This is a genomic window from Bradyrhizobium huanghuaihaiense (genome assembly GCF_007830635.1).
In the GTDB taxonomy this organism is placed as follows: Bacteria; Pseudomonadota; Alphaproteobacteria; order Rhizobiales; family Xanthobacteraceae; genus Bradyrhizobium; species Bradyrhizobium huanghuaihaiense.
Map to the genome: position 1 here is coordinate 1 of NZ_VLLA01000005.1, position 112,213 is coordinate 112,213.

Annotated in this window: 104 protein-coding genes and 3 pseudogenes; 42 read left to right on the plus strand and 65 right to left on the minus strand. The window is 64.4% G+C overall.

Features of this window, described 5'->3' with window-relative positions; genetic code table 11:
• Positions 1-310 precede the first annotated feature (310 nt).
• A pseudogene (locus IQ16_RS12725) lies at positions 311-736 on the minus strand (winged helix-turn-helix domain-containing protein); the annotation flags it as partial.
• Positions 737-967: 231 nt separating this feature from the next.
• Here IQ16_RS12725 and IQ16_RS12730 point away from each other — a divergent pair.
• Positions 968-1,210, plus strand: a complete 243-nt coding sequence (locus IQ16_RS12730) for a YjiS-like domain-containing protein (protein WP_244635686.1) — start codon at positions 968-970, stop codon at positions 1,208-1,210.
• On the opposite strand, the gene IQ16_RS12735 is transcribed toward IQ16_RS12730, so the two are convergent.
• Positions 1,176-2,963, minus strand: coding sequence for a vanadium-dependent haloperoxidase (locus tag IQ16_RS12735; RefSeq protein WP_018645814.1), 1,788 nt, complete (start codon positions 2,961-2,963; stop codon positions 1,176-1,178). The genes IQ16_RS12730 and IQ16_RS12735 overlap by 35 nt on opposite strands.
• A gap of 453 nt (positions 2,964-3,416) precedes the next feature.
• On the opposite strand from IQ16_RS12735, the gene IQ16_RS12740 reads away from it, so the two are divergent.
• The gene (locus IQ16_RS12740) at positions 3,417-4,238 is read left to right on the plus strand and encodes a phosphotransferase (RefSeq protein WP_018645813.1); all 822 of its coding nucleotides are present in this window, start codon (positions 3,417-3,419) and stop codon (positions 4,236-4,238) included.
• Positions 4,239-4,398: 160 nt separating this feature from the next.
• Here IQ16_RS12740 and IQ16_RS12745 read toward each other — a convergent pair whose 3' ends face one another.
• Positions 4,399-5,340, minus strand: coding sequence for an alpha/beta fold hydrolase (locus IQ16_RS12745; protein WP_018645812.1), 942 nt, complete (start codon positions 5,338-5,340; stop codon positions 4,399-4,401).
• A 237-nt stretch (positions 5,341-5,577) separates the two neighbouring features.
• Between IQ16_RS12745 and IQ16_RS12750 the strand changes: the two genes are divergently transcribed.
• A complete protein-coding gene (locus tag IQ16_RS12750) occupies positions 5,578-6,174 on the plus strand; it encodes a phasin family protein (protein ID WP_020608017.1) in 597 nt (198 codons plus the stop codon).
• A 345-nt stretch (positions 6,175-6,519) separates the two neighbouring features.
• Here the strand turns inward: IQ16_RS12750 and IQ16_RS12755 are convergent, their stop codons facing one another.
• The 3 genes from IQ16_RS12755 to IQ16_RS12765 form a co-directional block, all read right to left on the minus strand.
• Positions 6,520-7,107 (minus strand): membrane protein, encoded by a 588-nt coding sequence (locus tag IQ16_RS12755; RefSeq protein WP_018645810.1) that lies wholly within the window; start codon positions 7,105-7,107, stop codon positions 6,520-6,522.
• Positions 7,108-7,203: 96 nt separating this feature from the next.
• Positions 7,204-7,788, minus strand: coding sequence for a TetR/AcrR family transcriptional regulator (locus IQ16_RS12760; protein ID WP_018645809.1), 585 nt, complete (start codon positions 7,786-7,788; stop codon positions 7,204-7,206).
• A 160-nt stretch (positions 7,789-7,948) separates the two neighbouring features.
• Positions 7,949-9,220, minus strand: coding sequence for a hypothetical protein (locus IQ16_RS12765; protein WP_018645808.1), 1,272 nt, complete (start codon positions 9,218-9,220; stop codon positions 7,949-7,951).
• Between the two features lie 187 nt (positions 9,221-9,407).
• Between IQ16_RS12765 and IQ16_RS12770 the strand changes: the two genes are divergently transcribed.
• Positions 9,408-9,908, plus strand: coding sequence for a peptide deformylase (locus IQ16_RS12770; protein WP_018645807.1), 501 nt, complete (start codon positions 9,408-9,410; stop codon positions 9,906-9,908).
• Between the two features lie 116 nt (positions 9,909-10,024).
• Here IQ16_RS12770 and IQ16_RS12775 read toward each other — a convergent pair whose 3' ends face one another.
• On the minus strand, positions 10,025-10,387 hold the full coding sequence (locus tag IQ16_RS12775; RefSeq protein WP_018645806.1) for an ArsR/SmtB family transcription factor: 363 nt from the start codon (positions 10,385-10,387) through the stop codon (positions 10,025-10,027).
• Positions 10,387-11,049, minus strand: a complete 663-nt coding sequence (locus tag IQ16_RS12780; protein WP_018645805.1) for an SRPBCC family protein — start codon at positions 11,047-11,049, stop codon at positions 10,387-10,389. The genes IQ16_RS12775 and IQ16_RS12780 overlap by 1 nt, the downstream gene beginning before the upstream one ends.
• A 168-nt stretch (positions 11,050-11,217) precedes the next feature.
• Here IQ16_RS12780 and IQ16_RS12785 point away from each other — a divergent pair, with 168 nt between their 5' ends.
• Entirely contained in the window at positions 11,218-11,568 is a 351-nt protein-coding gene (locus tag IQ16_RS12785; RefSeq protein WP_018645804.1) for an AraC family ligand binding domain-containing protein, read from the plus strand.
• An 18-nt stretch (positions 11,569-11,586) separates the two neighbouring features.
• Here the strand turns inward: IQ16_RS12785 and IQ16_RS12790 are convergent, their stop codons facing one another.
• The 7 genes from IQ16_RS12790 to IQ16_RS12820 all read right to left on the minus strand — a co-directional run bounded on the left by IQ16_RS12790 (position 11,587) and on the right by IQ16_RS12820 (position 18,273).
• On the minus strand, positions 11,587-12,468 hold the full coding sequence (locus tag IQ16_RS12790; protein ID WP_018645803.1) for an AraC family transcriptional regulator: 882 nt from the start codon (positions 12,466-12,468) through the stop codon (positions 11,587-11,589).
• Between the two features lie 82 nt (positions 12,469-12,550).
• Positions 12,551-13,810 carry a serine hydrolase domain-containing protein gene (locus tag IQ16_RS12795; RefSeq protein ID WP_026312434.1) on the minus strand — a complete coding sequence of 420 codons (1,260 nt, stop codon included), beginning with the start codon at positions 13,808-13,810 and terminating at the stop codon, positions 12,551-12,553.
• 86 nt (positions 13,811-13,896) lie between these two features.
• Positions 13,897-14,334: a type II toxin-antitoxin system VapC family toxin gene (locus IQ16_RS12800; protein ID WP_018645801.1), complete on the minus strand. Its 438-nt coding sequence runs from the start codon at positions 14,332-14,334 to the stop codon at positions 13,897-13,899.
• Between the two features lie 4 nt (positions 14,335-14,338).
• Positions 14,339-14,581: a type II toxin-antitoxin system Phd/YefM family antitoxin gene (locus tag IQ16_RS12805; protein WP_018645800.1), complete on the minus strand. Its 243-nt coding sequence runs from the start codon at positions 14,579-14,581 to the stop codon at positions 14,339-14,341.
• Between the two features lie 27 nt (positions 14,582-14,608).
• Positions 14,609-15,355, minus strand: coding sequence for an HNH endonuclease (locus tag IQ16_RS47280; RefSeq protein ID WP_026312433.1), 747 nt, complete (start codon positions 15,353-15,355; stop codon positions 14,609-14,611).
• A gap of 77 nt (positions 15,356-15,432) precedes the next feature.
• Complete coding sequence (locus IQ16_RS12815; protein ID WP_244635663.1) at positions 15,433-17,682, minus strand: hypothetical protein; 2,250 nt, start codon at positions 17,680-17,682, stop codon at positions 15,433-15,435.
• 294 nt (positions 17,683-17,976) lie between these two features.
• Positions 17,977-18,273 carry a hypothetical protein gene (locus tag IQ16_RS12820; protein WP_018645797.1) on the minus strand — a complete coding sequence of 99 codons (297 nt, stop codon included), beginning with the start codon at positions 18,271-18,273 and terminating at the stop codon, positions 17,977-17,979.
• A 576-nt stretch (positions 18,274-18,849) separates the two neighbouring features.
• Here IQ16_RS12820 and IQ16_RS12825 point away from each other — a divergent pair.
• Positions 18,850-21,030: a toll/interleukin-1 receptor domain-containing protein gene (locus IQ16_RS12825; protein WP_018645796.1), complete on the plus strand. Its 2,181-nt coding sequence runs from the start codon at positions 18,850-18,852 to the stop codon at positions 21,028-21,030.
• Positions 21,031-21,438: 408 nt separating this feature from the next.
• On the opposite strand, the gene guaA is transcribed toward IQ16_RS12825, so the two are convergent.
• Positions 21,439-23,037: a glutamine-hydrolyzing GMP synthase gene (guaA, locus tag IQ16_RS12830; RefSeq protein ID WP_020608016.1), complete on the minus strand. Its 1,599-nt coding sequence runs from the start codon at positions 23,035-23,037 to the stop codon at positions 21,439-21,441.
• A gap of 150 nt (positions 23,038-23,187) precedes the next feature.
• Between guaA and IQ16_RS12835 the strand changes: the two genes are divergently transcribed.
• The 3 genes from IQ16_RS12835 to IQ16_RS12845 all read left to right on the plus strand — a co-directional run bounded on the left by IQ16_RS12835 (position 23,188) and on the right by IQ16_RS12845 (position 24,580).
• A complete protein-coding gene (locus tag IQ16_RS12835) occupies positions 23,188-23,559 on the plus strand; it encodes a nuclear transport factor 2 family protein (RefSeq protein WP_018645793.1) in 372 nt (123 codons plus the stop codon).
• A 212-nt stretch (positions 23,560-23,771) separates the two neighbouring features.
• Positions 23,772-24,104, plus strand: a complete 333-nt coding sequence (locus IQ16_RS12840; RefSeq protein WP_018645792.1) for a DHCW motif cupin fold protein — start codon at positions 23,772-23,774, stop codon at positions 24,102-24,104.
• Between the two features lie 266 nt (positions 24,105-24,370).
• Positions 24,371-24,580, plus strand: a complete 210-nt coding sequence (locus tag IQ16_RS12845) for a cold-shock protein (protein ID WP_008141931.1) — start codon at positions 24,371-24,373, stop codon at positions 24,578-24,580.
• Between the two features lie 247 nt (positions 24,581-24,827).
• Here the strand turns inward: IQ16_RS12845 and IQ16_RS12850 are convergent, their stop codons facing one another.
• Together IQ16_RS12850 and IQ16_RS12855 are read right to left on the minus strand one after the other, a co-directional pair.
• Positions 24,828-26,126 (minus strand): RsmB/NOP family class I SAM-dependent RNA methyltransferase, encoded by a 1,299-nt coding sequence (locus IQ16_RS12850; protein ID WP_145831495.1) that lies wholly within the window; start codon positions 26,124-26,126, stop codon positions 24,828-24,830.
• A 34-nt stretch (positions 26,127-26,160) separates the two neighbouring features.
• Positions 26,161-26,583 (minus strand): MAPEG family protein, encoded by a 423-nt coding sequence (locus tag IQ16_RS12855; RefSeq protein ID WP_026312432.1) that lies wholly within the window; start codon positions 26,581-26,583, stop codon positions 26,161-26,163.
• 158 nt (positions 26,584-26,741) lie between these two features.
• Between IQ16_RS12855 and IQ16_RS12860 the strand changes: the two genes are divergently transcribed.
• The 10 genes from IQ16_RS12860 (at position 26,742) to IQ16_RS12910 (ending at position 35,351) form a co-directional block, all read left to right on the plus strand.
• Positions 26,742-27,365 carry a hypothetical protein gene (locus IQ16_RS12860; RefSeq protein WP_018645789.1) on the plus strand — a complete coding sequence of 208 codons (624 nt, stop codon included), beginning with the start codon at positions 26,742-26,744 and terminating at the stop codon, positions 27,363-27,365.
• A gap of 68 nt (positions 27,366-27,433) precedes the next feature.
• Positions 27,434-28,276 (plus strand): metallophosphoesterase family protein, encoded by an 843-nt coding sequence (locus IQ16_RS12865; RefSeq protein WP_018645788.1) that lies wholly within the window; start codon positions 27,434-27,436, stop codon positions 28,274-28,276.
• Positions 28,277-28,418: 142 nt separating this feature from the next.
• Positions 28,419-29,714 (plus strand): amino acid deaminase, encoded by a 1,296-nt coding sequence (locus IQ16_RS12870; RefSeq protein WP_018645787.1) that lies wholly within the window; start codon positions 28,419-28,421, stop codon positions 29,712-29,714.
• An 8-nt stretch (positions 29,715-29,722) separates the two neighbouring features.
• Positions 29,723-30,382, plus strand: a complete 660-nt coding sequence (locus tag IQ16_RS12875) for an amino acid ABC transporter permease (protein WP_018645786.1) — start codon at positions 29,723-29,725, stop codon at positions 30,380-30,382.
• A 10-nt stretch (positions 30,383-30,392) separates the two neighbouring features.
• Positions 30,393-31,043, plus strand: a complete 651-nt coding sequence (locus tag IQ16_RS12880) for an amino acid ABC transporter permease (RefSeq protein WP_018645785.1) — start codon at positions 30,393-30,395, stop codon at positions 31,041-31,043.
• The gene (locus IQ16_RS12885) at positions 31,030-31,758 is read left to right on the plus strand and encodes an amino acid ABC transporter ATP-binding protein (protein WP_018645784.1); all 729 of its coding nucleotides are present in this window, start codon (positions 31,030-31,032) and stop codon (positions 31,756-31,758) included. Before IQ16_RS12880 ends, IQ16_RS12885 begins: the two co-directional genes overlap by 14 nt.
• A 26-nt stretch (positions 31,759-31,784) precedes the next feature.
• Positions 31,785-32,582 carry a transporter substrate-binding domain-containing protein gene (locus tag IQ16_RS12890; protein ID WP_026312431.1) on the plus strand — a complete coding sequence of 266 codons (798 nt, stop codon included), beginning with the start codon at positions 31,785-31,787 and terminating at the stop codon, positions 32,580-32,582.
• Positions 32,583-32,637: 55 nt separating this feature from the next.
• Complete coding sequence (locus IQ16_RS12895) at positions 32,638-32,982, plus strand: RidA family protein (protein WP_018645782.1); 345 nt, start codon at positions 32,638-32,640, stop codon at positions 32,980-32,982.
• Between the two features lie 58 nt (positions 32,983-33,040).
• Complete coding sequence (locus tag IQ16_RS12900; protein WP_018645781.1) at positions 33,041-34,069, plus strand: succinylglutamate desuccinylase/aspartoacylase family protein; 1,029 nt, start codon at positions 33,041-33,043, stop codon at positions 34,067-34,069.
• A gap of 217 nt (positions 34,070-34,286) precedes the next feature.
• Positions 34,287-35,351, plus strand: coding sequence for a LacI family DNA-binding transcriptional regulator (locus IQ16_RS12910; protein WP_018645780.1), 1,065 nt, complete (start codon positions 34,287-34,289; stop codon positions 35,349-35,351).
• A gap of 10 nt (positions 35,352-35,361) precedes the next feature.
• Here the strand turns inward: IQ16_RS12910 and IQ16_RS12915 are convergent, their stop codons facing one another.
• The 3 genes from IQ16_RS12915 to guaB all read right to left on the minus strand — a co-directional run bounded on the left by IQ16_RS12915 (position 35,362) and on the right by guaB (position 38,624).
• Positions 35,362-35,652: a hypothetical protein gene (locus IQ16_RS12915; RefSeq protein ID WP_018645779.1), complete on the minus strand. Its 291-nt coding sequence runs from the start codon at positions 35,650-35,652 to the stop codon at positions 35,362-35,364.
• A 170-nt stretch (positions 35,653-35,822) separates the two neighbouring features.
• A complete protein-coding gene (locus IQ16_RS12920) occupies positions 35,823-36,845 on the minus strand; it encodes an NADP-dependent oxidoreductase (RefSeq protein ID WP_026312430.1) in 1,023 nt (340 codons plus the stop codon).
• A gap of 285 nt (positions 36,846-37,130) precedes the next feature.
• On the minus strand, positions 37,131-38,624 hold the full coding sequence (gene guaB / locus IQ16_RS12925) for an IMP dehydrogenase (protein ID WP_018645777.1): 1,494 nt from the start codon (positions 38,622-38,624) through the stop codon (positions 37,131-37,133).
• A gap of 394 nt (positions 38,625-39,018) precedes the next feature.
• Here guaB and IQ16_RS12930 point away from each other — a divergent pair, with 394 nt between their 5' ends.
• On the plus strand, positions 39,019-40,509 hold the full coding sequence (locus IQ16_RS12930) for an MFS transporter (protein WP_018645776.1): 1,491 nt from the start codon (positions 39,019-39,021) through the stop codon (positions 40,507-40,509).
• An 11-nt stretch (positions 40,510-40,520) separates the two neighbouring features.
• Here the strand turns inward: IQ16_RS12930 and IQ16_RS12935 are convergent, their stop codons facing one another.
• Entirely contained in the window at positions 40,521-41,519 is a 999-nt protein-coding gene (locus IQ16_RS12935) for a Bug family tripartite tricarboxylate transporter substrate binding protein (RefSeq protein WP_145831496.1), read from the minus strand.
• A gap of 76 nt (positions 41,520-41,595) precedes the next feature.
• Here IQ16_RS12935 and IQ16_RS12940 point away from each other — a divergent pair, with 76 nt between their 5' ends.
• Entirely contained in the window at positions 41,596-42,501 is a 906-nt protein-coding gene (locus IQ16_RS12940) for a LysR substrate-binding domain-containing protein (RefSeq protein WP_026312429.1), read from the plus strand.
• Between the two features lie 56 nt (positions 42,502-42,557).
• Here the strand turns inward: IQ16_RS12940 and IQ16_RS12945 are convergent, their stop codons facing one another.
• Together IQ16_RS12945 and IQ16_RS12950 are read right to left on the minus strand one after the other, a co-directional pair.
• Complete coding sequence (locus IQ16_RS12945) at positions 42,558-43,244, minus strand: RlmE family RNA methyltransferase (protein ID WP_018645771.1); 687 nt, start codon at positions 43,242-43,244, stop codon at positions 42,558-42,560.
• Positions 43,245-43,246: 2 nt separating this feature from the next.
• Entirely contained in the window at positions 43,247-44,320 is a 1,074-nt protein-coding gene (locus IQ16_RS12950; RefSeq protein ID WP_026312428.1) for a Ppx/GppA phosphatase family protein, read from the minus strand.
• Positions 44,321-44,534: 214 nt separating this feature from the next.
• Between IQ16_RS12950 and IQ16_RS12955 the strand changes: the two genes are divergently transcribed.
• The gene (locus IQ16_RS12955) at positions 44,535-46,907 is read left to right on the plus strand and encodes a xanthine dehydrogenase family protein molybdopterin-binding subunit (RefSeq protein ID WP_018645767.1); all 2,373 of its coding nucleotides are present in this window, start codon (positions 44,535-44,537) and stop codon (positions 46,905-46,907) included.
• 55 nt (positions 46,908-46,962) lie between these two features.
• On the opposite strand, the gene IQ16_RS12960 is transcribed toward IQ16_RS12955, so the two are convergent.
• Together IQ16_RS12960 and IQ16_RS12965 are read right to left on the minus strand one after the other, a co-directional pair.
• Entirely contained in the window at positions 46,963-48,387 is a 1,425-nt protein-coding gene (locus IQ16_RS12960) for a DUF5107 domain-containing protein (RefSeq protein WP_145831497.1), read from the minus strand.
• 18 nt (positions 48,388-48,405) lie between these two features.
• A complete protein-coding gene (locus IQ16_RS12965) occupies positions 48,406-49,206 on the minus strand; it encodes a MaoC family dehydratase N-terminal domain-containing protein (RefSeq protein WP_018645764.1) in 801 nt (266 codons plus the stop codon).
• A 107-nt stretch (positions 49,207-49,313) separates the two neighbouring features.
• Between IQ16_RS12965 and IQ16_RS12970 the strand changes: the two genes are divergently transcribed.
• The 3 genes from IQ16_RS12970 to IQ16_RS12980 all read left to right on the plus strand — a co-directional run bounded on the left by IQ16_RS12970 (position 49,314) and on the right by IQ16_RS12980 (position 52,820).
• Entirely contained in the window at positions 49,314-49,817 is a 504-nt protein-coding gene (locus IQ16_RS12970) for a YaiI/YqxD family protein (protein WP_018645763.1), read from the plus strand.
• A gap of 2 nt (positions 49,818-49,819) precedes the next feature.
• Complete coding sequence (locus IQ16_RS12975) at positions 49,820-51,631, plus strand: ABC-F family ATP-binding cassette domain-containing protein (protein ID WP_018645762.1); 1,812 nt, start codon at positions 49,820-49,822, stop codon at positions 51,629-51,631.
• 109 nt (positions 51,632-51,740) lie between these two features.
• Positions 51,741-52,820 (plus strand): D-TA family PLP-dependent enzyme, encoded by a 1,080-nt coding sequence (locus IQ16_RS12980; RefSeq protein ID WP_018645761.1) that lies wholly within the window; start codon positions 51,741-51,743, stop codon positions 52,818-52,820.
• 110 nt (positions 52,821-52,930) lie between these two features.
• Here the strand turns inward: IQ16_RS12980 and IQ16_RS12985 are convergent, their stop codons facing one another.
• The 8 genes and pseudogenes from IQ16_RS12985 to IQ16_RS13020 form a co-directional block, all read right to left on the minus strand.
• Entirely contained in the window at positions 52,931-54,148 is a 1,218-nt protein-coding gene (locus IQ16_RS12985; protein ID WP_080648133.1) for a BaiN/RdsA family NAD(P)/FAD-dependent oxidoreductase, read from the minus strand.
• Entirely contained in the window at positions 54,145-55,062 is a 918-nt protein-coding gene (locus tag IQ16_RS12990; protein ID WP_018645759.1) for an SDR family NAD(P)-dependent oxidoreductase, read from the minus strand. The genes IQ16_RS12985 and IQ16_RS12990 overlap by 4 nt, the downstream gene beginning before the upstream one ends.
• 122 nt (positions 55,063-55,184) lie before the next feature.
• Complete coding sequence (locus IQ16_RS12995; protein WP_018645758.1) at positions 55,185-55,664, minus strand: MaoC family dehydratase; 480 nt, start codon at positions 55,662-55,664, stop codon at positions 55,185-55,187.
• Positions 55,665-57,380 (minus strand): AMP-binding protein, encoded by a 1,716-nt coding sequence (locus IQ16_RS13000; protein ID WP_018645757.1) that lies wholly within the window; start codon positions 57,378-57,380, stop codon positions 55,665-55,667.
• A gap of 127 nt (positions 57,381-57,507) precedes the next feature.
• Positions 57,508-58,407 (minus strand): annotated as a pseudogene (mmsB, locus tag IQ16_RS13005) (3-hydroxyisobutyrate dehydrogenase); the annotation flags it as partial.
• Positions 58,408-58,420: 13 nt separating this feature from the next.
• Entirely contained in the window at positions 58,421-59,488 is a 1,068-nt protein-coding gene (locus IQ16_RS13010) for an enoyl-CoA hydratase/isomerase family protein (protein ID WP_018645755.1), read from the minus strand.
• The gene (locus IQ16_RS13015) at positions 59,485-60,630 is read right to left on the minus strand and encodes an isobutyryl-CoA dehydrogenase (protein WP_018645754.1); all 1,146 of its coding nucleotides are present in this window, start codon (positions 60,628-60,630) and stop codon (positions 59,485-59,487) included. Before IQ16_RS13015 ends, IQ16_RS13010 begins: the two co-directional genes overlap by 4 nt.
• 121 nt (positions 60,631-60,751) lie before the next feature.
• Positions 60,752-62,248 carry a CoA-acylating methylmalonate-semialdehyde dehydrogenase gene (locus tag IQ16_RS13020; RefSeq protein WP_018645753.1) on the minus strand — a complete coding sequence of 499 codons (1,497 nt, stop codon included), beginning with the start codon at positions 62,246-62,248 and terminating at the stop codon, positions 60,752-60,754.
• 102 nt (positions 62,249-62,350) lie between these two features.
• On the opposite strand from IQ16_RS13020, the gene IQ16_RS13025 reads away from it, so the two are divergent.
• Positions 62,351-63,259, plus strand: coding sequence for a LysR family transcriptional regulator (locus tag IQ16_RS13025; RefSeq protein WP_018645752.1), 909 nt, complete (start codon positions 62,351-62,353; stop codon positions 63,257-63,259).
• A 135-nt stretch (positions 63,260-63,394) separates the two neighbouring features.
• Here the strand turns inward: IQ16_RS13025 and IQ16_RS13030 are convergent, their stop codons facing one another.
• Together IQ16_RS13030 and IQ16_RS13035 are read right to left on the minus strand one after the other, a co-directional pair.
• Entirely contained in the window at positions 63,395-64,015 is a 621-nt protein-coding gene (locus tag IQ16_RS13030; protein WP_018645751.1) for a TetR/AcrR family transcriptional regulator, read from the minus strand.
• Positions 64,016-64,085: 70 nt separating this feature from the next.
• Positions 64,086-64,613, minus strand: a complete 528-nt coding sequence (locus IQ16_RS13035; protein WP_018645750.1) for a PaaI family thioesterase — start codon at positions 64,611-64,613, stop codon at positions 64,086-64,088.
• Between the two features lie 155 nt (positions 64,614-64,768).
• Here IQ16_RS13035 and IQ16_RS13040 point away from each other — a divergent pair, with 155 nt between their 5' ends.
• The 3 genes from IQ16_RS13040 (at position 64,769) to IQ16_RS13050 (ending at position 68,407) form a co-directional block, all read left to right on the plus strand.
• Positions 64,769-65,539, plus strand: coding sequence for an enoyl-CoA hydratase (locus tag IQ16_RS13040; RefSeq protein WP_018645749.1), 771 nt, complete (start codon positions 64,769-64,771; stop codon positions 65,537-65,539).
• 272 nt (positions 65,540-65,811) lie between these two features.
• Positions 65,812-67,008, plus strand: a complete 1,197-nt coding sequence (locus tag IQ16_RS13045; protein WP_018645748.1) for an acetyl-CoA C-acyltransferase — start codon at positions 65,812-65,814, stop codon at positions 67,006-67,008.
• 109 nt (positions 67,009-67,117) lie between these two features.
• The gene (locus IQ16_RS13050; protein ID WP_018645747.1) at positions 67,118-68,407 is read left to right on the plus strand and encodes an MFS transporter; all 1,290 of its coding nucleotides are present in this window, start codon (positions 67,118-67,120) and stop codon (positions 68,405-68,407) included.
• Positions 68,408-68,409: 2 nt separating this feature from the next.
• Here IQ16_RS13050 and IQ16_RS13055 read toward each other — a convergent pair.
• The 3 genes and pseudogenes from IQ16_RS13055 to IQ16_RS13065 all read right to left on the minus strand — a co-directional run bounded on the left by IQ16_RS13055 (position 68,410) and on the right by IQ16_RS13065 (position 71,723).
• Positions 68,410-69,749 (minus strand): annotated as a pseudogene (locus IQ16_RS13055) (carbohydrate porin).
• A 63-nt stretch (positions 69,750-69,812) separates the two neighbouring features.
• Positions 69,813-70,829 carry a transporter gene (locus tag IQ16_RS13060; protein ID WP_145831498.1) on the minus strand — a complete coding sequence of 339 codons (1,017 nt, stop codon included), beginning with the start codon at positions 70,827-70,829 and terminating at the stop codon, positions 69,813-69,815.
• 111 nt (positions 70,830-70,940) lie between these two features.
• Entirely contained in the window at positions 70,941-71,723 is a 783-nt protein-coding gene (locus IQ16_RS13065) for an acetoacetate decarboxylase (RefSeq protein ID WP_026312426.1), read from the minus strand.
• A gap of 223 nt (positions 71,724-71,946) precedes the next feature.
• Between IQ16_RS13065 and IQ16_RS13070 the strand changes: the two genes are divergently transcribed.
• Positions 71,947-73,122 carry a patatin-like phospholipase family protein gene (locus tag IQ16_RS13070; protein ID WP_018645744.1) on the plus strand — a complete coding sequence of 392 codons (1,176 nt, stop codon included), beginning with the start codon at positions 71,947-71,949 and terminating at the stop codon, positions 73,120-73,122.
• 159 nt (positions 73,123-73,281) lie between these two features.
• Here the strand turns inward: IQ16_RS13070 and leuD are convergent, their stop codons facing one another.
• Genes leuD through IQ16_RS13095 form a run of 5 tightly spaced genes read right to left on the minus strand, consistent with a single transcriptional unit; the run spans position 73,282 to position 78,530 of the window.
• Positions 73,282-73,905 (minus strand): 3-isopropylmalate dehydratase small subunit, encoded by a 624-nt coding sequence (leuD, locus tag IQ16_RS13075; RefSeq protein WP_018645743.1) that lies wholly within the window; start codon positions 73,903-73,905, stop codon positions 73,282-73,284.
• Positions 73,902-75,311 carry a 3-isopropylmalate dehydratase large subunit gene (leuC, locus tag IQ16_RS13080; RefSeq protein WP_018645742.1) on the minus strand — a complete coding sequence of 470 codons (1,410 nt, stop codon included), beginning with the start codon at positions 75,309-75,311 and terminating at the stop codon, positions 73,902-73,904. Before leuC ends, leuD begins: the two co-directional genes overlap by 4 nt.
• Positions 75,312-75,315: 4 nt before the next feature.
• Positions 75,316-76,311 (minus strand): Bug family tripartite tricarboxylate transporter substrate binding protein, encoded by a 996-nt coding sequence (locus IQ16_RS13085; protein WP_145831499.1) that lies wholly within the window; start codon positions 76,309-76,311, stop codon positions 75,316-75,318.
• A gap of 48 nt (positions 76,312-76,359) precedes the next feature.
• Positions 76,360-77,574, minus strand: coding sequence for a CaiB/BaiF CoA transferase family protein (locus tag IQ16_RS13090; protein ID WP_018645740.1), 1,215 nt, complete (start codon positions 77,572-77,574; stop codon positions 76,360-76,362).
• Positions 77,571-78,530, minus strand: a complete 960-nt coding sequence (locus IQ16_RS13095; protein WP_018645739.1) for a hydroxymethylglutaryl-CoA lyase — start codon at positions 78,528-78,530, stop codon at positions 77,571-77,573. The genes IQ16_RS13090 and IQ16_RS13095 overlap by 4 nt, the downstream gene beginning before the upstream one ends.
• A gap of 124 nt (positions 78,531-78,654) precedes the next feature.
• Between IQ16_RS13095 and IQ16_RS13100 the strand changes: the two genes are divergently transcribed.
• Positions 78,655-79,629 (plus strand): LysR family transcriptional regulator, encoded by a 975-nt coding sequence (locus IQ16_RS13100; protein ID WP_018645738.1) that lies wholly within the window; start codon positions 78,655-78,657, stop codon positions 79,627-79,629.
• Between the two features lie 86 nt (positions 79,630-79,715).
• Here the strand turns inward: IQ16_RS13100 and IQ16_RS13105 are convergent, their stop codons facing one another.
• From IQ16_RS13105 to IQ16_RS13130, 6 genes are all read right to left on the minus strand, one after another.
• Positions 79,716-80,381: a TadE/TadG family type IV pilus assembly protein gene (locus tag IQ16_RS13105; RefSeq protein ID WP_018645737.1), complete on the minus strand. Its 666-nt coding sequence runs from the start codon at positions 80,379-80,381 to the stop codon at positions 79,716-79,718.
• Entirely contained in the window at positions 80,381-80,941 is a 561-nt protein-coding gene (locus tag IQ16_RS13110) for a TadE/TadG family type IV pilus assembly protein (RefSeq protein ID WP_018645736.1), read from the minus strand. The genes IQ16_RS13105 and IQ16_RS13110 overlap by 1 nt, the downstream gene beginning before the upstream one ends.
• 9 nt (positions 80,942-80,950) lie before the next feature.
• Positions 80,951-82,360: a TadE/TadG family type IV pilus assembly protein gene (locus IQ16_RS13115; protein ID WP_018645735.1), complete on the minus strand. Its 1,410-nt coding sequence runs from the start codon at positions 82,358-82,360 to the stop codon at positions 80,951-80,953.
• 392 nt (positions 82,361-82,752) lie between these two features.
• Entirely contained in the window at positions 82,753-83,247 is a 495-nt protein-coding gene (locus tag IQ16_RS13120) for a hypothetical protein (RefSeq protein WP_026312424.1), read from the minus strand.
• A 352-nt stretch (positions 83,248-83,599) separates the two neighbouring features.
• Positions 83,600-85,156, minus strand: a complete 1,557-nt coding sequence (locus IQ16_RS13125; RefSeq protein WP_145831500.1) for an acyl-CoA carboxylase subunit beta — start codon at positions 85,154-85,156, stop codon at positions 83,600-83,602.
• On the minus strand, positions 85,086-86,060 hold the full coding sequence (locus tag IQ16_RS13130; protein WP_026312423.1) for an IclR family transcriptional regulator: 975 nt from the start codon (positions 86,058-86,060) through the stop codon (positions 85,086-85,088). The genes IQ16_RS13125 and IQ16_RS13130 overlap by 71 nt, the downstream gene beginning before the upstream one ends.
• Before the next feature lie 96 nt (positions 86,061-86,156).
• On the opposite strand from IQ16_RS13130, the gene IQ16_RS13135 reads away from it, so the two are divergent.
• The 4 genes from IQ16_RS13135 to glsA all read left to right on the plus strand — a co-directional run bounded on the left by IQ16_RS13135 (position 86,157) and on the right by glsA (position 91,820).
• Positions 86,157-86,378: an acyl-CoA carboxylase biotin carboxyl carrier protein subunit gene (locus IQ16_RS13135; RefSeq protein ID WP_018645731.1), complete on the plus strand. Its 222-nt coding sequence runs from the start codon at positions 86,157-86,159 to the stop codon at positions 86,376-86,378.
• Between the two features lie 167 nt (positions 86,379-86,545).
• Positions 86,546-87,709: a TAXI family TRAP transporter solute-binding subunit gene (locus IQ16_RS13140; RefSeq protein ID WP_018645730.1), complete on the plus strand. Its 1,164-nt coding sequence runs from the start codon at positions 86,546-86,548 to the stop codon at positions 87,707-87,709.
• Between the two features lie 43 nt (positions 87,710-87,752).
• The gene (locus tag IQ16_RS13145; RefSeq protein ID WP_208751636.1) at positions 87,753-89,951 is read left to right on the plus strand and encodes a TRAP transporter permease; all 2,199 of its coding nucleotides are present in this window, start codon (positions 87,753-87,755) and stop codon (positions 89,949-89,951) included.
• 21 nt (positions 89,952-89,972) lie between these two features.
• A complete protein-coding gene (gene glsA / locus IQ16_RS13150) occupies positions 89,973-91,820 on the plus strand; it encodes a glutaminase A (RefSeq protein WP_018645728.1) in 1,848 nt (615 codons plus the stop codon).
• 8 nt (positions 91,821-91,828) lie between these two features.
• Here the strand turns inward: glsA and IQ16_RS13155 are convergent, their stop codons facing one another.
• The 14 genes from IQ16_RS13155 to IQ16_RS13220 form a co-directional block, all read right to left on the minus strand.
• Complete coding sequence (locus IQ16_RS13155) at positions 91,829-92,131, minus strand: nucleoside triphosphate pyrophosphohydrolase family protein (RefSeq protein WP_020608014.1); 303 nt, start codon at positions 92,129-92,131, stop codon at positions 91,829-91,831.
• A 26-nt stretch (positions 92,132-92,157) separates the two neighbouring features.
• A complete protein-coding gene (locus IQ16_RS13160; protein WP_018645726.1) occupies positions 92,158-92,685 on the minus strand; it encodes a carboxymuconolactone decarboxylase family protein in 528 nt (175 codons plus the stop codon).
• Between the two features lie 598 nt (positions 92,686-93,283).
• Entirely contained in the window at positions 93,284-93,643 is a 360-nt protein-coding gene (locus tag IQ16_RS13165) for a Zn-ribbon domain-containing OB-fold protein (protein WP_018645725.1), read from the minus strand.
• Positions 93,640-94,776: a thiolase family protein gene (locus IQ16_RS13170; protein WP_018645724.1), complete on the minus strand. Its 1,137-nt coding sequence runs from the start codon at positions 94,774-94,776 to the stop codon at positions 93,640-93,642. Before IQ16_RS13170 ends, IQ16_RS13165 begins: the two co-directional genes overlap by 4 nt.
• 145 nt (positions 94,777-94,921) lie before the next feature.
• A complete protein-coding gene (locus IQ16_RS13175) occupies positions 94,922-96,121 on the minus strand; it encodes a CaiB/BaiF CoA transferase family protein (RefSeq protein WP_145831501.1) in 1,200 nt (399 codons plus the stop codon).
• Between the two features lie 126 nt (positions 96,122-96,247).
• Positions 96,248-96,454 (minus strand): hypothetical protein, encoded by a 207-nt coding sequence (locus IQ16_RS13180; protein WP_018645722.1) that lies wholly within the window; start codon positions 96,452-96,454, stop codon positions 96,248-96,250.
• A 122-nt stretch (positions 96,455-96,576) separates the two neighbouring features.
• Complete coding sequence (locus tag IQ16_RS13185; protein ID WP_018645721.1) at positions 96,577-97,746, minus strand: acetyl-CoA acetyltransferase; 1,170 nt, start codon at positions 97,744-97,746, stop codon at positions 96,577-96,579.
• 60 nt (positions 97,747-97,806) lie between these two features.
• The gene (gene eda / locus IQ16_RS13190) at positions 97,807-98,457 is read right to left on the minus strand and encodes a bifunctional 4-hydroxy-2-oxoglutarate aldolase/2-dehydro-3-deoxy-phosphogluconate aldolase (RefSeq protein WP_018645720.1); all 651 of its coding nucleotides are present in this window, start codon (positions 98,455-98,457) and stop codon (positions 97,807-97,809) included.
• Between the two features lie 18 nt (positions 98,458-98,475).
• Positions 98,476-99,444 (minus strand): sugar kinase, encoded by a 969-nt coding sequence (locus IQ16_RS13195; RefSeq protein ID WP_026312422.1) that lies wholly within the window; start codon positions 99,442-99,444, stop codon positions 98,476-98,478.
• A gap of 29 nt (positions 99,445-99,473) precedes the next feature.
• Positions 99,474-100,460 carry a D-erythronate dehydrogenase gene (gene denD / locus IQ16_RS13200; RefSeq protein ID WP_018645718.1) on the minus strand — a complete coding sequence of 329 codons (987 nt, stop codon included), beginning with the start codon at positions 100,458-100,460 and terminating at the stop codon, positions 99,474-99,476.
• Between the two features lie 66 nt (positions 100,461-100,526).
• The gene (locus tag IQ16_RS13205; RefSeq protein WP_018645717.1) at positions 100,527-101,453 is read right to left on the minus strand and encodes a carbohydrate ABC transporter permease; all 927 of its coding nucleotides are present in this window, start codon (positions 101,451-101,453) and stop codon (positions 100,527-100,529) included.
• Positions 101,446-102,399, minus strand: coding sequence for a carbohydrate ABC transporter permease (locus tag IQ16_RS13210; RefSeq protein ID WP_051123041.1), 954 nt, complete (start codon positions 102,397-102,399; stop codon positions 101,446-101,448). Before IQ16_RS13210 ends, IQ16_RS13205 begins: the two co-directional genes overlap by 8 nt.
• Positions 102,400-102,463: 64 nt before the next feature.
• Positions 102,464-103,783: an ABC transporter substrate-binding protein gene (locus tag IQ16_RS13215; protein WP_018645715.1), complete on the minus strand. Its 1,320-nt coding sequence runs from the start codon at positions 103,781-103,783 to the stop codon at positions 102,464-102,466.
• A gap of 52 nt (positions 103,784-103,835) precedes the next feature.
• Entirely contained in the window at positions 103,836-104,903 is a 1,068-nt protein-coding gene (locus tag IQ16_RS13220; protein WP_018645714.1) for an ABC transporter ATP-binding protein, read from the minus strand.
• Positions 104,904-105,108: 205 nt separating this feature from the next.
• Here IQ16_RS13220 and gntR point away from each other — a divergent pair, with 205 nt between their 5' ends.
• The 5 genes from gntR (at position 105,109) to IQ16_RS13245 (ending at position 110,305) form a co-directional block, all read left to right on the plus strand.
• On the plus strand, positions 105,109-106,209 hold the full coding sequence (gene gntR, locus IQ16_RS13225; protein WP_018645713.1) for an HTH-type transcriptional regulator GntR: 1,101 nt from the start codon (positions 105,109-105,111) through the stop codon (positions 106,207-106,209).
• A gap of 138 nt (positions 106,210-106,347) precedes the next feature.
• Complete coding sequence (locus IQ16_RS13230; RefSeq protein WP_018645712.1) at positions 106,348-108,174, plus strand: IlvD/Edd family dehydratase; 1,827 nt, start codon at positions 106,348-106,350, stop codon at positions 108,172-108,174.
• Positions 108,175-108,305: 131 nt separating this feature from the next.
• Entirely contained in the window at positions 108,306-109,037 is a 732-nt protein-coding gene (locus IQ16_RS13235; RefSeq protein WP_018645711.1) for an SDR family oxidoreductase, read from the plus strand.
• Positions 109,038-109,158: 121 nt separating this feature from the next.
• Positions 109,159-109,905, plus strand: a complete 747-nt coding sequence (locus tag IQ16_RS13240; protein ID WP_018645709.1) for an SDR family NAD(P)-dependent oxidoreductase — start codon at positions 109,159-109,161, stop codon at positions 109,903-109,905.
• A 7-nt stretch (positions 109,906-109,912) separates the two neighbouring features.
• A complete protein-coding gene (locus IQ16_RS13245) occupies positions 109,913-110,305 on the plus strand; it encodes a GFA family protein (RefSeq protein WP_018645708.1) in 393 nt (130 codons plus the stop codon).
• A 2-nt stretch (positions 110,306-110,307) separates the two neighbouring features.
• On the opposite strand, the gene IQ16_RS13250 is transcribed toward IQ16_RS13245, so the two are convergent.
• Positions 110,308-111,216, minus strand: coding sequence for a DMT family transporter (locus IQ16_RS13250; RefSeq protein ID WP_018645707.1), 909 nt, complete (start codon positions 111,214-111,216; stop codon positions 110,308-110,310).
• A gap of 89 nt (positions 111,217-111,305) precedes the next feature.
• On the opposite strand from IQ16_RS13250, the gene IQ16_RS47495 reads away from it, so the two are divergent.
• Together IQ16_RS47495 and IQ16_RS13255 are read left to right on the plus strand one after the other, a co-directional pair.
• Complete coding sequence (locus IQ16_RS47495; protein WP_347340198.1) at positions 111,306-111,611, plus strand: LysR family transcriptional regulator; 306 nt, start codon at positions 111,306-111,308, stop codon at positions 111,609-111,611.
• Positions 111,553-112,170: a LysR substrate-binding domain-containing protein gene (locus IQ16_RS13255; RefSeq protein ID WP_347340199.1), complete on the plus strand. Its 618-nt coding sequence runs from the start codon at positions 111,553-111,555 to the stop codon at positions 112,168-112,170. The genes IQ16_RS47495 and IQ16_RS13255 overlap by 59 nt, the downstream gene beginning before the upstream one ends.
• The last annotated feature ends 43 nt before the right edge of the window (positions 112,171-112,213 follow it).

The following is a 112,213-nucleotide window of genomic DNA, read 5'->3' on the forward strand; positions in this document are numbered from 1 at the left end:
CGAGGTAGGAGGAGCAAGCGATGACGTAACCCCATCAACAGGTTCCAGCCAAGGTCTGCGAGAGGATGAGACGAGATGGAGGTTCGGTCTTCCCGGCGCATGCGAACACTGGTGACCCAAATGGCCCAATCGAGGCCTGTCCGCTAATGAGAACGCACGCGCGCTGATATCCATGATGGCCCGGAGAGAATGCTCCAATCAAAGGCCGGATACATTGATGCAAGACCACTCACCACCTGATCGACGAACCTCTTGCTACGCACGGCCGGACCATACATTCGGGTCACAAGCCGGCAGTTGGTCAGGCAGGCAAATCGAAGATGTCGCCAAGACCACCATCAAACCGGTCGGCCCAAAGATGTATCCCAGTGGCAGCATCGAGGATGCTGTCCCGTGATGCGCACTCGGTTTGTCGTTTTGCGAACGCTCCCTTCCAACACGTAGCGCACCCCGAAGCTCGCGCCCGACCTGCTTCACGTCGACGGCGCGCCCCCCGTATGTGAAACTCGAATTGCGGGCGATGACGAACAACGCCTTGAAACGAGAGATCATCGGACACGCTACGGCCGTTCCAGACGACTCTAATGAGATCGTCTTTGCCGACCACGCGCTCCCTGTTCCGGATCAGGTAATCAAGTAAATCGAATACCTTTGGCGCGACCGAGACGACGTCCGCTCCGCGATGCAGCTCGCGCCGATCGGTGTCGATTGCGTAGTTCTCGAACATGTAGCGCAATTGCCATTCCCTCGGTTCGAGGCTCTAGCATCGGTTGCGCCGCAAAGAATAAGCCGCCGGTGAGGAAAATGTAAACCGAATGTCAAGCGTCCTCTCTCCTGCCTTGGCACCCTCGTCCGGAAATAACCAGGAGATGGCGCGGTGAGCACGACCTATGGCCCAACAGGATTGGGGCAGACCGGATCAACGTGGCGCGCCTCCAGCTTCTTCAAGAGATATTGGGGTGCGTTTGTGGACCGGCGCAAACGTCAGAGATTACGAGCCGCGTTGCTCGACTTAAGTGACAGGGAGCTAATGGATATCGGGACGACGCGCGGTGAGATTGACTACGTCGCCTCGCACCGCTCTGTCGATCCACGAGGCATCCGGTCCAGGTCCAATGAGTCCCTGATGTTCGGTACGACAAACGCCTCACGGCAGGCACGCCGCCCGTCTGCTGTCAGATCGTCACGCGGCTGCCGTCGAAACGCGTGAAGGAGAAGCCGTCGAACGGCTCGCGAAGGGTAGCGCGCTCGTCGCGCAACATGCAGATAGCCACTTCCTCACCGATCGCCATTGAGGCGGAGGCGTCGGAACGCCAATGGATGCCCGCCCAATTGCGTCCGAAACCGAAATTCACGGCGAGCTTGTTCAACTCTCCGCCGACCGTGAGCGGTGAGCCGTCATAGGGCACGAGCCTTGTCGGATCAGCCGGATCGGGCTGCACCGGATTGGCGATGACGCGGCTCTCGTCGAAGAACGCCTTCAATATGGTAGCCGTGACGGCCCCAACGCTCGTGGCCCCGCCGGGATAGGTGGAGTGGAAGGGCGCGCCCTCCGGATAGGTTTGCGACAACAGGTAAGTGCCGTATTTGGCCTTGCTGCGAGCGAGGGCTTCCGATTTCAGGAAATCATCATGCAGCGGGTAATCGCTCACGCCATTGGCGAGGCGATGGTGCGCCAGAGCGCCGTAGGCTTCCGGTCGCACAGCCCGATGGACGAAATACTTCTGCCAATAAGACGCGCGGACGGAGTTACTGATCCCCGTGGCGAGCAGTGCCTGCACGTGTTGCAACCCGAAGGTGGCACCCGCAGGGACCTGGGTTTTCGATTTCCGATACGGGTTCGAGGGGTAGGACACGGGCTCTGCCGGCGGATAGATCCCGGAGTAGCGTTTGTCCGCCCCACCACCGGGTGTCGCAAGGATCAATGCTGCCGCCCACCCAAGTGCAGGACCAGTGTGGATATACTCTGCGAGATCTCTTCCTGTCGTGATGTATCGCGGTGTCGCGTCGAACTGCAACTGGCGCTTCGGTGCGGCGCCGTTCTGGATCGCCAGCCACTCCTCGTATTCGGTCAGGAATTCATTGGATGGCGACACGGTACGAATTTGAGCACTGATCCACTGTGAGGCATAGGGCGCGTCCCTGAGCAGGAACTGCGAGATCAGCGGACCGTCCAAAACGCCTGGAGGCGTGACGGAGCGGCCCTTCGGGTCGCTTGCATCGAAATAAAGCGCATTGGCGCGGAACAGTGTGCCGGGCGTGACCCGCCCACCGGACTTCGGCCCTCGGAAATCGGCAAGCTTGCTGAGTTCCTCGGTTGCTGCGATCACGTCGCGATTGGAGGTGTCGTCGCGCAACTCGGTCATCGGAACATCACGAAGCAGGGCTTGCCAATAGATCTCGACCGCCTCGCCGGCGCGCTCCGCACTTGCAAGGGCCGGCGTCGGCGGTATCGCAATCTGAGTAGGGTTTATGCCGCTGAGACTGACGGCCAGTGTGCCCAAGGGATTGACCAGCTTGCGAGTGCCGCCGAGCCGGATTTTCTCGAAATCCGCGGGCTCGCCCGACTGGCAAGCGGCATAAAGCGTTTGCCATGCCTCTGGTTCAACTTCGCCGCGCTTGTCGTGCGGCAGGCCCCGTGAATCGGAACCGATCTTGTTTGTGTAGCGCGCCTCATCGCCATTCGTCGGATGGGGCGCGATCGGAATTTTCTCGTTGTTGCCCGCACAGACCCCGCGGACCTCGAAGGCGCGACTCTTGAACGCTGCGTCGAGCGGTCGCGGGTCCGCGCTCACAGGCTGCGCCAGCGCCGGGGCGAACCCGGACATGCTCGGCGGAGACGCAAGCACGGCGGCGCCAACCGCAATGCCGGTCCCGCCAAGCAGCGAGCGGCGAGTGATCGCGGTCGACGAGCCCGGCGACGCCAGGCAGGATTCAGTTGGAACGGTGGAATGATCAGCCATGGAGGCCTCCTCCCTCGCGGGAAAATGTCGGCAGGATTGCGCCGGAGCCGTCCGATTACTTGCATGCTGCGGTCGAAATCGTCTCACCAGGAGGACACTGAGGAGATTGACGCAGATCAATGGTGAGTCGAGCAGACCAATTGTGCACCGGCGGGGACCACCGCTGTCCGCAGTGCCTTTGAACAACGCAAGTGCCCACTGGAGCAACGCCTGTGGGTCAACCGCGTCGATTTGGCCGCATCCGGTCTGGTCCCAATTGCCGATGTGCCGGACGCCTTGTCGATCTTCGCCTTAGGCTAGAGCCGGGCTTGTCTCAAACCGCGCGTCGCTTCGCGATTGTGGCAAGCGCTGCGGCCGGGGACAAGCCACGATCATGGCTGGCAGCCAAGATTGCGGGAGCGTTCTCTTTTGCCCGCCGTCGGTGTTTGATTGCGGCCGGCGGAAGGACGGGCGATGCGGGGATCCCTCGGGGAGAAGATCAACCAGGGCGGCACGGCGGACATCCACGCCTGGGCGCCAGGTCAGGTCGTAAAACTGTTCAGGGAAGGTTTCCCTCCGCGCCTCGGCCAGCGAGAGGCGCGGATGACCCAGGCGGTCTTTGCCGCCGGCATGCCTGCGCCGCAGGTGTTCGGCGAGGTGACGCTCGACGGACGCTTCGGCATCGTGCTCGGTCGCCTCGACGGGCCGACACTGCTGCAGGTCACGCGCAGCGGCGCCGTGACGTTCGCTCAGGCGGGTGCGATCCTTGCGTCCCTCGGCCTCTGCGTTCACAGGATGTCGCCGCGGCCGGAGGCCTTCCATCTACGCGGCTGGATGGACAGCGCCGTCAGGCGCTCGGGCGGCATCGTGCCCGAGCACATCGCCTCCGGCATCCTCGCGCTGATCGACCGCCTGCAGCAGCCGGGGGACGGGCTGTGCCACGGCGACATCCATCCTAACAACGTGATCATGACGGCGGACGGTCCGCGGCTGATCGACTGGACCTTTGCGATCCGCGCGCCTACGGCCCTCGATCATGGGCTCACTCACATCGGCCTGACCGAGCTTGCCCTCGACGTCACCGACAATCCGCAGCGGCCGCTTGCGGTCAATGCAGCCGCGCAATCCGAATACACGCGGCTGTCCGGCAAGCCGGTCGCGGCGCTGAGGCAAGCGATGGAGCCCTGGCTGCCGATCGCGATCGTCCGCTACTTCCTTATCATGGGCGGGCCGACAAGCGAGCGATGGCGGCGGATGATGCAGCGCGCCGAAGCGGCCCTGCGCTCGCAGGCCTGACTCCTTCCAGCGCGCGCGACCGTCGATGCGGCTGCGCGGTGTTGGCTTCGGGTCAGACGGCAACAGACTCCAAGACAGCACCGTTTTGACGTTCCCCGCGAGCTCGAATGCGACGAGCCGCTGAACCGGAAGATCGGCCGATACAGACACGCTGCCGGCCTTAAGAGTTCGCTATTGAATTGACTGCTTCCACAATGGCAGCCGGGTCTGCGTGCGTGACCATATGTCCGGCATTGGGCACAAGGTGAAGATCGGACCGAGGCAGCGCCTTGTGTAAATCTCGCGCTTGTTTGAATTCGATCACTTGATCCTCTACTCCGTGGAATATTCGCACCTGGTGGCCCAAGGTCGAATAATGGGCTTGGAATTGTGCTGCGGTTGAAATTAGGAGTGCACTTTCCTCCGCGGCCGCCCTCAACTGTGTGGGCCTGAGAACCAGAGATGCTGGAAATCCATTCTTGAACGTCAGCGGTACCGACCGGGGCGCGAAGATCTTGCGGAGGGCTCCCGGCAAGACGGCCCACGAAATGATGGGCGCGACAGTGTAGCTGACCAAGTCGCCCAAGACCGGTATGGCTGGACCTGACATCAACCACACGTCCAATCGGCCGGTCGGGAAGTAGTAGCCGGACGCAAGCACAAGGCCCCGGATCGGATAATCCTTCCGCACGCCGAGAGCGATAGCGACCAAGGCGCCCCAAGAATGTCCCAGCACCACAGGATCGCGGATCCCGAGTTGCTCGAGCGCCTTCACCAACAGAGCCGCTTGAGCTGCTGCGCTCCATATTCGGAGCCGCGGCCGCTGACTATAGCCAAAGCCCGGACGGTCGAAGCAGACCACGCGATTGCTGCGGGCAAGAAGATCGACCATCCCACTGATTATGAAGTCCTGGATCATGGATCCGTTGCCATGGAGCAGCACGACGCAAGGAGCCGCGGGATCGCCCCGATCGATATAGTGGAGTTTTACGCCGTCGCATTCGATAAACTTGCCAATAGGTGGATTCCGTCGCTCCGCCAGTTTGGAGAAGCCGATGTTACCGATGACGAGAATTGCCGATAACAAGGCAGCAATGAGCAGTACGGTTTCAGCGGTGGTCATTACTGAGCCTTGAGATATAGGGCCAAAAACATCTGCCCCTCAGCGCGGAGCAGACGGGCCAACCAAGGAATAATTGGAAGTTGAAGCGCTCGTTCCTGCGCGCAATGGAGGAGGATTGATTAAAAGATCGCCCGCCCCCGGAACGGTCCGGAAATGCCCACGTTTGCTCGCTAAGGATCGTACCTGTGACGGAGGGCACAGGATCCGACCTCACCAACAAAAATGATGGAGCAACGAATGGCCAATCCACGCCAAGAGGAAAAGTCCACCCAACGCCCTGAGGACGCAATCCGCCGCGCCGGCGAGAGGACCGCTGAGCAGACCAGACGGATCGGCTTGGCTACCGCCGAGGCCGGAGAGGAGGTGTCGCAAGCCAGCGGCCATCTCTTGCGACAAAATACCGAGATGTTGCAAAACGCTTGGCGCTTCGGCGTCGACATGGCCACGGCAATGATGGGCCGCTCGACTGATCAGCTAGGTCGCACGTTCGGTTTGACCGGCAATGAAGCGCAGCGGGCGGCGGAACGCTCGGTCCGCAATGCCGAAGCAATCATGTACTCTACGACCGCAGTCGCCAAAGGAATGAACGGTGCGTCGCGCGAGTACTTCGATTTCATTCGACAGCAGACCGAGAGGACAATGGACCGCATGAATGAACTCTTGCGCTGCCGAACTCCCCACGATTGGGCGGCTGTGCAAACCGATCTGATGCGCGACACGATCAGCAGCGCCTTGGATACCAGCCGCCGGATCTCGGATTTGTCCCTGAAGATGGCTGACGATGCGGGAAGTCATATAACTCAAAGCATCGAACGCATGCGGCAGGCTGCTTAGGCGCGGCTACGCAATCATGGCGCAAGTGCGCGGCGGAATCTCAGCCGCGCTTGTACCTGTGACGTCCGCGAATCGAATCCAAATGCCTGGCCTGCAGCGCATGCGGCGCAGCGCGCGCACCTCAGGGTGACGGTGACAGATAGCGCGCGCTGCATCAACCTCGTCATTGCGAGCCACCGGGTCCGCGCAAAGCGCGGCCCGATGACAGGCTCCGCGAAGCAATCCAGAGTCTTTCCGCCGAGACAGTCTGGATTGCTTCGTCATTGCTTCGTCGCAAGGGCTCCTCGCAATGACGACATCCGGGCCCGCGCTATCGCTCGGTGCAAGGCATGGGACACAGCACAATCATCCCAATTGAGCTTGCCTCGCGCGCTGGCGCCATCCGCTGACGGTGAGCCAGACGGCGGAGACCAGGAAGTAGACCGCGCCAACGGCAGCATAGCCTGTGACGGTCGCGATCGACGGCACCGCGGGTGTCGAGGCTTGAAAGATGAAGAAGCCGCCGGCCAGCGCCGACTGGCCGCCGCTGAGCACCATGGCCCATTGCGCGCCGAAACTCTTCCAGCGACGGATTGCCGTCCCGAGCTGGAGCAATCCGGACAGGATCGCCCAGGCCCCGAACACCGCGAGCACAACGTTCATGCTCATCTGCAGGGCGACGAGGACCGCGCCTGACGTCGCGAGGCTGACCAGAACGTTGAGTGCCTGCGTGCGGTTTTGTTTCAAGCCGCCGCTGCGGAGCGCATCCACGACATTCGCCGCCGCATCCCATGCGGGATAGAGGACGAGCAAGGCGCCTGCGATCACAGACGACGGCCCGATGGCAAACGCGGCAACGACCCAGGCGACGGAGAACGCCGCCCGGATGAAGTAGTATTGCTTCAGCCATCGCTCGCGATCGGCACGAACGAGATCCTGTTGATGATACGTCACTGCACCCCTCCTTTACCTACTAGTTGGTAGTTTCCATACGCAGCAAATCACCCCATCCCCCAGCTCGCCTGCGGGCGTGTCGTCTCGCCGATATTTTCAGTGCCTGGTGGACAGCCGGTCCAACAGCGGGCTGGTGATCACGCCGAACATTTTTGGATCGCCATAAGCGCGCGCCGACAGCATCGCACCGTGAATGGTTGCCATGAATCCTTCAGCTTCGACCTTGGCTGAGCTGGAGAGGTGAAGGCGCCCCTTCCGCTTGCCGCGCTCCATCACCGAGGTGAGCCAGGACGCCAGCGCGCGAAAATGCGCACGGACTTCGAGCGCCACCTCCTCCGGCAGGATCGGAAGCTCGCTGGCGAGCAGCGCACAGACGCAGAATGGCGCCGTCGCGTCAGTGATGCACGCTTCCCAATACCCGACGTAGCTTTTGAGCTGGTCGCGCGGATCAGGGACATTGCGCTCGAGGGCAGCCAGTCCCGCCTCCGCTTCTTCGCGGTAACGCGACACGAGGGTGCGGACCAGATCGACCTTGCTGGCGAAATGGTGGTGGATGCTCGGCTTGCGGATGCCGACGACGTCGGCGATGTCGGCATAGCTGAAGCCGTTATAGCCGCCCGCGATGATCAGGCTGCGCGCGCAGGCCAGGATGTCGTCGGCGGTCGAGGAAACGTTGGTCATGGCGGATTAACTACCTTCCAGTTGGTAGACAGTCAACCGACCCCGCTTCAATGATCCGTGAATGACGGGACCCTGCGTGACCGTTCGGCCCATCGGCCGCCACCAGACAGAGGCGTCAATGCGACAGCACGCAACGTGTTGGTACGTCAGGCGGCGCGCTTCACCCGCCGCCCTTGCCGCCCACAAGCATCTCGACGATCGCCTTGAAAGTGACGAAGACCGGTGAGGTCAATGCCGGCCCCAGAATGGCGAGGATACTCGTCACCGCAGCGGGAACGCCGAAGTCCAGCGCGTCCTGCTTTTGACCTGCTGCAGCCGGTGGCGTATCGAGACGATAACGCTTCACGTCCTGGTACCAGCCGGCCAGCGCAGGCGTCGCCGCGGCGAACAGGGCTATCGTTCCGGTCATGCCGAGGTGACTGGTCAGGGCATTTGCCAAAGGCCTTAGAGCATCAGCTTGCGGCGCGACGATCAGACCGAGCGGCCAATCCATCACCACCTTGCTCGCGAGCGTCGCAACCACCAGGATGGCCGAGCTGAGCATGATCATCCGCTGAAGATTTGACTTTCGCTCCTCGAGACTTGCGAGTGAGGGCTTCTCCTCGGGGCCGGAAAGCACCGCGAACGCCAGTAGCGCGACACCGACGGCCAGGAGTCCGACGAACGTGTTGACATCGATGATCAGCCTAATGGCGTCGCTGACCTTGAAGGAGACCGCGTTCTTGTAAGCAGCGAACAGCGGATCGAAGACGCCGGCGTTCTCATCTGCCCGATCCAGCAGGACCTTGAGGAACGTCTGGCCCGCGTTGGCATAAGCCGTAGGAGCTTTCGTCACTCCCCACGCGAGAATGAGGGAAAGCCCAAGTCCCACGAAAAACAACGTGCTGCTGCGGCGGAAAACGATCGCTCCACCCAGCAGCAGGGTCGCTGCGCTGACCAGGTACAGCAGACCGCTCACCGCCGCGTAATTGTATCGCGCCGTCAGCGTATCGGAAATCTGCCTCGACTGGGCGATCGTCCGATCCGCATCCCGGCTCCGCTCCGCCTTCTCGATCTCGGCCTTGGCGGCCGCCTCGGCGGTCTGCGCGCTCTCGACCGCGGCCCTCGCATCCTTCTGCTTGTCGTCGGCAGCACCCGCCGCCAGCCGATCCAACGCCCCCTGCTTCTCGCTCAGCGTCTTTTGCTTCTCGGCTAGGGTGGCCTTCAGCTTGTCGATTTTTGCAACGGACTCGGCGTCAGGATTTGGGAGGACGAAACTGACGACAGCCTTGTCAGCCAGCAGAGGCATGAGACTGTCGGCAACCTGATTGGGCGCCAGATAGCCCAGCAACAATGGTCCAACCACACAGCAGATCGCCAAGGCGTACTTGGTCACGGCATCCAGCCCCAGCCGCAACTGGTCTTCCCAGCTGGTCGAATCGACTACGCTCATGTTCTTCCCCCCAAAAAACCAGGTGCAAAAATGAAGAAAAGTGTATCCCGTGTCCGTCCATGAAAATTCCGGACACAACTCAAGGTTATGACAGAGCAATCATGCACACAATGACGAACTGCGTCTGGCCGCCTCCGGAATCGCCAGCCATCGCTTCCGGGGCCCGCCCGCACCCGCCGGTCCGGGCATGACCATCCGCCCCATCGTCCGCTACCCCGACCGCCGCCTCGCAATGCCGGCCCGCCCCGTCACCGCCTTCGACGATGGCTTGCGCGAGCTCGCCGCAGACCTGCTCGACACGATGCGCGCCGCGCCCGGCATCGGCATCACGGCGCCGCATGTCGGCGTGCCCTTGCGGGTCATCGTGCTCGAGCTTGACGCGAAGGACGGCGCGCGGACCTACGTCAATCCCGAGATCACATGGGCTTCGGCCGAGATGATCATGCACCGCGAGGGCAGCGTCTCGATGCCCGGCGTCAACGACGAGGTGCAGCGCCACGCCCGCGTCCGCGTCAGCTATCAGGATCTCGACGGCAATCTGCAGACCGAAGAGTCCGAAGCCTTGCGCGCCGTCTGCCATCAGCACGAGATCGACCAGCTCGACGGCATGTTCTGGATCCAGCGGCTGTCGCGGCTGAAGCGGGAGCGGCTGGTGAAGAAGTTCGAGAAGATGTCGCGGGGGGCGTAGGGTGGATTAGCGACAGCGTAATCCACCAACTCGAGCGCGGCGCGACGAAGGAATGGTGGATTACGCCGGCGGACTGCGCTTCGCGCAGCCTTCGGCTAATCCACCCTACGCACCTTTCACGCCCTCTTGCCGCCCCGCTTGGTGACCGGCGCGTTGCGGCGCTCCCGTTTGCCGCGCGCGATCTCGGTTGCCAGCGCATCCAGCTTCGGCTCCCAGAAACTCCTGAACCGGCCGATCCACGCGTCCACCGCCCGAAGCCCCGCGACGTCGACCGAATAGAGGCGCCTTTGCGCCTCCGCCCGAACCGTTGCAAAGCCGCTCTCGCGCAGCACCTTGAGGTGCTGCGAGACGGCCGCCTGGGTGATTCCGAACTCTGCGCCGATCACCTCGACGACCTCACCGGACGCCATCTCCCCCGGCGCAAGCAGCTCGAGGATGCGACGGCGCACGGGGTCGGCGAGGACTTCGAAGACGTGCATCAGCTTCCCGTGCCCGGATGCGCGATGTCGGGCGGCATCTCGCCGCGATAGAACGCGATGGTGCGATCTGATCGCTGCTTGGCCGAAGCCGGGTCCACCCCGCTTGCGACGTGCGCCGCGCGCCAATATTCGCCGCTCATCGTCATGAAGTCCTTGCCCTCAGGCGAGCCCATCCATGCCTCGGCCGTCTCGTGGTCGACCGATGCCCCGGTCGCAACATATCGCTCGAGGCCCGCAAGCGCGAGGTCCCAGCCGATGCCGACCGCGCCCGGACCGAACTGATTCCAATGATCCTCGATGATCGCGGTGTGCTCAAGCGTCAAACGCGCCTGGCTCCGTTCTGCTGCCAGCTTGACGTCGATCCAGCTGACCGCGCCGCCGAATTCCCATGTCCCCGCGAAATGGGTCGGCGGCGTGCACGCCGTGATGGTGCCGCCTGCGTTGCCCTTGAGCTGGTAGCGTCCGCCGAGCTGGAGGTCTCCTTCGACCGGCAGGAACCAGCGCGGAATGCGCTGCGGGCTGGTGACCGCGTCCCAGAGATCGTCGACGCTCGTGTCGTAGAGCCGCGTCAGTGTCACCGTACTGGCCGCTTTTCCATCCTTCTCGAAATTCGTCACCGAACGCGTGACAAGCCCCAGGACCCTGGCGACGTCGATCTCCATAGCGTTGCTCCTCATCGTTTTGCGCGAGGATGAATATCGGTCTCAGCTAATATAAGTCAAGGCTTATATTGGAATGGCTGCGTCAATCCGCCTCGCAAGGCGGAACGAACCAAATATCTTCTCAAGCGTCTATCGCTGCCCCACCGCTAGACCAGACGGAAGAAATTCATGAAGGTTCGCAAATTCGCCATCTCCGAGGCATCGTTCGAACGCTCGCCAGGACAGGACGGCGAGATATTCGCCGCCAATGTGATCGACCAGCGCCACGGGGGCCCAATCACCATCGGCTTCGGTCGCTACGCGCCGAACCAAGATCTGGACGAGAAGATCGCCGTCGATGATGTGATGATCGTCGTCGAGGGAAAGCTGTCGGTGTCAAGTGACAGGGCCACCGTCACCGCCGGTCCCGGAGAGATCGTCTACATGCCGAAGGGCGAGACGGTCACCATCCGCTCGCACGAGCAAGGCGCCGTCACGGCCTACGTCACCTACCCGCACTGGCAGGAGGCGTATGAGTGAGGCGCCTGTCCGAGCGCGCTATTTCAGCGGCAAGAACAGCTCCGCGACCGTCTCGTGCTCCGGCACCTCCGGAAAGAAGCTCAGCCGCTGGCAATAGATCGGGAAGTCGCGGGCCTCCTCGCCGCTGGCCGGAAGCCAGTCGCGATAGAGGTAGAGCGCGGCGGGCTCCAGATTGTCGGTGTAGCCGACCACGCGCAGCACGGCGCAGCGACCGCCGGGGATCTCGCCGGCCTTGATCCTTTCGCCATTCGCCGCGATCGGCTGGTCGGTGCCGACGCAGAGGTCCACGCTGTAATCGGCGGGCGTCGAGGGGCGCCGCTCGGAGCGCCAGACGTTGAAGGTCGGGCTCGTGCTGGGGTGCAGGCCGGCTTTCCTGCGCCAGGCAATGAAGCGCTGGATGGTGGCGGGAAGCGTCGCCGGGTCGCCGCGATGCTCCATGATCGCCACCTTCGCGGTGGGCACATCGCGGATGGTCACGTCGTCGGTCGTAAACGTCTTCTGCATGAGCTTGCTCCTCGCGATATCGAGAGGCCCGAAGGCCGCAAGCCACGGTTCCCAGTCCGGCGATTTCCGGAACGACGACGGCGATTGCCCGAACCGTTGCCGAAAGGCGCGGGCGAAGGCATCCGGTGCGTCATAGCCGGCCTCCATCGCGATGTCGGTGACATCAAGGGCGTCACTGTAGGCCAGCTGACGCGACGCGCGCTTCATGCGGGCGAGCTGGACATAGCGATGCACTGATAGACCGAAGGTCGCCGTGAACTGCCGGTGGAAATGGAATTTCGAGAAGGCTGCGACAGCGCTCAAGCGTTCCAGGTCCAGATCATCGTCGAGATGCCGGTCGATATGCTCCAGCACCCGCCGCATCCGGGCCTGATAGTTTGGCAGCGCCGCCTTCATGGTCCCTCCTCCGTGGCGGCTGCAGTTAGCGGCAGACGGCCGTGGTTCGCTCGACCGATCTTGCGGTTTGGCAGCAACCTCCCTACCCGCCCGCTACCAACTGCTTCGCCAGCGCCATGTAGGCCGGCAGCGTCACGGGATCGTTGGCCGCGTTGCCGGCGACGGGGTGCGAGGCGTAGCGCGCGATCACCATCTCGGCTTTGGGATCGACATAGATGCCCTGGCCGTAGACGCCGCGCGCCATGTAGGCGCCGTGCGCATTGTGCGTGACCCACCATTGATTGCGGTAGGAGGCCCCTGGCAGCGTCGTGTAGCCGGCCGGCTTGAACTTTTCGGGATCGCCGCCGCGCGCGATGTCCTCTACCACTTGTGGCGGCACGATCTGGCGGCCGTTGAAGCGGCCGTGATTGCGCATGGTCTCGCCGAAGCGGGCGAGATCGCGCAACGTGGTGGAGAGGCCGCCACCGCCGCTCTCGGTGCCGATGCGGTCGACGTGATAATGCGCGTCCTCCTCGGCGCCCATCGGCTGCCAGATGCGCTCCGAGAGCAGATCGGACAGCGTCATGCCGCTGACGCGCCGGATGATCCAGGCGAGCACGTCGGTGTTGACGGTCTTGTAGGCGAAGGCCTTGCCGTGCTCGCCCTGCTTCTTCTGCGCGACGAGGAAATCGAAAATATGGGTCGGGCCGTCATAGTCGGGCGGGATCGGCGCCATGCCGTTGGCGCGCCTGAGGCCCCACACATGCGAGTTCTTGTCGGTGTAGACTTCGGTGTATTCGAGCCCCGTGGTCATATCCATGACCTCGTGCACGCGCGCGTCGCCGAACGCGCCGGCCTTCAGCTCCGGTACATAGTCCGTGACCGGCGCCTGCGGATCGATCCTGCCCTCGGTGACCAGAATGCCCGCGAGCACGCCGGTGAACGACTTCGTCACCGACATCGCGATATGCGGCTTGTGCGGCTTCAAGGCGCCGAAATAGCGCTCATAGATCAGCCTGCCCCGATGCAGCACCGCGATGCCGTCGGTGTAGGTCTCCTCCAACATGTTTGCGAAGGTCATGGGGCGGCCGTCCATCGTCGTCGAAGCGACCGCGCCGATGTCATGGTCCGCGCGCGGCAACACCGATGCGGGCCCTGCCCCACGCCAGACATTCACGGTCGGCACCAGCTGGCGGACATTGCTCCAGGCCCAGCGCAGCTCGGGGAAGCTGCGGAACGAGCCATTCTGGAAGCTGATGGTGCGATCCGGCGCCGGCGGAAAACCCTTCATCCAGCCGAGTGTTTCAGGATCGGTCTCGGTCGCGGTGGCGGGCGCTTGATGGGAGGCAGTCGCAGCAGGCATGAACACGGGCTCCGGTGAGGATGCCGATGTCGTAGCATCGGATGAAATGACGGACATCCAGCATTTGTGCTGGGCACCTGCGCGGATCATGATCGCGGCAGACCTCTAAAGGGGTCGAGCACAGAAATGCCCAGAGGCGCAAAGTGCCTAGCGTTGCGCGACAGGATTGTCAGCCCGTGCTGACGGGCGGTGGCGGCAATGATGATGTCGGCAAGTCCAGGCGCATGCCCCTGACCACGTGCCCTGTCCGATAGCTGCCCAGCGATCCGCGCCGTCGGCGTATCGAGCCCCAAAACACGATCCCCGTACAGGTGCAGCACGGCTTCCAACCATTGGGCAAGGTCTCTGCTCCTGCGCGTGGCCTTCTCACGTCGCAGCTTGGCTATCCCGTCCTCGATCTCCGCAATCGTCACGACAGACAGAAACAGGGATGCGGATTCCGTATCCATCCATTCGACGAGCGCGGGAGACACCGGGCGGTTCGGCGAGGACGCCGACAGTACATTGGTGTCGACGAGATACACGGCGTCAGAAGCCGGCTTTGCGCAATTTGGAACGATTCCGCGCCGGCAGGTCCTCTGCTTGCACGGGAGCCGCCATGAGCAGGCGCCCGAAGCTCGGAACTTGCGACAGTCGCCGCCACTCCTGATAGCTCAACACGACCGCTTGCTTCTTGCCGTGACGCGTGATCACGGCTGGCTTGCCATCGATCGCCTCATCCACGACCGCCGAGAGATTGGCCTTGGCATCACGAAGCTGAATTTCGCGCATGGTTCTACCTATATGACTACTGTAGTCTTAATAGGAAACGGGCCAAATTTCAAGATAACCCGACTGCACTTCCCTTGGGGTGCTTTCCTGCGCGGCCTTTGCTTCGTTCCCCGATGGATGATTCTTGACTAGACGAAGATAATAGACTGCAAGCCCCAATGTGGTCGCAGGCGTCAAACGCGACGAGATTGACGCATAGTTCGACTGGGGCCAATGCAAGCCGCGCCGATCTTCCGACCAAACCTTATAGTCTTCGGACTCCAGCACCTGCTCCAAATCAGGTGCCATCGCGTCCTCGACTCCGAATGCCTTCATCGCATCCAGTATTTTTTCATCTTCTCTTCTCGACCAGCTCTGCGCCCGCGCCCACTCGTAGAATATTTCGGGAATATTTGTATTTGGCATGCGATCATGACATTCACGGCACAGCAAGAACAGATTTGACACGTCATCGCTGCCGCCAAGTGAGCGCCCTACGATGTGACAACGCTGGAGGGGGATGCGGTCCCAACATCGGAGAATTTGGTCCCAGCTCGCGTCGGAACGTTTGACGTCGTATTTGAACCCGTAGTGAAATCTGCAGGCCCAGCAAGCGGGCTCGCCCCAATAAATCGGCCGCACCAATCCTTCAATGCGATCCTTCCAGAACTCGAATATCCGGGCTCTCGACGGAAGTTGGTCGTCGTATCGCGCTCTTGCCATAGCAATCCTCCGGCATGAGATGAACGTCGGTCGATAGGCCGCGAACATAGCGACGGAGAAAGCGACGGCCATGCTTACGACGACTTGGTCGTAGCCGCGGCCGTCGCCTATGACACCGACTGTTGGGCCAGAGGGCCAGCGAGGCCGCCCTACCCTCTTCGCCCCGTGCGCTTCTTGGCCTTGGTCGCACGTTTGCGTCCCGGAGCCGCTGCTCGCGCCGGTCCGCGCGGCGTGCGGCCGCCGCTGTCGGCGGTGAGCTCGGGACGGAGCCTGGCGAGCTTGGCACGGTCGGGCAGCAGGTCGGCAAAGCCGGCGAGCACGCTTGGCGTGGGCGCCCCGTCACCGGCGTCCATCGCTGCGGGCGCCTCGGTCTGGCTCAGGGCCTGCAGCCGCCGGCACGCTTCACCGAGATGATAGGCATCGCCGCCGAGCGCCACCCATTTGCCGACCTCGGGATGCAGCACGAGATTGGCCGAATGGTTGTCGGCTGAGCTGGTCGGATAATCGACGAACACGTCGATGCCCGACTGCACGCCCACCATCACGCCCTGGGCCGACCACGACACGGCGACCTCGACGCGGTAGCGGCCCGGCTTCTCGAACGCAAAACCGGACGTGCTCCAAAACACCTTCGCCGAGGCCGTGACGCTCTTGCCGGGCTCGAGCTCAGCCACCTTCGCGTGCTCGCACAGGATCACGAAGGGCCGCACGGGGCGCTCGTGCCCTTCCCCGTCGGTGACGGTGATCGCTGCGAACAGGGCCTCGATGCTGACGTCGTTCGGCGCGCGCAGCGACACGCCGCTGGTGTTCGTCATCGTCCAGGTCAGGTCCAGCGGCTGGCCGAGCGCGACGCGGTCGGTTGCGGCCGTCACCGTCAGCGCCAGCTCGGAAGGTTCGAAATCGTGCCGGTCGGCGGCTTGCGGCGCGCCGGTCGGGAACCAGCTTGCGAACGGCCATCCGCCCGGTCGGATGACGGGATCGGGCATGTGGTTGAAATGATGACGGACATTGGTGTTGTGCGCGAGCTTGATCTGATCGGGGAACACGCCCGGCGCACCGGTCGCCGGACCGCCGAGCACGTCCGCGACGCTCGGCGTCGTGGTCATGATCGAGTTGTCGGCCGCCGTCTCCTGCTCCTGATGGATCTGGTTCAGCGTGTGCGTCAGCTCGTGGGTCGCGCTGCGCAGGAACGCACGCGGCACGTCGCGCTGCTTCTTGTTGGCGGCGAGGCCGAAGTTCGAGGAGTCCGAGACAGGATAGCCGTCGTCGGAGAAGCTGGCGCAGCCTTCGCGGGGCACGCCGATCGTATCGTACATGATGCCGCGCGAGCAGCCGAGCTTGGCGGGCACGACGATCATGTGCACGCGCCATTCGGTGTCGAGGTTGGTCGCGGGATTGCGCACGCTGGTCATCAGCGCGTGCAGATCCGCCGAGCTCCAGCAATTGGTCGGCACCACGCCTGCCGGCACCGGAACGTTTTGCTGGTCCTGCACGACCGTCAGCTGCCAGCCGGTCTTCGCAAAGACCGTGTCGAAAAACTCCGTGCCGCCCGCCCCATCTGGCACGGGTGCAGGCCGCACCGCGCCGGCCAGCGTGTCGATCTCCAGCGTGCAGCGGCGGAAGAACTTCGACACCCAGGCCAGCGTGATGCTGCCCTTGTCCACGCCGCCTTCAAACAGCCGGCCCTGGTAGAACGGCCCGCCGGTCAGGGAGAACGGAAACGGCGCCGGCATCTTTGAAAGCTTCATCGTCACGGTGCGCGACGGCGTTGACGGGAACGTGCCCTTGAACTGGCCGGCCGGCGGCTGCGTGTAATTGAACTGCTCGGCGACGATCGTAAGCTCGCACTTCTTCGGCACCGGGACCGCAACCGGCGCGGACACGCTGGTCACCCTGAGATAGGAATGATAGCGCGCGCGGGGAAATATGGGGATCCTCGGCCTCAGGATCGGAGACGGAATGACGGGTTCGTCGACCGCGCTGAGCGAACCGGCGAGGCTCGTCAGCCCCGAGGCCGCCGCTGCTTCATCTTCGTCCTTGTTACCCACAGGCGGCACCGGCGGGATCGGGATCGTCGGGATCGGCGGTAACGGCGGGATCGGCGGCTTGATCACCGGCAGGCGCGAGTAGAGATCGCCGCTGACGATCAGATGGTCCGCGCCGCCGTCGGGCGCAGAGCGATCGACGCGCAGCGTGCCTTCGAACGACACCAGGCTCGCCGTCGGCCTGAAATTGATCTGGTAGCAGCCTTCGCGGAAGTCGAGCCTGCAGAGCCTGAACGGCGGAATGGGCTGCAGGTCGGTCGAGGCCGCATGATCGCCGGCATCGTCGTCAAAACTGATCTGGCGCGACAGGGGGACGAGTGGCTTCATGGCCGGCGCGACCGAAGCCGCGGTCATCTTCGAAAGGCTTCCGCTCGATTCATGCTCTGAGCAATTGCACATGTCGTAATCTCCTCGTTGAAAACGTGGAGGCGATCGACATGAGCAGCGGGCTCGTTGGCGGTTGAAGCGAGTTTCTTGTCGCCAGGGCGTAAAAAAATTCGGACGTGAAAAAAATCCGGCGCGCAATCCCAGAGCATGATCCGGACCCGGAGGGCCGCGTTAGCGCAAAGTGCGAAGCGGTTTTCCGGAAAGATCATGCGTCAACAACGACTAAAGCGCGACGACGATTCATCCAAATCTCATCGCGCTTCAGGCGCGCCGGTACGTCACAAGACAGCCCTCTGAATCCGTGAACTCAAATCGGTCGGCCTCGAGTGAAATGTGATAGGTCACAAGCTCGTCGTTCGCCGTCCCGACGACGAGTGTCTTGGCGTCTTCGAGACGGTAGATACCCGCATCCCACCACACCATGCCCTGCCCCTCGCCGCGCATGCCGCGGTAGGTGCCGGTCGAGAAAGTGAGAGTGGCGGGATATTTGTCTGCGCACGCAGCCGCCGTGGTTTTGGTCCACGTACCAACCATGCTCTGTCCGAGTTTGTCAGCCATAGCGTGTCTCCATAGCTCCCATCGGCCGAGTGGCCGATTGGAGGCTATTTCAACATGTCGTTCTGGCGTGTGCAGCTCATTTCAAGCGATGTGGTGGCAGTTTGCCATCCACAATCACAGCACGTATTTTGTCGCATGATTGATGTGAGCGTGCGTGTGAGGTGGTTCACAGCGCAGATGCGACAATTTGGACGCCGCAGAAATGTCGTCCGCGTTGAAGCAACTCACTCCGCATTTCGCAAGAGTGTGAGCGAACCGATATCCGGAAGGAGAGGTGTAGATACCGGTGCGCTCGCCCGAGCTCCGCTCTCCACTGTAGATAAACCCAGCAGTTACCGCCGCCATCGCAATGTAGTGCATTGCCACCGCAATGGAGGCAGGCGTTAGCGTCGGTCCTGTAAGTGTGTGCGTGCGTCCTCGGGACGAGCCATGGACATACACCAAAGAACATAAAAGGAACGCCACCATTCGTTCCACGAGAATCAAAACTGAAGCGCAACTTCAGTCCTTGCTCCGCACGGCTTGCTCGGTCATCGTAAGAGCCGCCGCCCGAATAGGTCGCTTGATAGAGGCAAAATGATAAAACTTCCCCGAGCGTTTCTGTCGCATAGTTCTACAGACAAGGCGGTTGTTGGCGAGGTCGCCAAGATCCTTGGACGAGCGGCGGTCATCTACGACGCGTTTGAGTTCAGCGCTGGTGACCAGTTCCGCGACGCCATCCTCAAGGGATTGGAACGTTCGGATATTTTTGTCCTCTTTGCGAGCAGCAAAGCACTTCAACGTGACTGGGTTAAGTTCGAAATATCCAGTGCTTCCGAAGCGCTTACCAAGCAGGCCCTCAGCCGAGTCGTTACATACATTATCGATCCGGATCTCAACTTAAACGATATACCCGATTGGATGAAATCGACCCTAATCGTCAAGCAAACACAACCTGGGCTGATAGCAACGGATATTCGGCGAATGATCAATCGGCGTGTAGCCGATCGAACCCCTACTTATTTCGTTGGGCGCAGGAATGAAATGGAGCAGGCTCTCGGGATTCTGTCCGAGTTCACGAGTCCGGAATTTCGACCTCCGCTGCTCGTGTACGGACTAGGAGGAATCGGACGACGTTCGCTGGTCCAGATAATCGGTCGCGACCACCTTTCTTTCTCGAACACGCTGCCCGTTGTCTTGCGATCCGGCGACCTATTACCCGAGGCTTTCGTTCGACTATCCGAGGCTATATCGCCGAGAGCAATTCCGGACTACAAAGCAGCAATCGCAGATCAAGAAGCCAAGAGCGATGGAGAACAAATCCAACAGATTCTAGACCTACTAAGGAGCGTGTGCGACGCACGGACGCTCCCGGTATTGGTCGACGAAGGGGCCATGGCGACCCCGAACGGCGTACTGAGGCCAGAGTTCGAACAAATTTATGATGCGATCGCGCTTAATCGAGACGTCGATGCAATGATTGTTACGCGCCGAAGACTCTATGGCGCAGGTGGCAAATCATTGCCCTCCCTTAGAGTTCCTGAATTAGATCAGTCTAGTACGCAGAACCTACTTCGCATTGCAGGCCGCGATGTCGGGCTTTCATTTGAACGAGAGGCTCTTACTGCGCTTGCGACGTATACGCGCGGGTACCCTCCAGCGGTAAAGTTCGCCTTGGATGAGGCCCGGACTAGAGGCGTGGCCCAGGTCGTAGCAAACCAACGCGCTCTCGTGAACTTCAGCGCCGAGCTTTTCCTGCGACAATTAAAGCAGGAGAGGTCGCTGACTCCAACGATGGTTACCACGCTCCAACTGCTCTCGGGATTCAGTCCATTACCAATGCCTGTGATTGCGGAATATTGTGAAATATCCAGCGAGCAAGCATCAAGCGACGTCGACCACCTCTTAGATTTGGCGTTTATTCTTCCAGACGGATTGCACTACCGCATTACTGAGCCGCTGCGTGATGCAGCTTATCGTGCGTTTGATGGACTATTCATCAACTCTGTCCGAGTTGCGGACCTGCTAGAGGTCTACCTAGCCAACGAGCCCGACGACGACGCTCGGTTGAATTTGGGTCAAGCAATATTCCGCGCAAGTCTACTGGCCGGCGTAAAATCAAAGTCCAAGTTCGCGGTTGGTTTTGCTGCCGATCTCATTCAAGTCGCAACGCAGAGCTATCATGATCAGGATTATGATCTTGCGATAAGGTATGGCATGTCAGCTCTAGAAGCTCGACCTGACAATGTCGACGTACGTAGGTACGTTGCTCAAGCTCTCATCAGGAAGGAACGATACAACGAAGCCGAAGACCACATAACGGCGCTTGTAAATTTAGGCGAACTCAAGGAAGCATTTTACATTCGAGGATTCGCTGCGCGACGGAGAAGAAACCATCAAGAAGCGATCGACGCTTATAAAAAGAGTTTGGCTTACGGCCGCAGCGGAGTAGCGATTTACCGAGAGTTAGCCAGCAGCTATTTCGAGCTTGGTGATTTGGCGGAGGCAGAAAGTCATATTCGTGCGGCAGAGGAGCGCTCCCCTCACAACCGATATGTAGTGGATCTTCGATGCACAATCGCTCTTAGATTGGGGGATCTTGCTACCGCAGAGCGCACGTTAGATGTGTTGGAGCGGGTAGATCCCAGCGGCTTTGCCGATCATCGACGCTCAACGGTTGAGCAGGCGCGGGGTGATTCAGACAGCACTTCGTTTCGCTCGTTTGGCTTCACAGAAGATCCCTCACCCACCGTTCGAGGTGATGGCAAATCTTGCTAATTCGGAAATTGAAGCAGGAAACGCGAGGAATGCGCTTGCTACACTAACAACAATTCAACAGCGGTTTGGAGGCACGAACCACGACTCTCAACTTGGCCTTCGTTGCAAGTACGAGATCCGCTTCGGCTCTGTCGACGCTGCAGATGGTCTATGGAAATCATTCCGTGACAATGGAACCCCCGTTCACCGAGGGTTGCGCCTCTCAATACTGAATCGTAAGGCTAGTCAGTCCACTATATCGGAGGCTGAAGAAAGCGAGCGGCAGGAGTTGATTCAGCAGCAATCCCTCGCGGAGCTCGAGCGTAGCGCACGCATGGTCGGATCGATTCTCTCCCAGTCCGAGTAATCGCGATGCAGTTCTTCTTGTCACAAAGCATCAGTTCTAAGAATAAGGATCAGTAGCACCCCTCACTCCCACTCGATCGTCCCAGGCGGCTTGCTGGTCACGTCGTACACCACCCGGTTCACGCCCTTCACCTCGTTGATGATGCGCGTCGCGGTCTCGCCCAAAAACTTCATGTCGAACTGGTAGAAGTCGGCGGTCATGCCGTCGGTGGAGGTGACGGCGCGGAGGCCCACGACGTAGTCGTAGGTGCGGCCATCGCCCATGACGCCGACGGTCTTCACCGGGAGCAGCACGGCAAAGGCCTGCCAGATCTCGTCGTAGAGGCCGTGCTTGCGGATCTGGTCGATGTAGACGGCGTCCGCTTTCCTGAGGATGTCGAGCTTGTCCCTGGTGATGTCGCCGGGGCAGCGGATGGCGAGGCCCGGGCCCGGGAACGGGTGGCGACCGACGAAGATTTCGGGCAGGCCCAACTCGCGGCCGAGCTTGCGGACCTCGTCCTTGAACAGCTCGCGCAGGGGCTCGACGAGCTTCATGTTCATGCGCTCGGGGAGGCCGCCGACATTGTGGTGCGACTTGATCGTCACCGAGGGGCCGCCGGTGAAGGAGACGCTCTCGATCACGTCGGGGTAGAGCGTGCCTTGCGCCAGGAAATCGGCGCCGCCGATCTTCTTGGCCTCTTGCTCGAACACCTCGATGAAGAGGCGGCCGATGGTCTTGCGCTTCACCTCGGGGTCGGTGACGCCTTCGAGCTCGCCCAAGAACTGCTTCGAGGCATCCACGTGTACGAGCGGGATGTTGTAGTGGTGGCGGAAGAGGTCGACGACCGTCTTGGCCTCGTCGAGGCGCAACAGGCCGTGATCGACGAAGACGCAGGTGAGCTGGTCGCCGATGGCTTCGTGGATCAAGACGGCCGCGACCGCTGAATCGACGCCGCCGGAGAGGCCGCAGATCACCTTGCCCTTGCCGACCTGCTGGCGGATCTTTGCGATCTCCTCCTCGCGGAAGGCGCGCATGGTCCAGTCGCCGGTGAGGCCGGCGATCTTGCGCACGAAATTGCGGATCAGTTTGGCGCCGTCGGGCGTGTGCACCACTTCGGGGTGGAACATCAGGCCGTAGTATTTGCGCGTCTCGTCCTGGATGATCGCGAAGGGCGCGTTCGGCGAGGTGCCGGCGACGGAGAAGCCCGGCGGCATTTTTGTGATGCGGTCGCCATGGCTCATCCAAACCTGGTTCTTGCCACCGGGCGACCAGACAGCCTCGAACAGCTTGCTCGGCGCCTTCACCTCGACATCGGCGCGGCCGAATTCGCGGTGATGGCCGCCCTCAACCTCGCCGCCGAGCTGGGCCGCCATGGTCATCTGGCCGTAGCAGATGCCCATCACGGGGACGCCAGAATCGAAGATCAGCTGCGGGGCGCGGGGCGAGCCGGCTTCGTGCACCGATTCCGGGCCGCCGGAGAGGATCACCGCCTTCGGCTTCATCTCGTTGAAGGCCGCTTCGGCCTTGTTGAACGGGACGATCTCGCAATAGACGCCGTCCTCGCGCACGCGACGCGCGATCAGCTGCGTCACCTGGCTGCCGAAGTCGACGATGAGAATCTTGTCATGCGCCGAGGCCACGGAGGGCGTCGACGCGGAGCGGTCGTTCTGTGCTGCTGTCATGGCAAGCAGATACGCGACACGGCCCCTCCCCGCAACCGCGCTGGCTCGCGCGCCCACATTCTTCTTTGGGCATGGACAAATCGATATAGGTAAGTAATATTGACCTAATTTGCCCCGCCAGCGAACAGGGGCCGATCAGGGAGAACGCTCATGCCACAGCACCATCAGCCATCAACGCTCACCGCGCTCGGCCGGACCTGGGTCGAGGCCTGGAACGCGCGCGACCTCGAACGCGTGCTCGCGCTCTATGACGAGGCGGCCGTGATGACATCGGACCGCATCCCCGTGATGGGGTTCGATGCCAGCGGGACCGTGCGCGGGAAGGAAAGCTTGCGGGCGTATTGGGGCAAGGCGCTCGGGCTTTTGCCGGAGCTGCACTTTTCACTGATCGATGTGTTCGTGAGCCCCGACAGTGTCGTGGTGTTCTACGCCAACGAGCGCGGCAAGAAGATCTGCGAGTATCTGCGGGTGAACGATGCCGGGCTGATCGTGCAGGGGTCGGCGAACCATTTGGTGGATTGAGTGCCGCCCCTTGATGAGCCCTCGTAGGGTGGGCAAAGGCGCGCTTGCGCCGTGCCCACGATCTCTTTCGGGATCGCCGAAGACATCGTGGGCACGCATCCGCCTTCGCTCTTCGAGCGAAATCGGATGCTTTGCCCACCCTACGGGACTGGAGACTGCGGCACGCGCGTGCGCTAACACTGCGCCCGCCGGCTCTGACACAGGACCCCCCAATGAAACTCCCCGCCTCCCCCTTCACCGTCACCGACTGGAGCAAGGTTGCGCCGACGACGCATGCCGGCGAGACCGGGCAGGCCCTCTGGCGCACGCTCAATATCGGCGATCTCCGGGTGCGGATGGTCGAGTATTCGCCGGGCTACCTCGCCGACCATTGGTGCGACCGCGGCCACGTCATTTTCGTGGTCAAGGGCGAACTCGATTCGGAACTTCGCGACGGCCGCAAGTTCAAGCTGACGGCGGGCATGAGCTACCAGGTCTCGGACTTCGGCGACGCCGCGCACCGGTCCTCGACGGCGTCAGGCGCGACGCTTTTCATCGTCGATTGAGGGCTGACTAGCGGTGTATTTGCACCGCAAAATAGCAAAGTCCTGGGACGCGCCGGACCACGGGTGGTGCCTTGAAGAAGTCCAAATATCTCGCTATATTGTGATCATCGATACTTGGCCGAACGACTGGGCCGCTTCGCCTCGTCTAAGACAGGCGCGCACGCTTCAGATGATTTCTCCAAAACATCGACTCATCAGGGCTATGGGCGCAGCGACGCGTACCGGCCCACGTGCGTACTGTCTCTAACTAACTAAAGGAAATTCCCATGGCTATGGGCACCGTGAAGTGGTTCAACACCCAAAAGGGTTATGGTTTCATCCAGCCGGACGACGGCCAGAAGGACGTGTTCGTGCACATCAGCGCCGTCGAGCGCGCTGGCCTCTCCTCCCTCAACGAGGGGCAGAAGGTCTCGTTCGACATCGTCGCCGACCGCCGCAGCGGCAAGTCGTCGGCTGACAATCTCCGCGTCGGCTAACGCCGGCGCAGCGTTCTGACCACGGACGTACCGGCAGAACGCCAGAACTAAAAAGCCCCGCGACCGGGACCGGTCCGCGGGGCTTTTGCTTTTGGGGGGAATGACAACGTCGATCATTGGCGTTGTTGGTGCCGTAGGGTGGGCAAAGGCGCGCCCTTCGCGCGCCGTGCCCACCACTGCGAGTGGTGGGCACGCTTCCGCCTTCGCTCTTCGAGCTACGGCGGACGCTTTGCCCACCCTACGAGAGCTACGCTTTCCGCAGCACCGACACAAAAAACCCGTCGGTTCCCGTCCGCCGCGGCGTCATCAGCCAGCCCTCCGCCGACTGCAGCGCGGCGTCGGCAAACGCCTCGGCCTTGTCCCAGAGCACGCTCGCGGTCTGCTCGGGCGGGACCACTGTGAACTCGGGATGGCGGCCGACGAACGCTCTCACCTGCTCGCCGTTTTCGTCCGACAGCACCGAGCAGGTGATGTAGGCGATGCGGCCGCCCGGCTTCACCAAGGGAACCGCGCGCTCCAGCACCTCGGCCTGGTCGCGCAGGCGGATCTCCAGCGCGCCCGGACGCATGCGCCATTTTGCGTCGGGATTGCGGCGCCAGGTTCCGGTTCCCGAGCAGGGCGCGTCGATCACGACGAGGTCGGCGGAACTGCGGATGTCGGAAAGCGGATCGGCCTCGCCCTTGGGGGTGCGGATATCGGCATTGTGGACACCGGCGCGCGACAGGCGCTCGTGGATCGGGGCGAGCTGGCGCTTGTCGCGGTCGGTCGCGATCAGCCGGCCCTTGCCCTGCATCAGGGCGGCGAGCGCCAGTGTCTTGCCGCCGGCGCCGGCGCAGAGATCGATCACCTGCTCGCCGGGTTTTGCCGCGGCGAACTGGGCCGCAAGCTGCGATCCCTCATCCTGCACTTCAATTGCGCCCTTGATGAAATCCTCTTCCGCCTGGACGCCGGGGTTGCGCGCATCGGCCGAAAGCTCGATGCGCAGGCCGGTTGCGGACCAATGCGTCGGTTTCGCATGAAGATGAGCAAGCGCCTTCAGCACCTTGTCGCGATTGGATTTTAGCGTGTTGACGCGCAAGTCCAGCGGCGCCCGGCTCGCCATCGCGGCCGTCTCCGCCGCGCGGGTATCGCCGAACACTTTTGCGAAATGCGGATCGAGCCATTCCGGATAGTCGCCGGCGACAGCGGCGGGAGCGTCCTTCAGGGAGCGATGGCTGAGCGCGGCCTCTTCGGCTTCGGTCAGCGGCGTCGGCGCAAACCGGCTGCCGTCGAACAACGCGGCCATGGTGGCCGTATCCATATCGCGCTCGAGGCGGAGCATGCCGATCAGCCGCGCGCGCCCGGTGTCGGCGTCCATCAGGTACGCACTCGAGGCGTAGCGGCGCAGCACGTCCCAGACGAGGCCGGCGATCGCGGCGCGGTCGCCCGAGCCGGCGAAGCGGTGCGCGGTGCCCCACTCCTTCAGCGCCTTGGCTGCGGGCACACGGTCTCTCTCGATGGTGTCGATCAGTTCAATGGCTGCGGACAGCCGGGCAGCGGGGGTCATTTGAAGCTTTCAGATTGGATGCGACGGCTAACCGTCAGATCACCAGGAGCATTCTCAGCGCGAAATAGATCCACATCGCCAGCAGCACCAGCACGCCGGCGAGCCAGATCGTGGAGCGGCGGCCGAGATCGTTGGAGGAGACGAACACGCCGGCATGGGCAAAGCGCGCCACCACGAACACCCAGGACATCAGCACGATGAAGAGATCGGCATGGCGCAGGGGCAGTGCCAGCGCGATCAGGGCGTAGAACAGCACCGGCAGCTCGAACTGGTTGCGGTAGCAATTGCCGATCTGGGTGGCGTCCTTGGGCCAGTTCGGCTCGCCGAGTGCAATGTCGCGGATCTTGGTCTCGCCCGAAACCAGCGTCTTGCGGCGCGCGAAGACCATCCCGATCAGGAGTGCGAAGGTGAGACCGACCTGCACGAAGACAGGCAGCAGGACCATTTGGACGGACATCGGAACTTTCCCGTAAGGCGGATCGCCGCGGACCGTCATTAGCCGCGACTTCTCACGCTGACAATCAGCGAGTTGAACCGGTGTTCCCGCTCTTGCGACCAACCGCTGATTGTTAAAGCAATTTCGCCCCGTTTCGGGGCGCAAGGCGAGAGACCGCCATGAACACCTTGTCCGGCTTGATGGGCACTTTGGCCGAATCCTCGGACGGCCGGCTCGGCATCCTGATGTCGGCGCTGGCAGGTATCGCCACGGCACTCGCGGTGGCGCTGGCGATGACGGTGTATTTCCGCCTCAGCTACCGAACCTGGCGCGACGTCGCCAGGCACGGCCTCGCCACGCTCGCCGCCATCGCCCTGCTCGCCTTTGCGGCCTACGACATGCGCCATGCCGCGCTCGCCTATCTCGGCCTCAATCCGTCAAAGCCCGCGGTCGAGTTCGAGATTCGCATGCCCCGCGAGACGCTGGCGGCGGTGAACGACAGCCAGATCGAGCTGCACACCGACCGCAACCAGACCCTGGCCCTGGTCGACGGCGTGCGCGATCTCGCCGACGGACGCGCGGTGCTGCGCGGCGCGGTCGGGCTCAACCACCGCACCGCGGACCGCGTGCTGGTCGTGAACCTGCCCGGCAAGGGCACGTTCGAATTCCGCCTGCGCCTGCCCGCCGAGCCGCATCGCAGCGTAGAGTTCGGCCCCTGGCACCTCGCCGACCGCATCGCCTCGCCGGTGGCTGGCAACGCCGCTCCGCAGGACGCCTACACGATCCGCTATCGCGTGCTTTAAACTTTGTTCGGTCGCGAAACGTGGCGCGCCGTCATCGTTCCGACGCGTGGCCCGGCTTATGATCGGCCATGTCCGAATTTCGCCTCACGCAGATTTCCGACACGCATCTCGGCCGGCGCTTCCCCGGCCTGATCGAAAACTTCCAGGCGGTCTGCGCGCACATCGACGCTGAGCGGCCCGACCTCGTCATCAACACCGGTGACGTCTCCTTCGACGGGCCGACCAGCCGCGACGATGTCGAATTCGCGAAGGGTTTGCATAACGCCCTGCCCGTCGCCTGTCGCTACATCCCCGGCAATCACGACATCGGTGACAATCCGACCGCGATCGGGCCGGCGCCGAAGCCGCCGATCGCCGAAGCGCACCGCCGGCAGTTCTGCGAGATCATCGGCGAGGATCATTGGTCGTTCGAAGCCGCGGGCTGGCGCTTCATCGGCCTCAACACGCTGGTGATGAACTCAGGGCTCGCCTTCGAGACCGAGCAGTTCGACTGGCTGTCTCAGGAGATCGCGCGCGTGAGCGGCAGGCCGGTCGCCCTGTTCCTGCACAAGCCGCTGTTTCTCAACCTGCCCGACGATCCAGAGACGCCGGAGACCTCGATCCGCTACGTGCCGCAGCCGGCACGGGCGCGATTGATCGAGATGTTCGCGCGTGTCGATCTGCGCCTCATCGCCAGCGGTCACGTGCACCAGCGCCGCGACTTCACCTATCGCCATACGCGTCACGTCTGGGCGCCGTCGGTGGGCTTCAGGATCAACGACGCGCGCCAGGACCGCATCGCGATCAAGGAGACCGGCCTCGTCGAGTACCGCTTCCAGCCCGACAGTTTCGAGGTCCGCCACGTCAGGGCCGCAGGCCAGGCTGACATCGACATCGAGGAAGTGCTCCTCCAGATGGGCGGCGAGCACTAGCTCAATTCGGCGGCACATAACCTTATCCAAATACCGCATTGCATCGAATTTGTCCCCAATTTGGCTATATTTGGCTGATGACAACGTTGTCATTCGAACATATCGTTCATTCCAGCGGTCAAGGGCCGCTGAGGGAGCGACAATGCAGTTCTTGTCCCGGTGGGATAGCCAACGCCTTTCGACGACCATTCGGGGCATTCCCCTGGTCGATGGCGTCGCCACTGAGGACATCGGCAGCCAGCGCTGGTCACCGTCGCGCGGCGATCTCGCCCTGCCCTCCCTCACCCTTGATGAAGCCGCCTTCGCCGCCAACCGCGACCTCTTCCTGAATTGGTGCAAGAACGCCGGCGTCAGCGTCGCGCCGCACGCCAAGACGCCGATGTCGCCGGAGCTCGCCCGCTCGCTGCGCGCAGCCGGTGCCTGGGGCACGACGGTCGCCAACATCCAGCAGGCCACGGTGCTGCTCGCGAGCGGCGAGCGGCGCCTGCTGCTGGCCAACGAGATCGGCGGGCTCGCGGCCGGCCGGCGGCTCGGCGCGCTCCTGAGCGCCTATCCCGACGTCGAATTTCACGCCTTCGCGGATTCACCGGCCGCGGTCGCAGCCCTTGCCGAGGCAGTGCGGATCGCGGGACGCCGCGAATTGTCGGTGCTGGTCGAACTCGGTGCCGGCCGCGCCGGCGCGCGCGATCGTGCTGCGGTCGAGGCCACGATCGCAGCCGTGCTTGCCGCCGATCGTCTCGTGCTCGGCGGCGTTGCGACCTATGAGGGCGCGGCTGCAACACAAGATGCCGACACAACGATGCGCGCAATCGCGGCACTGCTGGAGCGTACCATCGAGACGTCTGCGCTGGTGCGCGCCGCCGCTCCAGAGCGACCTCTGATCATGAGCGCCGGCGGCTCCGCCTATTTCGATATCGTCGCGCAGGCGCTGGCACCGGTGGCGCAGGCTGACGGCAATGCCAGCGTGATCCTGCGCTCCGGCGCGTTGTTCTTTGCCGATCACGGCATCTATGCCCGCGCCTTCGCGGACATCGACCGCCGCGGCGGCCTGCTCATCGACGGTCTGCGCCACTCCGCCTTGGACAGCTTTCGGCCCGCTCTGACGCTCTGGGCCGAGGTGCTATCGCGGCCCGAAGACGGGCTTGCGATCGCAGGCTTCGGCATGCGCGATGCCTCCTTCGACCAGGGGCTGCCCGTGCCGTTGCGCGTGTTCCGCGATGGCGTCGAGCAGCAAGGGCTCGCCGCTGCGCTCACCGTGACCCGCCTCAACGACCAGCACGCATTCGTCTCGGTCGCGCCTGAAGCTGCGCTTGCCGTCGGCGACATCATCGCCTTCGGCATCTCGCATCCCTGCACCTGTCTCGACCGCTGGCGCGTCATCCTCGGCCTCGACGCCGACGGCGTCGTGACGCGCGCCCTCCCCACCCAGTTCGGCTGAGAGCGGCGATGAATTTCCTGCCGCTCTGGCGCTATCAGAACCAGCTCATCGACGGCGCCATCGTCACGCTGGAGCTGACGGTGATCTCGGCGCTGGCCGGCCTCGTGATCGGCATTGCCGGCGCGGTCGCGCTGAAGGGGCGCGTCACGCCGCTGCGCTGGCTGGTGCGCGGATACATCGAGCTGTTCCGCAACACGCCGTCGCTGATCCAGATCTTCATCGTGTTCTTCGTGCTGCCGAGCTTCGGCCTGAAGCTGCCGGCCTTCGAGGCCGCCGCCGTGGCGCTGTCGCTCTATTTCGGCGCCTACTCCGTCGAGATCATCCGCGCCGGCCTCGATTCCATTCCGCGCAGCCAGGTCGAGGCCGGCCAGTGCCTGGGGTTGTCGGGCTGGCAGGTGTTTCGCCACATCATCCTGCCGCCGGCGCTGCGCAACGCCTATCCCGCCGTGACCAGCCAGTTCGTGCTGCTGCTGCTCGGCACCTCGCTCGCGTCGCAGGTCGCCGCCGACGAGCTGTTTCACGTCGCCGGCTTCATCGAGAGCCGCACCTATCGCAGCTTCGAAGTCTATGCGGTGATCTGCGCGGTCTATTTCGCGATGGCGATGTCGTTCAAGGCGCTGTTCGCCATCATTGGCCTGGCGGCCTTCCGCTGGCCGCGACGGCGCTGAGGGACGAGCGATGCGATCCTTCTCCCTCATCGACTTCGTCTCGCTGTTCGCAGCACTGCGCTGGACCGTTGCGCTGGTCGCGCTCGCGCTCGCCTTCGGGGCGCCGCTGGCGCTCGGGCTTGCGATGGGCCGCATCAGCCGTTTCGCGAGCCTCCGCTGGGCGATGGCGGCGTGCATCCAGGTGATCCAGAGCGTGCCGCTGCTCGGCCTGTTGTTCTTCTTCTATTTCGGCATGCCGGTTTTCCTCGGCATCCAGGTGCCGGCGCTTGTTGCCGTGACCGTCGCCTACACGCTCTACACTGCAGCTTTCCTCGGCGAGATCTGGCGCGGCGGGCTGGAGGCCGTGAAGCAGGCGCAATGGGAGGCCGGCGCCTGTCTCGGCCTCTCCGCCTGGCAGCAGTTCCGCCACATCATCGCGCCGCAGGCGCTGCGGCTGTCGCTGCCGCCGACCGTCGGCTTCCTGGTGCAGCTGATCAAGGGCACCTCGCTCGCCTCGATCCTCGGCTTCGTCGAGCTTGCCCGCGCCGGCCAAGTGGTGAGCGCGGCGACGTTCCAGCCGCTCCTCACCTACGCGCTGGTCGCGGCGATCTATTTCGCGCTGTGCCTGCCGCTCACGCTCTGGTCCCGCTCCCTGGAGGCCCGCCTCGATGGCTCTCGTTGAAATCCGCGACGTGCACAAGACATTCGGCAAGGTCGAGGTGCTCAAGGGCGTCTCGCTCGATGTCGAGGAAGGCGAGATCGTCACCATCATCGGCCGCTCGGGCTCGGGCAAGTCGACGCTGCTCCGCTGCATCAATGCGCTGGAGAGCGTCGATTCCGGCGAGATCCGGGTCGAGGGACAGAAGGTCCACGCTGGGATGCCTGACCTGAAGAAATTCCGTCAGCGCGTCGGCATCGTGTTCCAGGCCTTCAATTTGTTTCCGCATCTGAAGGTCGAGCGCAACATCACGCTCGCCCCGCTGCTCACCGGCCGCATCGAGAAGGCGAAAGCGCGGGCGCTGGCTGAGGACGTGCTCACGCGCGTCGGACTCGCCGACAAGATCGACGCCTGGCCGGAGCAGCTCTCCGGCGGCCAGCAGCAGCGCGTGGCGATTGCGCGCTGCCTCGCCATGGCCCCTCACCTCATGCTGTTCGACGAGGTGACCTCCGCGCTCGACCCCGAGCTCGTCGGCGAAGTCCTGAAGGTGATGGAGGCGATGGCGAAGCAGGGCATGACCATGATCCTCGTCACCCACGAGATGGGCTTTGCCCGCAACGTCGCCGACCGCATCGTCTTCATGCACCAGGGCCGCGTCTGGGAACAGGGCCCGCCGGCAAAACTGTTTGCCAATCCTGAGACGCCTGAGCTCGCAAGCTTCATCGCATCTGCCAAGTGAGAATCTTCCCCTTCAAGGAGAAAGTCATGAGAAAGTTGAAGTCCCTCTTCACCATCGCTGCCGCGGCGCTTGCCGTTCTCGCCGCACCGAACCTTGCCAAGGCCGACAAGCTCCAGGACGTGCTCGGCGCCGGCAAGATCCGCGTCGGCATTCTCACCGATGCCGCGCCGTGGGGCTTCAAGGACGACAAGGGCGAGATCGCGGGCCTTGACGCCGATCTTGCCAAGCTGATCGCCGCCGACATGGGCGTGAAGCTCGAGCTCGTGCCGGTGACGGGTGCTGCGCGCATCCCGAGCCTGCTCTCGGACAAGCTCGACATTTTGATCGCTGGTCTCGGCGCCACGCCCGAGCGCGCCCAGCAGGTGATGTTCTCGCAGCCCTATGCGGTGGTGAATCTCGGCATTTATGGCGCCAAGTCGATTCCGGCGGCAACAGGCAAGAAGCCCGACAATCTGGAAGGCCGCACGGTTGCCGTCGCCAAGGGCACGACGCTCGACGTCTGGCTCACTGACAACGCGCCGAAGGTGAAGCTGGTGCGCTTCGAGGACACCCCGGCCGCGATCGCGGCCTACCTCGCCGGACAGGCCGACACGTTTGCGGAGAACAGCGCCATTGCGCTGAAGGTGCAGGACCAGAACCCGACCAAGGAGGTCGAGCTGAAATTCCTGATCCGCCAGTCGCCGGCCCATATCGGCGTGCGCCAGGGCGAGCAGAACCTGCTCAACTGGATCAACACCGACATCTTCTTCAACAAGCTCAACGGCAAGCTCGGCGTACTTCAGCTGAAATGGTTCAAGGAAGAGCAGACGCTTCCGACGCTGTAATACTCGCACACGGCTCCCGCATCAGCGGGAGTCGACCTTCACGAGGAGAATTGAGATGATCAAACGTTACGTCGTGGGATCGCGCATGAGCCAGGCCGTCGCCGCCGGCGGCATGGTGCACATCGCAGGCCAGGTCGCCGATGACCGCAAGGCCGGCATCGTGTCGCAGACCCAGCAGGTGCTCGCCAAGATCGACGCGCTGCTCAAGGAGGCAGGCTCGGACCGCTCCAAGCTGATCGCGGTCAACGTCTTCCTGCCGCATATCACCGACTTCGACACCATGAACTCGGTCTATGACGCCTGGATCGATCCGGCCAACCCGCCGGCGCGCGCCTGCGTCGAAGCCCGCCTCGCCGATCCCGACCTGCGCGTCGAGATGACCGCGGTCGCCTTGCTCTAAAGTTCTCGTCTTTCAATCTTCGGCCGGCGCCGGCAGCGGCGCGGCCTCGAGGCCTCCCATGCATACCGGACTTTTCCACGACATCGATTTCGAGAAGGACCAGAAATGGTCCGGTCACCTCGGCATTCCCTTCTCGATCGATCGCTCCCCCTACTACCAGCTCAAGATCCCGATCTTCCGGATCAAGAATGGCGCCGGGCCAAAACTGCTGTTGATGGCCGGCAACCACGGCGACGAATATGAGGGCGAGATCACGCTGGCGCGGCTGTATCGCCGGTTAGATGCGAAGGACATCAAGGGCGAGGTCACCATCCTGCCCTTCGCCAATTTGCCCGCCGTGATGGCGGCGCGCCGCCGCTCGCCTCTCGACGAGGGCAATCTCAACCGCGCCTTCCCGGGCGATGCCGCGGGCACGCCGACCTTCCGCCTGGCGCACTTCCTCGAGCACGAGCTGTTTCCGCGCCACGACGTCGTCTTCGACATCCACTCCGGCGGCACCTCGATGGCGCATGTGCCCTGCGCGCTGATCGAGCGGCAGGGCCCGCCCGAGATGTTCGGCCACGCGCTGCGCCTGATGGAAGGGCTCGGCATGCCCTTCGCCTTCGTCGCCGAGAACGGCGCCACGGCGCCGACCTCGATGGCGGCGGCCGCGCGCGCCGGCGCGATCGGGCTCTCCGGTGAATTCGGCGGCGGGGGCACCGTCACGCCGCAGACCATGGCGTTCACCGCGCGCGCCGTCGACCGCCTGCTGCTCGCGCTTGGCCTCGTCCAGGCGCCCGTGCTGGGGCCGCACGCGCCGGTCGAGCGCGCGACTGAACTGATGGCCCTGCAGAGCCATGCCCAGGCCGTGTTCGCGACCCGCCGTGGCTGGTTCGAGCCCGCTGTCACCGTCGGAGCGCGGGTCAAGGCCGGCGACATCGCCGGCTGGTATCACGACTTCGAGCGTCCCGAGCTTGCCGAAGAGGTGCTGCGCTTCCCCGCCGACGGCATCGTGATCTCGCAGCGGCTGCACACCGACAGCCAGAGCGGCGACTGCCTGGTCCAGGTCGGCCGCGCGCTGTCACGCGAGGAAGTGATGGCGCGGTGAGCCCTCGCCGCGGGCTCGTTGCACCTCTCCCGCTTGCGGGAGAGGTCGCTCCGAAGGCGCGGGTGAGGGTTTTCTCCTCTTGGGGGTTCTCGATTGTAGAGACACCCTCTCCCCCACCCCTCCCCCGCAAGCGGGGGAGGGAGCGCACTGCCGTCGAGGTTGCAATGAACTCTGATCTCACCATGCTCTAAGCTATGTTGGACTCTTCAGGGATTCGATGACCGATCCGGCAAAGCCAGGTTACGACGACGTCGTGCGCATTCCGGCGCCGCCCGGCCGCAGCAATGCGACCGGACGGCCGCCGCGCATCGAGGAAGTCGCAGAGCGCGCCGGCGTCGCGCCGATCACGGTGTCGCGGGTGCTGCGCCACCCCGAGAAGGTCAACCGCAAGACCCGCGAACGCATCCTGGAGGTGATCGAGGCGACCGGCTACGCCTCCAACCCGCACGCGCGCGCGCTGCGCTCGGGCCGGTCGAACGTCGTCGTCGCCTTCGTCTCCAACATCCTCAGCCAGCAGTTTGGCCTCGCGGTGCGCAGCTTCGCCGCGACGCTGGAGCCGGAAGGTTTTGAGGTGCTGGTCGGCCAGACCTCCTACTCCTATGCCAAGGAGGTCGCGATGATCCAGTCGCTGCGCGGCATCCGCCCCGCCGCGGTGATGTTCACCGGCGTGATCGAGCTCGAGGAGAACCGCTCAGCGCTTGCCGAGCTCGGCATTCCCGTGATCGAGACCTGGGCGTTTCCGCGCGATCCCATCGACATGCTGGTCGGCCTGCCCAATGCGGATGCCGGCGCCATGGCGGCGCAGAGGCTGGCGGAAGCCGGACATCGCCGCGTCGCCTTCATCGGCCGCAACAGCGGCCGTGGCGCGCTCCGCCGCGACGGTTTTCGCACGGCAGCGGCAAAGCTCGGCCTCGAGATCGTCCATGAGATCGGTGTCGGCGAGATCACGGGCCTCGTCGACGGCCGTGCCGCCTTCACCGCCCTGCTCGACCGCGGCGGCGAGGTCGATGCGGTGTTCTGCGCCAACGATTTGCTCGCAACCGGCGCGCTGATCGAGGCCCGCGCACGCGGCCTTTCCGTGCCGCGCGATCTCGCCGTGCTCGGCTTCGGCGACAACGACGTCGCCGATCAGATCACGCCCGGCCTCACCACCATCTCGTTCGATGCGGCGGCCCTGGGGCGGATTGCGGGGGAATTGCTGTTGGCGCGCCTCGCCGGCGCACCGGCGGCCGAGCAGCGACTCGCCGTCGAATTGTCCCTGATCGAGCGCGGCAGCGTCTGAGCGTTGCGATTTAGGCGACGCTCTTGAGATCCTGCTGGATCGCGGCCAGCAGGGATTGCAGCGCCGCGCTGTTCACGGGCTTGGCCTCGGCGATCGCGGGCTGAACACTGGCGGACTGCGCGACTTTCACCGGGCGCTTCGGGAACGGTGGCGCCGGCGGCGCGGTTTGCGTGAAATCACCTTCCACCTCGGCATGGACGAACTTGCCATGGATGACGTCGTCGCGGCGGCCCATGACGAACATCGTCGCCCAATAGCCGGCGGCCAGGAGGATTACGCTGAAAATACCAATCTCTAACATCGCAACACCCAAAATATGCGCGATGATTCAATGCCTTCGCCGGTCCGTCAATGAACACGCGGTCACACCTGCGGCTTTTGCGGGCAGGTGTGACCATTTGGTGACTCTTTCTTAACTATCCCCACCCGGCATGTGCCTGTGGAGCAACGGGAGTCCGTGTCCCTGTCGCCCTAGGCCCTGTCCGGCCCGACCCGGACCAGCTGCTTGCCGAAATTGGCCCCCTTCAGCAGGCCCATGAAGGCGCCGGGCGCGCTTTCCAGGCCCTCGGTGACGAACTCCTTGTACTTGACCTTGCCGTCGCGGACCCAGCCGGACATGTCGCGCAGGAAGTCGCCATGCCGGGCGGCGAAGTCGGAGACGATGAAGCCGCGGAACGTCAGCCGTTTGGTCAGGGTCGCGCGCATCATGGATGCTGCCCATTTCGGCGGCTTGGCCTCGGTGTCGTTGTAATGGGCGATCAGGCCGCAGACCGGCACGCGGGCGAACGGGTTGAGCAGCGGGAACACCGCCTCGAACACGGCGCCGCCGACATTCTCGAAATAGACGTCGATGCCCTTTGGGCACGCGAATTTCAGCTTGGCCGGAAAATCGGTTTCGCGATGATCGAGGCACTCGTCGAAGCCGAGCTCCTTCACCACGTAGTCGCACTTGTCCTTGCCGCCGGCGATGCCGACCGCGCGTGCGCCCTTGATCTTCGCGATCTGCCCCACCGCCGAACCGACTGCGCCGGAGGCGCCGGCGACGACGACGGTCTCGCCTTCTTGCGGCTTGCCGATGTCGAGCAGGCCCGTATAGGCCGTCATGCCGGGCATGCCGAGCACGCCGATGGAGGTCGAGATCGGCCCGAGCTTCGGATCGACCTTGATCAGGCCCTTGCCGTTCGAGACCGCATGCGTCTGCCAGCCGGAACGGATGCGGACGATGTCGCCTTTGGCGAAGTCGGGATTGTTCGAGGCCGCGACCTCGCTGACCGCCTCGCCCTCCATCACGCCGCCGATCGGCACCGGCGCGGCGTAGGACGGCCCCTCGCTCATGCGGCCGCGCATATAGGGATCGAGCGACAGCCAGATCGTGCGCAGCAGGACTTCGCCTGCGCCGGGTGTCGGCACTGCGAATTCCTCGATGCGGAAATCAGACGGCTTGGGCTCGCCGACGGGACGCGCGGCGAGAACGATGCGTTTGCCTTGGGACATGGCTTCCTCCACTTTTCTGTCATTGCGAGCGAAGCGAAGCAATCCAGCCGCGTCAACACAAAAGGGCTGGATTGCTTCGCTGCGCTCGCAATGACGAGGAGGTTGTGGCACCCACCGCTCAAACACTCGGTGTCATCGCCCGCGAAGGCGGGCGATCCAGTATTCCAGAGACGGTAGTGATCAAGCCGAGAAGCCGCGGCGTACTGGATGCCCCGCCTTCGCGGGGCATGACACCGTCATTGAGGCGAGCGCATTAAACCCAACGCGCAGCCGCGAGCGGAGTGACTAGCCCCCGCCCGGATAGTTCGGGGCTTCGCGCGTGATGGTGACGTCGTGGACGTGGCTTTCGCGCAGGCCCGCGCCGGTGATGCGGACGAACTGGGCCTTGTCGTGCAGCTCCTTCATGTCCTTGGCGCCGACATAGCCCATGGCGGCGCGCAGGCCGCCGGCGAGCTGGTGCATGACGTTGCCGACCGGGCCCTTGTAGGGCACCTGGCCCTCGATGCCTTCAGGCACGAGCTTGAGCGAGTCCTTGATGTCCTGCTGGAAGTAGCGGTCGGCCGAGCCGCGCGCCATCGCGCCGACCGAGCCCATGCCGCGATAGGCCTTGTAGGAACGGCCCTGCCACAGGAAGACTTCGCCCGGCGTCTCGTCGGTGCCGGCGAGCAGCGAGCCGACCATGGCGATGTCGGCGCCGGCGGCGAGCGCCTTGGCGAGATCGCCGGAGAACTTGATGCCGCCGTCGGCGATGACGGGAATGTCGGACTTCTTTGCAGCTTCCACTGCGTCCATGATCGCGGTGAGCTGGGGAACGCCGACGCCGGCGACGATGCGCGTGGTGCAGATCGAGCCCGGGCCGATGCCGACCTTGATGCAATCCGCGCCGGAATCGATCAGCGCCTGCGCGCCCTCCGAGGTCGCGACGTTGCCGGCGACGACCTGCACCGAGTTGGACAGACGCTTGATGCGGTTCACCGCATGCAGCACGTGGCGGGAATGGCCGTGCGCGGTGTCGACGACGACGAGATCGACGCCGGCATCGATCAGGCGTTCGGTGCGCTCAAAGCCGGTGTCGCCGACCGTGGTCGCGGCGGCGACGCGCAGGCGGCCCTGCGCGTCCTTGCAGGCGAGCGGATGGGCGACCGCCTTCTCCATGTCCTTCACGGTGATGAGGCCGACGCAGCGATACTGCTCGTCGACGACGAGCAGCTTCTCGATGCGATGCTGGTGCAGCATCCGCCGCGCTTCGTCCTGGCTGACGTTCTCGCGCACCGTGACGAGGCCCTCATGCGTCATCAGCTCGGAGACTTTTTGCCGGCGGTCGGTGGCAAAGCGCACGTCGCGGTTGGTGAGGATGCCGACCAGCTTGCCCGGCGTGGTCTTGCTCGCGCCGGTGACGACGGGAATGCCGGAGATGCCGTGATCGCTCATCAGCTTGAGCGCGTCGTCGAGGCTGGCTTCGGGGCTGATGGTGAGCGGGTTCACCACCATGCCCGACTCATAGCGCTTGACCTGCCGGACCTGGGCGGCCTGCCCCTCGGGATCGAAATTGCGGTGGATGACGCCGAGGCCGCCGGCCTGCGCCATGGCGATCGCCATGCGGGCCTCGGTGACGGTGTCCATCGCGGAGGCCATGATCGGGATGTTGAGCGGAATGGCGCGGGTGACGCGCGAGCGGATGTCGACCTCGCCCGGCATGACGTCCGAAAGGCCCGGCTTCAACAGCACGTCGTCGAACGTAAAGGCTTCGCGGATGCCTTGAAGTTGCACCGTGGCCATCTGCCAACTCCTTCCTGCGGCCCTGCCGCAAATAGCTATGGATGAGCGCCGCCCTCGGCGTACCTTGCGGCATCGCCTTGAGAATCGGAGCCCATCGGTGGGGTTGACGCGGGTCGATAGCACGCCCGCGTGACGAATCAAAGCAATTCGAGCTGCTGGCCAGCCATGCACAGGCTTTTTTAGGGTAAATTCGGCGTGGATAGCCCCAGCGCGACCCACCCGCCGTCGTTCCGAGGGCGCGACGAAGTTGCGAGCCCGGAATGACGAGGCCGAGGGTCACACCGTTGTTACGCGGGATTTAGGTGCTATGCGTCGATCCGCAATGGTCCCGGCCGGGTGGCAGTGATAAGCCGCAAGTCTCGCCCATTCTTCCGATTTTCATTACCAATCCGTCATGGTCGACAAGCAACGCATCATTCCGCTGATCGTGGCCACTGCTCTCTTCATGGAGAACATGGATTCGACTGTCATCGCCACCTCGCTGCCGGCGATTGCGGCCGACATCGGCACCAGCCCGCTGACGCTGAAGCTCGCGATCACCTCGTACCTGCTGTCGCTCGCGGTGTTCATTCCCGCGAGCGGCTGGACCGCCGACCGCTTCGGCGCGCGGATGGTGTTCGCGATCGCCGTCGGCGTGTTCATGGTCGGCTCGGTCGGCTGCGCGCTCTCGACCTCGGTCACCGATTTCGTGTTCGCGCGCATCCTGCAGGGCATGGGAGGGGCGATGATGACGCCGGTCGGTCGCCTCGTGCTGCTGCGCTCGGTCGACAAGAGCGCGCTGGTCAACGCCATGGCCTGGGTGACGGTCCCTGCCCTGATCGGCCCGGTGATCGGGCCACCGCTCGGCGGTTTCATCACGACCTACGCGTCCTGGCACTGGATCTTCCTGATCAACATCCCGATCGGGCTGCTCGGCATCTTCATGGCCTTGAAGTTCATCGATCCGATCAAGAGCGAGACGCAGGAGCCGTTCGATCTCTACGGCATGGTGCTCGCCGGCATCGGCCTTGCCGGCATCGCGTTCGGTCTCTCGGTGGCCGGACTCAACCTCCTGCCCTGGAGCACGGTGGCCGCCCTCGTCGTGGGCGGCGCGATCTCGATGACGCTCTATGTCCTGCACGCGCGGCGGACGGGGTCGCCGGTGCTGGACTTCTCGCTGCTCAAGCTGCCGACGCTGCGCGCGGCGATTCTCGGCGGCTTCCTGTTCCGTCTCGGCATCGGCGCGCTGCCGTTCCTGCTGCCGCTCCTGATGCAGATCGGCTTCGGCCTGTCGCCGTTCCATTCCGGCCTCGTCACCTTCGCCTCCTCGCTGGGGGCCATGGGCATGAAGACGCTGGCGGCGCGGATCATCCGCACCTTCGGCTTCCGCAATTTGATGACGGTGAACGCCATCATCAGCGCCTTCTTCCTCGGCGTCTGCGCGCTGTTCACCGTGACGACCCCGCTGCTGATCATCATGGTGATCCTGGTGGTCGGCGGCTTCTTCCGCTCGCTCGAGTTCACCGCCATCAACACGGTCGCCTATGCCGATGTGGAAGGCCCGCAGATGAGCCGTGCCACCACGCTGGTCAGCGTCAACCAGCAGCTCGCGGTCTCCGCCGGCGTCGCCGTCGGCGCGGCCTCGGTGGAAACGACGATGTGGCTCAGCCATGTCAGCGAGCTCAACGCCGCCGTGTTTATGCCAGCCTTCGTCGTGATCGCGCTGACCTCGGCGACCTCGAGCTGGTTCTTCTGGCAGATGCCCGCCGATGCCGGCCACGAGATCTCCGGCCGCAAGGCGGTGGAGATCGCGAGCCGCAAGGGCGCCGGCAAGGGTGCGGAGAAGGCCGCCGTGAAGGCGGCGACGGAAGATACGCAGGACGTGCGGGATCAGCGGCTGGGGTGATTCCGGCGCTACTATTTCGAGCGAATGACGCCTGACCGGATCAGGACGGCGTATTTCTTAGTCTCTTCAGCAATGAGCTTCGTAAATTGTGCGGGCGAGCCTTGAATCGGGCTGGCGCCAAGCTCCATGATCTTCGCCCTGATGGCGATGTCGCTGAGTGCCTCATTGATCGTTCCGTTGAGTCGATCGACGATGGCCTCAGGCGTGCCTCTTGGTGCAACTATCCCGAACCAAGATCCGGCCTGATAACCTTGAACAGTATCCGCCGCGATCGGGACGTCGGGCAGATTCTCGGACCGGACTGACGAAGTAACGGCCAGGGGAACGAGTTTGCCGGCCTTTATGTGGCCGATAGAGGACGGCATGGGATCGAACATCGCGTCGATTCGTCCTGCCAGGAGATCTTCCAGTGCAGGCGTCGACCCCAGATAGGGCACGAGTGTCAGGTCGACAGCGGCCATCGATCCGAACAGCTCAATTCCAACGTGCTGCGGCGTACCGAGGCCTGCAAAACCCACCCTGAGTTTTCCTGGATTTTGCTTCGCGTAATTGATGAACTCCCCAACTGTCCGGACTGGAACGGAAGGACTCACTTCGATGACAAGCGGGACGCGATATAGACCGCCAACCGCAACGACGTCGCGGCCAAAATCGAAGTCGAGATGATCGAACAACGTCGCGTTGATCGTGTTGACGGGACCGCAAACGAGGAGCGTGTATCCGTCGGGTGCAGCCCGAACCACGGACCTGGTCGCGACGTTTCCGCTTTCACCTGGAACATTATCCACGCTGAACGGCTGGCCCAGCCGCTCCGACAGCCAGGGAGCGATAAGCCGGCCGGCTATGTCGACCGGGCCTCCCGCGGGAAATCCCACGACAACGCGGCTCCCGCGAGAAGGGTAAGCCTGAGGCGTGGCCATCGCCGGCAAAACCGATGTCGCGATTGCCGCCAATGCTGAACAAAATAGGCGCCGTCTCTGCGTGTCCATGTCACGGTCCTTCACTGCCATGAACAGCCCAATAGCTCGGGAGCGCCTGTTGAGCTATGATATGCCAACGTCGATTATGATACCTATAAGGTATGGCATGGATCTCAGGCACCTTCGCTATTTCGTCATGGTTGCAGAGGAAGGGCATATCACGCGAGCAGCAGAGCGGCTCGATATGCAGCAGCCCCCGCTCAGCCGGCAAATCAGCCGGATGGAAAGAGAACTCAAAGTTCAACTCTTCCGGAGGTTGCCGCGGGGGGTAAGTCTGACAAGTGCAGGACAGGCTCTTTTCTCTGAGGCCAAGGCAATCCTGTCACGGCTCGATCACGCCGTCGAAACGGCGCAACGCGCGGCACGCGGCGAGCAGGGAACGCTCTGCGTCGGCGTCGCACCAACTGCCCCCTTCAACCCGCTTGTACCGCTTGCCATCCGATCCTTTCGCGAAACCTTCCCGCTCGTTTCCCTGATTTTGCAGGAAGGATTGAGCAACGAAATCGTCGGCCAGTTCGAGCGAGAGCAGATGGACGTCGCATTCGTTCGCGCGCGACAAATTCACGCGGAAGGCGTCTCGGTTGCCTTGCTTCAGGAAGAGCCTCTGGTCGTAGCACTCCCGAGCCGTCACACACTGGCAAAGACAAGGACAAAACCTCTTCAACTCAGGAGCTTGTCAAATGACTCATTCATCATGATCGGACCGCCTGGTACCGGCTTGTATGACGAGACCATCGCGGCCTGCAGGGCAGCCGGATTTGTTCCGCGTCTCGGGCAGCCGGCGCCGCGAATTACCTCGACCTTGGGTCTTGTTGCGGCGGGACTCGGAATTGCGCTCGTGCCCTCGACACTGCAAAGCGCCCGCATGACCGGCGTCGTATACCGGCGCCTGCAAAACCCTACTCCGAAAGCATTTCTCGGACTGGCGTGGCGGCGAAGCAATCCGTCACCGATCCTCAGGAACTTCCTGAGCCTGGTGCGAGGCATGGCCGAGCGGCACCCAGGCCCCTGAGCATCGCCGAGCAGCAAAAACCGCAAACGAATGTTCGAGAGCGTGACGGTTCGGCGCTATTCGTTCACCGCACCCCGAAACCCCGTCGCCAGCACGTAGCGCTCCGACGAATCCTGCCGGCTTGCCGCCGGCTTCACATGCCGCACCGTTGCAAAGTCGCGCTTGAGCTGGGCGAGCAGATCGGCGTCGGCGCCGCTCTGGAACGTCTTGGCCAGGAACGTACCGCCGGGCTTGAGCACGTCGCAGGCAAACGCAGCCGCGGTCTCGACCAGGCCGACGATGCGGAGCTGGTCGGTCTTGCGGTGGCCGGTGGTGTTGGCGGCCATGTCGGACATCACGACGTCGGCGCCGCCGCCCAGCATCGCGGTGAGCTTTTCGGGCGCGTCGTTGTCCATGAAGTCGAGCTGGGCGAAATCGACGCCGGGGATCTCGGGCATTTCCAACAGGTCAATCGCGACGACCTTGCCCTTGCCTTCCACGGATCCGACACGCTTGGCGGCGATCTGGCTCCAGCCGCCGGGCGCAGCACCGAGGTCGACCACGGCCATGCCGGGCTTCAAGAGCCGGAACTTGTCGTCCATCTCAAGCAGCTTGAACGCGGCGCGCGAGCGATAGCCCGCCGCCTTGGCTTTGGCGACATAGGGATCGTTGAGCTGCCGCTCCAGCCACAGCTTCGACGACAGCTTGCGCTTGCCGCCGGTCTTGACCTGGACGTGCAAGCGGCCGGTGGTGTCTTTCGCCATTCTCACCAGCTCCTGAGCGCGCCGTCCTCGCGCATCATCTCGACCAGCATGCCCTCGCGCAAGCCCCGGTCGGCGACGCGCAGGCGCGGCAGCGGAAAGGCGTGCCTGATGGCGTCGAGGATCGCGCAGCCTGCCAGCACGAGGTCGGCACGCTCGACGCTGATGCAGCTGTTGTTGGCGCGCTCCTCGTAGCTCATGCCGAGCAGCTTGTTGATGGTCGCGGTGATGTCGGAATCGTTCATCCAGATGCTGTCGATGCGGCGGCGGTCGTAGCGCGGCAGATTGAGATGGATGCCGGCGAGCGTCGTCACCGTGCCCGACGTGCCGAGCAGATGCATCTCGGTGAGGTCGCGGCCGTGCTCCTCCGCGAACGGCGCAACGTGGCTGGCGACCTCTCGCTCCATCGCGGCATAGATGTCAGGCGTCACGTCGCGGCCGCCGAACTGCTCGGCAAGCGTGACCACGCCATACGGGATCGACATCCAGGCTTTTATGCGGGGCTCCGGATTGGCGGGATCGCGCTCGATCCGCACCAGCTCGGTCGAGCCACCGCCGATGTCGAACAGGATGGCGCCGCGTCCCCTGGGGTCGACCAGCGGCGAGCAGCCGAGCACGGCGAGCGCGGCCTCGGTCTCGCGGTCGATCACCTCGAGCTCGATGCCGGTCTCGGCCGCGACGCGGCTGCGGAACCCCTCCGCATTCGCCGCCGCGCGGCAGGCTTCGGTGGCGATCAGCCGCAACCGCCGCGCCTTGCGCAGATTGATCTTGTCGCGGCAGATGCTGAGCGCCGCAATCGCGCGCTCGATCGCGGCCTCGCTGATCGAGCCGGTCGCCGAGACCCCCTCGCCGAGCCGGATGATGCGCGAGAAGGAATCGACCACGCGAAAGCCGTCCTGGGTCGGACAGGCGATCAGCAGCCTGCAATTGTTGGTGCCAAGGTCCAGCGCCGCGTAGACGCCGGTTCCCGGCACCTGCACGGGGACGGCAGGCTCAGTGGCCAACGCCACCGCCGCCATCGACCCCTCCAGCTCACCGTGCGGCGCATGGCCGTCGCGGAGCCGCGTGTGGTCATTCATACAAACTGTCTTTCCGCGGCCGGTCGGGCCGATCTGGAATTGCTTTTTCGCCTGAAACATTAGCAGCGCGGCAGGCCTGCGCAACATCGCATCACATAGGACCATGCCCATTCGTGCGTTGTCGTGAACGGGTCCGTGGGCTATCTGAAGGGGGTCCGGCCCCCTCCAGGCGCCCCGCGAAATCGCGCATTTGCCGGCTTTTCAGGTCGATTCCATGCAAGAACACACCAAATCGTCCACGCTCGAAAACGCTATTGCACTGCAAAAATACGGTGTCGGTCAGCCCGTCCGCCGCAAGGAAGACGACACCCTGGTCCGCGGCAAGGGCCGTTACACCGACGATTTCAACCTGCCCGGCCAGGCCTATGCCGTGGTCGTGCGCTCGACCCACGCCCATGGCGTCATCCGCGGCATCGGCCTTGATGCCGCCAAGGCGATGCCGGGCGTGCTGGGGGTGTGGACCGGCAAGGACCTCGACGCCGCCGGCTATGGTCCCTTCACCTGCGGCCTGCCGCTGAAGAGCCGTGACGGCTCGCCGCTGCTCCAGACCAACCGCCAGCCGCTGGCGACCGACAAGGTCCGCTTCGTCGGCGATCCCGTCGCCTTCGTGGTGGCGGAGACGCTGGCTCAGGCGCGCGACGCAGCCGAGGCCGTCGAGCTCGACATCGAGCCGCTGCCGGCGGTGACGGACCCTGAGGAAGCCGCCCAGCCCGGCGCGCCGCAGCTCTACGACCACATCCCGAACAATGTCGCGCTCGACTACCACTATGGCGACATGGACAAGGTCAATGCGGCCTTCGCTGGCGCCGCCCACGTCACCACGATCGACATCGAGAACACCCGCGTTGCGGTGGTCTCGATGGAGCCGCGCGTTGGGCTGGCCTCCTACGACAAGAAGACCGAGCGCTACACGCTTCAGGTGCCGACGCAGGGCGTCGCAGGCAACCGCGCCAACCTCGCCAAGAACCTGAAAGTGCCGAACGAGAAGGTGCGCATCCTCACCGCCAATGTCGGCGGCTCCTTCGGTATGAAGAACATCAACTATCCCGAATACATGTGCATCCTGTACGCGGCGAAGGCACTGGGACGTCCGGTGAAGTGGCTCGACGAGCGCTCCACCAGCTTCCTCTCCGACAGCCACGGCCGCGCGCAGAAGATCCATGCCGAGCTCGCGCTCGATGCCGAGGGGCATTTCCTCGCGGCAAAGCTGTCCGGCTACGGCAATCTCGGCGCCTACATCACCGGCGTCGCGCCGGGCCCACTCTCGCTCAACACCGGCAAGAATTTCTCCAGCGTCTACCGTACGCCGCTGATGGGCGTCGACATCAAGACGGTGCTGACCAACACCACGCTGATGGGCGCCTATCGCGGCGCCGGCCGGCCCGAGGCGAACTACTACATGGAGCGGCTGATCGACCGCGCCGCTGACGAGATGGGCATCAATCGCCTGACACTGCGCAAGCGCAACTTCATCAAGCAGACCCAGATGCCGTTCGCGGCGTCCTCCGGCGTCACCTATGACAGCGGCGACTTCCAGGCCGTGTTCAGCAAGGCGCTCGACATCTCCGATCACGAGAATTTTGCCAAGCGCAAGAAGGAGAGCAAGAAGGCCGGCAAGCTGCGCGGCATCGCCGTCGGCTCCTATCTCGAGGTCACCGCGCCGCCGAGCCCTGAGCTCGGCAAGATCGTGTTCGACGCTGACGGCACCGTGCAGCTCATCACCGGCACGCTCGATTACGGTCAGGGCCATGCCACGCCGTTCGCGCAGGTCCTGTGCGAGCAGCTAGGGGTGCCCTTCGAGAGCGTGAAGCTGGTGCAGGGCGACAGCGACATCGTCCACACCGGCAACGGCACCGGCGGCTCGCGCTCGATCATGGCCAGCGGCCAGGCCATCGTGGGGGCCGCAAAGCTCGTCATCGAAAAAGGCAAGCGCGCGGCCGCGCACATGCTGGAAGCGTCCGAAGCCGACATCGAGTTCGCCGACGGCAGCTTTACGATCGCCGGCACCGACCGCAGCATCGACATCATGGAGCTCGCCAAGAAGCTGCATGACGGCAAGGTGCCGGATGGCGTGCCCGACTCGCTCGACGTCGACCACACCAGCGAGCCGGTCGCCTCCGCATTCCCGAACGGCTGCCACGTCGCCGAGGTCGAGATCGACCCGGAGACCGGCGTGGTGCAGATCGTGCGCTACAGCGCCGTCAACGATTTCGGCACGGTGATCAATCCGCTGCTGGTCGCAGGCCAGCTCCACGGCGGCGTGGTCCAGGGCATCGGCCAGGCGCTGATGGAGCATGTCCGCTACGACGAGAGCGGCCAGCCGATCACGGGCTCGCTGATGGACTACGCCCTGCCCCGCGCCGAGGACGTGCCCTTCATGGCGGTCGGCGACCACCCCGTGCCCGCCACGACCAACCCGCTCGGCAGCAAGGGCTGCGGCGAAGCCGGCTGCGCCGGCAGCCTGTCGACCGTGGTGAACGCCGTGCTCGACGCCCTCTCCGACTACGGCATCAAGCACATCGACATGCCGCTGACCCCGGAACGGGTGTGGCGCGCGATCCAGGATGCGAAGGGCCAGGCGGCCTAGGGGAGCTCCGCGACCGTGGCAACGCCGGGGGCTTCGACTGGCATTTCGAAAGCGATCACTTGATCGCCGTTTCGGCGGCGATCAACTCTTTTCCGTCCGTGGTCGCGATCGTCAGCCGTATCTTTTCCCCGCTGCGGCCGTCGGCAATCGCTGCCGAGATGCGATTTCCGTTGTTCGGATCGGCGCTCACGACCCCGCTGAACAGAGCCGTGTCACCCTGTTTCAACGTGACAAGCAACGGGATGGCCGGTTCGATGCTGAAGAACTCGACAACGGCGCGAGACGCCTCGGCCGAGAAATTGATCAGGATTTTCTCGTTTGCATGCGTCACGTTGCTCATGCCGACGGTCGGGCTGTAGGTTTCCGGAATCGACACCTCACTGCGTGCGGGAAAGTCTGTGCTGTGGAAGAACTGGTCCGACACGCCCGCCCATAACTCGACATACGGCCGCCACTCGTTCGGATCCTTCCGGGCATCGGTTTCGCCGGTGAGCGACGGAAATCCCCACGTCCACATTTTCAAGCCCCGCGTGAGGGTATTGTCCGCAATGCGAATAATTCCTTCTGCATTGTCATGGTTGATGACGCCCCAGAAATTCCCGCCCTGCATATCTGGTGCAGCATAGGCGATGCCCATCGTTGGCCAATTCTTGAAGTACCGCAGGTTTTCAAAGCGCCGCCTGCCCATACCCGCGCTCTCGTCGCCGTCTGCCAGATTGGTCGACCAGGCAGGCGTCGTGTAAGTTCGGATCGGCGCGATGATTTCGGCGCCGCCCGTTGTCCTGGGATTTTTCGGCTCCGATCCCGGAGCGAGCGTCGTGCACGTCCAGTACTCGTATTGGACAGCCTCGTCGTTCGGATTCTTCAGCACCACGCGCGCATCGAGCGCGGCACGATCGGCCTTCAGTGTAACGTAGTAGTTCGCCTCGATGCCGGTCGCGCCCCTGAACTTGCTGGGCCGCGCGGAATAGTCGAAGTCATCCTGGAACGACATCACGACCGTGACTTCGTCGGCGCCCTCCTTCACCACCCGAAAAGCCCACGGCTTCAGCCACGTCTTGCCGTGCTCGGCATCCGGGAACGTGGGGAAGATTCCGCCGTACACCATCAGCCAGTCGTAGTAGAAATTTCCGGCCTTCATGCCGTAAGGCACTCCGACTTCCGTTCGATAAAGCTGCTCGTGGCCAGTCGGCTTGTAGACCATGGAAAGAATACGCCCTCCGAATTCGGGCACGAGCGTTACCTTCAGATACCGGTTCTCAAGCACGTAGGATTTGAAACTGTGTTCGACGATCATGCTTTTGTCGAGCGACCCGCTGACAAAGCCATTCTCCGCATCGACGGCGAACTTGACGGTGCTCCACGTCGTCGTCTGCTCGCTGAGCGACACGCTATCGGGCACCGGTGCGGCAGCATGCACGACACAAAGCGCATGGAGCGACAAAAGGAGCGCTATTCCGAAACAAACGAGGGCACGCAAGGAAACCTCAACTGGTATTCAGGCCGCCGCCTGCTCGCGCGGCTGGTAGATTGCGGTGTGTTGGCAGTGGGCGAGCGCCGTGGTGCCGTTGGCGACGACCAGCGCGTCGAGCTCGACGAAGCGGTGGCCCTTCTTCTCGTAGTTCGCCGTGACCTTCGCGCGCGCGGTGATCTCGTCGCCGGCGCGTACAGGCGACAGCAGCTGCATACGGCTGCCGACGTGTATCCACGGACCCAAAATGGTGTTGTCGACGAGGACGCGGTTCATGACCCGCTGGATCAGGCCGGGATGGCCGACGTGCTCGCGCGCGAAGATCGGGTCGGTCTCCCTGATGTCGGCGAGATACTCGCTCGCCGCCTGACCGGCCCAGCGGCGCGGCGCCGTTCCGAGCCACTTGCCGGTCTCGAAGGTGGCGGGGCTGACCGGCTTGCGCTCGGCGATCGCGGGGACTTCGACATAGTCACTCAGCGATATCGCTGGCAGGGCTGCCGGCAGCGACGCAGTCCCGGTGGCACAGAGCGTGGTGCGGCTGAACACCTCGATCGTCAGCAGGCCATTGTGCTCGGTGGCGTCGACATCGGCAGCCTCGCCGTCATAGACCGGCTTGATAAAGCGTGCCTCGACCAGCCCGCGGCTTAGGAAGTCGCGGCCCCAGCGCGCCACCGGAACGTGCATCATATAGGCGAAGACATCGACGCCCGGGACCAGCCCGCCCTCGAAGCCGAAGCGGCGGGCCACCGTGTCGTCGTGCATCTTGTTTTCGGACTGTTTTGCGGTGTTGTGGGCCTCGACACGGTAGGTTTCGAGCCGGTTCGGCATGGCTGGCCTTCCCAAATTTCTTGTTGTTTCGGGCCCGATCGTAGGGTCCGGGGAACAGCGGTCAATCCCCTCGCCTTTGCGGCCCGAATGGGGTACCACGCGGCGGAATGACCGAGACCCCCACCCGCATCTATGTCGACGCCGACGCCTGTCCGGTGAAGGACGAAATCTACCGCGTCGCGATCCGGCACGGCGTGCCCGTGAGCGTGGTCGCCGGCAATTTCATCCGCGTGCCGCAGGACCCGCTGATCGAGCGCATCGCGGCCGGCGCCGGCATGGACGCGGCCGACGACTGGATCGCCGACCGGGCCAAGCCCGGCGACGTCGTCGTGACATCAGACATTCCGCTGGCGAGCCGCTGCGTGAAGGCTGGGGCCGACGTGATCGCCCCGAACGGCAAGCCGTTCACCGAGGAGTCGATCGGGATGACGCTGGCGGTGCGCAACCTGATGACGGATCTGCGCTCCGCGGGCGAAGTCACCGGCGGCCCACGCTCGTTCTCGCCGCGCGACCGTTCCGCCTTCCTTTCGGCGCTCGACCAGACGCTGCGCCGGATCCAGCGCCGCCGCACTGACGCGGCCGCAACGACCCAGAATTTGAGTCAAGGCTGATCATGGCGCCGCCGCTGATCCAACTGAAAGACATCAGGCTGACCTTTGGCGGCACACCACTGCTGTCGGGCGTCGAGCTCAATGTCGCGCCAGGCGAGCGCGTCTGCCTGATCGGCCGCAACGGCTCGGGCAAGTCGACGCTGCTCAGAATCGCGGCGGGCCTCGTCGAGCCCGACGGCGGCACGCGCTTCGTGCAGCCCGGCGCGACCGTCCGCTATCTGCCGCAGGAGCCTGATTTCGGCGACCACAAGACCACGCTCGCCTATGTCGAAGCGGGGCTCGCGCCGGGCGACGACCATCATCAGGCGCGCTACCTCCTCGAGCAGCTCGGCCTCACTGGCGAGGAGAACCCGCACAATCTTTCCGGCGGCGAGGCGCGTCGCGCCGCGCTCGCCTGCGTGCTGGCACCCTCGCCCGACATATTGCTGCTGGACGAGCCCACCAACCATCTCGACCTCTCCACCATCGAGTGGCTGGAGCAGGAGCTCGACAGCCGACGCAGCGCGCTGGTGCTGATCAGCCACGACCGCCGCTTCCTCACCAATCTCTCGCGCACGACGGCCTGGCTCGACCGCGGCAGGATCAAGCAGATCGACCGCGGCTTTGCCTCGTTCGAGGCCTGGCGCGACGAGGTGCTCGCGGAAGAGGAGCGCGACCAGCACAAGCTCGACCGCAAGATCGTCGACGAGGAGCACTGGCTGCGCCACGGCGTCTCGGGCCGGCGCAAGCGCAACGTCAAGCGGCTCGCCAATCTTCACGAGCTACGCGCCCAGCGCCGCAACTATCGTGGCACCGCCGGCACCGCCAGTCTCGCGGCGGCGGAAGCCGAGCAATCCGGCAAGCTGGTGATCGAGGCCAAGGGCATCACCAAGGCCTATGGCGAGAGGAAAATCGTCGAGAACTTTTCGACCCGCATCCAGCGCGGCGACCGGCTCGGCATCATCGGCCCGAACGGCGCCGGCAAAACCACGCTGGTCAATCTGCTCACCGGCGGCGCGCAGCCGGATTCCGGCATCGTGCGGTTGGGGGCCAATCTGGAGACGGCCACGCTCGACCAGCATCGGGAAAGCCTCGATCCCAAGTCGACGCTGGCCGAGGCCCTGACCGGTGGCCGTGGCGATCAGATCATGGTCGGCGGCAGGCCCAAGCATGTCGTCGGCTACATGAAGGACTTCCTCTTCGCGCAGGAGCAGCGCGGCACACCGGTGGAGGTGCTCTCCGGCGGCGAGCGTGGCCGCCTGATGCTGGCGCGCGCGCTGGCAAAGCCCTCGAATCTTCTGGTGCTGGACGAGCCGACCAACGATCTCGATCTCGAGACGCTCGACGTGCTCGAGGAGATGCTCGGCGACTACGACGGCACCGTCATCCTGATCAGCCATGACCGCGACTTCCTCGACCGCGTCGTCACCTCCGTGATCGCGCCTGAGGGCAACGGCAAGTGGATCGAATATGCCGGCGGCTACAGCGACATGCTGAGCCAGCGCGGTGCGGATTTGAAGCGCGAGACGGCGAAGGCGCAACCGGCTGCGGAGAAGAAAGAGGAGCGCGCCGCTGCTCCGTCGTCGGCGCCGAAACGGAAGCTGAGCTTCAACGAGAAGCACGCGCTGGAAACCTTGCCGAAGAAGATGGAAACGCTTCACGCCGATATTGCAACATTGCAGCGCGTGCTCGACGATCCCAACCTCTACGCCAAGGATCGCAAGAAATTCGACGACACCTCGGCCGCCATCGCAAAGGCGCATGATGAACTGTCTGCCGCCGAAGAGCGCTGGCTCGAACTCGAAATGCTTCGCGAAGAGATAGAACAGGCTTAACTTGTAGGATGGGTAGAGCGCAGCGAAACCCATCGCACAAAGGGATCGGGTTACTGATGGGTTTCGCTTCGCTCTACCCATCCTACGGGTCCGAAAACAGAGAGATCACATGACCACTTCCCTCGCCGCAAAAATCGCCCGTGAATACGGCACGCCCTGCGCCGTGATCGATATGGACAGGGTCGAGCGCAACATCGCGCGCATCCAGAAAGCCTGCGACGACGCCGGCATCGCCAACCGTCCCCACATCAAGACGCACAAGAACCCGACCATCGCCAAGATGCAGGTCGCGGCGGGCGCCAAGGGCATCACCTGCCAGAAGATCGGCGAGGCCGAGATCATGGCCAATGCCGGCATCGACGACATCCTGATCAGCTACAACCTGCTGGGCGAGGAGAAGATGGCGCGTCTCGGCGCGCTGAATGCCAAGACCAACATGACGGTGGCGGCCGACAATTCGACTGTCGTTGCCGGTCTGCCGAAGGCCGCCGCGGCCTCGGGCCGTCCGCTCTCGGTCGTCGTCGAATGCGACACGGGGCGCAAGCGCGCCGGTGTCGAGACGCCGGCCGAGGCGATTGCGCTGGCGCGCGAGATCGCCGCGTCCAAGGGATTGGAGTTTGCCGGCTTCATGCTCTACCCGACCGAGACCGGCTGGGCTGACGCGCAAAAATTCTACGACGAGGCGCTGGCCGGCGTGCGCGCGCATGGGCTCGACGCAAAGATCGTCTCGACCGGCGGCACGCCGAACCTCGTCAATATCGGTAAGCTCAAGGGCGGCACCGAGCATCGCTTCGGCACCTACATCTACAACGACCGCATGCAGGTCGCGGCCGGATCGGCCACCTGGGACGACTGCGCGCTGCACATCTATTCGACCGTGGTCAGCCGCGCCGCGCCCGAGCGCGGCATTCTCGATGCCGGCTCGAAGACTCTGACCACCGACACCGGCGGCCTCGACGGCCACGGCCTGATCCTGGAGCATCCCGAGGCCAAGATCGCGAAATTCGCCGAGGAGCACGGCTTCCTCGACCTCTCCCGCAGCAACACGCGCCCGAATGTCGGCGACGTCGTCCGCATCGTGCCGAACCACGTCTGCGTCGTCGTCAACATGATGGACGAGGTCGTGATGGTGCGCGGCGAGGAGATCATCGGCACGCTGCCGGTGGCGGCACGCGGGAAGTTGCGGTAGGCGGTTCCGCTCCCACGGCCGTCATTGCGAGGAGCTCTTGCGACGAAGCAATCCAGACTACCTCCGCGGAAAGATACTGGATTGCTTCGCTGCGCTCGCAATGACGGTGGTTAGCGACTGAGCCACGCCAGCGCACCCCTGCCCGCGGCGGCCCCCGTCGCAAACGAGGCCTGCAACAGATAGCCGCCGGTCGGCGCTTCCCAATCCAGCATCTCGCCGGCAGCGAACACGCCGGGCAGTTTGTGCAGCATGAAGCCGTCGTCGAGCTCGTCGAAGGTGATCCCGCCCGCCGTCGAGATCGCGCGGTCGATCGGCGCGACACCGGTGAGCTGAACCGGAATGGCGTTGATCAGCTGCGCGAGCTCGGCCGGCGAGAACGCGGCCAGCGGACGGCCGGAGGCGATCGCGGTTTCCTGCATCAGGCCGATGCCGACCGGCGACAATTGCGCGGCCTTACGCAGGAAGTTTGCGAGCGATTGCTTGCCGCGCGTCCCTGACAGCCGAGCGGTCAGTGCGGCGGCGTCGAGGTCGGGACGCAAGGCGATCATCAGCGTCGCCTGCCCGAGACCTAGCACCGCCTCGCGCAGCTCCGACGAGAGTGCATAGATCGCGCCGCCTTCGATGCCGCTGCGGGTGATCATGGCCTCGCCGCGCACCGTGTGCGCGCCGATCGTCAGCGCCACGCCCTTGAGCGGCTGGCCTTCGAAACGGTCGCGGAACACATCGGACCAGGCGACCGTGAAACCGGAATTGGCCGGCCGCAGCTTCGAGACGGCAATGCCTTTGGCGGCGAGGATGTCGACCCAGCCGCCGTCCGACCCCAGGCGTGGCCAGCTTGCGCCCCCGAGCGCGAGCACGGTGACGCGAGCGGTGACGGCCGACGTGCCATCTGGTGTTTGAAACAGCAGCCGCCCTTCGCCGTCCCAGCCGGTCCAGCGGTGGCGAAAGGCGAACCGGACGCCGGCGGCATCGAGCCGTCGCAGCCAGGCGCGCAACAGCGGCGACGCCTTGAACGCCTTCGGAAACACCCGCCCGCTGGTGCCGACAAAGGTCGGCTCGCCCAAGGCCTCGCTCCAGGCCCGCAATGCGTCGGGTGAAAATGCCTCGATCGCCGCTTGCAGCTTCGGCGCCGCCTCGCGGTAGCGCGCCATGAACTGCGGCAGCGGCTCGCTGTGGGTGAGGTTGAGCCCGCCGCGCCCAGCCATCAGGAGTTTGCGGCCCGCGGACGGCATGCCGTCATACACCGTGACGCGGGCACCGCCTTGCGCCAGTACCTCCGCCGCCATCAGCCCGGCGGGACCGGCACCGATGACGGCGACGTCGGTCAGAGCTTGATCCCCGCCCGCGCTGCGGCCTGCGCCACGTATTTTTGCGTCTGCTCGAACGCGCCCTGCAGCGCCCTGGCCTTCGACATGTCGCTGATCTCGGCGAAATGCGCGGCGATCGCATCCGGCGTCCATTCGGACTCCGGCAGGTTGATGCCTTCGCTCTCCACAATCTTGATCACGGCGAAGGAGCCGGCACCGGCGCCCATGATGGTGCGGGTCGGCGCGTCCTCGCTCAGCATGTATTCGACCGCGGGCGTGATCGCGTTCGGCTTCATCAGCTGCAACGCCTGCGGCGGCAGCAGCTCTTCGGTCATGCGCGTCGCCGCGGTCGGCGAGATGATGTTGACGCGGATGTTGGTCTTGCGGCCTTCCTCGGCCAGCACGTTCATCAGGCCGACCATGCCGGATTTCGCCGCGCCGTAATTGGCCTGGCCGAAATTGCCGTAGAGGCCGGAGGACGAGGTCGTCAGCACGATGCGACCGTAATTGCGGTCGCGCATGCCGGCCCAGGCGGCCTTGCAGCAATAGAAGGTGCCGACGAGATGCACGTCCAGCACCTTCTGGAAATCGGCGGCCTCCATCTTGCCGAACGACTTGTCGCGGAGGATGCCGGCATTGGCGCACAAGAGGTCGACGCTGCCCCACTCCTTGGTGGCGCGCTCCACCATGGCGGTGACCTGCTCGAAATTGGACACGTCCGCGCCGTCGGCCATCGCGGTGCCGCCGGCCTTGCGGATCTCCTCGACCACGGCCTCCGCCGGCGACAGCGAGCCGCCGGTGCCGTCACGCGCGCCGCCGAAATCGTTGACCACGACCTTGGCGCCGCGGCTCGCCAGCCCCAGCGCATGCGCCTTGCCGAGACCATTGCCCGCGCCGGTGACGATGGCGACGCGTCCGTCGAACCTGATTGCCATGAGTGCGTTTCCTAGATGTTAGACTGTCAGGGCGCCGAGCCTTGACCCGGCCATCCATCAAAATCGACAGGCTTTTGAGCAGCGATGGGTTGCCGGGTCAAGCCCGGCAACGACGCCTCAGGTCAGGCGAAATAGATCAGGCCAAGCCAGTCGGCGACCAGCGCGGGCTTGTCCTCGCCCTCGATCTCGACCGTCACGTTGGTACGGGACTGCAACTCATTGGGCTTGCGGAGCTTGGCTTCCGCCAGCACGAAGCGGCCGCGGACGCGCTTGCCGGAGCGCACCGGCGAGATGAAGCGCAGCTTGTCGAAGCCGTAATTCACGCCCATCGTGGTGCCGGCGATCACGGGCATCACCTCGTACGACATGATCGACAGCAGCGACATCGTCAGAAAACCGTGCGCGATGGTGGTGCCGAACGCGGTTTCCTTCTTCGCCCGTTCAGGATCGACGTGGATGAACTGGTGATCCTCGATCACGTCGGCATAGGTGTCGATGCGGGGCTGGTCGATCAGGTGCCACGAGGACACGCCGATCTCCTTGCCGACCATGGCCTGATAGGCCTCGAGCGCAATCGGCGGCTTCTTCCAGATTTCGTTCACTTAGGTCTCACTCCGTGTTTTCGGCAGCTCCGGAAAATCCTCCTCACGGAATTCCCGGCCGCGCAGCGGATCGCCGCGATCGTCGTCGCGTTCGAGCCGTCGTAGCTGCACGCGGCGGATTTTGCCAGAGATCGTCTTCGGCAGCTCGGTGACGATTTCGAGGCGGCGGATGCGCTTGAACGGCGCCAGACGCGTGTGCAGGTGCTTGAAGATGGACAGCGCGGTCTCCGGCGAGCGTTCCGCGCCCGAAGTCAGCAGCACGAACGCTTTGGGAATCGCGAGCCGGATCGGATCGGGGCTCGGCACCACCGCGGCTTCGGCAACGAGTTCGTGCTCGAGCAGCACGCTCTCCAGCTCGAACGGGCTGATGCGATAGTCCGAGGATTTGAACACGTCGTCGGAACGGCCGACGAAGGTGAGATAGCCGTCCGTGTCTTCGAACACGACGTCGCCGCTACGATAGAGCGCACCTTCGGCGCCCGACAATTTGCCGTCGTCGCCCTGATAGCCCTGCATCAGGCCGGCGGGACGGTCATCGTCCAGCACCAGGGTCACCTCGCCTTCCCTCGCGGGGTTGCCGTCGGCATCGCTGATCTGCACGCGATAGCCCGGCAGCGGCCGGCCCATCGAGCCGACCTTGATGGGCTGCCCCGGCGAGTTGCCGGCGAGCGCGGTCGTCTCGGTCTGGCCGTAGCCATCGCGGATGGTGAGGCCCCACGCGGCCTGCACCTGGTCGATCACCTCAGGATTGAGCGGCTCGCCGGCGCCGCAGACCTCGCGCAAGGTCACCTTGAACGAGGCCAGGTTTTCTTGGATGAACAGCCGCCACACCGTCGGCGGCGCGCATAGCGTGGTGACGCCGCAGCGGCCGATGGTGGCGAGCAGCGCCTTGGCATCGAAGCGCGGCTGGTTGACCACGAACACGGTGGCGCCGGCATTCCACGGCGCAAAGAAACAGCTCCAGGCATGCTTGGCCCAGCCGGGTGAAGAGATGTTGAGATGGACGTCGCCGGGCTTCAGGCCGATCCAGTACATCGTCGAGAGATGGCCGACGGGGTAGCTGCGCTGGCTGTGCCGGACGAGTTTTGGTTTGGCTGTCGTGCCCGAGGTGAAATAGAGCAGCATCGGATCGTCGGCATGGGTCGGACCGTCGGGTGTGAATTCTTCCGACGCCTTTGTCGCCTCGTCGTAAGCGAGCCAGCCGTCAGAGGCCGCGCCAACCACAATACGCACGACATTCTCGGCGCCCAGGCTTGCGAATTTGGCGACCTGATCCTGTGCTGCGACGACCGCCCTCGCCTTGCCGCGATCGAGCCGGTCACGCAGCTCGTCGGCGGTGAGCAACGTGGTTGCGGGAATCACGACGACGCCGAGCTTCATCGCGGCGAGCATCGTCTCCCACAGCGGAACCACATTGCCGAGCAGCAGCAGAAGATGATCGCCGCGCCTCAAGCCCTGCGCGCGGAGGAAGTTCGCGACCTGGTTGGAGCGGCGCGACAGCGCCGCAAAGGACAGTTTTGTCTGTTTGTCCTGCGCAGCATCGACGATCCAGAGCGCGGGACGGTCCTTTGCTTCGGCATCCTTCGCGAGCTCATCGAACCAGTCGAGCGCCCAGTTGAAGGGGGCCGGATCGGGCCAGCGGAAGCCTTTGACCGCTGTCTCGTAGTCCGTGCGGTGAGCCAGAAGAAACGCGCGCGCTTCCTGAAATGTGGTCATGGTCCCGGGCCCGTCGATTGACGTTCGAGCGTAGCCCGGATGGAGCGAAGCGCAATCCGGGGCCGGTCGCGCCATTGAAAGAGCTGTCCCGGATTTCGCTTCGCTTCATCCGGGCTACAAGCGAAGGCTATTTTCCGGCCAGTTCTCTAACGTGCTTGATAATTCCGGAAAAATCCACCCCGCCCTGCCCGGCCGCGTCGAAAGACTGATAGATCTCCTGCGCATGCTTTCCGAGCGGCGTAGCGGCGCCCGCGGCCTTGGCGGCGTCCTGCGCCAGGGTCAGATCCTTCACCATCAGCGCCGAGGCAAAGCCCGGCTTGTAGTCGTTGTTGGCCGGCGAGGTCGGCACTGGACCTGGAACCGGGCAATAGGTCGTCAGCGACCAGCACTGCCCCGACGAGGTCGAGGCGACGTCGAACAACGCCTGGTGCGAGAGGCCGAGCTTCTCGCCGAGCGCAAAGGCTTCGCTCACCGCGATCATGGAAATGCCGAGGATCATGTTGTTGCAGATCTTGGCCGCCTGCCCCGCGCCGGCGCCGCCACAATGTACGATCTTCTTGCCCATCTTCTCCAGCACGGGCTTTGCCGCCGCAAACGCGCCCTCCTCGCCGCCGCACATGAAGGTGAGCGTCGCCCCCTTGGCGCCGCCGGTGCCGCCGGAGACCGGCGCATCGACCGAAAGCACACCATTCTTGGCGGCGAGCGCATGAGCCTGCCGTGCGCTTTCGACATCGATGGTGGAGGAGTCAATGATCAACGCGCCCTTGGCCATGGCGGGCAGGACCTCGTTCCAGACGCCGAGCACGTGCTTGCCGGCCGGCAGCATGGTGACGACAACATCGGCGCCCTTCACCGCGCCCGCGGCGCTGTCGGCGATGCCGGCGCCATCGGCCTCGGCCTGGTTGCGCGAGGCTTCGACGAGGTCGAAGGCCACCACCTTATGGCCGGCCTTGACCAGGTTGGCGGCCATCGGGCCGCCCATGTTGCCCAGACCAATGAATGCGATCGTGGCCATTGTCGTTTCCTCCGCTGTCGCGTTGTTAGTTGAACTTCAGCTCATCAGTGCCGATCTCGGCGAGATACGGCGCAAGCATGTCCGGCGTCACATCCTCGATCCGCGGCGGCGACCAGGTCGGATTGCGGTCCTTGTCGATCACGGCGGCGCGGACGCCTTCGCGGAAATCGTCGCTGCGGAAGACTTCCAGCGCGGCGCGATATTCGCGCACCAAGCATTCTTCCAGGCTCGACGATTTGCGTGCGAGGCGCAGCAGCTTCAGCGTCACCACCATGCCGCGCGGCGATTTCTCGTTGAGCGTCTTCAGCGTGGCCTGCGCGAAGTCGGAACCGTCACGCTTGAGCGCCGCGACGATGTCCTCCATCCGGTCGAAGCCGAACAGCGCGTCGATGATCGGCTCCTTCGCCGCCACCGGTCCCGCGGTCTCGCCGGTCGCAAAGCCGCTGATGAGCTTGCCGACCTCGGCTGCTGTCGCACCGGAACGGACCCTCGTCAGCGCCGCGCGCAGCTCGGGCAGTTTCGTTGCGGGCACCACCCAGTCCGCGAATTTCGCATGGATCGCGTCCGGCCCATTCATGATCTGGCCGGTGAGGCCAAAATAGGTGCCGATCTCGCCCGGCGAGTGCGACAACAAATAGGTGCCGCCAACATCGGGGAAAAAGCCGAGCCCGACCTCGGGCATCGCAAGCTTGGTGCGATCGGTGACGACGCGATGGCTGGCATGCGCGGACAAGCCGACGCCGCCGCCCATCACGATGCCGTCCATGAAGGCGATATAGGGTTTTGGGAATTTCTTGATCCGGGCATTGAGGATGTATTCCTCGCGCCACAGGATCTTGCCGAGGTCGCCATTGACCTTCGAGCTCTCCCAGAGAGTACGGATGTCGCCGCCGGCACACAGGCCGCGTTCGCCGGCGCCTTCCAGCACGATCACGGCGACGGCCGGATCGGCCTCGAAGCGGTCGAGCGCCTTCTCGATGTCGCGAAACATCTCCAGCGTGACGGCGTTGATCGCCTTGGGACGGTTGAGCCGGATGATGCCGGCAGCGCCCTCGACGCGGGCGACCAGATCGCCCTCTTCCACGCCACTCATCGCGCGCCCTCGATCAGTTTGCGCGCCACGATGAGCCGCATGATTTCATTGGTGCCTTCAAGGATCTGGTGCACGCGCAGATCGCGCACGATCTTCTCGATGCCGTACTCGCTGAGGTAACCGTAGCCGCCGTGAAGCTGCAGCGCATGGTTGGCGACCTCGAAGCCGACATCGGTGCCGAAGCGCTTTGCCATCGCGCACAGCATGGTGGCGTCGGGGTCCTTGCGGTCGAGCGCCGCCGCGGCTCGCCACAGGAAGGTGCGCGCGGCCTCCAGCTCGATCGCCATGTCGGCGAGCTTGAATTGCAAGGCCTGGAATTCGTCGAGGCGCTTTCCAAACGCCTTGCGCTCCTTCATGTAGGCGCGTGCCTTGTCGAGCGCAGTTTGGGCACCACCGAGAGAACACGCCGTGATGTTGAGGCGACCGCCGTCGAGACCCGCCATCGCGATCTTGAAGCCGACGCCCTCTTCGCTGAGCCGGTTGGCGACGGGCACGCGGGCGTTCTCGAACATCACCGCGCGGGTCGGCTGGGCGTTCCAGCCCATCTTGCGCTCGTTGGCGCCGAAGGAGACGCCCGGCGTCTTGCCGTCGATGACAAGCGTCGAGATACCGCCGGGGCCGTCGCCGCCGGTCCTGACCATTGCGACCAGAATGTCGGTGCCACCCGCGCCCGAGATGAACTGCTTCTGGCCGTTGAGGACGTAATGGTCGCCGTCACGCACCGCGCGGGTGCGCAGCGCGGCCGCGTCCGAGCCGGCGCCCGGCTCGGTCAGGCAGTAGCTCGCGATCAGCTCCATGGTGCAGAGCTTCGGCAGCCATTGATGGCGCTGCGTGTCGCTGCCGAAGGCATCGATCATCCAGCTCGCCATGTTGTGGATGGAGATGAAGGCCGAGGTGGTCGGGCAGCCCGTCGCCAGCGCCTCGAAGATCAGCGCCGCGTCGAACCGCGTCATGGCGGAGCCGCCGACATCCTCGCGGATGTAGATGCCGCCCATCCCGAGGGTCGCCGCCTCGCGCATGACGTCGACGGGGAAATGCTTCTCCTCGTCCCAGCGCAGCGCGTGCGGCGCGATCTTCTCCGCCGCAAACGCCAACGCCATGTCGCGAACCGCGACCTGATCCTCGTTCAGAGCGAATTGCATGCCGGGCTGCTCACTGTTCTCGTCATTGCGAGGAGCGAAGCGACGAAGCAATCCAGAGTCTTTCCGCAGTGACAGTCTGGATTGCTTCGCTGCGCTCGCAATGACGGGCTGGGCTACAGCCTTACTTCATCAGCGGGATCGAGAACTCCGCACCTTCCTTGACGCCGGACGGCCAGCGCGAGGTCACCGTCTTGGTCTTGGTATAGAAGCGAACCGAGTCCGGACCGTGCTGGTTGAGATCGCCGAAGCCGGACTTCTTCCAGCCGCCGAAGGTGTAATAGGCGATCGGCACCGGGATCGGCACGTTGATGCCGACCATGCCGACATTGACCTTGGCCGCGAAGTCGCGCGCGGCGTCGCCGTCGCGGGTGAAGATGGCAACGCCGTTGCCGTAGTCATGGTCCGACGGCAGCGCCAGCGCTTCCTTATAATCGTGCGCGCGCACGACCGAGAGCACCGGGCCGAAGATCTCTTCCTTGTAGATCCGCATTTCCTTGGTGACGTTGTCGAACAGCGAACCGCCGAGATAGAAGCCGTTCTCGTAGCCCTGCATCTTGAAGCCGCGGCCGTCGACGGCGAGCGTTGCGCCTTCCTTGATGCCGATGTCGATGTAGCCTTTGACCTTCTCGACCGCCTCGCGCGTGACCAGCGGACCGTAATCGGCCGACGGATCGATCGAGGTGCCGATCTTGAGGCTCTCGACGCGCGGGATCAGCTTTTCCATCAGACGGTCGGCGGTGGACTTGCCGACGGGGACCGCGACCGAGACGGCCATGCAGCGCTCGCCGGCCGAGCCGTAGCCGGCGCCGATCAGCGCATCCACGGCCTGGTCCATGTCCGCATCGGGCATGATGATGGCGTGGTTCTTGGCGCCACCAAAACACTGGCAGCGCTTGCCGGTCTGGGCTGCGCGCTCGTAGATGTACTGCGCGATCGGCGTGGAGCCGACGAAGCCGACGGCCTTGATATCGGGATCGTCGAGGATGGCGTCGACCGCTTCCTTGTCGCCATTGACGACGTTGAGGATGCCGGCCGGCAGGCCCGCTTCCATCATGAGTTCTGCCAGCAGCATCGGCACGCCGGGGTCGCGCTCGGACGGCTTCAGGATGAAGGCGTTGCCGCAGGCGATCGCGGGGGCGAACTTCCACATCGGGATCATGGCCGGGAAATTGAACGGCGTGATGCCGGCGACGACGCCGAGCGCCTGGCGCATCGAATAGATGTCGATGCCGGGGCCGGCGCCCTCGGTGTATTCGCCCTTCATCAGATGCGGAATTCCGCAGGCGAATTCCGCGACCTCGAGGCCGCGCTGGATGTCGCCCTTGGCGTCCGGCACGGTCTTGCCATGCTCGCGCGCGAGCAGCTCGGCGAGCTTGTCGTAGTCGCGCTGAACCAGCTCGACGAATTTCATCATCACGCGGGCGCGGCGCTGCGGATTGGTCGCAGCCCATTCCGGCTGTGCGGCGCGGGCATTCTCGACGGCGGCGCGGACCTCGGCCTTGGAGGCCAGCGCCACCTTGGCCTGCACGTCGCCGGTCATCGGCTCGAAAACGTCGGCGGTGCGGCCAGAGGTGCCCTTGACCTCCTTGCCACCGATGAAATGTCCGATTGAACGCATGGAATGGTCTCCTTCAGGCCGAGCGTGGTCGCTTTGACAAATCCTATTGACCTGCATTTTATAGGATTCAAGTCTGAGATAATGCACCATAGATGTGCGAAAATGCTGGATCAAGGTAGCATCGACTGGGACGACTTTCGCTTCGTGCTGGCCATCGTGCGGGGCGGCTCGGTCTCGGCTGCGGCAAAACAGCTCGGCGTCGACCATGCCACCGTGATCCGCCGGGTCGACCGGCTGGAGAAGCACCTTTCGGCCAAGCTGTTCGACCGGCGCAAGACCGGTTACCTCCTCACCGAGGCCGGCCAGCGCGTCGCCGACAGCGCCGAAGCGATGGAATCGACCATCGTCGCCAACCAGGAACAGGTCGGCGGCTCGGTGGCGCGGCTGACCGGGACGGTGCGGATCGGCGCGCCTGATGGCTTCGGCACTGCGTTCCTGGCGCCGCGGCTGGCGCCGTTCGCCGACCGGTATCCCGATCTCGATCTGCAACTTGTGGCTACCGCGCGGTTGTTCAGTCTCTCCAAGCGCGAGGCCGACATTGCGATCAGCCTGACCATGCCGAAGGAAGGCCGCATCGTCGGCCGTAAGCTGCTCGACTACCGCCTCGGGCTTTACGCCGCCCCCGCCTATCTCGACCGCTTCCCTGAGATCACCTCCCGGCAGGATTTGGTGCAGCACCGCTTCGTCGGCTACATCGAGGAGCTGTTGTTCACGCCGGAGCTCGACTATCTGCCGCAGGTGTCGCCGCGCATCTCCGCGCGCTTCCGCAGCGCCAATCTGATCGCGCAGCTCAACGCCACGCTGTCAGGCTTCGGCATCGCCGTGCTGCCGCATTTCATGGCGAGCGATTACCCGCAGCTCGTCGCGGTGCTGCCGGAGGAGATTTCGATCACGCGAACGTTCTGGATGCTGATGCACGCCGACAGCAAGGACCTGGCGCGGATCAGGGCGGTGGCGGATTACATCTCCGAGATCGTGGAGCGCGAGCGGGCGCTGTTTGCGGGAAGGTGAGCACCGCTCTCGTAGGGTGGTTAGCCGAAGGCGTAACCCACCTCTTCTGTCTCCACGGACAAACACAGTGGTGGGTTACGCCAAACGAATGCGCTTCGCGCAATCGCATGGCTAACCCACCCTACGGCATCTCGCCTAGTTCTGCTTCTTCCTGGCCGGTGCAGCCTTCACCGGCTCACGCTTCGCGCCGCCCAGCGCGCTGTCCCGCCCCGCCTTCAGCACCTCGTCCGACAATTCGCTGGAGCCGGCAATGCGAGCAAGCAGCATGGTGCCGGCCATCGTCGCCAGCGTCGCGATCGCCTGCTTGCGCGCCGCCTTGCGCGGCTGGTTCGGGACGTAGTCGGTCATCATCTCGATCATCTCGTCGAGCTTGCCGGCAAACGCTTTTCGCGTCTTCGGACTCTCGCGGGCGATCTCGGCGCCGAGCGAAGGGATCGAACAGCCGTGGCCGGGATTGTCGCGGTGCAGCGCCGAGAGATAGGCCTCGGCGATCAGCGCCAGCCGCTTCTCCGGCGAGGCCTCGCCGGTGATCTTGCGCCAGTGCTCCATCGAGCGGTCCATCGCATAGGCGAAGGCCTCGATCACCAGCGCCTCGCGGGAATCGAAATGCGCGTAGAAACCGCCATGGGTCAGGCCCGCCTCCTTCATGAGGTCGGCGACGCCGATGCCGTGCGCGCCCTTTTCACGCAGCCGAACCGAGGCCTTCTTCACGATGCGGTCGTGGGTTTCCTGCTTGTGTTCCCGGGAATAGCGCATGGACGTCTCATTGCATGTCGGAGATCATCTCATAACACAGGAATGGACCGGACGGTGAATTAATTCGTGTTCAGACATTGCCGATCATGGAAAAGGTTGCAGTTGCATGGACCGCGAGCGCCCCCTTGCCGTCGCGGACGAAACCTTCGGTGTAGCTGGTCTGGCGCCCCAGCTTGATGATCTTGCCTTCGGCCGAGATCAGCCCGGAACGTACCGACAGCGGGCGCAGAAACGTCATTTTCAGGTCGAGGGTCACGGACGACTGCCCAGCTTCCAGCCGGGTCGAGATCGCGCATCCCATGGCGGTGTCGATCAGCGCCGCGGCGGTAGCGCCGTGCAGCAGGCCGATGGTATTTTCGAGATCCTCGCGCGGCTCCAGTTCCATCACGATCCGGCCGGGCTCGACCACGGCCATGGTGAAGCCGATCAGTTTTGCGAACGGCGGTGGCGGCAGGCGGCCATCGCGAATGCCGAGCATGGCGTCCATGCCTGACAGGCCCATGGCCACCTTGGCAACCGGCGCAGGCACCTGCCAGTTCACCACGCGCTCGCGCCGCTGCGCCGGCGAAAACAGGTCGAGTTGATCGATATCGGTCATGGCGGCCTCTTTGTATTATACACGTCATACTATGCCACGGACTTCGTGCTGGCAACTCCACCGGCCCTGCCCGCTTGACAAGCAGCACGTTTCGGCTCGGAAGTGACGCCGACCGGCGCGCATCGCGCCTATCCACGAAACCTTCGAGATCCACGATGGAAATGCTCAACAACCACTGCGGCATCACGCGCGATGCGCGCGGCGTCGTCCATGTCGCGATCTGCAACGCCGGCCCGCTGAATATCCTGGGGTCGCCCGTGACCGAGGCGGTGCGCGAAGGCTTGCAGAAGCTCGCCACCGACCGCAGCATCCGCGCCGTGGTGCTGCGCGGCCAGAGCGAGAAGAGCATGATCGGCGGCGCCGACATCAAGGAGATGGCCAAGCTCGACCAGAAGTCGGCTGAGGCTTTCATCAGCCGCCTGCGCGATCTCTGCGAGGCCGTGCGCCAGTTCCCGGCCCCGGTGATTGCGCGCATGCCCGGCTGGTGTCTCGGCGGCGGGCTCGAGGTCGCAGCCGCCTGCGATTTCCGCATCGCCGCGCACGACGCCCATTTCGGCATGCCGGAGGTCCGCGTCGGCATCCCCTCGGTGATCCACGCAGCGCTGTTGCCGCGCCTGATCGGCTGGGCTCGCGCACGCTGGCTGGTGATGACGGCGGAGAACATCGACGCCGCCACCGCGCTGGCCTGGGGACTGATCGACAAGGTCGCATCCCCGAACGGGCTTGATGCGGAGATCGAGCACCTGGTGAAGGCCTTGCTCGAATGCGGCCCCGAGGCGCTGCGATCGCAGAAGGCGCTGCTGCGGCAGTGGGAGGAATTGCCGCTGACCGAGTCGGTGAACCTCAGCGTGAAGGTGTTCGGCGAGTCGTTTTTGACGGACGAGCCGACGCGGTTGATGGGCGCGTTTGTGAACCGGAAGCGGTAGGCCTGCCCTCGGTGTCGTCCCGGCGAAGGCCGGGACCCATAACCCCAGGGAGGGGTTGCTACGCGAGCTGGCAACTAAGGGTCTTGGCCAAACTTTGCCCTGTGGCTATGGGTCCCGGCCTTCGCCGGGACGACGTCGGAGGGGGCCTTCCGACTCGCATCAACAAATCTCATGCGAACCGCAAGATTTTCTCATCCCAGCCGCGGTTGCATTTTTTGCGCCGCATCATATGATGATCATAATCTTACCCGTCATCGCCAGGGAGCCCCATTATGGCCGAAGCCGCCGATCCCGTCGTCATCGTCTCCGCCGCCCGCACGCCGCTCGGCCGATTCATGGGTGAATTGTCGCCACTCCCCGCACACAAGCTCGGCGCGCACGTGATCGGGGCGGCGCTGGAACGCGCGAACCTCGCGCCTGAGAAAGTCGACGAGGTCTTCATGGGCTGCGTGCTGCCGGCCGGCCAGGGCCAGGCGCCGGCGCGCCAGGCGGCACGTAGCGCCGGGCTTCCCGATGCCACCGGCGCCACCACGGTGAACAAGGTCTGCGGTTCCGGCATGAAGGCGACCATGCTGGCGCACGACATCATCCGCGCCGGCTCGGCCGAGATCGTCGTCTCCGGGGGCATGGAGAGCATGAGCAACGCGCCCTATCTGCTCGCCAAGGCCCGCGGCGGCTATCGCGTCGGCCACGATCGCATCATCGACCACATGATGATGGATGGCCTTGAGGACGCCTACGAGACCGGCCGCTCCATGGGCGATTTCGGCGAAGCGACGGCGGAAGCCTATCAGTTCACCCGCAAGGACCAGGACGCCTACGCGATGGAGACGCTCAGCCGCGCCCGCAAGGCGGTCGAGGGCGGCGCATTCAAGGCGGAGATCGCGCCGATCACGCTGACCGAGAAGGCAGGTCCCCGCATCATCGCCAACGACGAGCATCCGCTGAAGGTAGACCCCGCAAAGATCCCCGGGCTGAAGCCGGCGTTCCGCGCCAACGGCACCATCACGCCGGCGGCCTCCTCCGCCAATGCTGATGGCGCTGCCGCGCTGGTGCTGACGAAGCGCTCGCTCGCCGACCGCAATGGCCTGCCTGTTCTCGCCGAGATCAAGGGCCATGCCACCCACAGCCAGGAGCCGCAATGGTTCACCACGGCGCCGATCCCGGCGATCCGCAAGCTGCTGGGCAAGGTCGGCTGGGCTGCCTCCGACGTCGACCTGTTCGAGATCAACGAGGCCTTCGCCGTGGTGGCGATGGCGGCGCAGCGCGATCTCGGCATCGCCAGAGAGAAGCTGAACGTCAACGGCGGCGCCTGCGCGCTCGGCCATCCCATCGGTGCGACCGGCGCGCGGCTGATCGTGACGCTGCTGCACGCATTGGAGGCGCAGAACCTCAAGCGCGGCGTCGCGGCGCTCTGCATCGGCGGCGGCGAGGCCACCGCGATCGCGGTGGAGCGCCTGACGCATTAGCGCCAATGTCCGAAATTGAGGGAAGTCTGGCATTTCAGACTTCCCTCAGCTGTGTCAGATTGCAACGATGGCGCGGGTCCTTGAGGCTCGCCAACAACATTGAGGCCCAATGATCTCGAATTGGCTCGCGGCAGCGCTTTCCCGCCGCAATATCCACTACGGCTGGGTGATGGTCGGCGTGACCTTCCTTGCCGCGCTGATCAGCGCCGGCACGGTCGGAGCGCCCGGCGTGTTCATCGTTCCCCTGCAGAAGGAGTTCGGCTGGAGCACGGCGCAGATCTCCTCCGCGCTGTCGATCCGCTTCATCCTGTTCGGGCTGATGGCGCCGTTCGCCGCCGCCCTGCTCAACCGCTACGGCCTGCGCAACGTCACGCTGACGGCGCAGCTCATCGTGGTCTCGGCGCTGGTGCTCTCGCTCGGCATGACCGAGATCTGGCAGCTCATCGCCCTGTGGGGCGTCGTGATCGGCATCGGCACCGGCATGACCGCGCTGGTGCTGGGCGCGACCATCGCGACGCGCTGGTTCGCAGCACGACGCGGCCTCGTGGTCGGCATCATGACGGCGAGCGTCGCCACCGGCCAGCTCGTATTCCTGCCGCTGCTCGCAAGCCTCACCGAACGCTTCGGCTGGCGCCTTGCGCTCGGCTTCGTCTGCATCATGCTCGGCGTCTCCGCGCTGGCGGTGCTGCTCGCGATGCGCGACCGGCCGAGCGACCTCGGCCTGCGCCCGTTCGGCGACGAGGGCACCGAGCCCCTGCCCGCACCGCCCGTGAGCCACGGCTCGATCACGGCGGTGGCGCTCGGCACGCTGCGCGACGCCTCGAAGTCGACCGCATTCTGGATCCTGTTTGCGACCTTCTTCGTCTGCGGCGCCTCCACCAACGGCCTCGTGCAGGTGCACCTGATCCCGATGTGCCTCGATTTCGGCATTCCGCAGGTGCAGGCGGCAAGCCTGCTTGCCGCGATGGGCATCTTCGATTTCTTCGGCACCATCATGTCGGGCTGGCTGTCGGACCGCTACGACAACCGCTATCTGCTGTTCTGGTACTACGGCCTGCGCGGGCTCTCGCTGATCTTCCTGCCGTTCAGCGATTTCTCGTTCTATGGGCTCTCGATCTTCGCGATGTTCTACGGGCTCGACTGGATCGCGACGGTGCCGCCCACAGTCCGCCTCACCGCGCAGAAATTCGGGCCAGAGCGCGCCAATCTGGTGTTCGGCTGGATCTTCGCCGGCCATCAGCTCGGCGCCGGCACCGCGGCGTTCGGCGCCGGTTTCTCACGGACGGTCTACCAGAGCTATCTGCCTGCGTTCTTCATCGCCGGCGCGCTCTGTGTGTTCGCCGCGCTGATCGTGCTGGCGCTGTCGCGGCAGCCGAAGCTCCAGCCCGCGGTGGCCTGAAGCTAATACCTGATCGTGGTGGTGACGCCGAACACTGCGGCGTCACCGATCCGCGAGACGCCGGTCGGATCGTTCGGGTTCGGGACGCCGCCCGAGGGCCGGAACACGTATTGGAAGTACGGCGCGATCAGCCAGCCCGGCTTGATGTGCGCCTCGTAGATCATCTCGAGCAGCGTCTCGTTGCTGCGCACCGGCCCCTGCACGCCGGTGTAGACATTCGCATCGACGTCGAGATGACGCGCGGTGTTCGAGATCCGCATATAGGCCATCGCCACGCCGAAGCGATCCAGCGGACGTCCGGGCGTGAAGCCGACGAAGCCGATGCCGCCGTCCAGATAAAGGTCGATCAGATTGCGGTCCGGCGGGCTGTAGGCGATGCGGCCGAACGCCGTGATGCCCGGGAGCGAGGCCGAGGTGCTGTTCTCCTTCACCCCCGGCGGGCGGTAGAGCACCTGCTCGATCACCGCGAAGATGCCGTAGTTGCCACGAAGCCTTGCCGGGATGCCGCTTCCCGAGGAATCGGCGATCGACTGCCCCTCCGCGGTAAAACGCTGGCTGTCGAACGAGCCATAATGCTTCCAGGCGCCCGGGGTGAAATTGCCGGCGAGCGGACGTCCCCCGACATCGATGTCGTAGTTGAAGCGGACCTGCCCGATCACCCAGGGCGGATCGTTGACGCGAAAGGCGAGGCCGTGATGGTCGCGAATCTGCGGGTCCTGATCGCCCGGGCCCGAGGGATCACCGTTGAACACTGCGCCATAGGCGGTGATCTGGTCTGACAGCGCCGCCTTGATGCGGATGCCGGGCACCGCGATCGGCGGCGCCGGGCCCCCGGCCGGAAGATTGCTCGCCTTGATCGCGGGCCAGCCGAAGGTGCCGTTGATGAAGAGGTCGTCGGTCTGGCTGTCGATTCGACGTCGGCGGCCTGCTGACCGGCCCTGATGTTCAGGCGATCGCCAAAGAAGCTCTGCTCAAAATAGGCGTTGTAGAGCCGCTGGTCGGGCAGCGCCTCGATCTCGCTGATGGTGGCGAGGTTTTGCACGTAGTTGCGGGAGAGCCCCTGGCCGTAGATCACGAAGCCATTGGCGTAGAAGCGGCCGCCGGTCCAGCCGACCAGCTTGTCGAGATCGGCATCGACCGACAGATCGAGCCGGCCGAAATGGATGGCGCCGCGCTTCACGCCGCCGGAAATGTTGGCGATGCTGTCCGCAATATAGGTCGCGCCGAAGTTGAGGCCCTTGTTGGCGAGCCCGTCATGCCACTCGTTGAACCATTTTGGAAACAGCCATTCCGCCGCGCTCTCGTCCTTGGCACCGGCAAATGCGCTCGTGCTTGCCGCCATGCCGGTCAGCGCGACCGCGGCCGCCAGGGATTTTCGGGTACTCCAACTCACGATCGACGCGCGCTATTTGAAAATGCCCGTGCGCCGCATGAAGAGATAGGCCGCGCCGACCGAGGAGGCCATCAGCACCGCCGCCCAGAGGAACCCGGTCTCGACGTCGGTGAGCGGCAAGCCCTTGGTGTTCATGCCGAAGATGCCGGTGATCAGCGTCGGCGGCAGCAAGAGCGAGGTCACGATCGAGAGCGTATGGAGGTGGCGGTTGCTCTCCTCCTCGTTCTTGAAGCGCAGCTCCTCCTCGAGCAGGCGGCTGCGCTCGCGCAGCTCGACGATGTCGTGATCGAGGCCATCGAGCCGCTGCGCGAGCTTGCCGGCGTGGATGCGAAGCGCAGGCGAGAGGTGGTCGGTGTTCTTCTGGTCGAGGCGGTGGAACAGCACGCGCAGGCCGGTGAGCTGGCGATGCAGCCGGACGCAGGTGCGGCGAAGGCGGCCGAGGTTGCGGCGCATCTCGGACTTGGCCTCATCCGCCAAAATGCGTTCCTCGATATCGTCGATCTCCTGGCCGAGCTTGTCGACCATCCGGTCGAGCGTGTCGGCGACCTCGTCGACGATCTTTTCGAGGAGATGAGCGACATTGTCGACGCGGTAGCCGCCTTCCAGCACCCGCCGCGTCGCGTCGGCCGAGCACAGCGCCTGATGACGGCCGCTGACCAGGAGCCGCTCGGTCATCGCGAAGCGCAGAAACGCGGTCTCCTCCGTCGGGCTGTCGATCTCGCGCACGAGATCGGAGAACACGCCGTAGACGCAATGGTCGATGACGTGGAGCTGCTGGAACGTGTCGTGCGAGAGCAGCAGATCACGCGCGAGCGGCGGCAGGCTGGACGCCGCAATCCATGGACGCACGCGCGCGTCCGTCAGGTTGAAGTGCAGCCAGAGGCGGCCGTCATGGCTGAACTCGATCGGCCGGTCGATCGGCAGCGCCTCGGCGCTGCCGTCGCTGTGCAGGCGGAACGCCCAGACCAGGCCGGGAATGGCGGGGGCAGTGTCCGATATCGCGCTGACAAGCTTCGCCGGCTCAGCCATGGATAGCCCCAACCGTCAACAAATGCCCCGTCGCCGGACGATGGCTGACGGCATCGCCCGGCTCCACGCGGGTACTCAATTACGCCAGTGTTACAGTTTGATGATGGCGCCCTACTCCGCGGCCAGCCCCGTCGCAGCCACAGCTTCGGCTTCCTTGACATAATCGTGCACGACACGGCCGAACGGCAGCGTCAGGTCGGCGATGTAGTGGTGCGCACCGAGGCAGCGGCGGACCGGGAAGTCCGCAACCGGCGCGTTGACGTGCGGCACCAGGTGCAGCCGGCCGGGTCCCATCCAGGAGCCCTTCGGCACGATGTCGACAAGGTTGATCGCGACGAGCTGGCAGACTTCCAGACGGCCGTCGACGCCCGGGATCATCTTCAGATTGATTTGCGTCTTCGACAGCGTGGCGCGGGTGAGATCGCCGTTGCCGGCCATGCTCTCGTGCTTGTAGCCCATCGTGCCCATGGCGACGAGCTGGCCGGCATATTCCAGCGTGCCCGTCAGCGTGTCCTTGACGATCTCGAGCTTGGGATGGGCATACTTCTTGGGAAAGCCCCAGATCTCGCGGCCGGCCGCGATCGGCGGATCGTCGTCGAGATACATCTGCGAGACGAAGTTGACCTCCTCGCCATCGAGGCGCGCGGGGATGACGAGGCCGGATTCGGTGTAGCTGCCGAAGCCGGAAGAGTCCGGCATCTTGATCCATTCGTAATGCACGATCGGCTGGTCGATCGGCTCCAGCGGCTCAGGCAGGCCGGCGCGGATCAGGTCGGGATCGGTCTCGTAGGTGATGACGAGGAATTCGCGGTTGACGAAGCGGTAGGGCCCGGCCGGATAGCTCGGCCCGGCGGCCGGCATGGACGGAAGTCTCAGCACATCTTCCCTGCGCATCGCTGGTCTCCTGATGTCTGTGATGCCTGCCCGGCAGCGCCAGGCGGTGATGCAGATTGCTAGCCGCACTCGTTGACTGCGATGTGAAGGATTTCCGTCAGGCCCACGACCGCCGGCATTCCCGCTCCGGTTGACGTGCATGCGGGCGATGCATCGGCGCCGAAATTGTCATCACGCCGTCACCGCAGGACGCAATCGTCGTAGACACTCAGGAGGCATCACCATGGACGCCCGCACATCGGAGCCGACCCACTCAACGCATCAGCCTCCCTCACGCGGCTGGCGCCCCGAGCGCTGCGACCGCGTCGCGCTGGTGCTGCAGGGCGGTGGTGCCCTCGGCGCCTACCAGGCCGGCGTTTACCAGGCGCTGCACGAGGCCGGCATCGAGCCCGACTGGGTCTGCGGCGTCTCGATCGGCGCCATCAACTCCGCCATCATCGCCGGCAACCGGCCGGAGCAACGGCTGGAGGCACTGCGCATCTTCTGGGAGCGCATCACCAACCGCAAGATCTGGCACTACACGCCCGACGGCGACGTCTTCCGCCAGTGGCGCAACCTCACCAGCGCGTGGATGACCTCCGCCCTCGGCCAGCCCGGCTTCTTCACGCCCAATCAGGTCAACCCCTGGTTCAGCCCGGTCGGCGCCAAGACCGCCACCAGCTATTACGACACGATGCCGCTGAAGGAGAGCCTGCGCGAGCTCGTCGACTTCGATCTCATCAACGAGAAGAAGGTCCGCTTCGCCGTCGGCGCGGTCAACGTGCTCTCGGGCAACTTCATCTATTTCGACAACGCCCATGACGAGATCGGTCCGGAGCACATCATGGCATCGGGCGCCCTGCCCCCGGCGCTACCGATGGTGCGGATCGGTACCGATCATTTCTGGGACGGCGGCATCGTCTCCAACACGCCGCTGCAGCACCTGCTCGACCAGGAGGACGCGCTCAACTCGCTGGTGTTCCAGGTCGACCTGTTCAGCGCCCGCGGCGTGCTGCCGCGCTCGATCCAGGACGTGATGGCCCGCCACAAGGACATCATGTATTCCTCGCGCACGCGCCACAACACCGACGTCTATCGCCGCACGCACAACCTCAAGGTCCTGCTCTACAAGGCGCTGGCGAAGCTGCCGGACGAGCAGCTCTCCGAGGAGGAGCGCCAGCTGAAAGCGAGCCTGCGCAACATGCCGGAGATCGCGATCCTGCATCTGATCTACCAGCAGAAGGCCTATGAGGGCGACGCCAAGGATCACGAATTCTCGGGCACCTCGATGCGCGAGCACTGGACGAGCGGCTACGAGGACACCAAGCGCACCCTGAAGCGCCGCGACTGGATCAAGATGCCGGACGAAGGCATGGGGCTGGTCGTGCACGACGTGCACCGGGAGACGGAGAGCGCGTAGCGCTCGCCTCGCGTCGGGCTCTCAAACAAAAAGTGCGAAAACAACCCCATGCACAGTAGCCGGGGCTTGGCGGATCAATGACTTAGCGTGTCCGCCAGGTCATTTGACCCGTCGGGCAAAACACTGGCATGATGGCACCATGGCGAACGTGCCCTCGCCTCACCCCCCGAGCCATGGATAGGCCTCGATCAAGCGACGCTGCGTCGCCACGATGTCCGAAACGTACTGCGCGGTCAGCGCGAATTCGTCCACGCCCTGGACGATCATTTCCAGACCCATTTCGTCCGCGCTGAATGAGCCAATCGCCTGGCCGTCGATTGCGATGCGGCGCGCGACGAGGTCGATCGACATTTGCGGCGGCCGGGAGCGGCTCAACGCGCTCACGATGCGGGCATGGGTCGCTGCGTCGAGCCTCGCCGGCAACAGATGGTTCTTGTAGGCGTTCTGCTCGAAGATCTCGGCAAAGCTCTTCGCAATGACCGCGCGGAAGCCATAGTCCAGCAGAGCCCATACCGCGACCTCGCGCGAGGAGCCGCAGCCGAAATTCTCGCCGGCGAGCAGGATCGGCGCTCCCTGGAACTGCACGTCGTTCAGCACGAAATCCGGCTTGGGCTGCCCCGCAGGGTCGAAGCGGAATTCGTGGAAGAGGACCTCGCGCAACCGGTCCCGGCCGCCGCCGTTGATCCGCTTGTGTGGTGCAGCCGGGACAAGGGCGTCGGTGTCGACATTGTCCCACAGCAGCGGAACGGCAATGCCTTCAATGCTGGTGAGCTTGCCGGTCATGCCAAGGTCCCTGCCAAGGTCCTGACATCCGTGATCGCACCGTTCACCGCCGCGGCAGCAACCATCGGCGGGCTCATCAAATGGGTGATCGATCCCGGGCCTTGCCGGTTCTCGAAGTTTCGGTTCGAGGTGGAGGCACACCGCTTGCCGCGGCCGACGACATCCGGCCCGAGCGCCGCGCAGAGCGAGCATCCGGACTCGTGCCACTCGAAGCCTGCCCTGCGGAAGATCCGGTCGAGCCCCTCGGCCTCGGCCTGCCGTTTCACGCCGGATGACCCCGGGACCACCAGCGCGCGCACGGCCCTCGCGACCTTGCGTCCGTCAACGACGCGCGCCGCGGCACGAAGATCTGAAAGCCGGGCGTTGGTGCAGGAGCCGATGAAGGCGACGTCGATCGGCGTCCCCAGGATGGGCTTGCCTGCCTCGAGATTGGCGTAGACCAGCGCCCGCTCCCATCGGGACCGCTGCGACCGGTCCCCCGCCGTCCCGGGATCAGGGACCGCGCCATCGACGGGAATTGCATCTTCCGGGCTGGTGCCCCAGCTCACCATGGGGGCGATCGAACGCGCATCGATGGCGTACTCCTTGTCGAAATGCGCATCATCATCGCTCGCAAGATCGCGCCAGGCGGAAACCGCAGCATCGAACCCGGCCCCCTTTGGCGCTCTCGGACGTCCTTCGAGATACGAGAACACCGCATCATCAGGCGCGACCAGCCCGATCCGGGCGCCGAATTCGATGGAGAGATTGCAGAGCGTCATCCGCTCCTCGACGGAGAGCGCGCGAATGGCGCTGCCGGCATATTCGACGGCACAGCCGGTGCCGCCATCCGTGGAGAAACGCGCGATGATCGCCAGCGCAATGTCCTTCCCGCTGACCCAGGGATCGAGAACGCCGTTCACGGTCACGCGCAGCGATTTCGGCCGTGGCAGCCAGAGCGCCTGATAGGCGAGCGCGTGCGCGATCTCCGTGCTGCCGATGCCGAAGGCGATCGCGCCCAGCGCGCCGTTGGTGCAGGTGTGGCTGTCGCCGCAGACCGCCGTCATGCCCGGGAGGACGGCGCCCTGCTCGGCGGCTACGACGTGGACGATGCCCTGCGCGGGATCGCCGAGCCCGATCAGGGGAATGCCGCGTTCGGTCACTTCCCGGCGGAACGCGCGCACCGTCGGCGCCATGACCGGATAGGTCTCCTCGTTCCTGCCCGGCGCGGTCGCGACGGTGTGATCGATCACGGCCAGGCTGCGCGCAACGTCGGCGACCTCGAGGTTGCGCTCGCGCAGCGTCTCGAAGGCGGGCAGCGAGGTCATGTCGTGGAGAAAGACCCGGTCCAGCGCGAGCAAGTCCCGCGTTCCGTACGTCCTTGCGGTGTGGGATTGCCAGATCTTCTCGAACAGCGTCCGCGGCATGCCCCTACTCGCCTGTGATGCCAAGCGCACGGACAAGCTCGCCCCGCGCCTTGTAGTCGATCTCGATCTGGCGCTTGAAGTCGTCCCGGCTGCCGCCCATGGCGACCATGCCCTGCTTGTCGAGCCATGTGCGCATCGTCTCGGTGGCAAGGATCGCGTTGATCTCCTTGTTGAGGGCTGCGGTCACCGGCGCCGGCGTCTGCTTCGGCAGCATCAGCCCGATATAGCTGATGATCTTGAAGCCGGGATATGTCTCGCTGATGGCCGGCACGCCCGGCAACAACGGGTAGCGCTGCTCGGACGTGACGCCGAGCAGCTTGATCTGGCCTGCGGTTGCCAGCGGCTCTACGGCCGTGGGTGCACCGAAGATCAGCGGTATCTGCCCCGCAAGGAGATCGCTCACGGACGCCGCCGTTCCCTTGTAGGGAATGTGGGTCATGGTGAATCCACCCGACTTCTGCAGCATCTCGCCGGCGAGGCGATGCGGCGTCGAGGCGCCGGCGCTGCCAAAGCTCAGCGCCTGCGGCTTCTGCTTGCCGAAAGCGACAAGCTCGGCGACGGAATTGGCCGGCACATCCTTGGCAGCGGCCAGCAACAGCGGCGACCAGGCGACGCTGACGACGGGCTCCATCGCCTTCGAAAGATCGAAATGGTTGCTGGAGGCAAGGTGCGGATCGATGGTGAGCATCGCATCCGTCACCATCAGCACCGTGTATCCGTCCGGCTCCGCCCGCGCTGCCGCCTGCGCAGCGATCATGCCGTTGGCCCCGGTCTTGTTCTCGATCACGACGGAGATCTTGAAGGTGTCGCCGAGCTGCTTGCCGATGATCCGCGCCAGCGCGTCGGCCTGGCCTCCCGCGGAATAGCCGACAAGGATCGTGATCGTTCGTGCGGGATAGGCTTGCGCCCTCGCGGGCTCCGCCATCGCAACCGTGGCAAGCAGCGCAAGCGCGGCCGCCGGAATACGCGCCTTCCAACGAAGCAGCACGCCGGGCATCATGATCCGTTCCCTCCCTGTTGCAGATGGTGGCTCGGCCACTCTTCGTTTTTATGCAGGCACGTGCGTGGACGCGCCCAATATGCCGGCGGTGCGGAGATCGGCGATCTCGCGCGCCGAATATCCGGCCGCACCCAGGATGTCGTCGGTGTGCTCGCCGACGCGGGGCGGCTGGCGTTCGAGGCCCGGCCGGTCGCGCGCGTCGCCAAACTCGACGGGCAGCGCCGGAATTCCGACCAGCGGTCCGCCGCCAAATCCGGCGACGGCCGTTGCCAGCAGTCCGCCGTTCGCGAGCAGATGCGGATCGACCGACAGCTCATCCGGCCGCCCCACCCGCGAATAGGCCACGCGGGCGGCTTCGCATTTGGCGAGAATCTCATCGAGGGGCAGTTGCGTGATCCGCCGCTCCAGTTCGGGAAGCATCCATTCGCGCGCGTCGCATCGGTTGGCGTTGCCGAGCAGTCTCGGATCGTCGCGCCAGTCGTCGAAACCGAACGCATCGCAGAAGCGCTGCCAGTGTCCGTCCGAGGTGCACCCGATGAAGATCTGGCCGCCATCCAATGCCGTGAAGACGTCGTACACGCCCCAGGCATTCTTCCGGGTCGGCATGGGCGGCATAGGACCGCCGATCACGGCACTGCCGACGACGAGCGCGCCGAGCATGAAGGTCGCGCTTTCGAACAGCGAGCTCGAGACCTTCTGTCCGACGCCGGTGACGTCGCGTTCGCGCAGCGCCGACAGTGCTGCCACGACGCCGAAGACGCCGCCGAGGATGTCGATCACGGGCGCGCCCGCGCGCAGCGGCCGGCCGGGCGGTCCCGTCATGTAGGCGAGGCCGGATTGCATCTGCACGACTTCGTCGAGTGCGCCGCGATTCTCGTAAGGGCCTTTCAGGAAGCCCTTCATCGAGAGGTACACGAGCCGCGGATTGATCTTGCGCAGATCGTCCCAGCTGCACCTCAGCCGCTCGATCGTTCCCGGTCCAAAGTTCTCCAGCACGATATCGGCGTCCTTCACCAGCCGGTGCACGACCGCCTGCCCCTCCGGCCGCTTCAGATCGATCGCGATCGAGCGCTTGTTGCGGTTGTAGGTCGCAAAGAATCCGGCTGCGAAGCCCGGCAGCCGTCGGGTCGGGTCGCCGCCGGCAGGCTCGATCTTCACCACGTCGGCGCCGAGATCGGCGAACAGAACGCCCGCGCAGGGACCCATGATCGTGTGGCCGAAATCGAGCACCTTCAGGCCCGCGAGCGGCTTTGCGGAAGTCATGAGCCGGCCCTCCGCCGGAATGCGGCGAGCGTGCCCGATCGCAGCGCGGCGCTTGGCAGCCGGTGCCCGACGATCCGCTCGGCAAGCCGTCCGGCCTCGATCAGCGCCTCGATGTCGAGGCCCGTTGCGATGCCCATTTCCTCGCACAGCAACGCCAGCTCTTCAGTGGCGATATTGCCGGGCGCACCCGGCTGGCCGGCGAACGGGCAGCCGCCGAGCCCCGCCACCGCGGCATCGAACGCGGTGACGCCAAGCCGCAGCCCCTCATAGGCGCAGGCGATGCCCTGGCCGCGGGTATCGTGCAGATGCAGCGCGATCCGCAGATCGTCCCAGCGGTCGCGAACAGCCCCGACGGCCGCGGCGACCCGCCGCGGGGTGGCCCAGCCCATCGAATCCGCGAGCGACACGTCGTGCACCTCGATGCCGGCTTCGCGCGCGATCGTGAGCCCGTCGGACACGGTCTCGACAACCCGCGCCGCCGGCACGTCTCCGCCAAAATTGCAGCCGAACGCGGCCATGACAATGATCTTGGCAATCGGCACGTCCGCCTGGCGGTGCGCGCGCACATAGTTTCGCATCGCCTCGATCTGCCCGGCACGATCGCGGTTGAGATTGCGAAGCGCGAACGGCTCGGAGGCGCTCAGCGAGATGAACCCCGCGAGCGTGAGCTTGTTCTTGAACGCCAGGGCGCGCTGCAAACCGCTGTCGTTGAACCAGAGCGCCGTGTAGTCGACGCCGGCGCGCGGGACGAAGCCCGCAACGACCGCCTCGGCGTCGGCCCAGCCCGGCACGTGTTTGGGATTGACGAAGGACGCAACCTGAATACGCGAGAGACCGGTCGCCGAGAGGGCATGGATCAGGGCGATCTTGTCCGCGGTCGCGATCGGCCCGGGCTCGATCTGAAAGCCTTCGCGCGGTCCCTCCTCGGTGATGACGATCCTGGTCGGCAGGTCCATGCCGCGGCACTCCCGGAGCTGTTCTTGTTGGTTCTGGCCGAAGCTTGCCGGGCACCAAGACATCTGACAAATATAATATGAAGATTGCGGTGATCTGATTATTAGATCGATGGGGAGGCGTGCCATGGCGCTCGGGTTGCGGCAGATCAGGTATTTCATCGCGATCGCCGATGCCGGGGTGCTGTCACGGGCCGCCGAGACCCTCAACATCGCGCAGTCCGCGCTCAGCCATCATGTTGCGGCTCTCGAAGCCGACCTCGGCGTAAAACTGCTGGAACGGCGGCCACGCGGCATCGCCCTGACCGCGGCGGGACGCCGGCTCTACGAACATGGCAGCGCGGTGCTGGCGAGTCTTGGCAAGGCCGAGGAGGATGTGCGGACCTATAACGAGGCGGCCACGGGACCGGTGAGCCTCGGCCTCAGCCACACGGCGATCTCGATGGTCGCGCTCGATCTCATGAAGGCGGTCCGCAAGCACTCGCCGGGCGTGCACCTGTCAATCATCGAAGCGCTGTCACCGGCGCTGATCGAGCGTGTCCTCTCGGGCACGGTCGATCTCGCGCTGGCGTACAATCCGCCGCGGGATGCCCGGCTGGATGTGGAGTGGCTGCACGAGGAAGATCTTTTCCTCGTCGGGCATCCGAGCCTGATCGGCCGATCCTCCGGTCCGGTTCCCTTCTCCGCCATTCCGCAAAAGAGCGTGCTCGGGCTGACACCGCTACCGGCCTCGCGCGCCATCATCCAGACGCAGGTGTTGCGCAACCAGATCGTCCCGAGCCCGACGCTCGAGGTCGATTCCCTGTCGGCGCTGCGCATGGCGCTCGAAGCCGGACTCGGATGCGCAATCCTGTCCCGCGCCACGGTCCTCGCAGACATCGCGGCGGGGAAATATCACGCCCGCCGCATTGTCGATCCGGCGCTGTCGCGTTCCCTGGCCCTGGTTGCTCTCGCAGACCGGCCGCAGACCAAGGCCTTCCTCGAGGTCCGCAAGACCGTGACGGAGGTCGTCCGCGCGGCGGTGAGCGAACGACGCTGGCCTGCGAAGAGGAGCGAACGGCAACGGCGACGCCCCGGCCCCGGCGAGGCCCAGGCGCGATGAGATCAACATGAAGCCTGATCGCGCCCCGGGCCGTTGTTTGAGGATGATCTTTCCGGAAAACGTTGTGTGCCCTTCCGGATGACGCCTCAGCAGCTCTTCTGCTGCAAGTGCTGGATGCAGGTGCAGGTCGTCGACGTCGACGAATACTTCACGTCGTAGTACGGAAAGCTCGACGAGGTCGGGCTGTTCGTCGAGCAGCGCGGGAACAGGTAGTAGCTGTCGCTCAGCTTCACGGTGCCGGCGATGGTGTAGCCGAGGTTCGTCGTGTAATTATAGCTAACCTCGCTCAGAATGAGCGAGATGTTCTTGTTGCTGGGATTGTTCGGGTCAGGTGCGGTGAACGAGGACAAGGTCATCGGGTCCCCCTTCTTTCTCGCCGCCGACGTATTGGTCGACTCGCTCCATTGCACGGTCGCGTTTCCACTGCCGTCGGTGGAGACTTGAGACACCGTGATCGTAATCAGCGAAGCCCCGCTGGAATCCTTGACGGCATAAGGCGCCATGATCGCCTGCGCCGAGCCGAGAATGGCTTGCATCCGGGATGTGCTGAGCGACGTGTTCTGCGTGACCATGTCGGCGACACTGTGCGCGGTGGCGCTGACCTTGACGTTCATCGCCAGCCCATTGCCGAGCTCGACGCCGCCGACGTAGAGCACCAGCATGAACGGCGCCACAATGGCGAACTCCGTCGCGGCAACAGCGCGGTCGTCGACTAGCAGGCGCCGAGCGCGAGACGACAAGGCGGCGATCATCAGGAGGCTCCTGGCTCGTTCTGGAACGCGGCCGACGACGTGAGCAGCCGATTGCCGGTCGAAAGGTTCGAGAGGTTAAAACCGAGCGGCCCGAGCATGACGGGCCATACGTACATCACCCGGAGAACGACGATGTCGCCGGCATCTCCCGGATTGTATTGCCAGGTGTTCGTGACGGCTCCCGAAGCGTCGAAGGTCAAGGTCGGCATGCCCGTATTGGCGCCGGACCACGAATTGGCCACCTGCAGGTCAACCATCAGACCACTGCAGGTGAACAGAATCGAGATCTGGTCGCAGACCTTCTGCTTGAAGGCGGCCTGGGTCATCTGCGCAGACTGCACCTGCCCGGTCATGACCAGGCGCGCGGATTGACGCGCGATGTTTTCGAGCAGCTGTTGGGCAAAGAAGACGAGGAACGTCTGAAGGAGCGCGATGATGAGGGCGAGGAACGGCGCGGCCACGAGCGCGAATTCGACGGCCGTGGCGCCCCTGCTGTCGCGCGCGAAAGCAGCGCAGCGATGGCGGCGTCTCTTGGTTGTTGCAACGTCCGGACCGGTCATGGCGTTTCTCTACTGCACCAGGCTGGCCGTGCTGGACGCGACCTTGATGAACAGGTCCGTCAAGGCCGCGGAAATATCGCCGCCGGTCTGAACACTTTTATAGAAACCAGGCGAGGCGCATGCCTGGAGGTTTTGCGCAATCTTGCCGGTTGAGGAAGTAGGCTGGTCGTACTTGTCGATCCAGGTCATGTACCAGTTATCCGTTTTCTGGATACCGGTGGCGGAATTGGCGATGAGCTGCAGATACTCGGTGTAGAGGACGGCGATCTTGATGCCCCGGTTCTTGATGGTCGTGCACATCGTCGTGTCGAGCGGCTGCTGGCATCGACTGTTGGAGGCGAAGCTCGCGTTGGGGCAAGTCGCGGAGATCTTGTCTTCGACGCCGTCGGTGACAAGGAACACCACTTCCTGCGGCGTATCTCCCGACGCGTTGCTGCCAAGCCCGGGCGTGGGCATGATGTCGTTGATGCTTTTGAGCGCGCCGGCGATATCCGTGCCGTTGTCGGTCTTGCAGTTGGTCGTCGGAACGACGCAGTTCTGGTAGGCGACCGGCATCAGCGAGATGTTGTTGACCTGGCCTCCGGCGAGGCTCGGGGTGGTCAGCTTGGCCAGTTCGTTCAAAGTCAGGTCGAACGTATAGAGCGCCGCTTTGTAGGTGGTGTTGTTCAAGGCCGCCATGCACTGCATGACGCCGCCCGAAATGCCCGACTGCGGGCAGTTCGACCACGTATTGAGCAACTGGTTGACGGCACTCGTCACGAGATCGATCCGCAACTTGATATTGTTGGATCGTGCGATCGCGAGGTTATCCTTGGTCCCGCCGTCGTGAGCGATATTGGTCTGATGACAGGCGAAGCCGCAGTTCTGCGAGGCCGCCGCTGTCTGGTACGCGGGGGCGGTGTACTTGATGAGGTTGCTGATGTCGGTCGTGGTCGCGCCGATGCCCATGGACGGCGAGTCGTCCATCAGCAGATAGAAATTCATGTTGGGCGCGCTGGACGCCTTTGCCGTCGCCGAACCGCCGATTTGCCAGGTCTGCTTGCCGAGCACGCCGGGGAAATTGTTGACCGAGCCCGCCGTGTAGGACACCGTGATGCTGCGCGAGAGCCCGGAATCGGTGACCGTGATGGTCGGCGTCGGCACCGCCGCCAGACCGGAAAGATTGGCCTTCGCTGCGAACACGGCTGCTGCGGTCGCCTTGACGACCGTGGCGTCGCTTTGAGTCAGCATCGCCGGCCGCACGGCGGCGATCGCAGCCGCGTCGGCGGCCGCGTTCAATTGCTCGCGCTTGCGCAAGGCCAGCGTGTAATCCAGCGTCATGCCCAGGAGAAAGATGATCGGAACCATCATCAGCGCGAAGATGATGGCGACATTGGCCTTCCGGTCTCTGGCGAAACGAAGCACTGCGCGGCGGAGCATTGCCCTGAACCCTGATTGCCGTCGTTGCGGCAGCGACACATCCCTGAACTGGTGTGATTGGGGCGGATTGAGGGGTTTTCAGCCCATTCCTCGCCTGATCACGGGCGGACTATGAGGATGGGCTTCTTAATCAACGCTTACGGGCAATCCATAAACATGGACCGCAACAAATTGAGATGTGTCTTATTGAGAGGGCATCATTAACGCCAATTAAACAGGTTCCCGGAGATTGCAGCGATGGGGTGCAGGGACGCGTAATACGAGCGGCCCCCCGCGGTCGCCGGGCGGCTTCGAGGCGCGCATCAAGGACATGGCGGTATGGGGACGCCGGACGTGCCCCAATTGATTGCGTGCCGAAACGCGAGGCGCCTCCGCGCAGGCGGAGATCGAGGTCACTTCGCTTCCTTGTTCAATTCGATTGCGACCTCCGACATCCAGGAGCCCGGAGCTTCCATCAGGAAGGACTGATGCGTGGCCTTGGTCTGGATCGTCACCAGCGCGGCCACCGTGTTTCCTTCAATCCGGGCCTCGATCAGGCCATCCCTGTTCGTGCCGTAGACCTTGCCGCCCTGGCGGTACTCGCTTTCGAACCAGTTTCCCGAAAGCTCCGTCCCGCTCTGCTCGATGTTGGCGGACAGCGCCATCTTGTACGCATCGCTCGCGCAGCGCAGGTCCAGTGTCAGCGACCGTCCGGGCCGCGTGACGTTGTACGCCACCTTGCAGCGAACCTTTTCACGCGGGCCGTCCGACGGCTTCATGGTGCCGGTGCCCGACCATGCGCCGGCCAGGCTGTCGAACACCTGCTCTGCCTGCAACGGGCTCGCGCCGACGAGAACAAGACAAACCACGCCGACACCGATACGCCCGGCCATGGACTTCAATAGCATCTGCCAATCCTGATCCGTAAAATCCGCGCGCGTCCTAAGCGTGAACAGCCGCGAGATGTTGGCGAAGATGTTTACAAATGTTGCGGAGATTGCCCGAACGTTGCCGCGCAGGGGGATTGCCGCCTGGCACGTTCGCTATGACGATGTTGAGGCGGGCATGCCCCAAACCACGCTCGCGTGCCCCGGACGCAGCGCAGCGCCCCGGCGATGCAAAGCATCGTCCGGTGCGGTGCGCTGCAGAGCCGGGGCCCATGTCGCTGAATGATTGCGTGGCCTTCTGGATCCCGGCTCTGCGCAGCAGCGTTTCACGCTGCAGCGCGTCCGGGACACGAGCGTGAGTGACAGCCGGGCCTCACGGCCTGATCGTCATATTCTCCGGCGGGCCGGCCTTGCGCAGCGGTTCGGCCAGCCGCGCGAACTCGCAGAGCAGCGAGCGCGTCTTCCGGGGGTCGATGATCTCCTCGACCCAGAATTTCTCGGCCGAGCGGAACGGCGAGCGCAGCTTGTTCAGCCGCTCCTCGATCTCCTTCAGTTTCGCGCCCTTGTCCTCAGCCGCATCGATGTCGGCGCGGTAGGCCGCTTCAATGCCGCCCTCGAGCGGCAGCGAGCCCCAATAGGCCGACGGCCAGGCGTAGCGGATCGAGAAGCGGTCGGCCGGCTGATGCACGACACCGGCAACACCGAAGGCGTTGCGCAGGATCACGGTGCACCAGGGCACGGTGGTCTGGTTGACCGCGGCCATGGCGCGGACGCCGTGACGGATGGTCGCCGCCTTCTCGGCATCGAGGCCGATCATGAAGCCGGGGCAGTCCATGAGATAGACGACCGGCAGATGGAAGGTCTCGGCGAAGTCGACCCAGCGCACCACCTTCTGGCAGGCATCCGCCGTCCAGGAGCCGCCATAATGAAAACTGTCGCTGGCGAGCACCAGCACAGCCCGGCCCTCGAGCCGCGCAAGACCGACAATGATCGGCTTGCCGAAGTTCTTCGCGACCTCGAAGAACGAGCCCTTGTCCACGACCGACTCGATCGGGCGCATCTTGTAGACCTGCTTGCGGTTGCGCGGCACCGCGTTCATCAGCGCTTCGTCGCCGCGCTCGGGACTGTCCGCGCAGGGCAAGGTCGGCGGCAGCTCGTAGACCGACGACGGCAGGTAAGAGAGGAACCGGCGCGCGCAGGCGAACGCCTCCTCTTCGGTGTCGACCGCATGATCGACCGCGCCGGCGCGGGTCTGGATCTCGGCGCCGCCGAGCTCCTCCTTCGAGAGATCCTGCCCGAGCGCCTTCACCACCGGCGGGCCCGCGACGAACATCGCGGACTTCCGCGTCATGATGGAATAGTGACTGGCGGCAAGACGCGCCGCGCCAAGGCCTGCGACCGAGCCGAGGCCGAGCGCGACCACGGGCACGCGCGACAGGTTCTCCGTCGTGAAGCGGTACCAGCGCGTGCCGCCGATGCCGCCCGGCAGATTCGCCGCGCCCTTGGTCTCGATGGTCTTGACCGAGCCGCCGCCGCCGGAGCCTTCGATGATGCGGACGATGGGCAGGCGGAAGTCGTGCGCCATCTCCTCCGCCATCAGCGGCTTGGCGGAGATCGACGCATCGGCCGAGCCGCCGCGCACGGTGAAATCGTCGCCGACCACGACGACGGTTCGGCCGTCGACGCGCGCGCGGCCAAACACGCAGTTCGCCGGCGTCAGTTTCTTCAGATCGCCGCTGGTATCGTACTCACCGATGCCGGAGACGGCACCGATCTCGTGAAAGCTGCCCTTGTCGATCAGCTTGTCGATACGCTCCCGAACAGTCAGCCGGCCCTGGTCATGCTGTCGCTTGACCTTGTCAACGCCGCCCATCTCCCGCGCGAAGGCTTCGCGCCGGGCGAGCTCGTCGAGTTCCGGCTTCCAGTTCATTCACTCCCTCCGAATTGATCGGCTTGTTATTGTTGTGCACGGCCATTGCGACCGGTTTGCGCGAGATGCGGTTGGGGAAGACGTCGCCTTCCGCGCCCTCCATCAGGCTCCCGAGCGAACGGCCGAGCGCGAGCATGAGCGGAGCGACCTCGTCATGCAGACGCTGCTCGTCATACATCGCCGAGAGAAGGCCGATCGTGATGACGACGAAGGTCTGATATTGCGGCGACCAGATCGGCACAGCGAGGCCGTTGATGTGCGGGCTCCACAGGCCGCAGGCCACGACATAGCCGCGCTCGCGCAGCGACTGCCGGTGAGCCTCGATACGAGGCTTGAGGATTTTCGCAGCCTCGGGCGCTTCGCGCTCCATCTCTGCGATGAAGGCATCGCCGACTTCCGGCGACAGCGCCGCAGTGTAGGCCGCGCCCGCAGCGGTCGAGGCCATCGAGATGCGGCTGCCGGTGCCCTCATGCAGGCCGAGCGCGGAAGCCGAGCGCGCGAACTGGAGATAGACGAGATGGAAGCGGTCCGGCACGACGAAGCCGACCGTGCCCGGCAGCTGCTCGGCGACTTCCTGCAGCCGCTGGCGGATCATGCTGCGCAGCTGCGCGCCCTTCATCATCGAGGCGCTCATCGCCACCGCGCTCGGGCCGATGCGATATTTCTGATCGCGCGGCAGATAGACGAGCTGGCCCATGCGCGTCAGCGTGTGCGTGAGCCGCGACACCGTCGAGCGCGGCAGGCCGCAGCGATTTGAAATCTCGAGATTGCCGAGCCGCGCCTCGTGGCCCTCGAAGCATCGCAACACATCGAACGCGCGCGACACCACCTGGATGACATCACCCTCACCGGCTTCGCCAGCGAGCGCACCTTGCCTACTCAACCGCTCCGATCGTCGTCCCATGTTCCCTACTTTGTTTGTTCCGCTCTGCGGAATTAAATTCCACTTGCAGACGACGCTACCTCAGGCATTTTGCGACGACAACAAAAAGGCGATGGCATGCCAGAAATTAAGATCGTCACGGAGGTCGCCGGTCGCATCTGCGCAACTCCCGTGCAGGTTGGAGGAACCGTCGCGGATGGTGACGACGTTGTGGTCGTCGAAGCGATGAAGATGGAGATCCCGGTGCCTTCGCCCGCGAGCGGAACGATCACATCGCTTCTGGTGAAGCTCGACGATCTCGTCGCCGAGGGACAGGCGATCGCGATCGTCGCGAACTGACTGCATTATCCCAGGCTTCCGCGACAATCTGTCAGTCACATTCCTGCATGCGCGGTACGGCGTTGCCATCGCCTGATGCGAATGACATGATCCGATTCAAACAAAACCTTGTTTCAAACAAAGAAAGAAAATCCTCGCGGCAAAGCGCGGATCATTGGAGGGAAAACATGTTTCGTGGGCTGCTCATGCTCGCGCCTGCCCTGGTGGGGGGCCTTTCTTTTGCGTCTACACGCTATGCATTCGCCGAAGATACCAAGCTGCCGGCGACATTGACGTTCACTGCCTATGACACCGGCACCGCCGGCTTCAACATCGCGGTCGGCGTCGGCAAGATGATGAAGGACAAGTACAGCACCGACGTGCGCGTGCTGCCGGCCGGCAACGACGTCGCCCGCCTCGCGCCGCTACGCGCCAAGCGCGCGGCCTCCGCGGCGATGGGATCGGGCACCTATTTCGCGCAAGAAGGCGTGTTCGAGTTCGGCGCCAAGGAATGGGGACCGCAGCCGCTCCAGATCCTGCTCTCCACGGTCGATTGCAATTGCGGTTCGCTTGGCGTCGCTGCCGACACCGGTGTGAAAGAACTGAAAGACTTGAAAGGCAAGCGCGTCGGCTTCGTGGTCGGCTCGCCCGCGCTGAACCAGAACTCGCTCGCCGTGCTCGCCTTCGCCGGCCTGACGCAGAAGGACGTCAAGGCGGTCGAGTTCGCAAGCTACGGCGCGATGTGGAAAGGGCTGATCAACAACGACGTCGATGCCGCCTTCGGCACCACCATCACCGGCCCCGCCAAGGAAGCCGAGACCTCGCCGCGCGGCCTGATCTGGCCGCCGCTGCCCGCCAAGGACAAGGAGGGCTGGGCGCGGATGCAGAAGGTCGGCTCGTTCTTCTTTCCGCAGGTCGCGACCTGCGGCGCCGGCATCTCGCCGGACAAGCCGGTCGAGCTCGGCAACTACCCGTACCCGATCTTCGTCGCCTACGCCTCGCAACCCGCCGACCAGGTCTACGCCATCACCAAGGCGATGATCGTCAATTACGACGCCTACAAGGACTCCGCCCCCGGCGCCGGCGGCCTTGCCGCCGACCGCCAGACCAAGAACTGGGTGGTGCCGCTGCATCCCGGCGCGGTGAAGGCGATGAAGGAAGCCGGGCAATGGTCTGACGCGCAGGACGCGCACAACAACAAGCTGTTCAAGCGGCAGGAGGTGTTAGCTGCCGCCTGGACAGACTACGGCAAGTCCAATCCGCCCTCGGACGAGAAGGCTTTCCTGGATGGCTGGATGAAGGCGCGCGCCGCGGCGCTGGCCAAGGCCGACATGCCGAACGGGTTCGACTGATCGTTAGACCTGCCTGCCGCAGATCGTTTTGAGGAGAGCGCCGATGTCAGAGACTGCGGCAGCGCCGGCGAAGAAAATTGAGTTCGAGGATCCGCATCTCGGCGCCGCCGCCGATCTGCAGGAGGCCGAAGTCACGCGCGTCCGCACGCTGAAGGGCGCGTGGCGCTGGGTGCTGATGGCGGCCACGGCGGCGACCATTCTGTTGTGTGTGAACCAGCAATTCTCGCTGCGGTTCTTCATCGACTACACCCAGCTCAACACCGAATATTTCTATCTGCTGATCGCGTTGATGCTGCCGTTCACCTTCCTGATCTTCCCGGGATCGGAGAAGGCGCCGCTCGACCGCATCCCCTGGTACGACCTTCTGCTGTTCGCGGCCACCTTCGGCTCGGCGATCTGGCTCATGCTCAACATCCGCAAGGCGGCGCAGCTCGGCTGGGAGTTCGACGGCGCGCCCGCCAACGTGATCGCCCCCGGGCTCGTGATGTGGTTCGTGCTGATGGAAGCATTGCGCCGCACCGGCGGCTGGAGCCTGCTGCTCAGCGTGCTGCCCTTCACGCTCTATCCGCTGTTCGCGGATTCGAGCTGGCTCGGGCCGTTCCGCGGCACGCAATCGACGCTGCAGCAGACCACCTCCTATCACATGCTCTCCGGCGAGAGCCTGCTCGGGATTCCCATTCAGGCTTTCGCCGACACCGTGATCGGATTCCTGGTGTTCGGCACCGCGCTGATGATGACGGGTGCGGGAAAGTTCTTCATCAACATCGCCTTTGCGATGTGCGGCACCTTCCGCGGCGGCGCGGCGAAAGTCTGCGTGTTCGCCTCCGGCCTGCTCGGCACCGTCGGCGGCAGCATCGTCTCCAACGTGCTGACCGCCGGCACGATGACGATCCCGGCGATGAAGAAGACCGGCTTCACGCCGTCCTATTCCGGCGCGATCGAGGCCTGCGCCTCGACCGGCGCGGTGCTGGCCCCGCCCGTGCTGGGCGCCACCGCGTTCGTGATGGCGCAGTTCATGAACACGGGCTATGCCGACGTCGCGCTGGCCGCGACCATTCCCTCGATCCTCTACTATGTCGGCCTGTTCGCGCAGGTCGACGCCTATGCCGCCCGGCACAAGCTGAAGGGCCTGCCGCGCGCCGAGCTGCCGCGGTTTTGGGACGCCTTCAAGGACGGCTGGTACTATCTCTTCGTGATCGTCGTGCTCGTGGTGATGCTGCTCTACTTCAAGCGCGAGAGCCATGCGCCGTTCTATGCCTCCGTGCTGCTGGTGATCCTGCACCAATGGTCGGGTCCGGCGCGCTGGAAGCTCGGCAACACGCTCGTCCTCGCCGGCTCGATCGCGGCGACGGCTGCGATGTTCTGGTTCGGCGTGCTCAACGCTGCACTGTGGGGCATGTGCCTTTTGGCGGCGCTGAACGAATTCTTCCCCGGCAAGAACTGGGGCGGCGCGCGCTGGCTGCAATTCCTCGAGCTCAACGGCAAGACCTTCGTCGAGCTGATCGCGATCCTCGCCGGCTGCGGGCTCCTGATCGGCGCCTTCTCGCTCACCGGCGTGATCTCGAGCCTCGCCAACGACCTGCTCAGCATTGCCGGCGGCGACGCCTTCCTGCTGCTGATCATGTGCGCCATCACCAGCCTGATCCTCGGGCTCGGGTTGACCACGACCTCCTGCTACATCTTCCTCGCCATCCTGGTCGCGCCCGCGCTGGAGAAGCTCGGGCTCAACAAGATGGCCGTGCACATGTTCATCTTCTACTGGGGCATGCTGTCTTCGATCACCCCGCCGGTGGCAATCGCCTCCTTCGCGGCGGCCGGTATCGCCGGCGCGCCCGCGATGAAGACGGGCTGGGAGAGCATGTGGGTCGGAAGCATCATCTACTTCATTCCGTTCTTCTTCGTGCTCAATCCGGCGCTGCTGCTCCAGGGCCCGAATCCGTATCTGGAGGCGTTCGGGCTGACGGGACTTGCCTGTTTCGGCATTCTCTTCATCTGCGGCGGCATCCAGGGCTACCAGTCCTTCGTCGGGGACTTGCGCGGCGCCGGGATGCTGGAATGGCCGATCCGCGTGCTGCTGGTGATCGGCGGCTTCGTGGTAGCAACCCCGGGCGGCGGCATCATGCCGTTGTCGCAGATGCAGGTGACGCTGCTCGGCCTTGCCATCCTCGCGCCCACGATTGTGATCGCGCTGTTGCTGGTGCGGCGGCAGTCGGCCCTGCCGAACGGGTTGCGCGTACCCTGATTGCGTTGCACAAGAGAGGCGATGAAACCGCAATCGCCTCTCGCCACCGCCTGGACCCGTTCGAAGCCGCCTTTGCTGCGGTTTCTGGACAATTGTCTCAGCGAATTCTCGGCCGAAACGTCAGGCCATGTGGCCGATTACATTCCCGAACTCGGCAAGGCCGATCCTGCCTATTTCGGCATCAGCCTCGCCACACTGGATGGGCATGTCTATGAAGTGGGCGACAGCCGGGTGCCCTTCACCATCCAGTCGATGTCGAAGCCGTTCGTGTTCGCGCTGGCACTGGACCTGCTGGGCGCGAGCAAGGTCGAGAGCGCAATCGGCGTCGAGCCGTCGGGCGATCCCTTCAACTCGATCCGGCTCAATTCCGACAACCATCCGTTCAACCCGATGGTCAATGCCGGCGCGATCGCCTGCACCGGGCTGATCTACGACAGCAAGGGCACGGAGGCCTTCGAGCAGATCCGGCTCGCCCTCAGCCGTTTTGCCGGTCGCGATCTCGCCGTGGATGAAGCGGTCTACAACTCGGAGAGCCAGACCGGCGACCGCAACCGCGCCATCGGCTATCTGCTCAAGACCAACGCCGTGATCTCCGACAACGTCGCCGCCGTGCTCGACGTCTATTTCCGGCAATGCGCGGTACTGGTCACCGCGCGCGACATCGCGGTGATGGCGGCAATCCTCGCCAATCGCGGCGTCAACCCCGTCACCGGCGAGCAGGTGATGACGCCATACGCGATCTCGCGCACGCTGTCGGTGATGACGTCGTCGGGCATGTACGACTATGCCGGCGAATGGATCTACCGGATCGGCATCCCCGCCAAGAGCGGCGTCGGCGGCGGCATTCTGGCCGCCCTGCCCGCGCGTCTCGGACTCGGCAGCTATTCGCCAAAGCTCGACAAGCACGGCAACAGCGTGCGCGGCATCAAGGTCTGCGAGGCGCTGTCCTCGCACTACGATCTGCACATGCTCAACCGCAGCGACGACGCGCGCAACGCGGTTATTGCTGACTACGACATCGGCAAGAGCCCGTCCCGACGCGTGCGCCGGCTGCAGGAGCGCGAGATCCTCGCCGCGCACGAGCAGGAGGTGCGGATCATCGAGCTGGTCGGCACGCTGTCGCTGTCGGCGGTCGACTATGTCTCGCGCCGGCTCGCGGGCCGGCCGCGGCCGCAATTCGTGATCTTCGACCTCCACCGCGTGACCTCGACCACGCGCGCCGGCGCGCGGCTCGTCGCCGAAGCCTTCGAGGAATTGGCCGCGCTGAATGTCACCGTGGTTCTGTCAGGCGTCCGGCGCGCCTCCAAGGAGTGGGACAGCTTGCGCGAATGGACGGCGGAGCTGAAGAACGTGCGCGACTTCTACCTGCTCGACACCGCGATCGAATGGGCCGAAGACCAGATCGTGTACCGCTATGGCGGCTCGATCGACTTTCACGAGACCACCGAGCTCGCCGAACAGCCGCTGCTCGAGGGCCTCAGCACGGAAGAGCTGGCCGAGCTCGGCGCGATCTGCACCGTCAGGACCTATCAGTCCGGCGCAAAAATCCTCTCGACCGGCGATCCCGCCGACGCCCTGTTCTTCCTGCGCAGCGGCGCCGTGCATGTCACGCTGCCCGACGGCGTGCGGCTCGCAACGCTGACCGCCGGCATGGCGTTCGGCGAAATGGCGCTGCTGGAGCAAACCCGCTCGGCCGACGTCTTCGCCGACATGGCGGCGACGGCGTTCGAAGTGCCGCTGAAAGATTTCGAGCGCTTCCGCAAACAGCATCCACGCGCCAGCGAGTGCATCATGCGCAACCTCGCCCGGCTGCTGGCCGATCGCCTGCTCGTCGCGAATGCGAAGGTCGATATTTTGACGTCGACGTGAGCCGTGCCTCAGCGGCTCGCGGCTTCGCTCAGCCGCCGCTTGATCTTCGCCGCGCTCGCTTCGAGCAGTTCGGACGGCTTCTGGCCGGTCGCCGCGCACAGACAGGCCCAGTAGTAGATGACGTCGCCGAGCTCGTCGACGAGACCCGCCTGATCGAGCCAGTTGTCGCGCAGCAGCTTCTTGATGTGGTCGGCGACCTCGCCGGATTCGCCGGCAAGGCCGAGGCCGAGATAGGACAGCCGCTCGTTGGACGGATGCTCGTCGACTTTCGCAACGCTCGCGGCCCAGGCCGCATATTCATCGATCGTCATGAGCATTCCTCGCCGCTTGTGTCGGATCAGCCCACCACTTCGGTGACGGGCTGGAGATCGATCTCAAAGGTCTCCAGGAACTTTGACGTCATGATGTAGAAGCCGACCGAGAGCTGCAATTCAACCAGTGCGGCCGGCGTCAGCTTCGACGCGATCGCCTTGAAGGTCGCATCCGTCGGCTTGTTCAATTTCACGATCTCGTCTGTGAAGGCGAGTGCCGCCCGCTGCACATCGTTGAAACAGGTCGCGGCCTGCCAGTTCTCGAGCGCCTCGTTCTGCTCGTCGGTGACACCGACATTCTTGCCGATGCGCTTGTGCGCGACGATCTCATACGGAGCCTGGCACAGGATACCGGTGCGCGTGATCGCAAGCTCGCGCACGACCGGATCGAGCTCGCCCTTGTGCCTGATCGCGCCGCCAAGACGGCAGTACTGCTCAAAGTAGCTCGGCGAGTGCGCCATCATCCGGAAGATGTTGGCGTGGCGGTTCTTGTCGAGGATTTCGCGGGTGCGGTCGGATGCCTTGGACGGGTCGCTGTACTGAATGCGGGCCATGATTTTCCTGAAGTTTTCCCTGATCTTTTGATGCTTCTTGTCGCCACCGGCGAGAGCTCCCTGAAACTGTAATTGCGAGCGGACGCAGGAGCAACATCATCGAGTCAAAATGCCGCCGCATTGCTGATCGACCCTGACACAGTCGATATTCGCCGCGTGGGGACAAATCGCGGCGGATACTCGCAAGGGGTGTTCCGAGTAAAAACAATTGGCCGTCTTGCGCGCTCGCCGCGCAACGATGAGTCACGCCCAAGTCTAGGGAGAGAACGGCATGAAGGAAGCCACCAAGGGGGCGGCCTCGGGAGCGCTCGCGCATATGCTGGCGGTGACGGCGATGCTCGTCATCGCCAGCATCTTGTTCTACGGGCGTTGAGTAAAGCGTAGTAAGCGTGTTTTCGTCATTCCGGGGTGGCTCTCGCACAGGCCAGGCCCAGAATACCCGTTCCAGGTTCGGTCCCTCAGACCGCCCCCGAATGACGGATTCCACTATTCGTCGTGTAGCCCGGATGGAGCGCAGCGCAATCCGGGAAAGTCCATCCGCAAGGTGAGAACCCCGGATTTCGCTGCGCTCCATCCGGGCTACAGCGTACCAATCCCACTATTTCTCCTTGGCAAAGTACGGCACGAGCGTTCCGGCGAACGGCTTGAAGCTCGCGACAACCGAATCGCCGATGGCGAGTCCGTTGTCGCCATGCGCCATCATGCGAAAGCCCTCGGCACAATCGACCAGCAGGATGTTGTAGGGCACGTGCGCGCGCGTCTCGGGCGTTGCGGCGCGACAGACCAGCGAGGTCGCGTACACCCTGCCCTTGCCGCTGGCGCGCGCCTCGGGCGGATCGGACGCTCCGCAGGCCGCGCAGAAAGCTCGGTGGAAATACTGCACATGACCGCACGAGGTACAGGCCTGGTAGGTGATGGCCCCTTCGCCCTTGGTCCAATCGGCGATTCGCTTGCTCATCGCACCCGCTCCAGAAACATGCTGACATGGGACGACAGCACGCCGCCGTCGCCGTGCAAGAGCGCGATCGAAGCATCGTGCACCTGGCGATTCGCCGCCCGCCCCGTCATCTGCAAATGCGCCTCGACCAGATGCGCCATGGCGCCGCCGACACCGCAATGGCCATAGCTGAGCAGGCCGCCATGGGTGTTCAGCGGCATCGCGCCGTCGCGGCCGAAATGGCCGGCGCGGACGCGGGCGGCCGCTTCGCCGCGGCCGGCAAGGCCGAGATCCTCCAGCAGCATCGCGAGCGTGATCGTGAAACTGTCGTAGATGGCGGCGTAGCGCACGTCTGATATCGCAAGGCCCGTAGCTTCCTTCGCACGGGCGATGGAGATCTCGGCGCCGAGCTCGCTGAGGGCGGGTGCGGCGGTGACATGCTGATGTGTGTGAGCCTGCGCGCAGCCGCGGATGCGGACGCCCGTCTCCCCGGTTCGCGCGCGGCTGATGACGAAAGCCGCGCCGCCGTCGGACACCGGGCAGCAGTCGAGCAGTTTTAAAGGCATCGCCACCGGCTTCGAGGCCATCACGTCGGCGACCTCGATGGGATCGTGAAATTGCGCGCCGGGATGGGTGCAGGCGTGGCTGCGCATCAGCACGGCGAACTCGGCGAGGTCCTCTTCGGTCACGCCGTATTCGTGCATGTACCTGTTGGCAACGAGGCCGTAATAGGCGGGAATGGTCGGGCCCAGCGGCACCTCGTAGTCGGGATGACCGACCTGCGCCAGCGCCTGGATCGAGGCATCGCGGCTCTGCCCGGTGAGGCGGTTCTCGCCGGCAACGACCAGCACATGCTTTGCGACTCCGGCCTCGACCAGATGATGCGCGAGCATCGTCATCGCGAGACCCGTGGCACCGCCGACCTGCACGGCGTGGGCGTAGGACGGGCGAATGCCAAAATGCTCGGCGAACACGGTGGCGAGCATGATGTGGGGCGAGACGGTGGAGTAGCCGCAGAGCACGCCGTCGATCTCGGCGCGCTTCAGCCCGGCATCGTCGAGCGCGGCTTGCGCGGCCTTGCTCATCAGGTCGAGGGAGGACGAGCCTTCGTGCTTGCCGAAGGGCGTGAGGCCGACGCCGGTAATGAAGCTCATCGTCTCTCCTCCTCGTCATTCCGGGGCGGCCCGAAGGGCCGAGCCCGGAATCCATCGCGCGGCGTGTGCGGAGGATAAATGGATTCCGGGCTCGCGACTTCGTCGCGCCCCGGAATGACGGATGAGAGAGCCATCGCCATCCCCCCTACTCGGGCGCCGAACGCGTGACGCCGTCGCGGACCATGGCGGCGATCTCGTCCTGGGAGTAGCCGATCTCTCCAAGAATCTCCGCGCCGTGCTCGTTGAGCCGCGGCGCGAGCCGCACCGGCTCGGCTTCGGTTTCCGACCAGGTCGCCGTCACCTTCATGCTGCGGATCGGACCTTCGGTCGGATGGGTCACGACCGGGAAGAAGCCAGTCGCTTCCAGATGCTCGTCGTGCAGGATCGAGGCGAGATCGTGCATCGGCATCACGGGCACGTCGGCCTTGGTGAGCAGCTCGATCCATTCCGCTGTGGTGCGCGTCTCGAAGATGCGCGCGAGCTCGGCATAGACGACGTCGATATTGGCGGCACGGCCTGCGAAGGTGGCGAACTTCGCATCGGCGCGCAGATCATCGCGGCCCGTCGCCTTGAAGAAGTTCTCCCACTGCTTGTCGTTGTAGACGATGACGCTGAGATAGCCGTCCGATGTCTTGTAAGGCCTGCGGTCGCGAGAGAGGTGGCGGGCATAGCCGCCCTTGTCGAGCGGCGGCTCATAGGTGAGCCCGCCCATGTGGTCGCCCATGACGAAGCCGGCCATGGTCTCGAACATCGGGATGTCGACACGCTGGCCGCGCCCGGTGCGGTCGCGGTGCACGAGGCTGGCGCAGATGGCGCCGACCGCGGTGAGGCCGACGATACGGTCGACCAGCGCGTTCGGCACATAGCGCGGCACGCCGTCGCCGGTCTGCGCCATCAATGCGGGAAGCGCCGTCGCGCCCTGGATCAGATCGTCATAGGCGGGCTTTGCGGCATAGGGCCCGTCCTGGCCGAAGCCGAACACCCCGGCATAGACGAGGCGCGGATTGATCTCGGAGACGACGTCATAGCCGAGCTGCAGTCGCGCCATCGCCTGCGGACGGACGTTGTAGACGAGCACGTCGGCGTCCTTCAGCAGGCGCAAAACGGCTTCGCGCCCTGCGGGCTTCTTCAGGTCGAGGCAGATCGAGCGCTTGCTGCGGTTGGTGTTGAGGAACACCGGGCCCATGCCGGCATGGCGCATCGGGCCGATCAGGCGGGTGACGTCGCCGTCGAGCGATTCCACCTTGATGGCGTCAGCACCATAGTCGCCGAGCATCTGGGTCGCGTAGGGCCCCATCAGCACGGTGGTCATATCGATGACCTTGATGCCCTTCAGCGGCCCCATCGTTCGCTCCCGATTGCGCGGGCTCTGGAAGCGGCCCAGCGATTTCGGTCCAGCTAAAGACAGGGACGCCGCGCGCGCAAGGGCGGCCGGGGTATGGCCGCATGCGCCGCGCGGCGACATCGGCTGCTATTTCTTCTGGCGGGATTCCCGGATCTTCAGGAGCCGCTCGAGCTCGTCATTCTGCTGGTTGATGCGGTCGGCGATCCGCGACTCGTTCTGCTCGCCGGAGGCCGCCGCGGCCTGCTCGATGAGCTGGCGGATATTGTCCTCGAGGATCGCAATGCGATCGTTCAGTGCTTCGAGAGAAAGTGAATCTTCGTAGGCATTGCTCATGATGCTTTTCCGCAATCAATCAGGAGCGTTAAGGTGGGCAAAGCGAAGCGTGCCCACCTTGATCTAGCGCAAGGAAAAAGGTGGGCACGGCGCCAGCGCGCCTTTGCCCGCCCTACGAGAGCCTATTTCAGTGGCTCGAGCACCGAAACGTAGTTGGCGACGGCCGCACCGCCCATGTTGAAGATGCCGCCGAGTTTGGCGTTCTTGAGCTGCATGCCCTCGGGCGCCTGGCCGGCGAGCTGCATCGCGGTCATCACATGCATGGAGACGCCGGTGGCGCCGATCGGGTGGCCCTTGGCCTTGAGGCCACCGGACGGATTGACCGGCAGCTTGCCGTCCTTCAGCGTCCAGCCTTCCTTGATGGCGCGGGCGCCCTGCCCCCTCGGCGTCAGGCCCATCGCTTCGTACTCGATCAGCTCCGCGACGGTGAAGCAGTCATGGGTCTCGACGAAGGAGAGATCGGTGAGCGCCACCCCCGCCTTCTCCAGCGCGCGCTGCCAGGCGACCGTGCAGCCCTCGAACTGCAGGATGTCGCGCTTGGACATCGGCAGGAAATCCTGGGCATGCGCGGTGGCGCGGAAGCCGATCGACTTGCTCATGGCCTTGGCGGTCTCGGCATCGGCCAAAACCAGCGCCGCGGCGCCGTCGGAGACCAGCGAGCAGTCGGTGCGCTTCAGGGGACCGGCGACGAAAGGATTCTTCTCGCTCTCGGCGCGGCAGAAATCGAAGCCAAAATCCTTGCGCATCTGGGCGAAGGGATTGGCGACGCCGTTCTTGTGGTTCTTGGCCGCGATCAGCGCCAGCGCATCGGACTGGTCGCCGTATTTCTGGAAGTAGGAGCTGGCGATCTTGCCGAACACGCCGGCGAAGCCGCCGACCGTGTCGCCGTCCTCGGGCAGATAGGAGGCCTTGAGCAGGTTCTTGCCGATCTCCGGCCCCGGCGTGCGGGTCATCTGCTCGACGCCGACGACCAGCACAATCTTGGCCGCACCTGCGGCGATCGCGCGCAGGCCCTGGTGCACCCCGGCAGAACCGGTGGCGCAGGCGTTCTCAACGCGGGTCGCGGGCTTGAAGCGCAGTTTCGGGTCGGCCTGGAGCACCAGCGAAGCGGTAAAATCCTGCGGCGAGAAGCCGGCGTTGAAATGGCCGAGCACGATCTCGTCGACGTCGGAGGCGGAAATGCCGGCATCCGCCAGCGCCTCATTGGCAACGCGGGTGACGAGGCTTTCGACGGTTTCGGTGTCGAACTTGCCGAACGGCGTATGCGCCCATCCGACGATGCTGGCGGTCATGGTCTCTTCTCCCTGGCGTCTTTCACCTGAGCTAAGTCTTAGCCCAGGGATGGCAAGACTTCACGCAGGTTTAAGGGCCTGGAGGCTGCGCTGGCAGATGGCAGTTATGCCGGCCCAGTTCCCGGCCCTGATCTCCGCCGTCGGACACAGCCAGGAACCACCGACCGCCACCACATTGGGCTCGGCAAGCCAGGTCGCCGCATTGGCCTCGCCGACCCCGCCGGTGGGGCAGAACCGCACGTTCGGGAACGGGCCGCCGAGCGCCCGCAGTCCCTTGATGCCGCCGGCCTGCTCGGCCGGGAAGAATTTTGCCACGTCGAAGCCGTGGGACAGCGCCAGCATCAGCTCGGACGCCGTGGCAATGCCCGGCGCGAACGGCAGGGAGCTGTGGGCTGCGGCCTTCAGGAGATCGGGGGTCAGGCCCGGGCTGATGCCGAACGCAACACCGAGCTTCTCGACACGGGTGAAGTCGGCCGGATTGAGGATCGTGCCGATGCCGACGACCGCCTCGGGCACCTCGGCCATCATCGCCCGCGCCGCCTCGATCGCAACGGGGGTGCGCAGGGTCACCTCCAGCGTGCGGACGCCGCCGGCAACCAGGGCACGCGCCAGCGGCACGGCGTCCTGGATCCGCTCGATGGTCAGGACGGGAATGACGGTCGCGGCCTTGAACAGTGCGACGAGGTGGTTCTGTTGGGCAGTCGTGGGCATCTCAGGGATCTTTTCGTTTCACTTGGTCGCTTGACGCGTGGGCGCAGCCCGGTGCCGCTTCTTCGGCGGCATGGCATAGCCCGGAATGATGGCGCCGGGATAGCAGATCACGAGGCTGGCGAGACGATGGCCGGCCTGGGCCGCCTCGACCGGCTCGGAACCCCCGAGGCGAGCCGCGATATAGGCCGCGGCAAAACTGTCGCCGGCGGCGGTGGTGTCGACCACGGGCTTGGTCATGGGCTCGGCGCGGACCTCGTGGGTCCCACCGGGGAAGCGCAAGAGGCTCACCGGCTCGGCCAGCCGGAACACCAGCTCGGGCGTCGGAATGCGTGCCATCAGCTGCTCGTGGCTTTCCCCGGGCCAGAGCGCGAGCAGGTCCTCGGTCGAGGTCAGCACGATGTCGGCCGCCGCGAAGGCCGCGGCAAACACCTCGCGCGCGACGTCGCGATCGGGCCAGCCGCGGGCGCGGAAATTGGTGTCGAACACGAAGCGGGTGCCGAGCAGGCGCGCGCGCTTGATCGCCGCGAACAGGCGATCGCGTCCGGCCTGATCGTAGATCGAGAGCGTGATCGCAGAGAGATAGACGATGTCGTAGCTCATCAGCGAGTTGAGCAGCTCGTCGGTCTCCGGCAGGCTCATCAGCTGGCGCGCCGCCGCACTGTCGCGCCAGTGGAAGAACTGGCGCTCGCCCTTGGCATCTAGCTGGATCATGTAGAGGCCGGGCAGCTTGCCCGGCAGCCGCACAACGCGCCGCGTGCCGACGCTCTCCGCATTCCAGGCCGCGATCATCTCATCGCTGAGCGCATCGTCGCCGAGCGCGGTGAGATAGTCGACCTTGACCTCGAGCCGCGCGAGATACACGGCTGTGTTGAGGGTGTCGCCGCCGAAGCCGCGCGAGTACAGGCCACCGCCCTGCCCGGCAGATTGCCCACCCTGGGCCTGCCGGAGCTCGACCATGCATTCGCCGATGCAAGCAACGCTCGCCATCGTCATATCCACGCTGTTCATCTGATAGCTCAGGCGACGAAGTTGCCGCCAAGCTCGTCTTCGATGTGAATGCGGATGATATCGTCGAACGTCTGCTCCGCGGTGGTGAAGCCGAGCTCGCGCGAGCGCTTAGCATTGAAATTGCGCGGCCAGCCGCCGACGATGCCGACGATGAAGGGATCGGGCTCGCGCTTGATGCGGGCGGCGACCTTGTCGCCGGCAACCCGCTTCAAGGCGGCGATCTGCTCGCCGACGGTGGCGGACAGGCCCGGCATGGTCAGGTTGCGGCGCGGACCGACGGTGGCGAGGTTCATGGTGCCGGCGTGGAGCAGGAAGCCGACCGCGGAGCGCGGCGTGGCGTGCCAGTGGCGGACGTCCTCGGAGACCGGGAGCACCGCTTCCTTGCCGGCCAGCGGCTCACGCAGGATGTTGGAGAAGAAGCCCGATGCCGCCTTGTTGGGCAGGCCGGGCCGGATGCAGATGGTCGGCAGGCGGATGCCGATGCCGTCGAGAAAGCCGCGGCGTGAGTAGTCGGCAAGGAGCAGTTCACCGATCGCCTTCTGGGTGCCGTAGCTGAGCAGCGGGGTGTGGAAGAACTCGTCGCCGATCGCATCCGGGAACGGGGCGCCGAACACCGCGATCGAGGACGTGAACACCACCCGCGGCTTGTAGCCGCCGCCGACGAGGCGGATGGCGTCGAGCAGCATCCGCGTGCCGTCGAGATTGATGCGGTAGCCCTTGTCGAAATCGAGCTCGGCCTCGCCCGAGACGATGGCGGCGAGATGGAAGATCGCGTCAGGGCGGCCGGCGATCAGCTTCTCGGCCGCGCCCGGCACGGCGAAATCGCCCGACACCGTCTCGACGGGGAAACCGGCCTTCTCCGGCTTCTTCGGCTCGACCACGTCATGCATGGTCAGCTTGGTGATGTCGCTCTTGCCGAGCCGGCCGTCGCGCAGCAGCCGTTCACAGAATTTGCGGCCGACCATGCCGGCGGCGCCCAGAACCAGAATGTGCAAGAGCTTAACTCCTTCTTATTGGCCGGAACGCGCCGCTCCTGACGCGCCCTCAGGCAAGCCCCGCGATCATTCCTTCACGGCGCCGGTCATCGCCGACACATAATGCTCCACGAAGAAGGCGTAAAGGATGACGAGCGGCAGCGAGCCGGCCAGCGCCCCCGCCATCAGCGAGCCCCAGCGGTAGATGTCGCCGTCAACGAACTCGTTGACGATCGCCACCGGCACCGTCTTGTTGCTGGTCGATTGCAGGAATGTCAGGGCGTAGATGAACTCGTTCCAGCACAGGGTGAAGCAGAAGATGAAGGCCGAGATCAGGCCGGGGATCGCGAGCGGCAGCACGATCTTGATCAGGATCTGCCAGCGGCTCGCCCCGTCGATCAGGGCGCATTCCTCGAGCTCGAACGGGATGGTCTTGAAATAGCCCATCAACAGCCAGGTCGAGAACGGGATCAGGATGGTCGGATAGGTCAGGATCAGCGCCAGCGGCGAATCGAACAGGCCGTACTGGAACACGACCGTGGCGAGCGGAATGAACAGGATCGACGGCGGCACCAGATAGGCGAGGAAGATCAGCCCGCCGACGAGATTGGCGCCCTTGTAGCGCAAGCGCACGATGGCGTAGGCCGCGAATACAGATGCGACGATCGAAAGCACCGTCGCACAGACGGCAACGTACATCGTGTTCCAGAGCCAGTGCGGGTAGTAGCTCTCGAACAGCAGCTTGTGGAAGTGCTTGAACGTCGGATTCCAGGTCCAGAACGGATTGTACCTGTCGAGATCGAGCAGTTGCTCGTCGGGTTTCACCGAGGTCAGCGCCATCCAGTAGAACGGGAACAGCAGGACGATGACGATGATCGCGAGCGGCAGATACAGCGTCACCAACCGGCGCGGCACCGACTGCAGATAGCTCATGCCCTCGCTGTGATCGGCCGTGGGCGCCGAGCCCGACAGCACATTCTTGAGATCGATGGATCTGGTGGGCAGGTCAGTCATTGCTCTCTCCCTGCTGCCATTTCCGGCGCTGCAATCCGAACCAGGACACCATGATCGCGGCAAGCAGGAACGGGATCATCGCACTGGAGATTGCAGCGCCTTCGCCGAGCTGCCCGGCGATGATCGCGCGCTGGTACGACAGGGTCGCCATCAGATGGGTGGCGTTGACCGGGCCGCCGCGGGTCATGGCCCAGATCAGCTGGAAGTCGGTGAAGGTGAACAGCACCGAGAAGGTCATCACGACAGCGATGATCGGCGTCAGCAGCGGATAGGTGATGTACCGGAAATTCTGCCAGCGCGTGGCGCCGTCGAGCGTTGCTGCTTCATAGAGCGACGGCGACACCGTCTGCAGGCCTGCAAGCAGCGTGATCGCCACGAACGGCACGCCGCGCCAGATATTGGCGAAGATCACGCAAATGCGTGCCCAGGTCGTGTCACCGAGGAAGTTGATGTTCTGGTTGATCAAGCCGAGGTGCTTCAGCGACCAGGAGATGATCGAGAATTGCGAGTCGAAGATCCACCAGAACGCCAGCGCAGAGAGCACCGTCGGCACGATGAAGGGGATCAGGACCATCGCGCGCAACATCGCCTTGAATGGCATGTTCTCGTTCAGCAGCAGCGCGAGATAAAGCCCGATCGCGAATTTGAGGGCGCTGGCGACGAAGGTGTAGAGCAGCGTGTTGAACACCGACAGCCAGAAGATGGAATCGTCCCACAGCCACTCATAGTTCTCGGTCGCGACGAAGTGCCCGACCCTGCCGATGCGGGTGTCCGTGAAGGACAGCCAGATTCCGAGCCCCAGCGGATAGGCCAGGAAGAAGATCAGGAACGCCATGGCCGGCACCATGAACCAGAAGCCGAGCCAGTTGCGATTGTGTTTGAGCTGGGTCCAGGCGTTGTCCTCGCTCAACTGAGGCTTGGCCCGGGGAATTGCGACATCAGCCATGCCCGATATCCCTGATCGAAATGTTGATGAGCGGGCGGCCGGATGGCCGCCCGCCCCGTGACCGTCAGCGATAGATTCGCTTCAGCTGGCGCTCGGCTTCCGCCATCGCGCCCTTCGCATCCTTGGCGCCGGTGCAGTAGTTGGCGAACATGTCGACGACGATGAAATCGGCGATCGCGGTCGCCGCCTTCTCACCGACCGTGCCGATGCCGGCCGCCGGCAGCGTGCGCTTGGAGGCCTGCGAGAACACGGCGTTCTTGGGATCGGCGGTCCAGATCGGCGCCGACTCGTAGGCGTTCAGGGTCTGCGTCAGATAGCCCTGCGCGCCGTCCAGCCACTTCTCGTAGTTCTCCTTCTCCAGCATGAAGGCGACGAAGGCCTTCGATGCGTTCGGATATTTGGTGAAGTTGAAGGCGAGGATCGGCAGCGCGAGCTGCAGCTCGGTCGGCTTGCCGACCGGTCCGACCGGCCAGAGCGCGTGATAGGTGTCCTCGGTGAGCTCCTTCTTGGTCGCGTCGGTCTTGGCGGCCACGTAGATCGAGATGCCGTTCGCCGTGCAATAGAGCTCGCCGGCGAGGTACGCCTTGTTGTTGGAAGAGTCGTTCCAGGACGCCGTGCCCGGGATGAAGCTCTCATACAGCGCCTTGCAATACTCCAGCGCCTTTGCCGTCTCCGGCGAATTGATGATGATCTTGTCGTTCTGGTCGACCGTGTAGGCGCCGTGGCCCCAGAGCACCCAGTGCAGCCACGAATTGCCGTCGCCCGAGGCATGGCCGAGCGCGAAGCCGGCCGGCGTGTTGTTCGCCTTGAGCGCCTTGCACATCTCGAGGAAGCCGGGGAAGTCCTTCGGGAATTCCTTGAAGCCGGCCTTGTCGAGCGCCGACTTGCGGTACGTCATGTAGCCGCCGTTGGTCGCGACGGGAATGCCGAGCCAGTCGTCGCCAAGCTTGCAGGTCTTGGCCGCCGCATCGGTCCAGCCGCCGTATTTCTTGCCGAGATAATCGGCAACGTCGTTCATCTTCAGGACTTTGGTGGGGAACAGCTGCGGCAGCGTGTGCAGACCCCAGGCGAGATCGAGCCCCGAGCCGGTGTTGGCCGCAACCGAGGCCTTCGGCTGCACGTCCTCGAAGGACTCGCTGAACACGTTCATCTCGGTGCCGGTCGCGGCCTTGAACGCCGCCACCATCTGGTTGAACGCATCGTCTTCCGCCGGCACGAAGCGCTTCCACCGCATCACGGTCAGCTTGGCGCCCGGCTCCGCCTTCCAGGGCGCGCTCTGCGCCCAGGCCCTGGCGAAGTCGAACAGTGCCGGCCCGGTCAGCATGCCGGTGGCAGCCAGAGCCGTTCCGCCCTGAAGCAGAGACCGGCGGGTAAAGTCTTGCATGTCGTCCTCCCTGTAATGCTTTTTGTTGTCTTATGACTTGTCGTCTTGTGCGCTAAGCATTCATGCGCTTGCCCGTCGCATCGTCGAACAGATGCACCAGCGACGGATCGGGCTTCAGCCGCACCTTGTCGCCCGGATTGAATTGGTGACGCTCGCGGAAGACTGCGACGACCTGCTCGCCGCCGAGCTTGGCGAACACCTGCGTCTCCGAGCCGGTCGGCTCGACCACGATGATCTCGGCCTCGGCACCGTCGTCGGCGATGGTGAAATGCTCGGGCCGCACGCCGTAGACCGCGGGACGGCCGTCGGAGGCCGCAGGCGCAGTCTTGAGCGGCAGCTTGACGCCGTTCGGTCCCTCGAAGGTCGCAACGCCGTTGACGCGCACATGGCCCTTGAGGAAGTTCATGGCGGGCGAGCCGATGAAGCCGGCGACGAACTGGTTCTCCGGCTTGTCGTAGAGCTCGAGCGGCGTGCCCATCTGCTCGACGATGCCGTCATGCATGACGACGATCTTGTCGGCCATGGTCATGGCCTCGATCTGGTCGTGGGTGACGTAGACGGTGGTCGTCTTCAGCCGCTGGTGCAGCTCCTTGATCTCGGTGCGCATGGCGACGCGCAGCTTGGCGTCGAGGTTCGACAAGGGCTCGTCGAACAGGAAGACCTGGGGATCGCGCACGATGGCGCGGCCCATGGCGACGCGCTGGCGCTGGCCGCCGGAGAGCTGGCGCGGATAGCGATCGAGCAGCGGCGACAGCGCGAGGATCTCGGCGGCGCGCTTGACGCGCTTGTTGATCTCGTCGGAGCCGGCATTCCGCAGCTTCAGCGAGAAGCCCATGTTGTCGGCGACCGTCATGTGCGGATAGAGCGCGTAGTTCTGGAACACCATCGCAATGTCCCGCTCCTTGGGCTGGACATTGTTGACAACGCGGTCGCCGATCGAGATCGTGCCGGAGGTGATGTTCTCGAGGCCTGCGAGCATGCGCAGAAGCGTCGACTTGCCGCAGCCGGAGGGACCGACCAGAACGACGAACTGGCCGTCCTCGATCGGAATCGTGACGCCGTGCAGGACTTCAAAATTGCCGAACGATTTCCGCACGTCGCGGATTTGCACAGACGACATCTAGCTCCCTCCTCCGACTCAGGCGACGCAACTCTGGCGCCGCCACCGTCTTGTTTTTCCGAACTTCGCCGAACGAAGCCCACGCTATAGCAGGCGACATTGTCGGCAGTTTGTGCGGCTTTGGCAATTTGTCTTTGGTTAGTCGTTGCTGGTAGCGCTGTCAACGATCCTTTGTTTGCGACAGTGGCTATGCTAAGAGCAGCAAATGGGTCGAAAACGCACCAAGTCAGGCAAAATCCGGCTGGCGGAAGTCGCCGAGCTTGCCGGCGTGAGCCCGATTACAGCGTCCCGTTTCTTCCGCAATCCCGAGGCGCTGTCGGTGGCCAAGCGGACGCGGGTCGAAAGCGCGGCCAAGGAGCTCGGCTACGTGCCCAACCTTGCGGCACGCGCGCTGGCCTCGCAGCGCACCGAGGTGATCGGTGTCTTGATTCCGTCACTCACCAACAACGTGTTTTCCGACGTGCTGCGCGGCATCTACGACGCCTCCGAAGGCAGCCGTTACTCGATCCAGTTGTCCAACACACGCTACAGTATTCTCCAGGAGGAGAAGCTGCTGCGCCTGTTTCTGGCGCAGAAGCCGGCCGGGCTGATCGTCACCGGCATCGACCAGACCGAGGAATCGCGCGCGATGCTGGAGGCGGCCGACTGCCCGATCGTGCAGATCATGGAGATCGGCCCTAATCCGGTCGACATGATGATCGGCTTTTCCCACTATGATGCAGCACGCGCGGCGATTGCGCACCTGTTCGCGCAGGGTCACCGCAAGATCGGCTTCGTCGGCGCACGCATGGATCCCAGGGTGCAGCGGCGGCTGGACGGATATGTCTCCGCCATGAAGGACGCCGGCCTGTTCGAGCAGCGCTTCGTCGTCACGACGGCGACGCCGACCTCGGTGACGCTCGGCGGTGCCCTGTTCACCGATCTCCTGGCGCGCGAGCCCGACCTCGACGCGGTGTTCTGCGCCAATGACGACCTCGCGCTCGGCGTGCTGTTCGAATGCCGCCGCCGCGAGATCGGCGTCCCCGAGCAGATCGGGATCGTCGGCTTCAATGACCTCGAATTCATGGCCTCCGCCGTCCCCACCCTCACCAGCGTGCGCACCAACCGCTACGAGATGGGCAAGACGGCCGCCACCATGCTGATCGAGGCGATCGAGGGACGGCGCCCGGAGCAGCCGGTGCTCGACCTCGGCTTCAGGGTGATCGAGCGGCAAAGCTCGTCGTCACGGCACCCGGACAATAGGCCCGCCCTGTCGGGCGGCGCTGCACCGAACAAAATGGTAGCGTTACCAAGCAGCCATGACTAGTATCGAACTTGTGAGGAAACGACCCGCCAACGGGCAGGCAGACCATTGCTCACGCCGTTGGGCATCGCACAAGCCGACAGCCCAAGATTTACGCCGGTGACTGACGCCAGTGCGTTTGCATTGCAGGAGAAAACAACAATGACAAAAAAGCCAACCAACGGGCACGCGCCCGGCAACGGCACCCGCCGCCACCTTCGCTCGCAGGACTGGTTCAACAACCCGCATAATCCGGGCATGACCGCGCTCTACATGGAGCGCTACCTGAACTACGGCCTCACCCGCGCCGAGCTGCAGTCCGGCAAGCCGATCATCGGCATCGCCCAGACCGGCAACGACCTCTCCCCCTGCAACCGCCACCATATCGAGCTCGCCCACCGCGTCCGCGAAGGCATCCGCGAGGCCGGCGGCATTGCGATGGAATTCCCGACCCACCCCATTCAGGAGACCGGCAAGCGCCCGACCGCGGCGCTCGACCGCAACCTCGCCTATCTCGGCCTGGTCGAGATCCTATACGGCTATCCGCTCGACGGCGTGGTGCTGACCACCGGCTGCGACAAGACGACGCCGGCCTGCATGATGGCGGCGGCGACCGTCAACCTGCCCGCGATCGTGCTGTCGGGCGGCCCGATGCTGAACGGCTGGCACGACGGCGAGCGCACCGGCTCCGGTACCATCGTCTGGAAGTCGCGCGAGCGGCTCGCCGCCGGCGAGATCGACTATGAGGAGTTCATGGAGATCGTGGCCTCCTCGGCGCCCTCGGTCGGCCATTGCAACACCATGGGCACCGCCTCGACCATGAACGGGCTGGCCGAAGCGCTCGGCTTCTCGCTGCCGGGCTGCGCGGCGATCCCCGCCCCCTATCGCGAGCGCGGCCAGATCGCCTACGAGACGGGCAAGCGCATCGTCGAGATGGTCTGGGAAGACCTCAAGCCCTCGGACATCCTGACCCGCAAGGCGTTCGAGAACTGCATCGTGATCAACTCGGCGATCGGCGGCTCGACCAATGCGCCGATCCACATCAATGCGCTGGCCCGCCACATCGGCGTCGAACTGTCGATCGACGACTGGCAGAAGGTCGGCCACGACGTGCCGCTGCTGGTCAACATGCAGCCGGCCGGCTTCTATCTCGGCGAGGAATTCCACCGCGCCGGCGGCGTGCCGGCCGTGGTGCGCGAATTGATGAAGCACAAGCGCATCCACGAGGACGCCCTCACCGTCAACGGCCGCGGCATCGGCGAGAACTGCAAGGATGCGCCCAAGCCCGACAACGACGTGATCTGGGCCTACGACAAGCCGCTGGTGAAAGATGCCGGCTTCCTGGTGCTGAAGGGCAACCTGTTCGATTCCGCGATCATGAAGACCTCAGTGATCTCCAAGGAGTTTCGCGATCGCTACTTGAACAACCCGAAGGACCTCAACGCCTTCGAAGGCCGCGCCATCGTGTTCGAGGGCCCAGAGGACTATCACGAGCGGATCGACGACGCCTCGCTCGGCATCGACGAGCACTGCGTGCTGTTCATCCGCGGCACCGGGCCGATCGGCTATCCCGGCGGCGCCGAGGTCGTGAACATGCAGCCGCCGGCGGCGCTGATCAAACGTGGCATCCTGTCCCTGCCCTGCATCGGCGACGGCCGTCAGTCCGGCACGTCGGGCTCGCCCTCGATCCTGAACGCGTCGCCGGAGGCCGCCGCCAATGGCGGGCTTGCGGTCCTCAAGACCGGCGACAAGGTGCGCATCGACCTCAACAAGGGCAGCGCCAACATCCTGATCTCGGATGAGGAGCTGAAGAAGCGCCACGCCGAGCTCAAGGCCAATGGCGGTTTCAAGCATCCGCCGAACCAGACGCCGTGGCAGGAGATCTACCGCAACACCGTCGGCCAGCAATCGACCGGCGCCTGCATGGAGCTCGCCACGCGCTACCAGAACGTCGCCGGCACCTTTGGTGTGGCGCGGGATAATCACTGACACTGTCATTCCGGGGCGCGACGCAGTCGCGAGCCCGGAATCCATAACCACGATCGGGAATATGGATTCCGGGCCTGCGCCTTGCGGCGCATCCCGGAATGACGACAAAAATTTCAAAGGAGAAAAACAAAATGGCAGACCGCCTCAAGGGTAAGCGCGCCGTCATCACGGCTGCGGCAGCGGGTATCGGGCGCGCTTGCGCCATCGCATTCGCGCGTGAAGGCGCAACCGTCATCGCCACCGACATCAATGAGGCCGGCATCGCTGGCCTGACCAAGGAAGGCATCGCCGAGGTCGCAAAGCTCGACGTTCGCAACACCGCCGACGTCAACGCCTTCGCCAAGCGCGTCGGCAAGATCGACATCCTGCTCAACGCGGCCGGCTTCGTGCACCACGGCACCATCCTCGAATGCTCGGAAGAGGATTTCGACTTCTCGTTCGACCTCAACGTCAAGTCGATGCACCGGACCATCAGGGCCTTCCTGCCCGACATGATTGCGGGCGGCGGCGGCAGCATCGTCAACATCTCGTCCTGCGCGGCCTTGAGGCCGCCGGCGAACCGCTACGTCTACAGCTCGTCGAAGGCGGCCGTGTCGCTGCTGTCGCGCGCGGTCGCGCTCGACTTCATCACCAAGGGCATCCGCTGCAACTCGATCTGCCCTGGCACCGTCGAGACCCCCTCGATGCTCGACCGCGCCGCCGCGCAGGGGCCGCAGGGCAAGGAGATGTTCATCTCCCGCCAGAAGATGGGCCGGCTCGGCACCGCCGAGGAGATCGCCAACATGGCGATCTATCTCGGCAGCGACGAGAGCGCCTTCACCACCGGCGTCGACCTCGTCGTCGACGGCGGCTACATGCTCTGATCAGCTCCTCATCCCGAGGAGGCGCGCGAGCGCCGTCTCGAGGGATGGGCCACGGGCTCCATGGTTCGAGACGCGCGCCAAGTGCGCGCTCCTCACCATGAGGGATAGGGAGGGTTTCTCGATGAACAAGATCGACCTCAACGGCCGCGTCGCTGTCGTCACCGGCGGCGCGCAGGGCTTTGGCCGCGCCATCACCGAGCGCTTCGTCGCCTCCGGCGCCAAGGTCGCGATCTGGGATTTCGACGCCGCGCTGGCCGAGAAAACCGCAAAAGAGATCGGCGGCGAGACAAAAGTCTTCAAGGTCGACGTCACCGACACCGCGGCCGTCGAGCAGGCGCGCGATGCAACGCTCAAGGCCTTCGGCAAGATCGACATCCTCGTCAACAATGCCGGCATCGCCGGCGTCAACAAGCCGGTCTGGGAGACCGATCTCGAGGAATGGCGCAAGGTGCTGCGCATCAACCTCGACGGCCCCTTCATCGTCTGCAAGGCGATCGTGCCTGAAATGCTCAAGCAGAAATACGGGCGGATCGTGAACATCGCCTCGATCGCCGGCAAGGAAGGCAACCCGAACGCATCGCATTATTCGGCATCCAAGGCCGGCCTGATCGCGCTGACGAAGTCGCTCGGCAAGGAGCTCGCCGCGCACGACATTCTCGTGAACGCAGTGACCCCGGCGGCTGCCAAGACCGCGATCTTCGACCAGATGACACAGCAGCATATCGACTTCATGTTGTCGAAAATCCCAAAAGCGCGCTTCGTGCAGGTCGAAGAGCTCGCCGCGATGGTGAGCTGGCTGGCATCGGAGGACTGCGGCTTCTCGACCGGCGCCGTGTTCGACATCTCCGGCGGGCGCGCAACTTATTGAGGCGATCATGACCCGGGAAGGTGGATGCCTGTGCGGCGCGGTGCGGTTCAAGGCGGAGGGCGAGCCGCTCAACGTCCGCATCTGCCATTGCCGCATCTGCCAGAAGGCAATGGGATCGCCCTATTTTGCCCGCGCGCAGTTCGACCAGCGTGCGCTCACCGTCGAGGGCGAGACCGGGCGTTACGCGTCATCGGAGAACATCGACCGCGTGTTCTGCAAGCAGTGCGGCACACGGCTGTTCGCCTGGCGCCGCAACGGCACGCTGGCCGGTGTGGCACTTGCGACCTTCGACGACCGCAACGCCTTTGCGCCGACCGAGCACATCTGGGTGAGCGAGAAGCTCGCCTGGGTGAAGCTCGATGATGGTCTGACGCAATATCCGGGAACGATCCCTGCTTGACGTCAGGCCTGATCTGACGCAGGCGCACTTGCCGGCTGAGTGCGCCCGCTCGTCGTTGCGATCCAGATCCCGGCGAATACCGCGACGATGCCGACAGCCAGATTCCAGCGCAGCGGCTCGTTCAAAAGCCAAGCGCCAACCAGCGACGCGGTGATCGGATTGACCGTCACCGAGATCGCGACGCACGTGGGCGTCGTGCGCTCAAGCGCGAAGGCCCAGAGATAGAAAGTCAGCGCCGCGCCGAAGGCACCGAGATAGGCAGCCGCCAGCCATTGCGGCGTGCCGAAGCCTGCGACCGGCGCAAAGCTGCCGCGGACATACGAGAGCAGGATCAGGCAGACCGCGCCCGCCGCCATGCTCGTGGTCGTGAACGCGATCGGACCGGAGCGCCGGATCAGCGGCTTTGACCAGATGCCGTAGAGCGCCATGCACAGCGCAGCCGCCATCATCAGGAGATCGCCGCGCCAGGCGCCTGACGGCGCCGAGGCGAGGTCGAAGAGCAGTGCGACCGCAACGCCAGACGTCGCGATCACGACACCGATCGATTTGCGCCAGGTCAGGGCTTCAGCGCCGAGCGCGGCTCCGATCACGAGCGACAACAGAGGAAGCGTCGACAGAGCGAGCGCGCCGCGCGCGGCGGTCGTGAAGATCAGCGACGCATTGAACAGGATCGGGAACAACGCAAAGAACAGAATGCCGAGTGCGACGACGGCGGCCCAGTCGCCTCGCTCCGGCCAGCGATCACCGCGCAACAGCGTGAGAGGCAACAGCAGCAGAAAGCCGATGCCGAACCGGAACGAGCCGATCGCCAGCGGATCGATGTCGCCCACGAGATAGCGCGTCGCGCCGATCGAAGTCCCGCCCAGCGCGCTCGACAGCACCGCGGCCAGAACGCCAAGAATCTCGCCCACGCTTCCTCCCGGTAATGCTTTGAAAGCAGCATAGGAGGCGCGCCGAAACAGGGAATGGAATTTCCGTCATGCCAGGATAAGTTTTCGTCATGAGCTCACCCGTTCTCGATCCTGATCTGCTGAAGGCGTTTGCCGCCGTCGCCGAGCATCGATCCTTCACGCGCGCCGCCACGACGCTCAACCGGACCCAATCGGCGGTCAGCGTCCAGATCAGGCGCCTGGAAGAGCGGCTCGGCGCAAAACTTTTCCAACGCACCAGGGCCGGCGTCGTGCTGACCCCGGCGGGCGATGAACTCCTCGTCTATGCAAAGCGGCTGCGACCTCAATGCAGAGGCCGTGGATGCGCTCCGCCCACGCAAGCGCGAAGCCGTGGTCCGTCTCGGCGTGATGGATGATTACGGTACGGTCGTCATTCCGCCATTGCTGGCGCAATTCGCCAAAAGCCATCCGGAGATCCGGGTCGAAATCGAGACCGGGCTGACGGCAACGATGCCGGCACGGCTCGGCGAGGCCTATGATCTGGTCATCGCCATGCATCCGGAGGGACACGGCGATGGCGAACTGTTACGGCGCGAGCAGGCGGTCTGGGCCGCCGCGATGTCATATTCGGTCCGGCCACACGACACGCTACCCGTCGCGCTCTACCCGCCTGGCTGCCTGTTTCGGCAATGGGCCGCGGACGCCCTCGATGCCGCCGGCATGCCCTGGCGCCTCGCCTTTGTCAGCCGCACGCTTGCGGCGGTGGAAGCGATCGCGGCGCAGGGCCTTGCGATTACGGTCGTAAAAGCCCGCACCCTGCCTTCCCGCCTGCATATCCTATCGGACGGCCTGCCGCCGCTGCCGGGAGCGGACATCCGCCTCCACCGCGCACGCAACCTGTCGCGTCCGGCGGCCCTGCTGGCCGATCATTTACAGCTTGGGATTTCGCAACCGGCGTCCCATATCCTGCCCTGAAGCGTTGCTGCACGGCCGGTTCGGCTGGACGGCTGCAAGGCCG

Excerpts from the sequence above, each read along its gene's own strand:
- IQ16_RS13120 (WP_026312424.1), bottom strand. The coding sequence starts at position 83,247 with ATGCTATTGAAGTCCATGGCCGGGCGTATCGGTGTCGGCGTGGTTTGT.
- IQ16_RS13210 (WP_051123041.1), bottom strand. The coding sequence starts at position 102,399 with ATGGCTGATGTCGCAATTCCCCGGGCCAAGCCTCAGTTGAGCGAGGAC.
- IQ16_RS12955 (WP_018645767.1), top strand. The coding sequence starts at position 44,535 with ATGCAAGAACACACCAAATCGTCCACGCTCGAAAACGCTATTGCACTG.
- IQ16_RS13165 (WP_018645725.1), bottom strand. The coding sequence starts at position 93,643 with ATGAGCAAGCGAATCGCCGATTGGACCAAGGGCGAAGGGGCCATCACC.
- IQ16_RS13130 (WP_026312423.1), bottom strand. The coding sequence starts at position 86,060 with ATGGGACGACGATCGGAGCGGTTGAGTAGGCAAGGTGCGCTCGCTGGC.
- IQ16_RS12750 (WP_020608017.1), top strand. The coding sequence starts at position 5,578 with ATGGCCAATCCACGCCAAGAGGAAAAGTCCACCCAACGCCCTGAGGAC.
- IQ16_RS12890 (WP_026312431.1), top strand. The coding sequence starts at position 31,785 with ATGAGAAAGTTGAAGTCCCTCTTCACCATCGCTGCCGCGGCGCTTGCC.
- IQ16_RS13160 (WP_018645726.1), bottom strand. The coding sequence starts at position 92,685 with ATGGCCCGCATTCAGTACAGCGACCCGTCCAAGGCATCCGACCGCACC.
- guaB (WP_018645777.1), bottom strand. The coding sequence starts at position 38,624 with ATGGCCACGGTGCAACTTCAAGGCATCCGCGAAGCCTTTACGTTCGAC.
- IQ16_RS12735 (WP_018645814.1), bottom strand. The coding sequence starts at position 2,963 with ATGGCTGATCATTCCACCGTTCCAACTGAATCCTGCCTGGCGTCGCCG.
- IQ16_RS13235 (WP_018645711.1), top strand. The coding sequence starts at position 108,306 with ATGGCAGACCGCCTCAAGGGTAAGCGCGCCGTCATCACGGCTGCGGCA.
- IQ16_RS47495 (WP_347340198.1), top strand. The coding sequence starts at position 111,306 with ATGAGCTCACCCGTTCTCGATCCTGATCTGCTGAAGGCGTTTGCCGCC.
- IQ16_RS13100 (WP_018645738.1), top strand. The coding sequence starts at position 78,655 with ATGGCGCTCGGGTTGCGGCAGATCAGGTATTTCATCGCGATCGCCGAT.
- IQ16_RS13065 (WP_026312426.1), bottom strand. The coding sequence starts at position 71,723 with ATGCGCAGGGAAGATGTGCTGAGACTTCCGTCCATGCCGGCCGCCGGG.
- IQ16_RS12835 (WP_018645793.1), top strand. The coding sequence starts at position 23,188 with ATGCCACAGCACCATCAGCCATCAACGCTCACCGCGCTCGGCCGGACC.
- IQ16_RS47280 (WP_026312433.1), bottom strand. The coding sequence starts at position 15,355 with ATGGCCGTCGCTTTCTCCGTCGCTATGTTCGCGGCCTATCGACCGACG.
- IQ16_RS12900 (WP_018645781.1), top strand. The coding sequence starts at position 33,041 with ATGCATACCGGACTTTTCCACGACATCGATTTCGAGAAGGACCAGAAA.
- IQ16_RS13090 (WP_018645740.1), bottom strand. The coding sequence starts at position 77,574 with ATGACTTCCGCAAAGCCGCTCGCGGGCCTGAAGGTGCTCGATTTCGGC.
- IQ16_RS12785 (WP_018645804.1), top strand. The coding sequence starts at position 11,218 with ATGAAGGTTCGCAAATTCGCCATCTCCGAGGCATCGTTCGAACGCTCG.
- IQ16_RS12740 (WP_018645813.1), top strand. The coding sequence starts at position 3,417 with ATGCGGGGATCCCTCGGGGAGAAGATCAACCAGGGCGGCACGGCGGAC.
- IQ16_RS13015 (WP_018645754.1), bottom strand. The coding sequence starts at position 60,630 with ATGCAATTCGCTCTGAACGAGGATCAGGTCGCGGTTCGCGACATGGCG.
- IQ16_RS12940 (WP_026312429.1), top strand. The coding sequence starts at position 41,596 with ATGGATCTCAGGCACCTTCGCTATTTCGTCATGGTTGCAGAGGAAGGG.
- IQ16_RS13010 (WP_018645755.1), bottom strand. The coding sequence starts at position 59,488 with ATGAGTGGCGTGGAAGAGGGCGATCTGGTCGCCCGCGTCGAGGGCGCT.
- IQ16_RS12855 (WP_026312432.1), bottom strand. The coding sequence starts at position 26,583 with ATGTCCGTCCAAATGGTCCTGCTGCCTGTCTTCGTGCAGGTCGGTCTC.
- IQ16_RS12770 (WP_018645807.1), top strand. The coding sequence starts at position 9,408 with ATGACCATCCGCCCCATCGTCCGCTACCCCGACCGCCGCCTCGCAATG.
- IQ16_RS12920 (WP_026312430.1), bottom strand. The coding sequence starts at position 36,845 with ATGTCCCAAGGCAAACGCATCGTTCTCGCCGCGCGTCCCGTCGGCGAG.
- IQ16_RS13240 (WP_018645709.1), top strand. The coding sequence starts at position 109,159 with ATGAACAAGATCGACCTCAACGGCCGCGTCGCTGTCGTCACCGGCGGC.
- IQ16_RS12815 (WP_244635663.1), bottom strand. The coding sequence starts at position 17,682 with ATGACCGCGGCTTCGGTCGCGCCGGCCATGAAGCCACTCGTCCCCCTG.
- IQ16_RS13025 (WP_018645752.1), top strand. The coding sequence starts at position 62,351 with ATGCTGGATCAAGGTAGCATCGACTGGGACGACTTTCGCTTCGTGCTG.
- IQ16_RS12880 (WP_018645785.1), top strand. The coding sequence starts at position 30,393 with ATGCGATCCTTCTCCCTCATCGACTTCGTCTCGCTGTTCGCAGCACTG.
- IQ16_RS13220 (WP_018645714.1), bottom strand. The coding sequence starts at position 104,903 with ATGTCGTCTGTGCAAATCCGCGACGTGCGGAAATCGTTCGGCAATTTT.
- IQ16_RS13230 (WP_018645712.1), top strand. The coding sequence starts at position 106,348 with ATGACAAAAAAGCCAACCAACGGGCACGCGCCCGGCAACGGCACCCGC.
- IQ16_RS12820 (WP_018645797.1), bottom strand. The coding sequence starts at position 18,273 with ATGGCTGACAAACTCGGACAGAGCATGGTTGGTACGTGGACCAAAACC.
- IQ16_RS12975 (WP_018645762.1), top strand. The coding sequence starts at position 49,820 with ATGGCGCCGCCGCTGATCCAACTGAAAGACATCAGGCTGACCTTTGGC.
- IQ16_RS13095 (WP_018645739.1), bottom strand. The coding sequence starts at position 78,530 with ATGGACCTGCCGACCAGGATCGTCATCACCGAGGAGGGACCGCGCGAA.
- IQ16_RS12945 (WP_018645771.1), bottom strand. The coding sequence starts at position 43,244 with ATGGCGAAAGACACCACCGGCCGCTTGCACGTCCAGGTCAAGACCGGC.
- eda (WP_018645720.1), bottom strand. The coding sequence starts at position 98,457 with ATGCCCACGACTGCCCAACAGAACCACCTCGTCGCACTGTTCAAGGCC.
- glsA (WP_018645728.1), top strand. The coding sequence starts at position 89,973 with ATGAAACCGCAATCGCCTCTCGCCACCGCCTGGACCCGTTCGAAGCCG.
- IQ16_RS13245 (WP_018645708.1), top strand. The coding sequence starts at position 109,913 with ATGACCCGGGAAGGTGGATGCCTGTGCGGCGCGGTGCGGTTCAAGGCG.
- IQ16_RS12870 (WP_018645787.1), top strand. The coding sequence starts at position 28,419 with ATGCAGTTCTTGTCCCGGTGGGATAGCCAACGCCTTTCGACGACCATT.
- IQ16_RS13215 (WP_018645715.1), bottom strand. The coding sequence starts at position 103,783 with ATGCAAGACTTTACCCGCCGGTCTCTGCTTCAGGGCGGAACGGCTCTG.
- IQ16_RS12935 (WP_145831496.1), bottom strand. The coding sequence starts at position 41,519 with ATGGCAGTGAAGGACCGTGACATGGACACGCAGAGACGGCGCCTATTT.
- IQ16_RS13195 (WP_026312422.1), bottom strand. The coding sequence starts at position 99,444 with ATGGCGAGCGTTGCTTGCATCGGCGAATGCATGGTCGAGCTCCGGCAG.
- IQ16_RS13125 (WP_145831500.1), bottom strand. The coding sequence starts at position 85,156 with ATGAACTGGAAGCCGGAACTCGACGAGCTCGCCCGGCGCGAAGCCTTC.
- IQ16_RS13040 (WP_018645749.1), top strand. The coding sequence starts at position 64,769 with ATGGAAATGCTCAACAACCACTGCGGCATCACGCGCGATGCGCGCGGC.
- IQ16_RS13105 (WP_018645737.1), bottom strand. The coding sequence starts at position 80,381 with ATGATCGCCGCCTTGTCGTCTCGCGCTCGGCGCCTGCTAGTCGACGAC.
- IQ16_RS12795 (WP_026312434.1), bottom strand. The coding sequence starts at position 13,810 with ATGCCTGCTGCGACTGCCTCCCATCAAGCGCCCGCCACCGCGACCGAG.
- IQ16_RS13115 (WP_018645735.1), bottom strand. The coding sequence starts at position 82,360 with ATGCTCCGCCGCGCAGTGCTTCGTTTCGCCAGAGACCGGAAGGCCAAT.
- IQ16_RS12980 (WP_018645761.1), top strand. The coding sequence starts at position 51,741 with ATGACCACTTCCCTCGCCGCAAAAATCGCCCGTGAATACGGCACGCCC.
- IQ16_RS13070 (WP_018645744.1), top strand. The coding sequence starts at position 71,947 with ATGGACGCCCGCACATCGGAGCCGACCCACTCAACGCATCAGCCTCCC.
- IQ16_RS12860 (WP_018645789.1), top strand. The coding sequence starts at position 26,742 with ATGAACACCTTGTCCGGCTTGATGGGCACTTTGGCCGAATCCTCGGAC.
- IQ16_RS13170 (WP_018645724.1), bottom strand. The coding sequence starts at position 94,776 with ATGAGCTTCATTACCGGCGTCGGCCTCACGCCCTTCGGCAAGCACGAA.
- IQ16_RS13180 (WP_018645722.1), bottom strand. The coding sequence starts at position 96,454 with ATGAGCAATGCCTACGAAGATTCACTTTCTCTCGAAGCACTGAACGAT.
- IQ16_RS13085 (WP_145831499.1), bottom strand. The coding sequence starts at position 76,311 with ATGATGCCCGGCGTGCTGCTTCGTTGGAAGGCGCGTATTCCGGCGGCC.
- gntR (WP_018645713.1), top strand. The coding sequence starts at position 105,109 with ATGGGTCGAAAACGCACCAAGTCAGGCAAAATCCGGCTGGCGGAAGTC.
- IQ16_RS13030 (WP_018645751.1), bottom strand. The coding sequence starts at position 64,015 with ATGCGCTATTCCCGGGAACACAAGCAGGAAACCCACGACCGCATCGTG.
- IQ16_RS12930 (WP_018645776.1), top strand. The coding sequence starts at position 39,019 with ATGGTCGACAAGCAACGCATCATTCCGCTGATCGTGGCCACTGCTCTC.
- IQ16_RS13205 (WP_018645717.1), bottom strand. The coding sequence starts at position 101,453 with ATGACTGACCTGCCCACCAGATCCATCGATCTCAAGAATGTGCTGTCG.
- IQ16_RS12895 (WP_018645782.1), top strand. The coding sequence starts at position 32,638 with ATGATCAAACGTTACGTCGTGGGATCGCGCATGAGCCAGGCCGTCGCC.
- guaA (WP_020608016.1), bottom strand. The coding sequence starts at position 23,037 with ATGACAGCAGCACAGAACGACCGCTCCGCGTCGACGCCCTCCGTGGCC.
- IQ16_RS12915 (WP_018645779.1), bottom strand. The coding sequence starts at position 35,652 with ATGTTAGAGATTGGTATTTTCAGCGTAATCCTCCTGGCCGCCGGCTAT.
- IQ16_RS12745 (WP_018645812.1), bottom strand. The coding sequence starts at position 5,340 with ATGACCACCGCTGAAACCGTACTGCTCATTGCTGCCTTGTTATCGGCA.
- IQ16_RS13020 (WP_018645753.1), bottom strand. The coding sequence starts at position 62,248 with ATGCGTTCAATCGGACATTTCATCGGTGGCAAGGAGGTCAAGGGCACC.
- IQ16_RS12825 (WP_018645796.1), top strand. The coding sequence starts at position 18,850 with ATGATAAAACTTCCCCGAGCGTTTCTGTCGCATAGTTCTACAGACAAG.
- IQ16_RS12805 (WP_018645800.1), bottom strand. The coding sequence starts at position 14,581 with ATGCGCGAAATTCAGCTTCGTGATGCCAAGGCCAATCTCTCGGCGGTC.
- IQ16_RS13035 (WP_018645750.1), bottom strand. The coding sequence starts at position 64,613 with ATGACCGATATCGATCAACTCGACCTGTTTTCGCCGGCGCAGCGGCGC.
- IQ16_RS12765 (WP_018645808.1), bottom strand. The coding sequence starts at position 9,220 with ATGAGCGTAGTCGATTCGACCAGCTGGGAAGACCAGTTGCGGCTGGGG.
- leuC (WP_018645742.1), bottom strand. The coding sequence starts at position 75,311 with ATGCCGCGGACGCTGTTCGAGAAGATCTGGCAATCCCACACCGCAAGG.
- IQ16_RS13140 (WP_018645730.1), top strand. The coding sequence starts at position 86,546 with ATGTTTCGTGGGCTGCTCATGCTCGCGCCTGCCCTGGTGGGGGGCCTT.
- IQ16_RS13045 (WP_018645748.1), top strand. The coding sequence starts at position 65,812 with ATGGCCGAAGCCGCCGATCCCGTCGTCATCGTCTCCGCCGCCCGCACG.
- IQ16_RS12840 (WP_018645792.1), top strand. The coding sequence starts at position 23,772 with ATGAAACTCCCCGCCTCCCCCTTCACCGTCACCGACTGGAGCAAGGTT.
- IQ16_RS13110 (WP_018645736.1), bottom strand. The coding sequence starts at position 80,941 with ATGACCGGTCCGGACGTTGCAACAACCAAGAGACGCCGCCATCGCTGC.
- IQ16_RS12885 (WP_018645784.1), top strand. The coding sequence starts at position 31,030 with ATGGCTCTCGTTGAAATCCGCGACGTGCACAAGACATTCGGCAAGGTC.
- IQ16_RS12910 (WP_018645780.1), top strand. The coding sequence starts at position 34,287 with ATGACCGATCCGGCAAAGCCAGGTTACGACGACGTCGTGCGCATTCCG.
- IQ16_RS13050 (WP_018645747.1), top strand. The coding sequence starts at position 67,118 with ATGATCTCGAATTGGCTCGCGGCAGCGCTTTCCCGCCGCAATATCCAC.
- IQ16_RS12970 (WP_018645763.1), top strand. The coding sequence starts at position 49,314 with ATGACCGAGACCCCCACCCGCATCTATGTCGACGCCGACGCCTGTCCG.
- IQ16_RS12990 (WP_018645759.1), bottom strand. The coding sequence starts at position 55,062 with ATGGCAATCAGGTTCGACGGACGCGTCGCCATCGTCACCGGCGCGGGC.
- IQ16_RS13145 (WP_208751636.1), top strand. The coding sequence starts at position 87,753 with ATGTCAGAGACTGCGGCAGCGCCGGCGAAGAAAATTGAGTTCGAGGAT.
- IQ16_RS13135 (WP_018645731.1), top strand. The coding sequence starts at position 86,157 with ATGCCAGAAATTAAGATCGTCACGGAGGTCGCCGGTCGCATCTGCGCA.
- IQ16_RS12775 (WP_018645806.1), bottom strand. The coding sequence starts at position 10,387 with ATGCACGTCTTCGAAGTCCTCGCCGACCCCGTGCGCCGTCGCATCCTC.
- IQ16_RS12950 (WP_026312428.1), bottom strand. The coding sequence starts at position 44,320 with ATGAATGACCACACGCGGCTCCGCGACGGCCATGCGCCGCACGGTGAG.
- IQ16_RS13185 (WP_018645721.1), bottom strand. The coding sequence starts at position 97,746 with ATGACCGCCAGCATCGTCGGATGGGCGCATACGCCGTTCGGCAAGTTC.
- IQ16_RS13155 (WP_020608014.1), bottom strand. The coding sequence starts at position 92,131 with ATGACGATCGATGAATATGCGGCCTGGGCCGCGAGCGTTGCGAAAGTC.
- IQ16_RS13060 (WP_145831498.1), bottom strand. The coding sequence starts at position 70,829 with ATGGCTGAGCCGGCGAAGCTTGTCAGCGCGATATCGGACACTGCCCCC.
- IQ16_RS12780 (WP_018645805.1), bottom strand. The coding sequence starts at position 11,049 with ATGGAGATCGACGTCGCCAGGGTCCTGGGGCTTGTCACGCGTTCGGTG.
- IQ16_RS12845 (WP_008141931.1), top strand. The coding sequence starts at position 24,371 with ATGGCTATGGGCACCGTGAAGTGGTTCAACACCCAAAAGGGTTATGGT.
- IQ16_RS13175 (WP_145831501.1), bottom strand. The coding sequence starts at position 96,121 with ATGGGGCCGCTGAAGGGCATCAAGGTCATCGATATGACCACCGTGCTG.
- IQ16_RS12850 (WP_145831495.1), bottom strand. The coding sequence starts at position 26,126 with ATGACCCCCGCTGCCCGGCTGTCCGCAGCCATTGAACTGATCGACACC.
- IQ16_RS12790 (WP_018645803.1), bottom strand. The coding sequence starts at position 12,468 with ATGAAGGCGGCGCTGCCAAACTATCAGGCCCGGATGCGGCGGGTGCTG.
- IQ16_RS12965 (WP_018645764.1), bottom strand. The coding sequence starts at position 49,206 with ATGCCGAACCGGCTCGAAACCTACCGTGTCGAGGCCCACAACACCGCA.
- IQ16_RS12875 (WP_018645786.1), top strand. The coding sequence starts at position 29,723 with ATGAATTTCCTGCCGCTCTGGCGCTATCAGAACCAGCTCATCGACGGC.
- IQ16_RS12760 (WP_018645809.1), bottom strand. The coding sequence starts at position 7,788 with ATGACCAACGTTTCCTCGACCGCCGACGACATCCTGGCCTGCGCGCGC.
- IQ16_RS13000 (WP_018645757.1), bottom strand. The coding sequence starts at position 57,380 with ATGACCACATTTCAGGAAGCGCGCGCGTTTCTTCTGGCTCACCGCACG.
- IQ16_RS12865 (WP_018645788.1), top strand. The coding sequence starts at position 27,434 with ATGTCCGAATTTCGCCTCACGCAGATTTCCGACACGCATCTCGGCCGG.
- leuD (WP_018645743.1), bottom strand. The coding sequence starts at position 73,905 with ATGACCGGCAAGCTCACCAGCATTGAAGGCATTGCCGTTCCGCTGCTG.